The sequence below is a fragment of the Neisseria sp. P0008.S002 genome (assembly GCF_051962805.1).
GTDB lineage: Bacteria > Pseudomonadota > Gammaproteobacteria > Burkholderiales > Neisseriaceae > Neisseria > Neisseria perflava.
In genome coordinates this window covers 115,343-230,685 of the sequence record NZ_JBQCUY010000005.1, presented here as the reverse complement: position 1 = coordinate 230,685, position 115,343 = coordinate 115,343, and the positions used below count along the sequence as shown (strand labels likewise).

At 48.9% G+C, this 115,343-nt stretch carries 107 protein-coding genes, 3 tRNA genes and 3 pseudogenes (2 of these 113 running past the window's edge); 63 read left to right on the top strand and 50 right to left on the bottom strand.

Going from position 1 to position 115,343, the window contains the following annotated elements; all coding sequences use genetic code 11:
* From prpB to recO, 6 genes are all read right to left on the bottom strand, one after another.
* Nucleotides 1-131, bottom strand: partial view of a methylisocitrate lyase gene (gene prpB / locus ACTHSA_RS07625; protein ID WP_039862334.1) — the 5' end (the start) only. It extends 745 nt beyond the left edge of the window; only the first 131 of its 876 coding nucleotides appear in the window; its start codon is at nt 129-131; its stop codon lies off the left edge, out of view.
* Between the two features lie 764 nt (nt 132-895).
* Nucleotides 896-1,318: a hypothetical protein gene (locus ACTHSA_RS07620; protein ID WP_440367568.1), complete on the bottom strand. Its 423-nt coding sequence runs from the start codon at nt 1,316-1,318 to the stop codon at nt 896-898.
* 1 nt (nt 1,319) lies between these two features.
* Nucleotides 1,320-2,123, bottom strand: a complete 804-nt coding sequence (locus tag ACTHSA_RS07615) for an NUDIX domain-containing protein (protein ID WP_440378854.1) — start codon at nt 2,121-2,123, stop codon at nt 1,320-1,322.
* Nucleotides 2,124-2,276: 153 nt separating this feature from the next.
* Nucleotides 2,277-2,654 (bottom strand): holo-ACP synthase, encoded by a 378-nt coding sequence (gene acpS, locus ACTHSA_RS07610; protein ID WP_440378851.1) that lies wholly within the window; start codon nt 2,652-2,654, stop codon nt 2,277-2,279.
* A gap of 88 nt (nt 2,655-2,742) precedes the next feature.
* Nucleotides 2,743-3,471 (bottom strand): pyridoxine 5'-phosphate synthase, encoded by a 729-nt coding sequence (pdxJ, locus tag ACTHSA_RS07605; RefSeq protein WP_440368000.1) that lies wholly within the window; start codon nt 3,469-3,471, stop codon nt 2,743-2,745.
* A gap of 67 nt (nt 3,472-3,538) precedes the next feature.
* Entirely contained in the window at nt 3,539-4,282 is a 744-nt protein-coding gene (gene recO, locus ACTHSA_RS07600) for a DNA repair protein RecO (protein ID WP_440367999.1), read from the bottom strand.
* 139 nt (nt 4,283-4,421) lie between these two features.
* Between recO and ACTHSA_RS07595 the strand changes: the two genes are divergently transcribed.
* Together ACTHSA_RS07595 and ACTHSA_RS07590 are read left to right on the top strand one after the other, a co-directional pair.
* On the top strand, nt 4,422-5,864 hold the full coding sequence (locus ACTHSA_RS07595; RefSeq protein ID WP_440378850.1) for a patatin-like phospholipase family protein: 1,443 nt from the start codon (nt 4,422-4,424) through the stop codon (nt 5,862-5,864).
* Nucleotides 5,865-5,976: 112 nt separating this feature from the next.
* Nucleotides 5,977-6,711: an epoxyqueuosine reductase QueH gene (locus tag ACTHSA_RS07590; RefSeq protein WP_004464372.1), complete on the top strand. Its 735-nt coding sequence runs from the start codon at nt 5,977-5,979 to the stop codon at nt 6,709-6,711.
* Between the two features lie 51 nt (nt 6,712-6,762).
* Here the strand turns inward: ACTHSA_RS07590 and ACTHSA_RS07585 are convergent, their stop codons facing one another.
* Nucleotides 6,763-7,095 carry a stress response protein gene (locus ACTHSA_RS07585; protein ID WP_440368488.1) on the bottom strand — a complete coding sequence of 111 codons (333 nt, stop codon included), beginning with the start codon at nt 7,093-7,095 and terminating at the stop codon, nt 6,763-6,765.
* A 391-nt stretch (nt 7,096-7,486) separates the two neighbouring features.
* Between ACTHSA_RS07585 and nrdA the strand changes: the two genes are divergently transcribed.
* The 3 genes from nrdA to yfaE all read left to right on the top strand — a co-directional run bounded on the left by nrdA (nt 7,487) and on the right by yfaE (nt 11,617).
* A complete protein-coding gene (gene nrdA / locus ACTHSA_RS07580; protein ID WP_004520361.1) occupies nt 7,487-9,766 on the top strand; it encodes a class 1a ribonucleoside-diphosphate reductase subunit alpha in 2,280 nt (759 codons plus the stop codon).
* A gap of 312 nt (nt 9,767-10,078) precedes the next feature.
* Entirely contained in the window at nt 10,079-11,212 is a 1,134-nt protein-coding gene (nrdB, locus tag ACTHSA_RS07575; RefSeq protein ID WP_107831932.1) for a class Ia ribonucleoside-diphosphate reductase subunit beta, read from the top strand.
* A 105-nt stretch (nt 11,213-11,317) separates the two neighbouring features.
* A complete protein-coding gene (gene yfaE, locus ACTHSA_RS07570; RefSeq protein ID WP_003686421.1) occupies nt 11,318-11,617 on the top strand; it encodes a class I ribonucleotide reductase maintenance protein YfaE in 300 nt (99 codons plus the stop codon).
* A 77-nt stretch (nt 11,618-11,694) separates the two neighbouring features.
* Here the strand turns inward: yfaE and ACTHSA_RS07565 are convergent, their stop codons facing one another.
* The 7 genes from ACTHSA_RS07565 to gshA all read right to left on the bottom strand — a co-directional run bounded on the left by ACTHSA_RS07565 (nt 11,695) and on the right by gshA (nt 21,109).
* On the bottom strand, nt 11,695-12,264 hold the full coding sequence (locus ACTHSA_RS07565; RefSeq protein WP_314590016.1) for an acetate uptake transporter: 570 nt from the start codon (nt 12,262-12,264) through the stop codon (nt 11,695-11,697).
* Between the two features lie 135 nt (nt 12,265-12,399).
* Entirely contained in the window at nt 12,400-13,149 is a 750-nt protein-coding gene (aroD, locus tag ACTHSA_RS07560; RefSeq protein WP_049343577.1) for a type I 3-dehydroquinate dehydratase, read from the bottom strand.
* 27 nt (nt 13,150-13,176) lie between these two features.
* Nucleotides 13,177-15,018: an excinuclease ABC subunit UvrC gene (gene uvrC / locus ACTHSA_RS07555; protein WP_049343579.1), complete on the bottom strand. Its 1,842-nt coding sequence runs from the start codon at nt 15,016-15,018 to the stop codon at nt 13,177-13,179.
* Between the two features lie 64 nt (nt 15,019-15,082).
* The gene (gyrA, locus tag ACTHSA_RS07550; RefSeq protein WP_440378849.1) at nt 15,083-17,854 is read right to left on the bottom strand and encodes a DNA gyrase subunit A; all 2,772 of its coding nucleotides are present in this window, start codon (nt 17,852-17,854) and stop codon (nt 15,083-15,085) included.
* A 127-nt stretch (nt 17,855-17,981) separates the two neighbouring features.
* The gene (locus ACTHSA_RS07545; protein WP_049351048.1) at nt 17,982-18,464 is read right to left on the bottom strand and encodes an acyl-CoA thioesterase; all 483 of its coding nucleotides are present in this window, start codon (nt 18,462-18,464) and stop codon (nt 17,982-17,984) included.
* A gap of 114 nt (nt 18,465-18,578) precedes the next feature.
* Nucleotides 18,579-19,649 carry a magnesium/cobalt transporter CorA gene (corA, locus tag ACTHSA_RS07540; RefSeq protein ID WP_107697342.1) on the bottom strand — a complete coding sequence of 357 codons (1,071 nt, stop codon included), beginning with the start codon at nt 19,647-19,649 and terminating at the stop codon, nt 18,579-18,581.
* Nucleotides 19,650-19,768: 119 nt separating this feature from the next.
* A complete protein-coding gene (gene gshA / locus ACTHSA_RS07535) occupies nt 19,769-21,109 on the bottom strand; it encodes a glutamate--cysteine ligase (RefSeq protein ID WP_440378848.1) in 1,341 nt (446 codons plus the stop codon).
* A 264-nt stretch (nt 21,110-21,373) separates the two neighbouring features.
* Between gshA and leuC the strand changes: the two genes are divergently transcribed.
* The 8 genes from leuC to leuB all read left to right on the top strand — a co-directional run bounded on the left by leuC (nt 21,374) and on the right by leuB (nt 27,668).
* On the top strand, nt 21,374-22,783 hold the full coding sequence (gene leuC / locus ACTHSA_RS07530; RefSeq protein WP_049335217.1) for a 3-isopropylmalate dehydratase large subunit: 1,410 nt from the start codon (nt 21,374-21,376) through the stop codon (nt 22,781-22,783).
* A gap of 129 nt (nt 22,784-22,912) precedes the next feature.
* Nucleotides 22,913-23,167 (top strand): hypothetical protein, encoded by a 255-nt coding sequence (locus tag ACTHSA_RS07525; RefSeq protein WP_049335219.1) that lies wholly within the window; start codon nt 22,913-22,915, stop codon nt 23,165-23,167.
* 103 nt (nt 23,168-23,270) lie between these two features.
* A complete protein-coding gene (locus ACTHSA_RS07520) occupies nt 23,271-23,636 on the top strand; it encodes a VOC family protein (protein WP_049335221.1) in 366 nt (121 codons plus the stop codon).
* Nucleotides 23,637-23,684: 48 nt separating this feature from the next.
* Nucleotides 23,685-24,326: a 3-isopropylmalate dehydratase small subunit gene (gene leuD, locus ACTHSA_RS07515; RefSeq protein ID WP_063067850.1), complete on the top strand. Its 642-nt coding sequence runs from the start codon at nt 23,685-23,687 to the stop codon at nt 24,324-24,326.
* Between the two features lie 75 nt (nt 24,327-24,401).
* Nucleotides 24,402-25,070, top strand: coding sequence for a DUF2625 domain-containing protein (locus ACTHSA_RS07510; RefSeq protein WP_440367441.1), 669 nt, complete (start codon nt 24,402-24,404; stop codon nt 25,068-25,070).
* A gap of 97 nt (nt 25,071-25,167) precedes the next feature.
* On the top strand, nt 25,168-25,629 hold the full coding sequence (locus ACTHSA_RS07505; RefSeq protein ID WP_049335225.1) for a YhcH/YjgK/YiaL family protein: 462 nt from the start codon (nt 25,168-25,170) through the stop codon (nt 25,627-25,629).
* 38 nt (nt 25,630-25,667) lie between these two features.
* On the top strand, nt 25,668-26,531 hold the full coding sequence (locus ACTHSA_RS07500; protein ID WP_070625560.1) for a DUF1444 family protein: 864 nt from the start codon (nt 25,668-25,670) through the stop codon (nt 26,529-26,531).
* A 66-nt stretch (nt 26,532-26,597) separates the two neighbouring features.
* The gene (gene leuB, locus ACTHSA_RS07495; protein ID WP_004520344.1) at nt 26,598-27,668 is read left to right on the top strand and encodes a 3-isopropylmalate dehydrogenase; all 1,071 of its coding nucleotides are present in this window, start codon (nt 26,598-26,600) and stop codon (nt 27,666-27,668) included.
* Nucleotides 27,669-27,796: 128 nt separating this feature from the next.
* Here leuB and ACTHSA_RS07490 read toward each other — a convergent pair whose 3' ends face one another.
* Nucleotides 27,797-29,206 carry a DEAD/DEAH box helicase gene (locus ACTHSA_RS07490; RefSeq protein WP_004520343.1) on the bottom strand — a complete coding sequence of 470 codons (1,410 nt, stop codon included), beginning with the start codon at nt 29,204-29,206 and terminating at the stop codon, nt 27,797-27,799.
* Nucleotides 29,207-29,321: 115 nt separating this feature from the next.
* Here ACTHSA_RS07490 and ACTHSA_RS07485 point away from each other — a divergent pair, with 115 nt between their 5' ends.
* The 10 genes from ACTHSA_RS07485 (at nt 29,322) to gloB (ending at nt 42,668) form a co-directional block, all read left to right on the top strand.
* Nucleotides 29,322-29,525, top strand: a complete 204-nt coding sequence (locus ACTHSA_RS07485) for a hypothetical protein (RefSeq protein ID WP_004520342.1) — start codon at nt 29,322-29,324, stop codon at nt 29,523-29,525.
* Nucleotides 29,526-29,546: 21 nt separating this feature from the next.
* Nucleotides 29,547-29,939 carry a hypothetical protein gene (locus tag ACTHSA_RS07480; protein ID WP_004520341.1) on the top strand — a complete coding sequence of 131 codons (393 nt, stop codon included), beginning with the start codon at nt 29,547-29,549 and terminating at the stop codon, nt 29,937-29,939.
* 15 nt (nt 29,940-29,954) lie between these two features.
* Entirely contained in the window at nt 29,955-30,899 is a 945-nt protein-coding gene (locus tag ACTHSA_RS07475) for a class I SAM-dependent methyltransferase (protein WP_004520340.1), read from the top strand.
* A 112-nt stretch (nt 30,900-31,011) separates the two neighbouring features.
* On the top strand, nt 31,012-32,193 hold the full coding sequence (locus ACTHSA_RS07470) for an aspartate aminotransferase family protein (RefSeq protein ID WP_070625562.1): 1,182 nt from the start codon (nt 31,012-31,014) through the stop codon (nt 32,191-32,193).
* A gap of 227 nt (nt 32,194-32,420) precedes the next feature.
* A complete protein-coding gene (locus tag ACTHSA_RS07465) occupies nt 32,421-33,356 on the top strand; it encodes a dihydroorotate oxidase (protein WP_070625564.1) in 936 nt (311 codons plus the stop codon).
* A gap of 90 nt (nt 33,357-33,446) precedes the next feature.
* On the top strand, nt 33,447-35,447 hold the full coding sequence (rep, locus tag ACTHSA_RS07460) for a DNA helicase Rep (protein WP_070625566.1): 2,001 nt from the start codon (nt 33,447-33,449) through the stop codon (nt 35,445-35,447).
* A gap of 307 nt (nt 35,448-35,754) precedes the next feature.
* On the top strand, nt 35,755-39,681 hold the full coding sequence (gene purL, locus ACTHSA_RS07455; protein WP_440378847.1) for a phosphoribosylformylglycinamidine synthase: 3,927 nt from the start codon (nt 35,755-35,757) through the stop codon (nt 39,679-39,681).
* A 125-nt stretch (nt 39,682-39,806) separates the two neighbouring features.
* Nucleotides 39,807-40,625: an HNH endonuclease gene (locus tag ACTHSA_RS07450; RefSeq protein WP_440367455.1), complete on the top strand. Its 819-nt coding sequence runs from the start codon at nt 39,807-39,809 to the stop codon at nt 40,623-40,625.
* 184 nt (nt 40,626-40,809) lie between these two features.
* Nucleotides 40,810-41,895 (top strand): hypothetical protein, encoded by a 1,086-nt coding sequence (locus ACTHSA_RS07445; protein ID WP_049343597.1) that lies wholly within the window; start codon nt 40,810-40,812, stop codon nt 41,893-41,895.
* Nucleotides 41,896-41,918: 23 nt separating this feature from the next.
* Nucleotides 41,919-42,668: a hydroxyacylglutathione hydrolase gene (gene gloB / locus ACTHSA_RS07440; RefSeq protein WP_049335243.1), complete on the top strand. Its 750-nt coding sequence runs from the start codon at nt 41,919-41,921 to the stop codon at nt 42,666-42,668.
* Between the two features lie 71 nt (nt 42,669-42,739).
* Here gloB and guaA read toward each other — a convergent pair whose 3' ends face one another.
* The 3 genes from guaA to dut all read right to left on the bottom strand — a co-directional run bounded on the left by guaA (nt 42,740) and on the right by dut (nt 45,419).
* Nucleotides 42,740-44,305, bottom strand: a complete 1,566-nt coding sequence (gene guaA, locus ACTHSA_RS07435; RefSeq protein ID WP_003686344.1) for a glutamine-hydrolyzing GMP synthase — start codon at nt 44,303-44,305, stop codon at nt 42,740-42,742.
* 148 nt (nt 44,306-44,453) lie between these two features.
* Complete coding sequence (locus ACTHSA_RS07430; protein ID WP_049335244.1) at nt 44,454-44,780, bottom strand: hypothetical protein; 327 nt, start codon at nt 44,778-44,780, stop codon at nt 44,454-44,456.
* A gap of 186 nt (nt 44,781-44,966) precedes the next feature.
* Entirely contained in the window at nt 44,967-45,419 is a 453-nt protein-coding gene (dut, locus tag ACTHSA_RS07425) for a dUTP diphosphatase (RefSeq protein ID WP_440367452.1), read from the bottom strand.
* 111 nt (nt 45,420-45,530) lie between these two features.
* Between dut and pdxH the strand changes: the two genes are divergently transcribed.
* The 3 genes from pdxH to ACTHSA_RS07410 all read left to right on the top strand — a co-directional run bounded on the left by pdxH (nt 45,531) and on the right by ACTHSA_RS07410 (nt 49,225).
* Entirely contained in the window at nt 45,531-46,163 is a 633-nt protein-coding gene (gene pdxH, locus ACTHSA_RS07420) for a pyridoxamine 5'-phosphate oxidase (RefSeq protein ID WP_036490991.1), read from the top strand.
* Between the two features lie 159 nt (nt 46,164-46,322).
* Entirely contained in the window at nt 46,323-47,381 is a 1,059-nt protein-coding gene (locus ACTHSA_RS07415; RefSeq protein ID WP_003686367.1) for a pseudouridine synthase, read from the top strand.
* A 251-nt stretch (nt 47,382-47,632) separates the two neighbouring features.
* Nucleotides 47,633-49,225, top strand: coding sequence for a vWA domain-containing protein (locus tag ACTHSA_RS07410; protein ID WP_070625569.1), 1,593 nt, complete (start codon nt 47,633-47,635; stop codon nt 49,223-49,225).
* Nucleotides 49,226-49,277: 52 nt separating this feature from the next.
* Here the strand turns inward: ACTHSA_RS07410 and rlmB are convergent, their stop codons facing one another.
* From rlmB to ACTHSA_RS07395, 3 genes are all read right to left on the bottom strand, one after another.
* Nucleotides 49,278-50,027, bottom strand: coding sequence for a 23S rRNA (guanosine(2251)-2'-O)-methyltransferase RlmB (gene rlmB / locus ACTHSA_RS07405; RefSeq protein ID WP_004520319.1), 750 nt, complete (start codon nt 50,025-50,027; stop codon nt 49,278-49,280).
* A 62-nt stretch (nt 50,028-50,089) separates the two neighbouring features.
* A complete protein-coding gene (locus ACTHSA_RS07400; protein ID WP_049335252.1) occupies nt 50,090-50,398 on the bottom strand; it encodes an AzlD family protein in 309 nt (102 codons plus the stop codon).
* Nucleotides 50,395-51,105, bottom strand: coding sequence for an AzlC family ABC transporter permease (locus ACTHSA_RS07395; RefSeq protein WP_049335254.1), 711 nt, complete (start codon nt 51,103-51,105; stop codon nt 50,395-50,397). Before ACTHSA_RS07395 ends, ACTHSA_RS07400 begins: the two co-directional genes overlap by 4 nt.
* Nucleotides 51,106-51,207: 102 nt before the next feature.
* Between ACTHSA_RS07395 and ACTHSA_RS07390 the strand changes: the two genes are divergently transcribed.
* Entirely contained in the window at nt 51,208-52,182 is a 975-nt protein-coding gene (locus tag ACTHSA_RS07390; protein WP_004520317.1) for a PhoH family protein, read from the top strand.
* Between the two features lie 121 nt (nt 52,183-52,303).
* A pseudogene (locus tag ACTHSA_RS07385) lies at nt 52,304-52,673 on the top strand (hypothetical protein).
* A 50-nt stretch (nt 52,674-52,723) separates the two neighbouring features.
* Here ACTHSA_RS07385 and ACTHSA_RS07380 read toward each other — a convergent pair.
* On the bottom strand, nt 52,724-54,160 hold the full coding sequence (locus ACTHSA_RS07380) for an NAD-dependent succinate-semialdehyde dehydrogenase (RefSeq protein WP_070625573.1): 1,437 nt from the start codon (nt 54,158-54,160) through the stop codon (nt 52,724-52,726).
* Nucleotides 54,161-54,489: 329 nt separating this feature from the next.
* Between ACTHSA_RS07380 and dnaG the strand changes: the two genes are divergently transcribed.
* Nucleotides 54,490-56,262: a DNA primase gene (dnaG, locus tag ACTHSA_RS07375; protein WP_049335257.1), complete on the top strand. Its 1,773-nt coding sequence runs from the start codon at nt 54,490-54,492 to the stop codon at nt 56,260-56,262.
* Nucleotides 56,263-56,456: 194 nt separating this feature from the next.
* Nucleotides 56,457-58,409 carry an RNA polymerase sigma factor RpoD gene (gene rpoD, locus ACTHSA_RS07370; RefSeq protein ID WP_004520313.1) on the top strand — a complete coding sequence of 651 codons (1,953 nt, stop codon included), beginning with the start codon at nt 56,457-56,459 and terminating at the stop codon, nt 58,407-58,409.
* A 104-nt stretch (nt 58,410-58,513) separates the two neighbouring features.
* Here the strand turns inward: rpoD and ACTHSA_RS07365 are convergent, their stop codons facing one another.
* Nucleotides 58,514-59,866: a polynucleotide adenylyltransferase PcnB gene (locus tag ACTHSA_RS07365; RefSeq protein ID WP_070625576.1), complete on the bottom strand. Its 1,353-nt coding sequence runs from the start codon at nt 59,864-59,866 to the stop codon at nt 58,514-58,516.
* A 216-nt stretch (nt 59,867-60,082) separates the two neighbouring features.
* On the opposite strand from ACTHSA_RS07365, the gene ACTHSA_RS07360 reads away from it, so the two are divergent.
* From ACTHSA_RS07360 to ACTHSA_RS07340, 5 genes are all read left to right on the top strand, one after another.
* Nucleotides 60,083-60,268 (top strand): DUF3460 family protein, encoded by a 186-nt coding sequence (locus ACTHSA_RS07360; RefSeq protein ID WP_003680728.1) that lies wholly within the window; start codon nt 60,083-60,085, stop codon nt 60,266-60,268.
* A gap of 12 nt (nt 60,269-60,280) precedes the next feature.
* Nucleotides 60,281-60,949, top strand: a complete 669-nt coding sequence (locus ACTHSA_RS07355) for a class I SAM-dependent methyltransferase (RefSeq protein ID WP_070625578.1) — start codon at nt 60,281-60,283, stop codon at nt 60,947-60,949.
* A gap of 14 nt (nt 60,950-60,963) precedes the next feature.
* Nucleotides 60,964-61,719 (top strand): tetratricopeptide repeat protein, encoded by a 756-nt coding sequence (locus ACTHSA_RS07350; protein WP_004520309.1) that lies wholly within the window; start codon nt 60,964-60,966, stop codon nt 61,717-61,719.
* Nucleotides 61,720-61,799: 80 nt separating this feature from the next.
* Nucleotides 61,800-62,285, top strand: a complete 486-nt coding sequence (purE, locus tag ACTHSA_RS07345; protein WP_003686478.1) for a 5-(carboxyamino)imidazole ribonucleotide mutase — start codon at nt 61,800-61,802, stop codon at nt 62,283-62,285.
* Between the two features lie 96 nt (nt 62,286-62,381).
* Nucleotides 62,382-62,714 carry a hypothetical protein gene (locus ACTHSA_RS07340; protein WP_004520308.1) on the top strand — a complete coding sequence of 111 codons (333 nt, stop codon included), beginning with the start codon at nt 62,382-62,384 and terminating at the stop codon, nt 62,712-62,714.
* An 82-nt stretch (nt 62,715-62,796) separates the two neighbouring features.
* Here the strand turns inward: ACTHSA_RS07340 and ACTHSA_RS07335 are convergent, their stop codons facing one another.
* Nucleotides 62,797-64,590 (bottom strand): 2-isopropylmalate synthase, encoded by a 1,794-nt coding sequence (locus ACTHSA_RS07335; RefSeq protein WP_049330811.1) that lies wholly within the window; start codon nt 64,588-64,590, stop codon nt 62,797-62,799.
* A 226-nt stretch (nt 64,591-64,816) separates the two neighbouring features.
* Here ACTHSA_RS07335 and ACTHSA_RS07330 point away from each other — a divergent pair, with 226 nt between their 5' ends.
* Nucleotides 64,817-65,932 carry a methyltransferase gene (locus ACTHSA_RS07330; RefSeq protein WP_049335259.1) on the top strand — a complete coding sequence of 372 codons (1,116 nt, stop codon included), beginning with the start codon at nt 64,817-64,819 and terminating at the stop codon, nt 65,930-65,932.
* A 121-nt stretch (nt 65,933-66,053) separates the two neighbouring features.
* Here the strand turns inward: ACTHSA_RS07330 and bfr (ACTHSA_RS07325) are convergent, their stop codons facing one another.
* Nucleotides 66,054-66,527 carry a bacterioferritin gene (gene bfr, locus ACTHSA_RS07325; RefSeq protein WP_049335261.1) on the bottom strand — a complete coding sequence of 158 codons (474 nt, stop codon included), beginning with the start codon at nt 66,525-66,527 and terminating at the stop codon, nt 66,054-66,056.
* A 30-nt stretch (nt 66,528-66,557) separates the two neighbouring features.
* The gene (gene bfr / locus ACTHSA_RS07320; protein WP_004520304.1) at nt 66,558-67,022 is read right to left on the bottom strand and encodes a bacterioferritin; all 465 of its coding nucleotides are present in this window, start codon (nt 67,020-67,022) and stop codon (nt 66,558-66,560) included.
* A gap of 419 nt (nt 67,023-67,441) precedes the next feature.
* On the opposite strand from bfr (ACTHSA_RS07320), the gene typA reads away from it, so the two are divergent.
* Nucleotides 67,442-69,253 (top strand): translational GTPase TypA, encoded by a 1,812-nt coding sequence (gene typA, locus ACTHSA_RS07315; protein ID WP_049335263.1) that lies wholly within the window; start codon nt 67,442-67,444, stop codon nt 69,251-69,253.
* Nucleotides 69,254-69,354: 101 nt separating this feature from the next.
* Here typA and ACTHSA_RS07310 read toward each other — a convergent pair whose 3' ends face one another.
* Entirely contained in the window at nt 69,355-70,311 is a 957-nt protein-coding gene (locus tag ACTHSA_RS07310) for a cupin domain-containing protein (protein ID WP_107737099.1), read from the bottom strand.
* Nucleotides 70,312-70,439: 128 nt separating this feature from the next.
* Here ACTHSA_RS07310 and ACTHSA_RS07305 point away from each other — a divergent pair, with 128 nt between their 5' ends.
* Nucleotides 70,440-70,775, top strand: coding sequence for a carboxymuconolactone decarboxylase family protein (locus tag ACTHSA_RS07305; protein WP_003686488.1), 336 nt, complete (start codon nt 70,440-70,442; stop codon nt 70,773-70,775).
* 112 nt (nt 70,776-70,887) lie between these two features.
* The gene (locus ACTHSA_RS07300) at nt 70,888-71,256 is read left to right on the top strand and encodes a rhodanese-like domain-containing protein (protein ID WP_003686323.1); all 369 of its coding nucleotides are present in this window, start codon (nt 70,888-70,890) and stop codon (nt 71,254-71,256) included.
* Nucleotides 71,257-71,311: 55 nt separating this feature from the next.
* On the opposite strand, the gene ACTHSA_RS07295 is transcribed toward ACTHSA_RS07300, so the two are convergent.
* Complete coding sequence (locus ACTHSA_RS07295; protein WP_004520298.1) at nt 71,312-71,650, bottom strand: hypothetical protein; 339 nt, start codon at nt 71,648-71,650, stop codon at nt 71,312-71,314.
* Nucleotides 71,651-71,748: 98 nt separating this feature from the next.
* Here ACTHSA_RS07295 and surE point away from each other — a divergent pair, with 98 nt between their 5' ends.
* From surE to htpX, 6 genes are all read left to right on the top strand, one after another.
* Nucleotides 71,749-72,504, top strand: coding sequence for a 5'/3'-nucleotidase SurE (gene surE / locus ACTHSA_RS07290; RefSeq protein WP_004520297.1), 756 nt, complete (start codon nt 71,749-71,751; stop codon nt 72,502-72,504).
* A gap of 93 nt (nt 72,505-72,597) precedes the next feature.
* A complete protein-coding gene (locus ACTHSA_RS07285; RefSeq protein WP_049335267.1) occupies nt 72,598-73,509 on the top strand; it encodes a peptidoglycan DD-metalloendopeptidase family protein in 912 nt (303 codons plus the stop codon).
* Between the two features lie 78 nt (nt 73,510-73,587).
* A complete protein-coding gene (locus ACTHSA_RS07280; RefSeq protein ID WP_004520295.1) occupies nt 73,588-75,111 on the top strand; it encodes a phospholipase D family protein in 1,524 nt (507 codons plus the stop codon).
* A gap of 43 nt (nt 75,112-75,154) precedes the next feature.
* On the top strand, nt 75,155-75,688 hold the full coding sequence (locus ACTHSA_RS07275; RefSeq protein ID WP_004520294.1) for a C40 family peptidase: 534 nt from the start codon (nt 75,155-75,157) through the stop codon (nt 75,686-75,688).
* A 128-nt stretch (nt 75,689-75,816) separates the two neighbouring features.
* Complete coding sequence (gene hemF, locus ACTHSA_RS07270) at nt 75,817-76,725, top strand: oxygen-dependent coproporphyrinogen oxidase (RefSeq protein ID WP_004520293.1); 909 nt, start codon at nt 75,817-75,819, stop codon at nt 76,723-76,725.
* Nucleotides 76,726-76,914: 189 nt separating this feature from the next.
* Nucleotides 76,915-77,754, top strand: a complete 840-nt coding sequence (gene htpX, locus ACTHSA_RS07265; RefSeq protein ID WP_004520292.1) for a protease HtpX — start codon at nt 76,915-76,917, stop codon at nt 77,752-77,754.
* A gap of 48 nt (nt 77,755-77,802) precedes the next feature.
* Here the strand turns inward: htpX and hpnC are convergent, their stop codons facing one another.
* From hpnC to miaA, 3 genes are read right to left on the bottom strand one after another with little or no spacing between them, the layout of a single operon-like run.
* The gene (gene hpnC, locus ACTHSA_RS07260) at nt 77,803-78,618 is read right to left on the bottom strand and encodes a squalene synthase HpnC (protein WP_004519881.1); all 816 of its coding nucleotides are present in this window, start codon (nt 78,616-78,618) and stop codon (nt 77,803-77,805) included.
* Between the two features lie 54 nt (nt 78,619-78,672).
* The gene (tadA, locus tag ACTHSA_RS07255; RefSeq protein ID WP_004519882.1) at nt 78,673-79,395 is read right to left on the bottom strand and encodes a tRNA adenosine(34) deaminase TadA; all 723 of its coding nucleotides are present in this window, start codon (nt 79,393-79,395) and stop codon (nt 78,673-78,675) included.
* Between the two features lie 3 nt (nt 79,396-79,398).
* Nucleotides 79,399-80,340: a tRNA (adenosine(37)-N6)-dimethylallyltransferase MiaA gene (gene miaA, locus ACTHSA_RS07250; protein WP_440378846.1), complete on the bottom strand. Its 942-nt coding sequence runs from the start codon at nt 80,338-80,340 to the stop codon at nt 79,399-79,401.
* A 217-nt stretch (nt 80,341-80,557) separates the two neighbouring features.
* Here miaA and bioB point away from each other — a divergent pair, with 217 nt between their 5' ends.
* Together bioB and ACTHSA_RS07240 are read left to right on the top strand one after the other, a co-directional pair.
* Complete coding sequence (gene bioB / locus ACTHSA_RS07245; RefSeq protein ID WP_070461800.1) at nt 80,558-81,610, top strand: biotin synthase BioB; 1,053 nt, start codon at nt 80,558-80,560, stop codon at nt 81,608-81,610.
* A gap of 131 nt (nt 81,611-81,741) precedes the next feature.
* Nucleotides 81,742-82,221, top strand: a complete 480-nt coding sequence (locus tag ACTHSA_RS07240) for a DUF302 domain-containing protein (RefSeq protein WP_003680761.1) — start codon at nt 81,742-81,744, stop codon at nt 82,219-82,221.
* Nucleotides 82,222-82,275: 54 nt separating this feature from the next.
* On the opposite strand, the gene ACTHSA_RS07235 is transcribed toward ACTHSA_RS07240, so the two are convergent.
* The 5 genes from ACTHSA_RS07235 to ACTHSA_RS07215 form a co-directional block, all read right to left on the bottom strand.
* Nucleotides 82,276-83,283, bottom strand: coding sequence for an adenosine deaminase (locus tag ACTHSA_RS07235; RefSeq protein WP_070695634.1), 1,008 nt, complete (start codon nt 83,281-83,283; stop codon nt 82,276-82,278).
* A gap of 77 nt (nt 83,284-83,360) precedes the next feature.
* Nucleotides 83,361-84,140: a ferredoxin--NADP reductase gene (locus ACTHSA_RS07230; RefSeq protein ID WP_004519886.1), complete on the bottom strand. Its 780-nt coding sequence runs from the start codon at nt 84,138-84,140 to the stop codon at nt 83,361-83,363.
* Between the two features lie 98 nt (nt 84,141-84,238).
* A complete protein-coding gene (locus ACTHSA_RS07225) occupies nt 84,239-84,694 on the bottom strand; it encodes an META domain-containing protein (RefSeq protein ID WP_039862177.1) in 456 nt (151 codons plus the stop codon).
* Nucleotides 84,695-84,727: 33 nt separating this feature from the next.
* Entirely contained in the window at nt 84,728-85,597 is an 870-nt protein-coding gene (locus ACTHSA_RS07220) for a hypothetical protein (RefSeq protein ID WP_141744538.1), read from the bottom strand.
* A gap of 66 nt (nt 85,598-85,663) precedes the next feature.
* Nucleotides 85,664-86,821, bottom strand: a complete 1,158-nt coding sequence (locus ACTHSA_RS07215; RefSeq protein WP_039862178.1) for a trans-sulfuration enzyme family protein — start codon at nt 86,819-86,821, stop codon at nt 85,664-85,666.
* 178 nt (nt 86,822-86,999) lie between these two features.
* Between ACTHSA_RS07215 and folE2 the strand changes: the two genes are divergently transcribed.
* Both folE2 and dsbD read left to right on the top strand, forming a co-directional pair.
* Nucleotides 87,000-87,773 carry a GTP cyclohydrolase FolE2 gene (folE2, locus tag ACTHSA_RS07210; protein WP_004519889.1) on the top strand — a complete coding sequence of 258 codons (774 nt, stop codon included), beginning with the start codon at nt 87,000-87,002 and terminating at the stop codon, nt 87,771-87,773.
* Nucleotides 87,774-87,991: 218 nt separating this feature from the next.
* The gene (gene dsbD, locus ACTHSA_RS07205) at nt 87,992-89,797 is read left to right on the top strand and encodes a protein-disulfide reductase DsbD (RefSeq protein ID WP_070695637.1); all 1,806 of its coding nucleotides are present in this window, start codon (nt 87,992-87,994) and stop codon (nt 89,795-89,797) included.
* Nucleotides 89,798-89,858: 61 nt separating this feature from the next.
* Here the strand turns inward: dsbD and ACTHSA_RS07200 are convergent, their stop codons facing one another.
* Nucleotides 89,859-91,031, bottom strand: a complete 1,173-nt coding sequence (locus ACTHSA_RS07200) for an alpha-hydroxy acid oxidase (RefSeq protein ID WP_049344453.1) — start codon at nt 91,029-91,031, stop codon at nt 89,859-89,861.
* Between the two features lie 359 nt (nt 91,032-91,390).
* On the opposite strand from ACTHSA_RS07200, the gene iscR reads away from it, so the two are divergent.
* From iscR to iscA, 7 genes and pseudogenes are all read left to right on the top strand, one after another.
* On the top strand, nt 91,391-91,837 hold the full coding sequence (gene iscR, locus ACTHSA_RS07195; RefSeq protein WP_004519894.1) for a Fe-S cluster assembly transcriptional regulator IscR: 447 nt from the start codon (nt 91,391-91,393) through the stop codon (nt 91,835-91,837).
* Nucleotides 91,838-91,888: 51 nt separating this feature from the next.
* Nucleotides 91,889-93,103 (top strand): IscS subfamily cysteine desulfurase, encoded by a 1,215-nt coding sequence (locus tag ACTHSA_RS07190; protein ID WP_049335281.1) that lies wholly within the window; start codon nt 91,889-91,891, stop codon nt 93,101-93,103.
* A 76-nt stretch (nt 93,104-93,179) separates the two neighbouring features.
* A complete protein-coding gene (locus ACTHSA_RS07185) occupies nt 93,180-93,788 on the top strand; it encodes a hypothetical protein (RefSeq protein ID WP_049335283.1) in 609 nt (202 codons plus the stop codon).
* A gap of 116 nt (nt 93,789-93,904) precedes the next feature.
* Entirely contained in the window at nt 93,905-94,033 is a 129-nt protein-coding gene (locus tag ACTHSA_RS07180; protein WP_004519897.1) for a hypothetical protein, read from the top strand.
* A 68-nt stretch (nt 94,034-94,101) separates the two neighbouring features.
* Complete coding sequence (gene iscU / locus ACTHSA_RS07175; RefSeq protein WP_049335285.1) at nt 94,102-94,488, top strand: Fe-S cluster assembly scaffold IscU; 387 nt, start codon at nt 94,102-94,104, stop codon at nt 94,486-94,488.
* A 107-nt stretch (nt 94,489-94,595) separates the two neighbouring features.
* Nucleotides 94,596-94,840: pseudogene (locus tag ACTHSA_RS07170) on the top strand (recombinase RecA).
* Between the two features lie 70 nt (nt 94,841-94,910).
* Nucleotides 94,911-95,231 carry an iron-sulfur cluster assembly protein IscA gene (iscA, locus tag ACTHSA_RS07165; protein ID WP_003685774.1) on the top strand — a complete coding sequence of 107 codons (321 nt, stop codon included), beginning with the start codon at nt 94,911-94,913 and terminating at the stop codon, nt 95,229-95,231.
* On the opposite strand, the pseudogene ACTHSA_RS07160 reads toward iscA, so the two are convergent.
* Nucleotides 95,191-95,413 (bottom strand): annotated as a pseudogene (locus ACTHSA_RS07160) (alternative ribosome-rescue factor A). The gene iscA and the pseudogene ACTHSA_RS07160 sit on opposite strands and share 41 nt — an antisense overlap.
* Nucleotides 95,414-95,492: 79 nt before the next feature.
* Here ACTHSA_RS07160 and hscB point away from each other — a divergent pair.
* Nucleotides 95,493-95,993: a Fe-S protein assembly co-chaperone HscB gene (hscB, locus tag ACTHSA_RS07155; RefSeq protein ID WP_004519901.1), complete on the top strand. Its 501-nt coding sequence runs from the start codon at nt 95,493-95,495 to the stop codon at nt 95,991-95,993.
* A gap of 111 nt (nt 95,994-96,104) precedes the next feature.
* Here hscB and ACTHSA_RS07150 read toward each other — a convergent pair whose 3' ends face one another.
* The 8 genes from ACTHSA_RS07150 to ACTHSA_RS07115 form a co-directional block, all read right to left on the bottom strand.
* Nucleotides 96,105-96,677, bottom strand: coding sequence for a 50S ribosomal protein L25/general stress protein Ctc (locus ACTHSA_RS07150; RefSeq protein WP_004519902.1), 573 nt, complete (start codon nt 96,675-96,677; stop codon nt 96,105-96,107).
* A gap of 65 nt (nt 96,678-96,742) precedes the next feature.
* Complete coding sequence (locus tag ACTHSA_RS07145) at nt 96,743-97,726, bottom strand: ribose-phosphate pyrophosphokinase (protein WP_100066646.1); 984 nt, start codon at nt 97,724-97,726, stop codon at nt 96,743-96,745.
* 176 nt (nt 97,727-97,902) lie between these two features.
* Nucleotides 97,903-97,978: transfer RNA gene (locus ACTHSA_RS07140), tRNA-Gln, on the bottom strand.
* 11 nt (nt 97,979-97,989) lie between these two features.
* Nucleotides 97,990-98,065, bottom strand: a tRNA-Gln gene (locus ACTHSA_RS07135).
* Between the two features lie 10 nt (nt 98,066-98,075).
* Nucleotides 98,076-98,151 (bottom strand) — tRNA-Gln (locus tag ACTHSA_RS07130).
* A gap of 5 nt (nt 98,152-98,156) precedes the next feature.
* On the bottom strand, nt 98,157-99,005 hold the full coding sequence (ispE, locus tag ACTHSA_RS07125; RefSeq protein ID WP_039862210.1) for a 4-(cytidine 5'-diphospho)-2-C-methyl-D-erythritol kinase: 849 nt from the start codon (nt 99,003-99,005) through the stop codon (nt 98,157-98,159).
* 8 nt (nt 99,006-99,013) lie between these two features.
* Nucleotides 99,014-99,598: a lipoprotein insertase outer membrane protein LolB gene (gene lolB / locus ACTHSA_RS07120; protein ID WP_004519905.1), complete on the bottom strand. Its 585-nt coding sequence runs from the start codon at nt 99,596-99,598 to the stop codon at nt 99,014-99,016.
* A 55-nt stretch (nt 99,599-99,653) separates the two neighbouring features.
* Nucleotides 99,654-101,516 (bottom strand): tetratricopeptide repeat protein, encoded by a 1,863-nt coding sequence (locus tag ACTHSA_RS07115; RefSeq protein WP_004519906.1) that lies wholly within the window; start codon nt 101,514-101,516, stop codon nt 99,654-99,656.
* A 175-nt stretch (nt 101,517-101,691) separates the two neighbouring features.
* On the opposite strand from ACTHSA_RS07115, the gene ACTHSA_RS07110 reads away from it, so the two are divergent.
* The gene (locus ACTHSA_RS07110) at nt 101,692-102,297 is read left to right on the top strand and encodes a CoA pyrophosphatase (protein WP_049336772.1); all 606 of its coding nucleotides are present in this window, start codon (nt 101,692-101,694) and stop codon (nt 102,295-102,297) included.
* Between the two features lie 53 nt (nt 102,298-102,350).
* Here the strand turns inward: ACTHSA_RS07110 and cysG are convergent, their stop codons facing one another.
* Nucleotides 102,351-103,748, bottom strand: coding sequence for a siroheme synthase CysG (gene cysG / locus ACTHSA_RS07105; RefSeq protein ID WP_004519908.1), 1,398 nt, complete (start codon nt 103,746-103,748; stop codon nt 102,351-102,353).
* 320 nt (nt 103,749-104,068) lie between these two features.
* On the opposite strand from cysG, the gene ACTHSA_RS07100 reads away from it, so the two are divergent.
* From ACTHSA_RS07100 to recA, 3 genes are all read left to right on the top strand, one after another.
* Nucleotides 104,069-106,612, top strand: coding sequence for a glycoside hydrolase family 66 protein (locus ACTHSA_RS07100; protein ID WP_440378845.1), 2,544 nt, complete (start codon nt 104,069-104,071; stop codon nt 106,610-106,612).
* 159 nt (nt 106,613-106,771) lie between these two features.
* Complete coding sequence (gene aroA / locus ACTHSA_RS07095) at nt 106,772-108,064, top strand: 3-phosphoshikimate 1-carboxyvinyltransferase (protein WP_039862183.1); 1,293 nt, start codon at nt 106,772-106,774, stop codon at nt 108,062-108,064.
* A gap of 147 nt (nt 108,065-108,211) precedes the next feature.
* The gene (gene recA, locus ACTHSA_RS07090; protein WP_003680794.1) at nt 108,212-109,258 is read left to right on the top strand and encodes a recombinase RecA; all 1,047 of its coding nucleotides are present in this window, start codon (nt 108,212-108,214) and stop codon (nt 109,256-109,258) included.
* Between the two features lie 93 nt (nt 109,259-109,351).
* On the opposite strand, the gene fghA is transcribed toward recA, so the two are convergent.
* Complete coding sequence (gene fghA / locus ACTHSA_RS07085) at nt 109,352-110,200, bottom strand: S-formylglutathione hydrolase (RefSeq protein ID WP_049336773.1); 849 nt, start codon at nt 110,198-110,200, stop codon at nt 109,352-109,354.
* Between the two features lie 24 nt (nt 110,201-110,224).
* On the opposite strand from fghA, the gene ACTHSA_RS07080 reads away from it, so the two are divergent.
* Together ACTHSA_RS07080 and ACTHSA_RS07075 are read left to right on the top strand one after the other, a co-directional pair.
* Nucleotides 110,225-110,395 (top strand): hypothetical protein, encoded by a 171-nt coding sequence (locus tag ACTHSA_RS07080; RefSeq protein ID WP_004519914.1) that lies wholly within the window; start codon nt 110,225-110,227, stop codon nt 110,393-110,395.
* 301 nt (nt 110,396-110,696) lie between these two features.
* Nucleotides 110,697-112,409: a proline--tRNA ligase gene (locus tag ACTHSA_RS07075; protein WP_039862211.1), complete on the top strand. Its 1,713-nt coding sequence runs from the start codon at nt 110,697-110,699 to the stop codon at nt 112,407-112,409.
* Nucleotides 112,410-112,475: 66 nt separating this feature from the next.
* Here the strand turns inward: ACTHSA_RS07075 and pflA are convergent, their stop codons facing one another.
* Together pflA and pflB are read right to left on the bottom strand one after the other, a co-directional pair.
* Nucleotides 112,476-113,282 (bottom strand): pyruvate formate lyase 1-activating protein, encoded by an 807-nt coding sequence (gene pflA / locus ACTHSA_RS07070; RefSeq protein WP_049336825.1) that lies wholly within the window; start codon nt 113,280-113,282, stop codon nt 112,476-112,478.
* A gap of 139 nt (nt 113,283-113,421) precedes the next feature.
* Nucleotides 113,422-115,343: the 3' portion of a formate C-acetyltransferase gene (gene pflB, locus ACTHSA_RS07065; protein ID WP_440366748.1), read on the bottom strand. Its footprint extends 364 nt past the window's final position; 1,922 of the gene's 2,286 nt are visible here — the last part of the coding sequence; its start codon lies off the right edge, out of view; its stop codon occupies nt 113,422-113,424.

Sequence of the window (115,343 nt, the reverse complement as noted above, 5' to 3'; positions counted from 1 at the left end):
AGATAAATCGCCTTGAAACCGCTTTGGGTGGCTAATCGCGCAAAATAAGCATTGACGCAACCGACGACGGCAAGAGGATTCGATTCTTTTACGGCTTGACGGAAACGCGCTCCGGCAGAGTGTTGGCTCATCATATTTCTCCTTTATAGACTTTTGTCAGTATCAATCGGCCGGTTCGGTTTTCTCTAAACCAGAAACGAACCGTTTAAAAAGAAACAATCGTTTCAAAAACTGTTTTCAGACGGCCTGTAAAATTTCCATTATCAACCATCTAAAAATTTAAAATTAATAAAAACAAATAGTTATCAAAACTATTGAATACAATAAGGCTGAAGCGGAGGTATTTGTTTTTTAAATATTATTAATCAGTATATGAATGCAACAGGGGAAAGAAGTTTTAAAACCCGAAGTGTTTGTGGGAATGCGGAAACTGGATTCGGGTTGAGAGCCTTCAGACCGTCGGGACTACCAATAAGCTGGCGGCGACGGGAGCGGCAGAGATGGGAGAAAATCTATAACAAGAGAGAGTGGTTTGATACAGATTCATGATGATGTTCCTTTGTAGTGCGATGTAGTTTTTATTTATGGAAACAAATTTAAAAAATAAAACCGGTCTTGTCAAACACTTTTTTCAAAAAAAATTATAAAAAATTCAGTTATTAATAAACGATTTTTTTGCAAAAAATGTAAAAAACGGACAGGCTTTACCACATCAAACCCTGATGTAGCCTGGCTTCTGTCCGTTTTGTATTTTTGGTTTATAGTCAGAATGATTGTAAACAATCCACCAAAAAATAATTTATAATTGATTCATTTATAAGGAATTTTTAAATACGCCATCTAAAAAATTAGATTTTTTTAGCCTATGGCCGTTCAGACGGCCTCTATCGGATGGCTACTTCGCGCTAAATGCCGTCTGAAAAGTCTGTTTGCCAATAGTAATGTCGGCAGTGTAATCATGGCGGCCTTCGACGCAAAACGGCAAACGGATTTGCAAAGCCTGCCAGCTTTGCGGCGATTGTTGCGCCAGATTATAGCGGTTGAAGCCCATGTCCATGTTTTTCATACTGAAACTGATACTGACCGCCCCTGTATTTTGCGGAACATTCTCTATCACGATATCAAACGGCTCGCGCGTATTGATGGATGTCGCACGTACTTTTGAACCGTCAGGCAGGACGCAGCTTTGTGTTAAATTACATTCGACTACTTTTGTTTTTGATTGCTGTTGCTGCCACCAATCCAAGAGCAGCAGCTTGGCCGCCGCGAACACAATCAGTAAAACAGCGGCAATCAAAAGCTTTTGATTTCTACTCATTTCAGACGGCCTCAATGTCATTATCGGTCAAAACAGCATGCACACCCATGCTCTGCCACTGTTCGCGATAAATGGAAACCATACTTTCCGGAGCAGCCGCAATCAACGGCATAGCCACGCCTTGCGCCAAAATATCGACAACTTGCTTGGCTGCCGCTTCATTCGCTACTTTCCATACGACAGCATCGGCATTTTGCACTTGCAACCATTGTTCGACATTTTCAATGATTGGCCACACGCTGGGCGCTTCTATCGGCTTGCCTTGTTGCCAATCGGCAAAATCCAGCAATACGGCTGATGCGGTTTGATGCTGAGCCGACAGATATGGCACAACATGATATTCGCCCATGCTGTTTTGACCGTTTAATCCACTTTTCAGACGGCCTTGAAGCTGGCGCGGAATAGATAGGGAGCGTAATAATGCGCTATTGGCAGGCAACATCGGCGCAACGGTAAAATCCCCTGCCTTTTGCCATGCCCATTTCTGTCCTTCCCTCGATTGGATTTCGCCCGTCCATTGGTCGGTTTCCACCCATAAAAAATGCAGGCGTACATGTGCGTGTTCGTAGGAATGGACTTTGGTCAGCCACGGCGTAGCGACAAGGATACAGATGCCGAGCTCTTCTTTAAACTCGCGTTGCAAGGCTTGAAAATCGCTTTCGCCGGCTTCCACCTTGCCGCCGGCAAATTCCCAATAGCCGGCATACGGTTTACCCTCGGGGCGGGAACTGAGCAGGTAGCGGCCGTTTTGGTCGAGCAAAATTCCGGCAACCACTTGCACCAATGGACGTGTGTCTTCAGTCATCATGAGATTATTCTTATATGCGGCAGGCGGCGACACCTGCCGATTTATGCGTAAAAAAACAATATCGGGCCTATACGCCCGACCTTCAACAAATACCTAACCCTTCAGGCTGTCTGAAAAGGATGCTCTATTTCAGAATACTAAAATCCGGCCTTATTTTTCCGCAACGACAAAAGCCATGACAGTATCCTCTTCATCGCTCATACTGAGATGGCAGCTTCGGATGCCCTGTTCTTCCAGCCATTTGGTTAAAGCCGGTGCAAAAAACAATTCAGGCTTGCCCAATGCGTCATGTCCGACACCGATATTGCGGAAAGACACCACGCCGCGTATGCCCGTACCGACGGCTTTGGCAAAAGCCTCTTTGGCGGCAAAGCGTTTGGCAAGATAGTTGACCGGTTTGCCTGCCTGCGGAAATTCCAACAGCTCTTCCGGGCTGAGAATGCGTTGCGCAAATGCCAGTCCGAATTTTTTGTTCAGGCGGATAATGCGTTTGAGGGAAACAATGTCTGTACCGATTCCGTAAATCATGGGTCTGCTCCTTGTTTAAATAGTCAGGCCGTCTGAAAATGCGGCTACCGGCCCAAGCAAATTGCCTTAGCCGGTATGGCTGATGCCCTTAAGGCAGCATTCTGGCCCTGAACATGACTTCCTTCATTTGGCGGACCGCTTCAGGCAGGCCGAGGAAGAGTGCTTGGGAAATCAGCGAATGGCCGATATTCAATTCGCGGATGGCGAGAATTTGGGCAATCGGCGTTACGTTGTGAATGGTCAGGCCGTGTCCGGCGTTGACGACCAAACCCAAATCGCTGGCGTAATGCGCGCCGTTTTGAATGCGCTCGAATTGTTTCATTTGCTCGGCGTGGCTGTGCGCATCGGCATATGCACCGGTGTGCAACTCGATAACGGGCACGCCGACATCATAAGCGGCTTGGATTTGCGCGTTGTCGGCATCGATAAACAAGGACACGCGGATGCCTGCGTCAGTCAGGATTTTAGTGAACTCAGCCACTTTATCCTGTTGCGCCAATACGTCCAAACCGCCTTCGGTGGTTACTTCTTGACGTTTTTCAGGCACGAGGCACACATCTTCCGGCATGACGTTAAGCGCGTTTTCCAGCATTTCTTCCGTCAACGCCATTTCCAAATTCAGGCGCGTGCGGATGGCGTTTTTAACGGCGAACACGTCCGCATCTTTAATATGGCGGCGGTCTTCACGCAAGTGCATGGTAATCAAATCTGCACCGTGGGTTTCCGCAATCAGCGCCGCTTCGACAGGGCTGGGATAAATCGTACCGCGCGCATTGCGGACGGTGGCAATATGGTCGATGTTTACGCCTAACAACATAATAAAGTCCTTTCTTTAAGGTTTCAGACGGCCTGAACCTTCTCATATCAAAGGCCGTCTAAAAAATTCAACTGCCCAAGCCAAACTGCTGCAACTGCTGCAAAACCTGCCGAGACTTGATGCCCTCGGGCAGAAGATTGTCAATCAAAAGCCGCGTCACTTTCAAAGCCTGCCCCAGACTTTCCTGATGAACAAAACTGCCTTCCCTCAAATCGATTAACGTCGCGCCCAATACGGCAACGCCCTTATTGAGCGCATGGAAACGGTCGGCCTCGGCCAGGGGAACCACAGCCTCTTCAGGTGTGAGCCAATAAGTTTCTTCGCCGTTGATTTCATTGCCGTTGCCGTCATGGAACAAATCGGGGGCAAAGCCCAAGCGTGTCAGCAGCGTCCATTCAAAACGGCGCAAAGCGGCAATATGGTTGGCCTCGCAACAGATGGTTTTCATGGTTTCCGCCAAAACATCATAAAGCTCGGGCAACGGGTCTTCGCGGACGGTCAACTTCAGCATCAGCTCGTTCACATACAATCCGCTGAACAAAGCCCTACCCTGCGGCTGCGGCCAACCGCCTATCCATTCGGCGCGATGCAGAGTCTTCAACTCTTGCGAACCATACCAAGACGCGCTCACCGGCACAAACGGCACCAACACGCCACGCAACTCGCTTTGCCGTTTGCGTGCGCTTCTGGCCAACAAAGCCACACGTCCATAACGGCGGCTGAAGGCCTCCACCCACAAGCTGCTCTCGCGCCAAGGGCCGGAAGCAAGCAGAAAGACAGGTTCGTGGTTGATGCGGTTCGGTTGCGCCATAAGGGTTTGGAAAGATAAAGATTGTGTCGATTATAACGGAAAATCGACATAAAAGGCCGTCTGAAAGGCCTGCTTCTGTGAACAACGCCTGAAAACCTTTATAATCCGTTTTCAATAATTTTCCGATTTTGTTGACTTTATGCCGAAATTCCAGCTCAAATCCACGCTTTCCATACTTTCTCTCGCCCTGTTATCCGCCTGCTCCTTGGTGAAATACCAACCCGTTGCCGGTATTGATGCAGTCGATTTGAAGCAAGGCTACCGCTTTGAAACCAGCAAACTCCAGCGGGAAGACGATGACGATACCTTAATTGTCGTCATGTTTTCAGGCGGAGGAACACGTGCGGCGGCGTTGGGTTACGGCGTTTTAGAACAGCTCAACCAGCAGCAGGTAACCATCGGCGGCAAAAGAAAATCCTTGCTGTCCAACGTCGATGTCGTTGTTGGCGTATTTGGCGGCTCGGTTTTGGCGGCTTATTTTGCACTCAAGGGCAAAGAAACCATTCCCTTGTTTTATAAACGTTTCCTACACCAAAACTTCCAACGCCAAGTCGTCAAACAGGCATTCTCCATGTCCAATCTGCCCCGACTGGCCTCGCCTGAATACGGACGCGGCGATCTGTTGCAGGAGCAGTTTGAAAACTACCTTTTCGGCAAAACCACTTTCCGCGATTTGGAAAAAAATGCCAAGGGCCCGTTTGCCATCATTTCCGCCACCGATATGGGCATAGGCGAGCGTTTCAATTTCACGCAGGAATATTTCGACCCGATGTGTATCGACTTGGGCGACTTGCGACTTGCCCGCGCCGTTGCAGCTTCAAGCTCCGTGCCTATGGTATTTGCACCGATTACCCTAAACAACAACGGCGGACGCTGCAGCTACACGCCGCCGATCAAAATCGAAGATGCAGACGACAGCGAAACAGGCAGACAACAAAGCCGCACCATAAAAGAATTTTACGAGCGCTTCCAAAAATACGCAGACGGGAAAAACCGACCCTACATCCACCTGATAGACGGCGGCCTGACCGACAATCTGGGTATGCGCAGCCTTTTGGATATGACGGAAATGTACCCGGAAAAAATCCTGACAAACAAAATCCTGCAAAACAACATCCGCCATATCGTCGTCATCAACGTCAATGCGCAAAACCAAGTCAGCAGCAATTTGGACAAAACCGCGGCCGTTCCCGGTTTCCGCGACGTCGTCTCCTCCATCGTCAATATCCCCATCGACCAAAACTCGCAAGAATCCCTGCGCCGTTTCCGTGCCTTCGTCGATCAGTGGAATAAAGACAAACAAACCGACGGCATCAGCTTCTCCTTCGTCAGCCTCAACCTCAAAGACCTCCCTCCTTCCGAGTTGAGGGAAAAAGTATTGAACATTCCGACCAGTTTTTATCTGCCACCGGAAGATGTGGACAACCTGCGTACCGCCGCAGCCGAACTGATGAAGCAGTCGCTGGACTATCGCAACCTGCTGGCAGAATTTGCGGCACACCCCAATCCAGACACCATCTTCGCAGCCCCGCCTCCGGATGCGCAAGAGTTCAAGCCATTGAACGAAAAGAAAAAGCAGTAGCAAACTGTTCCATAAAGTACAGCTCTGTTAAAATATCTGCTTCATCTTATATTTCAGACGGCCTCGATACCCAAGGCCGTCTGAAACACTTAACAATAAATAGAATCCAACCATGACCGAATTAAACACTCCCATCGTTACCGATATTGACCGCCCCATCCTCGTTCCACCGGGCGGCCATAAAAAAGTCCTGCTGCATTCCTGCTGCGCCCCATGTTCCGGCGAAGTGATGGAAGCCATGCTTGCCAGCGGCATCGACTACACCATTTATTTTTACAACCCCAATATCCATCCGCACAAAGAATATATGTTGCGCAAAGAAGAAAACATGCGCTTTGCGGACAAATTCGGCATCCCTTTTGTCGATAAAGACGACGACTACGAAAACGACCGCAAAGAATGGTTTGCCAAAGCCAAAGGCATGGAATTTGAACCCGAACGCGGTATCCGCTGCACCATGTGTTTCGATATGCGTTTTGAAAAAGCGGCGCAATACGCCCATGAAAACGGCTTCCATGTTTTCACCAGCTCACTGGGCATTTCACGCTGGAAAGACATGAAACAGATCAACGGCTGCGGCCATCGCGCCGCCGAGCCGTATGATGACTTGGTTTATTGGGATTTTAACTGGCGCAAAGGCGGCGGCAGCGCACGCATGATTGAAATCAGCAAGCGTGAGCATTTCTACCAACAAGAATATTGCGGTTGCGCCTACTCCCTGCGTGACTCCAATGCCCACCGCAAATCGCAAGGCCGCATCCCCATCAAGCTGGGCGTATTGTATTACGGTGATGAATCCACACAATACGAGCCTCAAGCCGAAAACAAAATCATTGTTGAGAAATAAATATCAAAGGCCGTCTGAATGTTTCAGACGGCCTTTGTTTAAATCAGATGATTAACGGCGGCGGAATTTACCGTGATCAAAATCATCAAATGCCTGATAAGCAGCTTGGCATTGAATTTTTTGCTCGGCATAAGGCAAACCGCGGAATGCTTTTGCCGCTTTACGGTTTTCCCTCAATTCGGCCTTGTTGCCTTTGTAGCGATACCAAGCGGCACGGCGCTCAAGGTATCTCTTACAAGCAGGATGCAATTTGTTTTTCTTCGCCTGTTGGTGTTTGCTCACATGATGGCCATGCGGTTTGGCCGCCGCTTCGGCAGAATAAGTATCCAAGCTCAATACGGCAACCGCCGCCAGTGCGGAACCTAAATTTTTCAACATTAACATGATTCGCCTCCTAAATAGTTTTTCCATTATATGTTTCGCCAGGGCATCGGCAAAACGCCCATTTTTTACATGACAAAAATGTGGTTAATTACTACATCATACTACTTGCTTTGCAAAATTTAACACTCCTTCCATTTAGACGAAACCTGAATATAAATTTCTTTATTTCATAAGCCTCTAGCCAATGTCTGGCCAAATGTGATGCAAACGCAAAATAATGCCAAATCGCCACAAAGCCACATAAAATCTAGTTTAAGCCTCCCATCCCCTAATCCACACCCCGAAAAAAGCGCATTGTCAAGTCTAGTTAAACAAAGAAAAATACATTATATTGTGCCGTTCAAAGCAATCACATACCGTATCTTGTGTTTTTTAATGGGAAGACTGAACAATGAATGCAGCAACGAATATTAAAGTAACCAAACGCGACGGACGCTTGGAAGATATCAATTTAGACAAAATCCACCGTGTTGTTACTTGGGCGGCAGAAGGCTTACAAAACGTCTCCGTATCGCAAGTCGAGCTCAAATCTCATATTCAGTTTTACAACGGTATCCGTACCGACGATATCCATGAAACCATCATCAAGGCCGCGGCCGACCTAATCTCACAAGATACGCCCGATTATCAATATCTGGCTGCCCGCCTCGCCATTTTCCATCTGCGTAAAATCGCTTATGGCGAATTCGAGCCGCCTCACCTCTACGATCACGTTAAAAAACTGACCGAAGCAGGCAAATACGACCGCCACATCATCGCAGATTACAGCCGCGAAGAATTCGACGAGCTGAATGCCTATATTGACCACAGCCGCGATATGACCTTCTCTTATGCTGCCGTAAAACAGCTGGAAGGCAAATATCTGGTTCAAAACCGCGTTACCCGCCAAATTTATGAAACGCCGCAGTTCTTATATATTTTGGTCGCCATGTGTCTCTTCAGCAAATATCCGAAAGAGACCCGTTTGGATTACGTCAAACGCTTTTACGACGCCGTTTCCACATTCAAAGTATCGCTGCCTACACCTATCATGAGCGGTGTGCGTACGCCTACCCGTCAATTCTCAAGCTGCGTGTTGATTGAATGCGACGACAGCCTTGACTCCATCAACGCCACCACCAGCGCGATTGTGAAATACGTTTCCCAACGAGCAGGCATCGGCATCAACGCCGGCCGTATCCGTGGCTTGGGTAGTGAAATCCGTGGCGGCGAAGCACAACACACCGGTTGTATCCCATTCTTCAAAATGTTCCAAGCGGCGGTTAAATCCTGCTCGCAAGGCGGCGTACGCGGTGGCGCGGCAACCTTGTTCTACCCATTGTGGCACATCGAAGCCGAAAGCCTGTTGGTATTGAAAAACAACCGCGGCGTAGAAGACAACCGTATCCGCCAACTGGACTACGGCGTGCAAATCAACCGTCTGCTGTACACCCGCTTGATCAAAGGCGGCAATATTACCCTGTTCTCGCCGAATGAAGTTCCGGGTTTGTATGATGCCTTCTTCGCCGATCAAGACGAATTCGAGCGCCTCTACACTCAATACGAGCAAGATCCAAACATCCGCAAACGTACTTTGCCGGCAACAGAATTGTTCTCTACCCTGATGCAGGAGCGCGCCGGTACCGGTCGAATCTACATCCAAAACGTTGACCACTGCAACACGCACAGCCCGTTTGATCCACACGTTGCGCCTGTTCATCAGTCCAACTTGTGTATGGAAATCGCCCTGCCGACCAAGCCTTTGGATAACATCAACGATCCGAACGGCGAAATTGCCTTGTGTACCTTGTCTGCCTTCAACTTGGGCGCATTGAACAACTTGGACGAACTGGAAGAGCTTGCCGATTTGACCGTACGCGCACTTGATGCCCTGTTGGATTATCAAGACTATCCGGTTGCAGCAGCACGCACCGCAACCATGAACCGCCGCACGCTTGGTATCGGCGTCATCAACTACGCCTACTATCTGGCGAAAAACGGCGTACGTTACAGCGACGATTCCGCGCTCGGCCTGACCCACCGTACCTTTGAAGCCATGCAGTATTACCTGCTCAAAGCATCGGTAAACCTTGCCAAAGAATACGGCGCATGCCCGCTCTTCAACCAAACCGTTTATTCGCAAGGCAAACTGCCTATCGACACCTACAAAAAAGACTTGGACGCCGTGTGCAGCGAGCCTTTGCATTACGACTGGGAAAGCCTGCGCGCTGGCATCGTCAAATACGGCCTGCGCAACTCTACCCTGACCGCACTCATGCCGTCTGAAACCAGCTCGCAAATTGCCAACGCCACCAACGGCATCGAGCCTCCACGTGGCCTGGTCAGCGTTAAAGCATCAAAAGACGGTATTTTGAAACAAGTCGTACCGGAATTTGAAACCCTGAAAGATGCCTACGAAACCCTGTGGCAGCTTCCGGGTAACGAAGGCTACCTGAAACTCGTCGGTGTAATGCAAAAATTTGTCGATCAATCGATTTCCGCCAATACCGCCTACGACCCGAACAAATTTGAAGGCAGCAAAGTTTCCATGAAACAAATGCTCAAAGACCTGCTGACCGCCTATAAATACGGCGTCAAAACCCTGTACTACCACAACACCCGTGATGGCGCAGACGATACGCAGACCGATATTCAAGATGACGGCTGTTCGGGCGGGGCTTGTAAGATTTAAAATAGGCTGATTTTTGAAATATATCCAAGGCTTCTAGATAGTAGAAGGCTTTAAGGATTTTCTTAAATTAAAACCTACTACTATATGAAGCTAAGTTGTTATTTTCCAGAAAAGGAAAAATATGGATGCCATTTGGTCATTCTTAGCTGAATATAAATTTTATGTATTTATTAGTGTTCTTTTAGTCTTCGCTATTTTAGGATGGCACTTTATTGATAAAATTCAACATGTTTCATATGGTGAATTAACAATTAATAGAAAAGTCGACTAATTTTTAAAAAGAGAGACATTATGTCCTGCGAACACCTAACCATGTCATACAGCACCTTTTCCAAAACCAAAAACGACGCGCTGAAAGAGCCGATGTTTTTTGGTCAACCGGTAAATGTCGCCCGTTATGACCAGCAGAAATACGAAGTATTTGAAAAACTGATCGAAAAACAATTGTCTTTCTTCTGGCGTCCGGAAGAAATCGACGTGTCGCGCGACCGTATCGACTATGCGAACTTGCCCGAACACGAAAAACATATTTTCATCAGCAATCTGAAATACCAAACTCTGCTCGATTCGATCCAAGGCCGCAGCCCAAATGTTGCGTTCTTGCCTTTGGTGTCTATTCCCGAGCTGGAAACTTGGATTGAAACGTGGAGCTTCAGCGAAACCATTCACTCGCGCAGCTACACTCATATCATCCGTAATATCGTGAATGATCCTTCGGTCGTGTTCGATGATATTGTGCAAAACAAATACATCATCGCCCGTGCTGAAGACATTGCCTGCTATTACGATGATTTGATTGAATACACCCAGTATTACAATCTGCTGGGCGAAGGCACGCACAATGTCGGCGGCAAGCTTGTTACCGTATCTTTGCGCGAGTTGAAGAAAAAACTCTATCTCTGCCTGATGTGCGTCAACGTATTGGAAGCCATCCGCTTCTACGTTTCATTCGCCTGCTCGTTCGCCTTTGCCGAGCGCGAATTGATGGAAGGCAACGCCAAAATCATCAAGCTGATTGCTCGTGACGAAGCCCTGCATTTGACCAGCACCCAGCATATGCTCAACCTGATGCGTGCCGGTGCCGATGATCCTGAAATGGCTGAAATTGCGAATGAATTGCAGGACGAGTGCTTCAACCTCTTCAAAAAAGCAGCCGAGCAGGAAAAAGAATGGGCGGCCTATCTGTTTAAAGACGGCTCAATGATTGGCCTGAACAAAGAAATTTTGGCTCAATACGTTGAATACATTACCAATCTGCGTATGCAGGCGGTTGGCCTTCCTGCCGGATTTGAAGGTGCAACCCAAAATCCGATCCCTTGGATTAACGCATGGCTGTCTTCTGACAATGTACAGGTTGCGCCGCAGGAGGTGGAAATTTCCTCTTACCTGATTGGTCAGATTGATTCGGAAGTCAATGCCGACGATTTGGGCGATTTCGAGCTGTAATCGAATATTCGGTTTTATGATCAGGGCCGTCTGAACGGTGTGGCAGAAATCTTTGATTTCGTCTTTACACCGTTTCAGACGGCCTTTCCAATCCAAACAAATCATATGGCACTCATCAGCACACACGACAAAACCTTCCAACTCCAACAAGGTGAAACCTTATTGGAGGGCTTGGAGCGCACCGGACACGAGGTTGAATACCAATGTCGCAGCGGCTATTGCGGTTCATGCCGGGTTAAAATCTTGGATGGAAAAGTCTCTTATGATAATTTTCCGCTCGCTTTTGTCGCGCCCGGAGAAATTTTGCCGTGCTGCTGCCGAGTTACTGAAGACATCAAGCTTGATTGTCGAGAGCGAATTAAAGAGCCGGATTTATTTGATGTCGATTTATTTGAAGACAAATAAAAAATGCCGTCTGAACATTGTGGCCGAAATCTTTGATTTCATTTCCACCGTTCAGACGGCATTTTGTTTAAGCAACCTTATTTACGTTCGCCAACCGGCAAAACAGTACGGCCGAAAGATTCATTGATAACCTCTGCCGCTGCCAAGTAGAACGCACCAAGTGCAGTTACCAAGCCTAAGCAACCGCCGATATGGACGATGCTATGATTTTCCATGCCATCGCCAATACCCAAAGCAAAAAAAGTCAGTGTCAAGAAAAAGAAAATACCGCTCAATACTTTAGGCTTGGTCAACGTAGCCACAAACATCATCAGCGAAAACATACCCCATGCGCAAAGATACCAGCCGATAAATGCCGGAGCGGTTTCACCTTTGAAAAAGATGGTAAACAAAGCCCATGTCCACCAGAAGGCGCCATAGCTGATAAAAGCGGTAAAGCCGAACGTATTGCCTTTCTTGAACTCAAACATACCAGCAATAACTTGGGCGATACCACCAAAGGCGAGAGCCATGCCCAAAACTAAGCCGACACCCTCTGGAGCAGTAAAAAAGCCGCCGTTAATCAGACTGAGCAACCAAGTTGTCAATGCAAAGCCACACAGGCCTACTGGACCTGGGTTCGCCAGGTTTTCTTTAGTAGTAGTCATTTTATTTCTCCTCTGGTTATTAAAATAGGAAACCTATTGTTACCTATTTTATTTAAAATTAAAAGAAATAAATTTAAAAAAAATCAGGCCGTCTGAAAAATATTTTTCAGACGGCCTTGAATATTAATAATTAAACTATCCCAAAATTGCCAAGATTTTCCTTAATTCATTAGCATCAATTTGGCCGGGTGCCGACGTTTTTTGTGCCGCACCAAAGGTAACGGCCGAGCCGAAAGTCGAGCCGGCCAAGCGGCTGACGGCTCCGATTTTACCCATAGACATAGTAATAATCGGGCGGTCAATAATTTGTGAAACATCATATGTAGCCTGTAATAAGGTCAATACATCTTGCGACGATTGCGGCATCACGGCAATTTTGCAGATATCCGCGCCCCACTCGGCCATTGTTTTCAGACGGCCTGTAATGTCTGCCAAAGACGGCGTGGCTTGGAAATCGTGATTACAAAGTAAGGCGGCAGTTTGATACTCATGCGCCAAAGCAATGGTTTGTTTTACGCCGCTTTTCTCGGCAAAAAGCTCGATGTCGATAATATCGGCTTGTTTGGAACAGACAATTTTTTCCAATAATTTAAAATAATAGTCATCCGAACAAGGCGTGTTGCCGCCCTCTTGCGCCCTTCTAAACGTAAACAGCAAGGGCTTGTCAGGAAAAGCCTGTCGAGCGATGCCTAATTGCTCGGCAATAAAATCGGCATCAAGCGCTTCTTGAAAAAAATCCGCACGAAATTCAATAATGTCAAAAGCCGTCTCTTTCAATACGCGCAAAGCCTGCTCCAATTCCTGCGTATTGGCAGCCACCAGCGGCACGGCAATTTTAGGCAGGCCTTTGCCGATCTCGATATTTTTAATGATGACAGGTTTCATATTGTTCCTTTTTGCTCTTCAAGCCAATCAGTGCAGATGCTCGTAAATGGTTTCCGCCAATGCTTTGCTGATGCCTTCCACTTTTTCCAAGTCCTCGCGGCTGGCTGCAATCACACCGCGCAGACCGCCGAATCGGGTAAGCAATGCTTGGCGGCGTTTGCTGCCGATACCGGGGATTTCGCTGAGTGATGAAGTAACGCGTGCTTTGTCGCGTTTTTTTCGGTGGCCTGTAATTGCAAAGCGGTGCGATTCATCGCGTACGGTTTGCAATAAATGCAAGGCCGGGCTGTTGGGTGGCAGGCGGAAGACTTCGCCGGTAAAAGGCAGTATGAGTTCTTCCATACCGGCTTTGCGCTCGGGGCCTTTGGCAATACCGACCAAAGGAATGTGCAGCCCGAGTTCTTCCCATACCGATACGGCTACGCCGATTTGCCCTTTGCCGCCGTCAATCAACACAACATCCGGCCATTTGACGCTTTCACCGTTGGCTTCGGCTTCCTGCATTTTGCCGTAACGGCGTGTTAACACTTCGCGCATAGCGGCGTAGTCATCGCCGGGTTTGGCGGTCGTGATGTTGTAGCGGCGGTATTGCGAAGGCTGGATGTTTTGCTCATCGTACACAACGCAGGACGCAATAGTAGCCTCGCCTTGCGTGTGGCTGATATCGAAACATTCAAGGCGGTTGAGGCCGTCTGAATCCATGCCGAGGATTTTGGCCAGTTCATCAATACGGTGTTGCTGGCTGCTTTGTTGCAGGCGGCGTTGGGCAATCGCCATTTGTGCGTTTTGCTCCGCCATCTTCAGCCAGACCTTGCGTTCGCCTATGGTCTTGGTGACAAATTGCATCTGCTTGCCGTGTTCGCCTTCCAAGGCCTCTTTCAGCGCATCGGGAACGGGAAAGTTGCTGATGATGATGTCGGGTTTGCTTTTGCCCAAATAATGTTGGGCGACGAAGGCTTCCGCGTAATCTTGTCCGTTTGGCTTGGGATCGTTTTTGGTGTCTGGGAAAAAGCTTTTATCGCCTACATGCCGTCCGCCTCGGATACTGACCCAGTGTACGCAAACCAGGCCGTCTGAAACCGCCAGCGCAAGCAAATCGATATCGTTGGGATTGTTCGGATTTTTACTGTCGATGAACTGGTTGCTCTGCATGATGCCGAGTGCTTGGATTTGGTCGCGGTAGCGGGCAGCTTCTTCAAATTGCAGGTTGGCAGCGGCGGTCTGCATTTTGTGTTGCAGGGTGCGAGTCAATTCATCAGTTTTGCCATTGAGGAAAGTCGCAGCTTCACGCACGCTGTCACGATAATCTTCTTCGCTGATATGTCCGACACAAGGCGCGGTGCAGCGTTTGATTTGGTAAAGCAGGCAAGGACGGTCGCGGTGCTCGAATACGCTGTCTTCGCAGGTACGCAGCATAAAGACTTTTTGCAACACTTGAATGCTGTCGCGCACGGCGTTGCTGTTAGGATATGGGCCGAAATATTGATTTGGTTTCTTCAGCGTGCCGCGGTAATACGCCATTTGCGGATATTGATGGCCGCTGAGCATCAAATAAGGATAGCTTTTGTCATCGCGGAAAAGAATATTGTATTTCGGCGACAAGGCTTTAATAAAGTTGTTTTCGAGAATCAGTGCTTCGGCTTCGGAACGCGTGATGGTGGTTTCGATATGGTGAACCTGTTTTACCATCAATGCGATGCGCGGCGAATGGTCGTTTTTTTGGAAATAGCTGGAAACGCGCCGCTTGAGATTGACCGCTTTGCCGACATACAAAACATTGTTGTCTTCGTCAAAAAAACGGTACACGCCCGGCAGATTGGGCAGATTTTTCAGAAAAAGAGGTAAATCGAACGGTTCGGTTGCGCTCACGGGATTTTCTTTTGGAATAAGCAGGCCGTCTGAAAACTTTTCAGACGGCCTTTTTCATTGACGTTTAAGATTCTTGAGACGGAGTATCTTCAGCTTCTACCACTTGGTTTTCAGCTGCATCGGTTTCTAAAGGGGCTTCATCTTCAGCCTCTTCGGCCACGCGCTCCAAGCTGACCAAGGTTTCACCTTCATCCAGATTAATCAGGCGGACACCGGCGGCTGCACGACCGGTCTCGCGGATTTGCTCAACTTTGGTACGAATCAGGACGCCGCCGCTGGTAATCAGCATCAGGTCGTCGGTTTCGCTGACCAAAGTCGCGGCAACCAAATCGCCATTGCGCTCACCGGTATTGATGGCGATATTGCCTTGTCCGCCTTTGTTTTTACGGCTGTAATCGGCAATCGGGGTGCGTTTGCCATAGCCGTTGGCAGTAGCGGTCAATACTTGCAAATCGCTTTGTTCGGCTTCAGGGGCGAAGGTAATCAGGCTGACAATCTTGCCATTGGCTGGCAGGCGCATACCGCGCAAACCGCCGCTGCCGCGACCGGACGGACGGACACCGTGTTTGCCGCTTGGTAATGCGTTTTCGGCATTTTCATCATCCAGGCCGTCTGAATCTTCGTTTTCGGTTTCGATATCTGCATCTTCTGCTTCATCGTTACCGGATTTTTCCCAATATTCGTTAAAGCGGATGGCTTTGCCCAAGTTGGAGAACAACATAATGTCGTCCGCACCGCCGGTTTGCGCTGCGCCGACCAAGTAATCGCCTTCTTTAAGCGCGATGGCTTTGATGCCTTGGCTGCGGACGTTTTTAAACGCAGACAGCTGGACTTTTTTCACCATGCCTTGTGCGGTGGCAAAGAAGACGTATTGGTCTTCCGGGAACTCGCGGACGGCCAAGATGGCGCTGACTTTTTCGCCTTCTTCCAATTGGATAACGTTGTTAATCGGACGACCGCGGCTGTTGCGACCGCCTTCCGGAAGTTTGTACACTTTAATCCAATGGCACTTGCCCAAATTGGTGAAGCACATCAAATAATCATGCGTATTAGCAACAAACAGGGTTTCGATAAAGTCTTCGTCTTTGGTTGCCGCTGCCTGTTTACCGCGGCCGCCGCGACGCTGCGCCTGATAATCGGTAGTCGGCTGGGTTTTAATGTAGCCGCCATGAGTCAGGGTAACGACCATTTCGCGTTGCGGAATCAGGTCTTCATCGGCAATATCGCCGCCAAACGGATTGATTTCGCTGCGACGCTCGTCACCGAAGTTGGCTTTAATATCTGCCAATTCTTCGCGGATGATTTGGGTAACGCGTTCAGGTTTGGAAAGAATATCCACGAAATCAATAATTTTGCTCATCAGGTTTTTATATTCGCCGACAATTTCTTCCTGATCAAGGCCGGTCAGGTTGCGCAGGCTCATGCGCAGGATGGCATCGGCTTGCAATTCGCTCAGGTAATAGCCTTGACTGTGCAGACCCAAATTTTCAGGCAAGCCTTCAGGGCGCATCATTTGCAGGTCTAAATCCGTACGGCTGAGCATGTCTTCAACCAAGCTGCTGCGCCATGGGCGGGACAGCAGTTTTTCTTTGGCTTCCGGCGCATTGGCAGATTCTTTGATCAGACGAATGATTTCGTCGATATTGGACAAAGCAACTGCTTTACCTTCGGCAATATGGCCTTCATGACGCGCTTTTTTCAGGCGGAACAAGGTACGGCGGGTAACGACTTCGCGACGGTGGCGCAGGAATTCGGACAGGATTTGTTTCAGGTTCAGCAAGCGCGGCTGGCCGTCAACCAAGGCCACCATGTTGATACCGAAGCTGTCTTGCAGCTGGGTCAATTTGTAGAGTTGGTTCAAAACGACTTCGGCATTTTCATTACGTTTCAATTCGATCACGACACGCATACCGGATTTGTCGGACTCGTCGCGCAGGTCGGATACGCCTTCCAGCGTTTTTTCGCGTACCAATTCGCCGATTTTCTCAACCAGCTTGGCTTTGTTTACTTGATATGGGATTTCATCGATTACAATGGCTTCGCGCTCGCCGTTTTTACCGATAGGCTCGATATGGGTTTTACCGCGCATTACCACGCGGCCGCGGCCGGTTTTATAGCCTTCGCGCACGCCGCTCAAGCCGTAAATAGTTGCGCCTGTTGGGAAATCGGGTGCTTGGATAATGTTGATCAGCTCGTCGATTTCAGTTTCAGGCTCGTCCAACAAACGCAGGCAGGCATTGATGGTATCGCCCAAATTGTGCGGCGGGATATTGGTTGCCATACCGACGGCAATACCGGACGAACCATTGACTAACAGCGCGGGAAAACGGGTCGGCAATACCAGCGGCTCATGTTCGCTGCCGTCATAGTTGGGGCCGAAATTAACGGTTTCTTCTTCAATATCCGCCAGCATTTCATGGGAAATTTTTTCCATGCGGATTTCGGTATAACGCATGGCTGCTGCGGCCAAGCCATCGACAGAACCAAAGTTGCCCTGACCGTCGATCAGTACATAACGCATGGAGAAGTCTTGTGCCATGCGGACGATGGTGTCGTAAACGGCTGTATCGCCGTGAGGGTGGTATTTACCGATAACGTCGCCGACGATACGCGCCGATTTTTTATAGGCGGAATTCCAGTTGTTTTTCAACTCGTGCATCGCGTACAACACGCGGCGGTGTACCGGCTTGAGACCGTCGCGGACATCCGGCAGGGCTCGGCCCACAATCACGCTCATGGCGTAATCGAGGTAGCTCTTGCGCATTTCGTCTTCAAGGCTGACAGGCAGGGTTTCGAGTGCAAATTTATGGTCGTTGCGGATGGTTGCGTCGGTCATGATTATCTGTAATTTCGTATGGCAAAAATCTTGTTGATTCTACCACAAAACAAGCGGTTTATGGCTTTTGCGTGAAGGCCGTCTGAAACAGGGTTTCAGACGGCCTTCATTATTTAATAAATTTAATTTAGTTACAGCCAGAATCTTTGTCCGCAGCCTGCAGACTCAACTCTTTACGCTTTTTAGCCCTTTCATAACGGCAGCGTTGGCGCGGTGTATTGATTTCCAAAGGTGGGACAGGAACCGGCTTACCGTCTTCAACAGCAACCATGGTGAAGTAGCAGCTGTTGGTATGACGCACTTCGCCAGTGTGGATGTTTTGCGCCTCCACACGGATACCGACTTCCATAGAAGTACGGCCGGTGTAGTTGATACTAGCGTAAAAGGTTACCAGTTCGCCGACATGAATAGGCTCTTTAAACAATACTTTATCAACAGACAGAGTAACGCAATAGGTTCCGCTGTAACGGCAGGCGCAGGAATATGCCACTTGGTCGAGCAGGCGCAGAAGATCGCCGCCGTGAACATTGCCGCTGAAGTTTGCCGTATAAGGCATCATCAGTTCGGACATGATCAGTTCATGGGAAGGTAGTTGGCGTTCCGGTTTCATCGTTTATTCTCCTTTTGATATTTATTTTAAAATTGTCTGAAAACTTCAGACTGCACATGTGCAAAATCATTCTACCGTTTTTAATCGTTGAATTTCAACCCATTGCCTTCCTGTTTACAGCCATTTTCTACGTGAGAAGAAAATCAGCAGTCCGATAATAATGCACAGCATCACACCCAAAACCATGAAATAGCCGTAATGCCAATGCAGCTCGGGCATATTGTCGAAGTTCATGCCATAGATGCCGGTGATGACGGTCAGCGGCATAAAGATAATGGTAATAACCGTCAACACGCGCATTTGCTGGTTCATGCGGTTGGATTGGAAGGAAAGATAAATATCCATCATGCTCAACACCATATCACGCGAGGCATCAAGCGACTCGATAAGCTGCATATTGTGGTCGTACACGTCGCGCAGATAGACGGTCGATTCGCCTTTGAAAATGGCAAAATCGCCGCGTACGGCCAGTTGGTAGAACACATCGCGCAATGGTAAGAGCGTGCGCCGCAGACGGACGGCATCTCGCTTGAGGCGATGAATCTTACTGAGAATATCGCTGTTTTCGTTTTTAAACAGTGACTTGTCTATTGCTTCGACACGGTTGTTGTACGATTCCAAAACGATGAAATAGTCGTCCACAATACGGTCAAGCAGGCAATAAGCAAGAAACGCTGTATTTTTGTTCAAAATATTGTGCGGATTTTCGTGCATCTGCCGGCGCAGATGGCTGAATAAGCCCAACGGTTTTTGTTGGAAAGACAACACAAAATCTTTGCCGATAATCACATACACTTGATCGGAATAGAGCTTACCCGTGGAGGTATAATGGTAAACCTGTGCGGCAGTAAAAACATAGCTGCCGTAATCTTCAATTTTCGGACGCTGCTTGCGGCTGAGAATATCCTCAATAACTAGCTCATGGATGCCGTAAGGCTCAAGCGCGTGTTTGAGCAAGGCAACATCATTGATGCCGACAAAATGCAGCCAGTTGATTTGACCTTCTTGCGGGCGGGCAATATCAGGCAAGTTTTTTCCGGCAAGATAATCATGCTGAACAAAGGTATCGGCGGAATACAGAGTTTGATGGATGGCAGAACGCGGGGCATTGTCGGTATTGCTGCGCTGCATGGTTTGGTCTTGCAGATTGTCGGTTATCTCAATTGGATTGGCTGGTTTGCTCATAAAAATAAATCATGTTTTTTAGTTAGAATGAATTGTACAGACAGAAAAGGCCGTCTGAAAACTGATTTTCAGACGGCCTGATGACATTGATTAATGTTTTATTAGGCTTGAGGCGCTGTTTATTCCAACTCTAATGCCGCGGCGAGTAAGGACAGGCGCGCCATTACGCCGTAAACATAGAGGCGGTTGTGTTCGTTGTCCACGTCGCAGTCTTTTTCGGAGCGCGGCATACCGAGCGAGTCCCATTGTTCAAATACGCGTTTGCAGGCTTCAGGCGCTTCTTGGGAATTGTCGCCACTGCCGGTGGGAATGCTGTTGGACAGTGGCACAAATACCATACCGCCGGCATTGAGGTTTTCGTCTGCGCCGCGCCCTTCGTGTACGCGGAAGAAGCCGCCGATTACGAAACGGTCCATCATATACACGACAGGTTCGCACACGGCGCCGTTCATGGTTTCGTAAGTATAAATACCTTCTTGGACAATAACTTCGCTAACTTCCAAGCCTTCTTTGACTTTCGCCATTTTGTTGCGGTTTTTACGGTTCAAGCCGCGCACTTCATCCGCAGATTTAACGCTCATCACGCCCATACCGTAAGTACCTGCGTCGGCTTTCACAATAACGAAAGGCTGGTCGGCAATACCCAATTCGTCGTATTTGGCTTGAATTTTCGCCAATACGCGTTCTACCGCGTCTGCCAACGCATCCTCGCCTTCACGCTCTTGGAAATCCAAACCGCTGATTTTTTCAAAATAAGGATTGATTTGCCATTCGTCGATATCAACCAACTTGGCAAAGTCGGCAGCAACTTGGTTGTACGCGCCGAAATGTTCGGTTTTACGGCGAGTCGTCCAGCCGCCGTGCAATGGAGGCAAAACGGTTTGGTTGATACCTTTAAGGATTTCAGGAACACCCGCAGACAAGTCATTGTTCAACAAAACAACGCAAGGCGAGAAACCGTCGGCAAGATGTACACGCTCACGGGTACGCAATAAAGGTTCAAGCAAAATTTTGTTGCCTAATGCGGTTTCAAACTCGGTTGGCTCAGTCACTTCAGGATTCAAGCTGCCCAAGCGCACTTCGTATCCTGCCGAACGCAAAATCTCGCTGAGGGCGTAAACGTTTTGCAGATAGAATGTGTTGCGCGTGTGGTTTTCAGGAATAATCAATACGGATTTTGCCGTTTCACATGCGCGCTGTACCGCATCTTGCGCGGCAACCGCCGCCAGCGGGATAAAGTTGGGATTCAAATTATTGAAGCCGCCCGGAAACAGGTTCATATCGATAGATGAAATTTTGTAACCGGCATTACGGATGTCAACCGAGCCATAAAACGGCGGACGGTGTTCGTTCCAATGCGAACGGAACCATGCTTCGATTTTGGCATGATTGGCAAGGACTTTTTTCTCAAATTCCCGTAATTGAGTCAGATGCTCAGGAGCCATTACCGGTAATTTCATTCTCTATACCTCTTGGTAAGTGTGGATGTTGAGTGAGAATGATAGAACTTTTTAGTGCATTTCGACAAGCATTCTTTCAGATAAGATGCATCTTTTTGTTAACAATTCTACAATTTGTCCAATTTTTGATAAGCGTTTTTGAAACTTTGCGACAAATTTTAAAAATTGGACAAATTTCTATTGCGCAGCCCCTATAAAAAGCCTAAAATCCGCCCATAAACGCAAACCATCATTCATACCTACCAATAGCAAAGAATACTCATCATGAGCGCACAAACCCTTTACGATAAACTTTGGAACAGCCACGTTGTCCGCGAAGAAGAAGACGGCACTGTCCTGCTTTACATCGACCGCCACCTGGTTCACGAAGTAACCAGCCCGCAAGCATTTGAAGGCTTGAAAATGGCCGGCCGCAAACTCTGGCGTATCGACAGCGTGGTCTCCACAGCCGACCACAACACCCCGACCGGCGACTGGGACAAAGGTATCCAAGATCCGATTTCCAAACTGCAAGTCGATACTTTGGACAAAAACATTAAAGAGTTTGGCGCACTCGCCTACTTCCCGTTTATGGATAAAGGCCAAGGCATCGTGCACGTTATGGGCCCGGAGCAAGGCGCTACCCTGCCCGGCATGACCGTCGTTTGTGGCGACTCGCACACTTCTACCCACGGCGCATTCGGCGCATTGGCGCACGGTATCGGCACTTCCGAAGTCGAACACACCATGGCGACCCAGTGCATTACCGCAAAAAAATCCAAATCTATGCTGATTTCCGTTGAAGGCCGTCTGAAACCCGGTGTTACTGCCAAAGACGTGGCACTTTACATCATCGGCCAAATCGGTACGGCAGGCGGTACGGGCTACGCCATCGAGTTTGGCGGCGAAGCCATCCGCAGCCTTTCTATGGAAGGCCGCATGACCTTGTGCAATATGGCGATCGAAGCCGGTGCGCGCTCAGGCATGGTTGCCGTCGACCAAACCACCATCGACTATGTAAAAGGCAAACCTTTCGCACCTAAAGGCGAAGCGTGGGACAAAGCCGTCGAGTACTGGCGTACGCTGGTGTCTGACGAAGGTGCCGTATTTGATAAAGAATACCACTTCAAAGCCGAAGACATCGAGCCTCAAGTAACTTGGGGCACCTCGCCTGAAATGGTTTTAGACATCAGCGGCAAAGTGCCTAATCCTGCCGAAGAAGCCGATCCGGTCAAACGCAGCGGCATGGAACGCGCCCTTGAATACATGGGTTTGGAAGCCGGTACGCCATTAAACGAAATCCCTGTCGATATCGTCTTTATCGGTTCTTGCACCAACAGCCGTATCGAAGACTTGCGCGAAGCCGCCGCTATCGCCAAAGGCCGCAAAAAAGCGGACAATGTACAACGCGTATTGATTGTCCCCGGCTCCGGTTTGGTTAAAGAGCAGGCAGAAAAAGAAGGCTTGCACGAAGTGTTTATAGAAGCCGGTTTTGAATGGCGCGAGCCGGGTTGCTCTATGTGCCTCGCCATGAATGCCGACCGCCTGACCCCGGGACAACGTTGTGCCTCTACTTCCAACCGTAACTTTGAAGGCCGTCAAGGCAACGGCGGACGCACCCACCTCGTCAGCCCTGCCATGGCAGCCGCAGCCGCAGTGACCGGCTACTTTACCGATATCCGCACTATGGCTTAAAGTATTTTCAGACGGCCTTTATTGATCAGGCCGTCTGAAACAATACCTTGCTCAAGTAAGTTTTCCTATTGTATTGCGAAAAACGTCCGAAAACCTTCTTAATCATTGATAACTTGAAAGGAATCTAGTATGAAAAAACTGTTTGCATTAGCTGCCGCAGCCCTCATCCTGTCAGCTTGTTCCAGCACTTGGTCCGGTGCAAAAGACGATACCAACCGCAATTGGGACAAAACCAAAGAGACTGCCGAGCGCGTAGCCGATAAAACCAAAGAAACGGCAGAACACGTTGCCGACAAAACCGGCGAAGCCGTTAAAAAAGGCGGCAATGCAGTAGGCCGCGGCATGAGCCATGTTGGAGAAAAAATCGAAGCCGCTACCGAATAATTCGGTAAATCAGGCCGTCTGAAGCTCCTGACTCCGTTTCAGACGGCCTGATACATTATTAATTTTTCAGACATTTTCACGATTCAAAGCAAAGGAAGAAACAATGAGTAATCCGTCAAGCTGGTTTGGTATTCATGCTCATGATTTGGATCGCGCCAAAGCCTTTTACGAATCCGTATTCGGTAAGCCCCTGCAAGACGTTGGCGGCAACGGATTCCGTTTCATCATTTTCCCAGCCGATTACACCCAACACGGTACGGCCGGCATGATTTGGCACGACAGCAATGCCCAGCCCGGCCACGGCGGTACAACCATTTTCTTTAATTGCCCGAATTGCGCCGAAACAGCAGAAAAAGCCGTTGAAGCAGGCGGCAAACTGTTACAAGAGAAATTCCGCATTGCCAACGGCTTTGCAGCATTTATCGAAGACACAGAAGGCAACCGAATCGGTTTGCACAGCACACGCTAACCCGAATAGCCATAAAATAATTTCCCATTATTACTATAAGAATCTGACATGAAAGCCTTTACCAAAATTACCGCCATCGTTGCCCCGCTCGACCGCAGCAACGTCGACACCGATGCCATCATCCCCAAACAATTTCTGAAATCCATCAAACGCAGCGGCTTCGGCCCCAATGCCTTTGATGAATGGCGTTACCTCGACCACGGCGAACCTGGCATGGACAACAGCAAACGCCCGTTGAATCCTGATTTCTCCCTGAACCAGCCACGCTATCAAGGCGCACAAATCCTGTTGACGCGTAAAAACTTCGGTTGCGGCTCTTCACGCGAACACGCCCCTTGGGCATTGGACGACTACGGCTTCCGCGCCGTCATCGCCCCCAGCTTCGCCGACATCTTCTTCAACAACTGCTACAAAAACGGCCTTTTGCCTATAGTTTTGACAGAAGAACAGGTTGACCAGCTTTTCAAAGAAGTTGAAGCCAACGAAGGCTATCAGCTCTCCATCGACCTTGCCGAGCAAACCCTGACCACCCCTAGCGGCGAAACATTCACATTCGACGTTACCGAACACCGCAAACACTGCCTCTTAAACGGCTTGGACGAAATCGGCCTGACCCTGCAACACGCTGACGAAATTCACGCCTTCGAAGAAAAACGCCGCCAAAGCCAGCCTTGGCTGTTTAACGGTTGACATACAAAAGGCAAAAGGCCGTCTGAAAAATTTAAGTGTTTCAGACGGCCTTTACTGAATGTTTTGGGATAGACCATGAGATCATTCGACGAATTAATCCAAACCCAAGACCCTGCGTGGCCATTGATTCAAGAGTGGCTTACAGAAGCGGTAAACAGCGTTGAAGTTCTGCCACGTACGCTTGAAAAGGCAAAGGAAGAACTTGTCAAAACCCAAGTAACGATACGTTCGTTTATGGGTGCTGTCGTTTATGAAACCGGCGGTATCCTTATCGATGACGGCTGGTTACGGATACTTGGTTCTAGCAGCGCGAAGCTACCTCGTGGTTTGGGAAGTTGGAATCTAAACCGTACACAATCCGAGCCAGCAGGCCCTGCTCCCTATTATCTGTTTGCCGATGATGTTGCTGGAGGCTATTTTGCGATTAATGGCGGAGGATTTAATGGCAAAGTAGGTAATGTTTTCTACCTACCACCGGATACACTGGAATGGGAAGATTGCGGTAAAGGTTATGGCGACTTCTTAAATTGGGCATTGACCGGCGATTTACAGTTGTTTTACGAAAACCTGCGTTGGGAAAATTGGCGCGAAGAAATCCATGATTTGAATGGCGACAGCGTTTACACGTTCTTTCCGTTTTTATGGGCTGAAGAAGGCAGCGATATAAACCAAGTCAGCCGCAAGCGTATTCCTATTGCTGAACATTATGCTTCCACTTTGAATCTGCAAAACACAACTCCATAAAAAGCCCTTTCAGACGGCCTTGTTGTCATAATCTCAATAAAGCGTCCTTAAAACGTATTCTTCACATCCTGAAGTTTAATTTCTACCTAACCACACCATGATTACCGACACCATAAGCAATGCCACCCGCTACGCTGCCTTGCATCCCGACTTTGCCGAAGCCTTCCATCTGTTGCAGACCCTAAATTTTGCCAAGCTGCCGGACGGCCAAGTACCATGCGAGAATCCCAATATCCGTATTTTTATCGGTAGCGAGCCGATGAGGACTAAGGGAGAAGCCCAGCCTGAAGCGCACTTAAAACATATTGATATTCAAACGCCGATTGATGGCAGCGAAACATATGGCTGGATAGACAGAGGCCGTCTGAAAAACGGTTTAGGCTACAACGAAAAGCGCGATATCGAATTTTTCGACTGCGAGCCGGAAACCTGGCTGACCTTGGAGCCAGGTGAATTTACGCTATTCTTCCCGAATGATGCGCATGCCCCATTGGTTGGCGACAGGCCGAACATACGCAAAGTCGTTTTTAAAATCCGTGTTGAAACCGAACGTCTATAATTTTTCAGACGGCCTTATCCCCTTATTCAGGACACAATATGTCTTTTTTCAGCAGGTTGTTCCGCTCCAAACCTAAATTAATGACTTGGCAGGAATTTGTCGAATACTTTGCCCGTCGCATCCAAGAAGAATTGGATCTTGAGGCGAAAATCGACTGGGGTGAAAATATTGCGTCTTCGCCCATCATTGTCCAGTTTTCCGAAGACGATGAAGCATCGTTCAGCACATATTTGAGCAACCATTACACAAGTTATCTGCAAAATCCCGAGGCCTTGGAAACTATTGTTGCAGCCAATTTAGCGGTTATCGATAAGCTTCAGGACTCTGATGCCAGTGTTTCAGCACAACAAATTCTTCCGACGATTAAAAATACAATTTATCTGGAAAACGTCAGACTGATTACAAATACGGACGAAGACGAGCCTGCCGATTACCTGGTATACAAACCAATTGCCGGCGATATCATGTTGCTTTATATGGTGGATACGGAAGAATCCATGCATACACTCAATCGTGAGCATATGAAAGAGGCCGGTATTGAAGATGAAGACGCCTTGTATCGTACCGCCATGGATAATTTGCGCCAACAGATGAATGGACATGTCCAAATTCATCATGCTGAAGGTTGGTCATTGGCTCAAATCCATTTGGATAACGACTATGATGCTTCCCTGATTTTGCTTTTGGACGAAGTACTTAAAGACGATTCTATGCTGCCGGCCAACCCTGTTTTTGCAGTCCCGGCACGCAACGCCCTGCTCGTTTGCAGCCCGTCCGATGAAGAGGCTTTGCAGGCGATGGCGAATATTGCCCTGCAGGCATTTGAAGATTCTGCCTACGCGATTTCTACCCAGCTTTACCAGTACCATAATGGTACAATCAGCGTTTTCAGAGCAAATTGATTTAAGGCCGTCTGAAAAACAGACGACCTGCCCTTTACCTAAAACCTTCTCATAAGGAAACCCGAAATGACCAAACATATCGCTATCTTGCGCGGCGACGGCATCGGCCCTGAAATCGTTGCAGAAACCGTCCGTGTACTCGACAAACTTATCGAACAAGGTTTGGATGTCAGCTACGAATACGCACCTTTGGGCGGCGAAGCCTATGACGAATACGGCCATCCTTATCCAGAATTCACGCAAAACCTTTGCCGTAAAGCCGATGCTGTCTTGCTTGGTGCAGTCGGTTCTCCTCAATACGATAATCTCGACCGTCCGCTGCGCCCTGAACGCGGCTTGTTGGCCATTCGTAAAGACTTGAATCTGTTTGCTAATTTGCGCCCTGCCATTTTGTATAAAGAGCTGGCCAATGCTTCTACTTTGAAACCGGAAATCGTAGCCGGCCTCGACATCCTTATCGTACGCGAACTGACCGGCGATATTTATTTTGGCGAACCGCGCGGCATCCGTGTTTTAGAAAACGGCGAACGCGAAGGCTACAACACCATGAAATACAGCGAAAGCGAAATCCGCCGCATCGCCCACGTTGCCTTCCAATCTGCCCAAAAACGCAGCAAAAAAGTCTGCTCCGTAGGCAAAGCCAACGTTTTGGAAACCACCGAACTGTGGCGCGAAATCTTTGAAGAAATCGGCAAAGAATACCCTGATGTCGAGCTTTCCCATATGTACGTCGACAACGCCGCCATGCAGTTAGTACGCGCGCCCAAACAATTTGACGTGATTGCCACCGGCAACATCTTCGGCGACATCCTCTCCGACGAAGCCTCCATGCTGACCGGTTCCATCGGTATGCTGCCTTCTGCTTCTTTGGACGAAAACGGCAAAGGCCTGTACGAACCATCTCACGGCTCAGCTCCCGACATTGCCGGTCAAAACAAAGCCAATCCGCTGGCGACCGTATTGTCTCTTGCCATGCTGCTGCGTTACAGCCTGAACGACGAAGCCCGCGCGCAACAAGTTGAAAACGCCGTACAAAAAGTACTGCAACAAGGCTTGCGTACCGGCGACATTTACGAAGAAGGTACCAAACTGGTTTCCTGCTCCGAAATGGGCGATGCCGTATTGGCTGCTTTGTAAGAAGGCCGTCTGAAAAAAGAGTGGGATCAATCCCGCGCTTTTTTATATGCGAAAACTTGAAACCATAAAAAAGGGCGTGTCTTCACACGCCCTTATGTCTTTTTCAGACGGCCTTAAGATTGAAAAAATCAACCTCTTTTGTGTTTGCCGCCAAAGCTGTCGTTAGACTTACGCTTGCCTTTAAAGCCTTCGCCGCCTTTTTTGAAACCATCAGCTTTTTTGAAACCATCTTTCTTAAAGCCATCTTTCTTGAAACCGTCTTTTTTATGGCCTTCGCCGCGAGCTTTACCGCCGAAACCTTCTTTAGCCGGTTTCTTATCGCCGCGCCAGCCGCCGGATTTACGATCGCCCCAGCCGCCTTTGCCTTTCGGTTTAGCGCCGGCAGATTTGCGTTTGCGTGTCGGCTCCATGCCTTCGATGGTCAGCTCAGGCAATTTACGGCCGATGTATTTTTCAATTTTGTGTACTTTGACGTATTCGTTCACTTCGGCAAAAGTAATCGCAATACCGGTGCGGCCTGCGCGGCCGGTACGGCCGATACGGTGAACGTAGTCTTCAGCCTGTTTCGGCAAGTCGTAGTTGATAACGTGGGTAATGGTTGGTACGTCGATACCGCGTGCGGCAACGTCGGTGGCAACCAAAATTTTGCAGCGGCCTTTGCGCAAGTCCATCAGCGTGCGGTTACGCCAGCCTTGCGGCATATCGCCGTGCAGGCAGTTGGCGGCAAAACCTTTTTCGTACAACTCATCCGCAATGACTTCGGTCATGGCTTTGGTGGATGTAAAGATCACGCATTGGTCGATATTGGCATCGCGCAAAATGTGGTCGAGCAGGCGGTTTTTATGGCGCATATCGTCGCAGTACAACAGCTGCTCTTCGATTTTGCCTTGATCGTCCACACGCTCAACTTCGATGGTTTCAGGGTCTTTGGTCAGTTTGCGCGCCAGTTTGCCCACCGCGCCGTCCCAAGTGGCGGAGAACAACAAAGTCTGACGGTCGCTCGGCGTTGCTTCAACGATGGTTTCGATGTCGTCGATAAAGCCCATGTCCAACATACGGTCGGCTTCGTCCAGAATCAGCACTTCCAAACGTTCAAAATCAACTTTACCGCTCTGCATCAAGTCCATCAGACGGCCCGGAGTGGCGACAATCAGGTCAACCGGTTTGCTCAGGGCACGGGTTTGGTAGCCGAAAGATGCACCGCCGACAATGCTGACAGTACGGAACCAACGCATATTTTTAGCATACGCCAGTGCATTTTTTTCTACCTGAGCCGCCAGTTCGCGGGTCGGGGTCAATACCAAAGCGCGCGGACCTTTGCCCGGTTTTTCGCTGCGTTTGGTCAGTTTTTGCAAAGTCGGCAGCAGGAAGGCTGCAGTTTTGCCTGAACCGGTTTGTGCCGAAGCCATAATGTCGCGGCCGTCCAAAGCAAACGGAATCGCTTGCGCCTGAATCGGGGTCGGGCTTTCATAACCCTCGCTGCTTACGGCAGACAAAATGTTTTTATCAAGGTTCAAATCGGCAAATTTAATAGACATATCTATCCTAAGAGACAACAACGCGCACGCCTGAACAATTTCAGACGACCTGAAGCAAAGGAAAGTAACGATACGGGAAATGTGAAGTTACAGGGTTGTCGCAAGCATCTTGCTTGTGGTTAACATCGACGACAACCTGCATAGAAAAGGCTTTGCAAATATGCAAGCAATAAAAGAAACGCGCCCGAAACGGCGGTTTAGGTTGGATGACGATGGCTTCGTATCAAAAGGCGAAGGGCGGATAATAAAGGAGAAAACCGCCCAGGTCAAGCAAAACAGGCTGCGAGTGCAAAATCAAGCTATAATGCCGTTTTATTGAATCAGCACGGATGAATCCGACATGAAGTTTTTCAAAACCGCCTTATTACCTGCACTTGCTGCCGCCCTGTTGCTTGGCGCGTGCAGTGGCTCGGAGAGTTATCGCGGCGAATGGAAGGCCGTTGCGTCCGACGGTAGCAAAGCCGAAATCACCTTTGCCGAAAAAAGCTTTACTGTCAAAGACGAAAAAGGCAAAGAAACCGTTTACGAATACACTCAAAACCAATACAAATTAGAAAGCGGCAGAACCAGCTACGGCATCGACATCAAAAACGCCTCGGAAGCACGAATCGTGTTCCCGTTTAAAGGCAAGACCGACCGTGCCACCATAGTTGCGCCTGACGATACAATTCTCTATATGCTTGACCGCCACGCCTACGTCCCTACTGATCAATTCTGGAAACTTCCCCAATAAGGCCGTCTGAAAACCATGACCGACATTACCCCCTTTGCCAACCGCTTGGGCAAAAACATCAAACATCTTATGAAATGGGCCAAACGCAACAATATCGAAGCCTGGCGCATTTACGACCGCGATATTCCCCAATTTCCCTTTGCCGTCGATGTTTACGGCGACCAAATCCATCTTCAGGAATACGATACCGGCTGGCTGATGCAGCCCGAAGAATACGAAGCATGGCTTGCCGATGTATTGGAAGCTATTGGTTTTGTGACCGGTTTTGCGCCCGAACAAATCCACCTCAAACGCCGAGAACGTCAAAAAGGCTTGCAGCAATACGAAAAAACCGGCAAAACCGGCGACGATTTCGTCATCACTGAAAACGGCCGCAAGTTTTGGGTCAACCTCGACAAATACCTCGATACCGGCCTTTTCCTCGACCACCGAAATACGCGCAAAAAGGTCGGCGACACCGCAGCGGGCAAACGCTTCCTCAACCTGTTTTCCTACACAGGCAGCTTCACCGTCTATGCCGCAACCGGGGGTGCAGTATCCAGCGAAACCGTCGATTTATCGAATACTTATCTGGAGTGGGCAAAACGCAATTTCGAACTCAACGGCATCGACCTTGAGCAACACAAAATCGTCCGCGCCGACGTGTTCCAATACCTGCAAAATGCCGCAGACGAAGGCAAAAAGTTCGACCTGATCGTCATGGACCCGCCCAGCTTTTCCAACAGCAAAAAGATGCTCGACATCCTCGACATCCAGCGCGACCATAAAAAGCTGATTGACGGCGCAATGAGCCTGCTCGCTTCAGACGGCATTCTGTATTTCTCCAACAACCTGCGCAGTTTTGTGTTGGACGATTCGGTCGCGGAACAATACACCGTCAAAGACATTTCCAAGCAGTCCGTTCCCGACGATTTCCGCAACAAAAAAATCCATCAATGCTGGGAAATCAAGCATAAATAAGCATCAGGCCGTCTGAAAGCCAGTTTTCAGACGGCCTGATTACCATATTGAATCTCTCAATCAATAGGCGCATAATTGAAGAAATTGTTGACAATATCAAAAGGAAAAGAACATGCAAAACTACCTGACGCCCAATTTCTCATTCGCCCCCATGATTCCGGAACGCGCGCTCGGCAGCCGGGTTTGGGATACCGAAGGACGAGAATACATTGACCTGTCAGGCGGTATTGCTGTGAACGCGCTAGGCCATTGCCATCCCGATTTGGTCGCAGCCTTGGCCGAGCAGTCGCAAAAGCTCTGGCACATTTCTAATATCTACACCACCCAACCGGCGCAAGAATTGGCCAAAAAACTGGTCGAAAACACCTTTGCCGACAAAGTGTTTTTCTGCAATTCCGGCGCGGAAGCCAATGAAGCCGCACTGAAACTGGCGCGCAAATACGGCCGCGATCATTTTGGCGAACACAAAACCGAAATCATCTCCTGCCTCAACAGCTTCCACGGCCGCACCCTGTTTACCGTATCCGTCGGCGGCCAGCCCAAATACAGCAAAGACTACGCGCCGCTTCCGGCCGGCATTACCCACGTTCCCTTCAATGATGTTGCCGCATTGGAAGCAGCCATCAGCGACAAAACCTGCGCCGTGATTATCGAGCCGATTCAAGGTGAAAGCGGTATCCTGCCTGCCACCCAAGAATATCTGCAAGCCGCACGCCGTTTATGCGACAAACACGGCGCCTTGCTGATTTTGGACGAAGTGCAAACCGGCATGGGTCATACGGGCAAACTGTTTGCCTACGAGTATTACGGCATCACACCCGACATCATCAGCTCCGCCAAAGCCTTGGGCGGCGGCTTCCCGATTGGCGCGATTCTGACCACCGATAAAATCGCCCCAACCTTCGGCCCCGGAACACATGGCTCGACCTTCGGCGGCAACCCGATGGCGTGCGCCGTCGGCAGCCGTGCATTCGACATCATCAATGCGTCCGAAACATTGGCACACGTTAAACAACAAGGCCAAAAACTTCAGACGGCCTTGCGTGAATTGGGTGAAAAGACCGGCGTATTTAAAGAAGTCCGCGGCATGGGCTTGCTGCTCGGCTGCGTGTTGGCAGACAAATACGCAGGCAAGGCATCTGAAATCACCGCCGCCGCTTTAAAACACGGTCTGATGGTACTGGTTGCCGGCGCCAATGTGGTGCGTTTCGCCCCCAGCCTGCTGTTGAACGATGAAGACATGGCCGAAGGCTTGAAACGTTTTGAAGCGGCCTTGGCCGAATGGTTGGCCTGATTTTTAAAACCCAATATCCAAATCAGCCGACAGCTTTTGATTCTATTAATGCCATCTAGTAAAGGCCGTCTGAAAGACTATTTTGAGTTTTTCAGACGGCCTTTTTTTCAATATTGAAAACAACATCCGCCTACATGCTTTGTCATTTGATGTTTGTTAAAAATCGTACCGCCTCTTCGTGTTACGCTTGGCAAACAATTTGATTTTGCGAAGAAAAGGAGCAGGAGATGGTATCATTGGAAACCCAAATCGCCGGTTTTTCTTTTGACAACTGCCTGATGAACGCCGCTGGTGTGTCATGTATGACTGTTGAGGAATTGGAAGTGGTCAGACAGTCTTCGGCAGGCACTTTCATTACCAAGACCGCAACGCTTACCCCTCGTCAAGGCAACCCCAAGCCGCGTTATCGGGATGTGCCTCTCGGCAGCATCAATTCGATGGGTTTGCCGAATCAAGGCATTGATTACTATCTGGATTACCTGCTTACCCTTCAAGAGTCTCAGCCGGAACGGACATTTTTCCTATCACTGGTCGGTCTGTCTCCCGGCGAAACACATATCCTGTTGGAAAAAGTGCAAAATAGCGGGTTTAACGGCATTACCGAACTCAACCTATCCTGCCCAAACGTCGCCGGCAAACCGCAAATCGCCTACGACTTTGAAACAACCGAGATGATTTTGGATAATGCCTTTACCTACTTCGACAAGCCATTGGGCATCAAGCTACCGCCGTATTTTGATATTGCCCATTTCGATCAAGCGGCGAAAGTGTTCAACCGCTATCCCCTAAAACTCGTCAACTGCGTCAACTCCATCGGCAACGGCATGTATATCGAAGACGAATCCGTCGTCATCCGCCCGAAAAACGGCTTCGGCGGCATTGGAGGCCAATACATCAAACCGACTGCGCTCGCCAATGTCCACGCGTTCTATCAAAGACTGGATCCGTCTATCCAAGTCATCGGAACCGGCGGCGTTTACAGCGGCCGTGATGCGTTTGAACACATCTTGTGCGGCGCAAGCATGGTGCAGATCGGCACGGCGCTACACCAGCAAGGCGTCGGTATTTTTGAACGGGTTTCCCTTGAATTAAAAGCCATCATGGCGCAAAAAGGCTATGAGAAGCTGGAAGACTTCAAAGGCAAATTGAAATATTTTGAATAAGGTTTACTCTAAAAAACGCCCAAGGCCGTCTGAAAATTTCAGACGGCCTTGTTGTATAATTGCTCCCCACATTACCCGTCTTCCCCTTCAATGAAACTCAACCCCCAACAGCAAGCCGCGGTCAAATATCTAGGCGGCCCCCTGCTCGTCCTTGCCGGCGCAGGCAGCGGCAAAACCGGTGTGATTACGCAAAAAATCAAGCATTTGATTGTCAATATAGGCTATCTGCCGCATACCGTTGCAGCGATTACATTTACCAATAAAGCCGCCACGGAAATGCAGGAGCGCGTCTCTAAAATGCTGCCCAAGTCGCAAACGCGCGGGCTGACGATTTGCACCTTCCACTCTTTGGGTATGAAGATTTTGCGCGAAGAAGCGAACCATATCGGTTATAAAAAAAACTTTTCCATTCTCGACTCTACCGACAGCGCAAAAATCATCGGCGAACTCTTGGGCGGTACGGGCAAAGAAGCCATATTCAAAGCGCAACATCAAATTTCCCTTTGGAAAAACGATTTAAAGACGCCTGAAGAAGTAGTTCAGACGGCCGCTAATGTGTGGGAAGAGCAAACAGCGCGCGTGTATGCGAGCTATCAGGAAACCCTGCAAAGCTATCAGGCGGTGGACTTCGACGACTTAATTCGCCTGCCTGCCGTGCTGTTGCAGCAAAACAGCGAAGTGCGCAACAAATGGCAGCGGCGGCTGCGTTATCTGTTGGTTGACGAATGTCAGGACACCAATACCTGCCAATTCACCCTGATGAAGCTTCTGACCGGCGCGGAAGGCATGTTTACCGCCGTCGGCGATGACGACCAGTCCATCTACGCATGGCGCGGCGCAAACATGGAAAACCTGCGCAAAATGCAGGAAGACTATCCGCAGATGAAGGTTATCAAGCTGGAGCAAAACTACCGCTCCACCGCGCGGATTCTCAAAATCGCTAATAAAGTGATTGAAAACAACCCCAAACTCTTTACCAAAAAACTTTGGTCACAGTTTGGCGAAGGCGAAATCGTCAAAGTCGTTGCCTGCCAAAGCGAGCAACACGAAGCCGACTGGGTCGTCAGCCAAATCGTCAAGCAAAAGCTGGTCGGTGGCGACAAAACCCAATACGCCGATTTTGCCGTGTTATACCGCGGCAACCATCAGGCGCGGATTTTTGAAGAAGCCTTGCGCAGTGCGCGCGTCCCTTACCAACTTTCCGGCGGGCAAAGCTTTTTCGACAAAGCCGAAATCAAAGACGTTTTGTCCTATTTGCGCCTGCTTGCCAACCCCAACGACGATCCCGCCTTCCTGCGCGCCGTCACCACGCCCAAACGTGGCATCGGCGACGTCACACTGGGCAAGCTCAACACCTACGCGCACGAACACGAATGCAGCCTATATGAAGCCGCGCAAACCGAAGAAGCGCTTGCCCTATTGAACCATACCAACCGCCAACACCTGCAAGCCTTCATGGATATGATTGAAAACTACCGCACCAAAGCCGAAACCAGCGAAGCAGGCGAGCTTATCCATAACCTGCTAAAAGAAATCGACTACGAAAACCACTTGCTGGTCAATGAGGAAGGCAAAGCAGGTGAAATCAAATGGCGTAACGTTACCGACCTGACCGGCTGGCTGGAACGCAAAGGCGAGCAAGACGGCAAAAACATCATCGAGCTTGCCCAAACCATCGCCCTGATGACGCTTTTAGAGGGCAAAAGCGAAGAAGAAGTCGATGCCGTCAAACTCTCCACTCTTCACGCCTCCAAAGGTTTGGAATACCCCTACGTTTTCCTTGTCGGTTGCGAAGAAGGCATCTTGCCGCACAACGACAGCATCGAAGAAGACAATGTCGAAGAAGAACGCCGCCTGATGTACGTCGGCATTACCCGCGCCAAACGCCAGCTTACGCTGACTCATTGCCTCAAACGCAAAAAACAAGGCACATGGCAATTCCCCGAGCCAAGCCGCTTCATAGACGAAATGCCGCAGGAAGACATCAAGATTTTAGGCCGCAAAGGCGGAGAGCCGATTGTGAGCAAGGAAGAAGGAAAAAGCAATCTGGCAGGATTGCTGGATATGCTGGGAAACAAAAGAAAAGGATAAAGCAAGGCCGTCTGAAAGTAAGGTTTCAGACGGCCTTATTGTCAGCAAAATGTCAAAGACGACAATCAAATAATTTTCACTTTATATCGTTACGCCTATCCGTTCCCACTTCTCTCGATTCTTCAAAAATAAACAAAAATAATCGAATAATCAGCTACAAAATAAAAAAAGCAGGTGACCCGATTGCCTTATCCCCCTTCAATTTACAAGCAAAAATTGTCAACACTTGAAGTATAAATTCACAAGCAAAATTGCATTTTTCAGGTATAATAACGGATTCCCCAACTGCATTTTGTGAGCTGAATCCATGTCTGTTGTTCTGCCCTTGCGCGGTGTAACCGCCCTTTCCGATTTCCGTGTTGAAAAACTCTTCCAAAAAGCAGCCGCCCTCGGCCTGCCCGAAGTTAAATTAAGCAGCGAATTTTGGTATTTTGTCGGTAGCGAAAAAACACTTGATGCCGCGACAGTCGAAAAACTGCAAGCCTTACTGGCAGCGCAAAGCGTTGAACAAACGCCCAAAGCGCGCGAGGGCTTGCATTTATTTTTGGTAACGCCCCGTTTGGGCACCATTTCTCCTTGGGCTTCCAAAGCAACCAATATCGCGGAAAACTGCGGTTTGGAAGGCATTGAACGTATCGAACGCGGCATGGCCGTATGGTTGGAAGGTGCGCTTACCGACGGGCAAAAACAACAATGGGCAGCCCTGTTGCACGACCGCATGACCGAAAGCGTGTTGACCGACATCGATGCAGCGGCGCAACTGTTCCACCACATCCAATCGGAAACCTTCTCCAGCGTAGATGTATTGGGCGGCGGCAAAGAAGCATTGGTCAAAGCCAATACCGAAATGGGCTTGGCGCTTTCAGCCGACGAAATCGATTATCTGGTTGAAAACTATCAGGCTTTAAACCGCAATCCGTCCGATGTTGAATTGATGATGTTCGCTCAGGCAAACAGCGAGCACTGCCGCCACAAAATCTTCAACGCCGACTTCATCCTCAACGGCGAAAAACAACCGAAATCCCTTTTCGGCATGATTCGTGATACACACAACGCGCATCCCGAAGGCACAGTCGTTGCCTATAAAGATAATTCGTCCGTGATTGAAGGCGCGAAAATCGAGCGTTTCTATCCGAATGCGGCGGAAAACCAAGGCTACCGTTTCCACGAAGAAGACACCCATATCATCATGAAAGTGGAAACACACAACCACCCGACCGCCATCGCGCCGTTTGCCGGTGCGGCGACGGGCGCGGGCGGTGAAATCCGCGATGAAGGTGCGACAGGTAAAGGCTCACGTCCGAAAGCAGGCTTGACCGGCTTTACCGTCTCCAACCTGAATATCCCCGGCTTGGAGCAGCCTTGGGAACAAGCCTACGGCAAACCCGGCCATATTGCTTCTCCTTTAGACATCATGATCGAAGGCCCCATCGGCGGCGCAGCGTTCAACAACGAATTCGGCCGTCCGAACCTCTTGGGCTACTTCCGCACTTTTGAAGAGAAGTTTGACGGTCAGGTTCGCGGCTATCACAAACCGATTATGATTGCCGGCGGCTTAGGCAGCATTCAGGCACAACAAACACACAAAGACGAAATTCCCGAAGGCGCATTGCTGATCCAACTGGGCGGCCCGGGCATGCTCATCGGCTTGGGCGGCGGCGCGGCTTCTTCTATGAATACCGGTACAAATGACGCGTCTTTGGACTTCAACTCCGTACAACGCGGCAACCCCGAAATCGAACGCCGCGCGCAAGAGGTCATCGACCGTTGCTGGCAGCTTGGCGACAAAAACCCGATTATCTCCATCCACGACGTCGGCGCAGGCGGCTTGTCCAACGCCTTCCCCGAACTCGTCAACGATGCCGGACGCGGCGCGGTATTCAAGCTGCGCGAAGTACCGCTGGAAGAACACGGCCTCAACCCATTGCAAATTTGGTGTAACGAATCGCAAGAGCGTTATGTGTTGTCGATTTTGGAAAAAGATTTGGAGACCTTCCGCGCCATCTGCGAACGCGAACGCTGCCCGTTTGCCGTAGTCGGCACAGCGACCGACGACGGTCATTTGAAAGTACGCGACGATTTATTCTCCAACAACCCTGTCGATTTGCCGCTGAACGTCTTGCTCGGCAAACCGCCCAAAACCACGCGTACCGACAAAACAGTTACGCCGTCTGAAAAACCCTTTAACGCCGGCGATATCGACATTACCGAAGCCGCCTACCGCGTTTTGCGCCTGCCTACCGTAGCCGCCAAAAACTTCCTGATTACCATCGGCGACCGCAGCGTCGGCGGCATGACCCACCGCGACCAAATGGTCGGCAAATACCAAACCCCCGTAGCCGACTGCGCCGTAACCATGATGGGCTTCAATACCTATCGCGGCGAAGCGATGTCTATGGGCGAAAAACCGACCGTCGCCCTGTTTGACGCGCCTGCTTCAGGCAGAATGTGCGTCGGCGAAGCCATCACCAACATCGCGGCGGTCAACATCGGCGACATCGGCAACATCAAACTTTCCGCCAACTGGATGGCGGCGTGTGGCAACGAAGGCGAAGACGAAAAACTCTACCGCACCGTCGAAGCCGTCTCCCAAGCCTGTCAGGCATTGGATCTGAGCATCCCCGTAGGCAAAGACAGCCTGTCAATGAAAACCGTGTGGCAGGACGGCGAAGAGAAAAAATCTGTCGTCTCGCCGTTGAGCCTGATTATCTCCGCGTTCGCGCCAGTTCAAGACGTACGCAAAACCGTTACGCCCGTATTAAAAGACAATGCCAATTCATTCACTATTCTGCTGATGATTGACTTAGGCAACAACAAGTGCCGTATGGGTGGGTCTGCACTGGCTCAAGTGTATAACCGAAGCGGCGGCGAAGCACCTGATATTGATGCAGGCCATCTGAAAGCGTTTTATCAGTTAATTCAGCAACTCGTTCAAGAAGATAAGTTGCTGGCCTACCACGACCGCAGCGACGGCGGTTTGTTTGTGACTCTGGCAGAAATGGCATTTGCTTCTCGCCGTGGCATGAATCTCGACCTGCTGACAATGGTAAGTAAAAATATTAACGTTCAAAACGAGTATTACTCGTCTCAAGAATGGCAAAAATTTGTCCTAACTACCCTGTTTAACGAAGAATTAGGAGCCGTTATTGCTGTTCACGCTGCCGACCACGAATATATTTTCAATTTGTGCGAGAAACTGAATCTCACGCTGCACTATTTGGGAGAGTTTGCCGACAGCGGCCATATGGTCATCAATGCAGGAGAAGAAATTTTCAATCAATCCCTTACCGACCTGCAACGCGCATGGCAGGAAACCAGCCACGCCATTCAACGTCTGCGCGACAACCCTGCCTGCGCCGACAGTGAGTTTGCCCTGATTGACGACAACGACCGCAGCGCATTGTTTGCCGACGTGAAGTTCGACGTGAACGAAGACATCGCCGCGCCTTTCGTCAACAGCGGCGCGAAACCCAAAATCGCCATCCTGCGCGAACAGGGCGTGAACGGACAAATCGAAATGGCCGCCGCCTTCACCCGCGCCGGATTCGATGCTTACGACGTGCATATGTCCGACCTGATGGCAGGCCGCGTCAACCTTGCCGACTTCAAAATGCTGGCGGCGTGCGGCGGCTTCAGCTACGGCGACGTACTCGGCGCAGGCGAAGGCTGGGCGAAATCAATTCTGTTCCACCCTGCTCTGCGCGACCAATTTGCCGCCTTCTTTGCCGATCCGAACACGCTGACATTGGGCGTGTGCAACGGCTGTCAAATGGTCAGCAACCTTGCCGAGATTATCCCGGGTACAGAAGCATGGCCTAAATTCAAGCGCAACCTGAGCGAACAGTTTGAAGCGCGCCTGAGCATGGTTCATGTTCCGAAATCCGCATCGCTGATTCTGAATGAAATGCAAGGCTCCAGCCTGCCTGTTGTCGTCAGCCACGGCGAAGGCCGCGCCGACTTCGCGCTTCACGGCGGCAATATCTCCGCCGATTTGGGCATTGCGCTGCAATACGTCGACGGACAAAACCAGGTTACCCAAACCTACCCGCTCAACCCCAACGGCTCGCCGCAAGGCATCGCCGGCGTTACCAACACCGACGGCCGCGTGACCATCATGATGCCGCATCCGGAACGCGTATACCGCGCCGCACAAATGAGCTGGAAACCGGAAGACTGGACGGAACTGTCCGGCTGGTACCGCCTCTTTGCCGGGGCAAGGAAGGCTTTGGGCTAAATCGTGCCCTGATTGACTGATTGGCAAGAAAAGGTCGTCTGAAAACCTCAAATTAAGGTTTTCAGACGACCTTTTTGAAAATAAACAACTTCATAGAAATTATGGAAAACAATTTGGAGAAACTTATGTCTGATATAAAAATTTTTAAAGATATGCCAGATGATGGAGCTTATATTGACTGGCTTAAGAACAACCAAAATGGTTTTGTACTAAACATAAACAAAGGTAAAACCGAACCTATATACCCTATGTTGCACAAAGCTAGTAGTGGTTGTGGCAGCTTTCCAACTGAAAAAATAGGCAAAAATTGGACAACAAAAGGTTCAGATTATTTTAAAGTTTGTTCCAACTCCCGAGAGAGACTCAGAAAATGGAGTTGGAATGAATATGATAGAGAAAATAGATGTAAAACTTGTTTTAAAAAGGAATTAGACGAAGAAAATACAGCTTGGCTAACTGAAGAACCAAATTTTTACACAACTTCTATCCCACACTTAGGAAAAAATATAGCTGAACTCGAAAACCGTTTAGCCTCCGAAACTAGCCCAGAAAAGCAAACCGAACTACAAAGCTTAATAAAAGTCCGCAGAGGGCAAAATCAATTCCGGCAAGACGTATTCAAACTATATCCGAGCTGTCCACTGACAGGTCTAGATATCCAGCCTTTACTCATTGCCAGCCATATTAAACCTTGGAGTGTGTGCAATAATAACGAACGTTTAGATCCCTTCAATGGACTGATGCTCGCACCCAATATTGACGCATTATTCGATAGCGGACTGATTACGTTTGATGCCGACGGTACGATAAAAATCAGTCCGAAAATCGATCTGGAAAATCAAAAGCGGCTTGGAATTTCTCCCGATATGAAATTAAAAATCGAACCTGAAAGCGAAAAATATTTCGAGTATCACCGCAACCATGTTTTCCAAAAAGAAGAATAAATAGTGTTGAACAGTCCGTTGATTTAAGGTTGTCTGAAAACGATTTAGCGAACCTCGCTATATCCGTTTTCAGATGACCTTTTTGCGTCCTTTTGCGTATAAAGACCAAACTCGTCGCCGTCATTCTGTATAATTGCCACTTTTAAACTATAATCGACATATTCAGACGGCCTTTCCTGACATTATGACTCGACAAGCCTTTATCCTCAGCGATTGCGAATTTTCCGAATGCGGCGAAAAGCCTTACGCCCTGTTGACCGCGAATCCGACGAAGGAACACCACTTCATCGCCCAAACCGAGCAGCGGCAGCACGCGCATAATCCGCAGGTCAGCCCTCAGAATCAGAATGTTTACAAGCTGCCTTTGTCCATATTCCATACTGGTGAAAAAACCCGTAGCAAAGAACAAAACCGCAGCGAAGCGATAAGCGTCAACATCATCGGCAACTTGGCGGCGAAAAACCTCTATACGCTGACCTTTGTCGAAGACTCCACCAACCAATATAATCTGGAAAGCTGGTTCAACCGTCATGAAAGCGGCTACGAAGAAGCCTGCAACCACCTGCGCACCCTGCCTGCAGACCGTCTGAAAACAACTACGGCAAATACCGATACCGTCAAAGTACCGGATGCGTTGTGGCGGATATTACGGCTGAAATTCCTCGGTATCCTGCGCAATCCGCACAACCATAAAAACCTGTTTGCCCACCGCCTACATCAAACACTTCGGGCGCGGCTGCCGGAAGTCGGTTTTGAATTTGTCCGCTTGATCAGCAAACGCGACCCCAAGCGCATCGAAGCCATTATACAGGACTACCGTTTCACTTTTCTCGGCTATGTCGATTGGCTGGGCGGACTTTACGGTATGTTGAGCGAAGGCGTGGCACAGCCGTCGTTGTTTGAACGGCTGTTTTGTAATATCTTTGCCAAACCCGAAGCCGTGAAAATCGAATTGTTCCGCTATCCGGAAAACACGGGGCTATGCCTGTTTGGCGACAGCAGTTTCTGCCTGCAAGCCTCGGCCAAGCTATTCAGTGTCGGCGTTAATATCTCGCACGATATGTTTGCCGTCGTCCATCTGCAAACCGACCGTTGGCACGCGTTTAAGAATACCTTTCATCACGACGCGCCCAAACTGCAAGGCCAAGTGCGGATTATCGACAGCGACCAAACCCAAAGATTGCTGTTCAACCGACTGTGCATCCATCAAGCCCATGAAGCCGTGTTCGGCCAAAGCCCGAATATCAAAGATTATTTAGAGGCCGTCTGAAACCCCAAACCAGAAGAAAGCATATGAAAATCACGCCAATTAAAGCCCTAAACGACAACTACATCTGGATGATTCAAGAAGGCAACCATGCTGCCTGCGTCGATCCATCCGATGCCACGCCCGTTTTGAAATTCCTCGTCCACAACCGCCTGATGCTGGCGCAAACATGGATTACCCATCCGCACCCCGACCATACCGGCGGCGCAAAAAGCTTGTTCCATGGCTTTTTAGAATCCCCAATCTATGGCGAAAGCGACATCGACGTGGCGACGCATACCGTCACCGCAGGTACGCAGTTCCCGTTTGGCGAAGGCTTGGTTACCGTTTGGGCAACCCCCGGCCATACCGACCGCCACATCAGCTATCTGTTGGAAAATTCAGACGGCCTGCACGTTTTCTGCGGCGATACCTTGTTTTCCGCCGGTTGCGGCCGCGTATTTACCGGCACAATCGAGCAGCTTTACGACAGCTTCCACCGATTCAACCAGCTGCCCGAAGAAACACTGTTTTATCCAGCGCACGAATACACCGCCTCCAATCTACGCTTTGCCCAGCACATCGAGCCGGACAACATCGACATTCAGACGGCCTTGGCCGCAGCCGAACACACGCCGACACTGCCTGTCAGCCTGGCGCACGAGCGCAAAGTCAATCCGTTTTTCCGCGTACACCTGCCCCAAGTTCAGGCACGCGCCGAAGAATTGAGCGGACGAAAATTAAACAGCGAACTCGAAGTCTTCGCCGCTTTGCGTGAATTGAAAAATCAATTTTAATTGGGCTTAGGTCCCTAATAAACAAGGCCGTCTGAACAATATCTGTTCAGACGGCCTTTATTATTGAGGGATTATTCCCACTCAATCGTGGCAGGCGGTTTGCCGCTGACATCATAAACCACGCGGTTGATGCCTTTGACTTCGTTGATGATGCGGTTGGACACGCGGCCAAGCAGCGAGTAAGGCAGCTCAGCCCAGTGGGCAGTCATAAAGTCGCTGGTAATCACGGCACGCAAGGCTACGACGTAATCGTAAGTACGGCCGTCGCCCATCACGCCGACGGATTTCACAGGCAGGAATACGGCAAATGCTTGGCTGGTCAGGTCGTACCAAGATGTGCCGTTTTCATCGGTAGTATTGCGCAATTCTTGAATAAAAATATCGTCTGCTTGACGGAGCAAGTCAGCATATTCTTTTTTCACTTCGCCCAAGATACGCACGCCCAAACCCGGGCCCGGGAACGGATGACGGTACACCATTTCGCGCGGCAGGCCCAAAGCGACGCCCAGTTCGCGCACTTCGTCTTTGAACAAATCACGCAAAGGCTCAAGCAATTTGAGCTTCATGTTTTCAGGCAGGCCGCCGACGTTGTGGTGGGATTTGATGGCGTGGGCTTTTTTGGTTTTCGCGCCTGCGGATTCGATTACGTCAGGGTAAATCGTACCTTGCGCCAACCATTTGGCGTTAGTGAGTTTTTTCTCTTCAGCGTCAAAGACTTCGATAAATTCCGCACCGATGATTTTGCGTTTTTTCTCCGGATCGGTCACGCCGGCAAGTTTCGCCAAAAATTGCTCTTCGGCATCAACGTGAATCACACGTACGCCCAAGTTGCGGGCAAACATGTCCATTACCATTTTGCCTTCGTTCAAACGCAACAAACCGTGGTCAACAAACACGCAGGTCAGTTGGTCGCCGATAGCGCGGTGAATCAACGCGGCTGCTACGGAAGAATCCACGCCGCCGGACAAACCCAAAATCACTTCGTCGCTGCCGACTTGTTCGCGGATTTTGGCAACGGCTTCTTCGATGTAGTTCGGCATGGTCCAGCTTGGTTGTGCGCCGCAAATATCCAAGACAAAGCGGTTCAACAACGCGCGACCTTGTTTGGTGTGGGTCACTTCAGGGTGAAATTGGATGCCGTAGAATTGTTTCTCAGCGTTTTCCATCATGGCAATCGGGCAAGACGGGGTGTCGCCGATGACAGAGAAGCCGGTAGGCAGTTTGGAAACTTTATCGCCATGGCTCATCCATACGTCGAGCGTATTAGGCGCATCATCTTGAATGCCGCGTGTCAGCTCGCTGTCGATGGTTTTAACTTGTGCATAACCGAATTCGCGTTGGTTGCCCGGGCTAACTTCACCGCCCAAGTGGTGCGCCATAAATTGCATGCCGTAGCAGATGCCCAAAACCGGAATGCCCAAATCAAAAATACCGGTATCGGCTTGATAATCGGATTCGTAAACGGAATTAGGGCCGCCGGAGAGGATGATGCCTTTCGGGTTGAAGGCTTTGATTTCTTCCAAAGGCATGTCGAAAGAATGCAGTTCGCAGTAAACATGGGCTTCGCGCACGCGGCGGGCGATCAGCTGGGTAACTTGCGAGCCGAAGTCGAGAATAAGGATTTTGTCTTGGGTCATGGAGGAAACTTTGCAAAATGTAAGAAAACGGTGCGGCCGATAGGGTAAATTTCAAATTTAAACCACAATAAAAAAGGCCGTCTGAAGCGGCGGATTATACCATTGTTCAGACGGCCTTTATAGGGCAAAACCCAAATCTCTCATCTTTCTATTTTGTGTGTTTCTCAGGAATCATATCGCTGCGCGAGAGCAACAGCAGGCAACCCAACACGACCATGCCGATGGCCAGCAACGGCGAGAGGTAAATCCAGTAGCTCATGTGCAGATAAATGGCTGTACCGATATAAACCAACATCGGGCCGGAAACAATGGACTGTTTGTTGATGCCGTCCATAATCAATACGGCAAAGCCCAAAATAATTAATACACCGGCAATCATTGTCGATGTCGCAGGCAAAATATCCGTAGCGCGTAAAAACCAAATCGCGCCAAAGATAATCAAAAACAAAGGCAGAAAAAGTGAGGGGCGGGACATAACAACGCTCCGTAAAGGTTTCAGACGGCCTGTATTATTGGGTGCGTCGGCCATGCAGGCAAGATATAAAAATGCAATCTTGTGTGTAATTATGCAAAGGTTGGCACAACAAAAAGGCCGTCTGAACCGTGGCAAACCGAAATCAAATATTTCAATTTATCCTGTTTCAGACGGCCTTTTAAATCATCAGGCTTTGCCGGTGCTGCCGAATCCGCCTTCACCGCGCTCGCTGGCGGCAAACTCGTCCACAACCTTAAACGCAGCTTGGACAACCGGCACAATCACCATCTGCGCGATGCGTTCCATCGGCTCGATGGTAAACGCTTCTTTACCACGGTTCCACAAAGAAACCTTCAATTCGCCTTGATAATCCGAGTCAATCAAACCGACCAAATTGCCCAAAACAATACCGTGTTTATGACCCAAGCCGGAACGCGGCAATAAAACGGCTGCATACGCAGGGTTGGCCAAATGCACCGCCAAACCGGTCGGAACGAGATACACATCACCCGGCTGCATTACAACAGCTTCATCCAAGCAGGCACGCAAGTCCAAACCGGCGGAACCGGGCGTTGCATAAGCAGGCAGGGAATCGGCCATTTTCGGATTTAAGATTTTCAGTTCGACTTCGGTTTGCATGACGGGACTCCGTATTGTTCTATATTGGAAAGGGCTACGATTATACACAAATGCCCTTGAGGCCGTCTGAAAAAACGGAGTATGATTCAGTCAGACCTAAGGAGAAAAATCATGGATCTGCACAATATCCGCGAAGATTACAGCAAACGCGAGCTGTCGGAAGCCGAATGCCACGCCGACCCGATTGTCCAATTCGAGCAATGGCTGAACGAAGCGATTCACGCCGAAGTCAACGAGCCGACCGCGGTCAACGTTGCCGCCGTAGGCGAAGACGGCAGGCCTAACAGCCGTATGGTACTACTGAAAGAAGTCAACCCCAAAGGCTTTGTTTTCTTTACCAATTACCACAGCCGCAAAGGCCGCTCCTATACGGCACACCCTTTTGCCGCCATGACTTTTTTCTGGCCGGAACTCGAACGCCAAGTGCGCATTGAAGGACGCATTGAAAAACTCGACGCCGCCGCTTCGGACGAATATTTTGAAAGCCGCCCCTACACCAGCCGTATCGGCGCATGGGCAAGCGATCAAAGCGAAGTGATTTCCAGCAAAGCCGTCTTGGTGGCCAAGGCCGCGGCCGTCGGTGTCAAACATCCCCTGCATGTTCCCCGCCCGCCGCATTGGGGCGGATACCTCGTTATTCCCGACCGCATCGAATTCTGGCAAGGCCGCCCCAGCCGCCTGCACGACCGCATCCAATACCGCCTGGTTGACGGCAACTGGATACGCGAACGCCTTTCGCCATAATTTTCGGATTTTCAAACAAAAATTTACTGGTTGAGTTACAATACAGCCTTTCATCGGCAGGCCGTCTGAATCTGATTTTCAGACGGCCTTTTCCCCCAATCCAACCCCTGCCGCAAATGCCGCAGAAGAACCGCTTTTTCAAGCGAGTTAGGAAAAATCATGTCCAAACAGCCTTCCAGCAAACGCCAATGGCGCGACGGCGTATCATCTACCGCCAAAAAACCTTCCAAACCGGCCAAATCCTTTGCCAATAAAAAACGTCCAGACGACGAGCGCAAAACATCAGGCAAACCTTACGGCCAAAAAGTTTCAGACGGCCCCAAAGCTCAAAATACCGCCCCAAAACAACGTGCCGCCAAAGCCAAAAAACTGGTTGTCCGCAACCCCAACCAAAAAATCATGGAGCACGCCCGCGATTTGAAAGAACGCCGCAGCGACCTTTCACGCTTTGAACCTGAGCGCCTGCAAAAAGTCTTGGCCGCTTCCGGCGTCGGCTCACGTCGCGAAATGGAAGAATGGATCAGCAACGGCTGGGTAACCGTCAACGGCCGCGTAGCCCAACTGGGCGAAAAAGTTACGCCCGATGACCATGTTACTGTCAAAGGCAGCATCATCAAACTCAAATGGGCAGACCGCCTGCCACGCATCATCCTCTACTACAAACAAGAAGGCGAAATCGTTTCCCGCGACGACCCGCAAGGCCGCGTCAGCATTTTCGACCGCCTGCCGCAAGCAGCCAGCAGCCGCTGGGTGGCCATCGGCCGTTTGGACATCAATACCAGCGGCCTCTTGATCCTGACCACTTCAGGCGAACTCGTTCAACGCTTTGCCCACCCCAGCTTTGAAGTCGAACGCGAATACGCCGTACGCGTATTGGGCGAGTTGACCACCGAACAAATGCGCGTCCTGACCGAAGAAGGCGTCATGCTCGAAGACGGCTTGGCTAAAGTAGAACGCATCTACGAACAAGGCGGCGAAGGCGCGAACAAATGGTACAACGTTGTTATCAAAGAAGGCCGCAACCGCGAAGTACGCCGCATTTTTGAAAGCCAAGGACTGACCGTCAGCCGCCTCGTCCGCGTAGGCTTCGGCCCCATCGGCCTGCCAAACCGCCTCAAACGCGGCCAGTTCTACGAACTCAATCCGGCAGAAGTCGCCAACATCATCAAATGGGCGGATATGCTGCTGCCGGGCGAACGTCGACGGAAGAAAAGTTAATGTAAGACAAATCGGGGCTGAGGCCTTTACAAAATCGTCTCAGCCCGACAAAATCTTGCACAAGTCATAAACATAGTGGGTTAAGTTTAAACCAGTACCGCATTGCTCCGCCTTGTCCTGATTTAAACTTAACCCACTATTCACACATTAAAACTCAAAAAAAGTGACTCAGCGCCAGCGTTAACTCTGCCAATACACTGCCATCAACACTTTTAATAATCAGCATGTGATATTTCCCAGGAGCTTAAATCATGCCCCGTTTCTTCCTGAAAACCGTTTCCATACTCACTTTAGCAGCTTTGACAGCGTGTTCCGGCCCACTCGACCGATCAGACTCGTCAACCGAAAATCTTCATGGCGCACCAGGCTCAGCATTGCCTGCTGCTGCCGTTGCTGAAGAAAATCTGTCTCTTGCAGAAAACACTGAACGCTACCAAGAACAACCCGACCAACCGGTCAAATCCGTTGCCCAAGAGCCTGTTTCTACATTCAGCATCGATGTCGATACCGGCAGCTACGCTAACGTCCGCCGATTTCTGAACAATGGAGAACAGCCGCCCAAAGATGCCGTGCGCATTGAGGAAATCATCAATTACTTCCCTTATAACTATCTGCTGCCTACTGACGGCCGTCCATTTGCCGTTCATACCGAAACCATTGATTCTCCATGGCAACCGGAAGCCAAGCTGATCAAAATCGGTATCCAAGCACAAGACACGGCAAAGAAAGATCTGCCGCCTGCCAATCTGGTATTCCTTGTGGACGTATCCGGCAGTATGAATACAGAAAACAAACTTCCGCTGGTTCAAAAAACGCTACGGATCTTGACCCAACAATTACGTCCTCAGGACAAAGTTACCCTGATTACCTATTCATCAGGCGAAGAGCTGGTGCTTCCGCCCACATCAGGTGCTGATAAAGAAACCATCCTGAAGGCCATCGACAAACTGAAAGCAGAAGGCTCGACTTCGGGCGAATCCGCTTTACGCATGGCCTACGAGCAAGCGCAAAAAGCCTTTATACCCAACGGCATCAACCGTATCCTGCTGGCGACCGATGGTGACTTTAACGTTGGTGTATCTGATACCGAAACGCTCAAATCCATGGTTGCCGAAAAACGTAAAACCGGTGTTTCACTCAGCACGCTAGGATTCGGTACGGACAATTACAACGAAGACATGATGGAACAAATTGCCGATGCAGGCGACGGCAATTACAGCTACATCGACAACGAAAAAGAAGCGAAAAAAGTTTTGCAACAACAACTGACTTCCACGCTTGCCACCGTTGCGCAAGATGTCAAAATCCAAGTCGAGTTCAATCCTGCTACTGTCAAAGAATACCGCTTGGTCGGCTACACCAACCGTACCCTGCGCAATGAAGACTTCAACAATGACAAAGTCGATGCGGGCGATATCGGCTCAGGCCACAGCGTGACCGCCATCTATGAAATCATTCCGGCAGGCAAAAACGGCTGGCTGAACGAATCACGCTATCAAAAAGCCCCTGCCGCCAAAGGCAGTAAAAACGAATACGCCTTTGTTAAAGTACGCTACAAACTGCCCGGGGGAAAAGATAGCAAGCTGATGGAACAAGCAATTCCCGTTGGCAGCAAACCGCTGGAGCAAGCCGATAAAGACACCCTGCTCGCCCTTGCAGCAGCTTCCTATGCCCAAGCCCTGCGCGGCGGCGAATACAACGGCAAACTTGGCTGGAGCGACATTGAAAAAATGGTACAGCAAGTCCAAGGTGATGATCCGTTTGAGCTGAAATCGGAATTTCTCCAATTGGTACGCATTGCCGCCGGTAATGAAAAGCAATCAGGCCCTTTGGTTAAAGAATAAACCTGAAAAAGGCCATCTGAAAAACATTCAGACGGCCTTTTAATTACACTTTTTATTTTTCCGATTTCAACACACGTTGACGGCGGGTTTCGCTCAATACCATGCCTGCGCTGACGGAAACGTTCATACTTTCAACTGTGCCAAACATCGGAATCGATACCAGCATATCGCAATGTTCGCGCGTCAGGCGGCGCATGCCTTCGCCTTCGTTGCCCATTACCCAAGCTACGCTGTCGGGCAAGTCGCAGTGGTAAAGGTCGGAGTCGCCGCCCATGTCCGTGCCGACAATCCAAATGCCGTATTCTTTCAATTCACGCAAAGTACGGGCAAGATTGGTTACGGTAATATACGGCACGGTTTCCGCCGCGCCACAGGCAACTTTGCTGACGGTCGCATTCAGGCCGGCACTTTTGTCTTTGGGCGCAATCACGGCATGCACGCCCATCGCATCGGCAGTACGCAGGCACGCGCCGAGGTTGTGCGGATCGGTAATGCCGTCCAATACCAGCAAAAACGGTGGTTCGCTCAGGTTTTCCAACACATCTTCCAAGTGAACATGGTTTTTGGAGGCATCGATAAACCCGACCACGCCCTGATGACGCGCCCCTTTGCTGATGGCATTCAGGCGGTCGGCATCAGCAAAATGCACGCGTACGTTTTCAGAGGCCGCTTTATCCAATACATCGCGGGTGCGCGCATCAGATTTGCCCTCTTGGATATAGAGTTCGGTAATCGATTTCGGGTTTTGCCACAAACGGGCATTGACGGCGTGAAAGCCATAGATGAGTCGTTGGTTTGCCATGTTTTTGCTTTATCAAAAAATTTAGATGGCCATTATAACAAGTAAGGCCGTCTGAAAATTTTTTATTTCATCAAATAACCGAGTATGCCCGAAGTGCCAACGCCGATTAATACCGTCACCAACATCGAAAACCGGCTGGCCACCAATACCGTCAAAGCAATGGCAATCAACTCATGCGGTTTGTCCGACACAAAATAAGGCGCAATTACAGAAATCAACACGCAGCCCGGCGCAGCCTCCATCACCACTTGCGCGCGACGGCTCAACATACGGTTGCGCAATGCAAAAAAGCCGATTAATCGGGTTGAATAAGTAACGGCCAACATGCTTAAAAACAGCAAAAACGATTGCAGCGACAACAAATCCTTCATTTTTGCTCTCCCCACACATACGCCGCCAACAAGCCCGACAACGTCCCGGCCGGAACATACCATGCGCCATCCACGGTCAAATAAGTTGCGCACGCCACAATCAAGCTGACAAACCAAGGGCGTGAAGCCGCAAAGCTCTTCCACATACCGCGCAGCAACACTAAAAACACCGCAGGAAACGCCATGCCGAAGCCCCAAGCCGCCACATCGCCGAACATCGGGCCGACTGCCGCGCCAAACGCCGCAAAACCAATCCACGTTACATACAAAATAAAACACACGCCGGCATAAAACGGCATATTGAATGCAGGCAAACCTGCCGCCTTACGCTTTTGAATTTCAGCAAATGCCATTGCCCAGCTTTCATCACACATAAAAAACAGCGCGGGCATCGCCTTTTTCAGCGGCATATCCCTCATATACGGCGCAATCGCCGCACCCATCAGGATATGGCGCGAATTAATCATAAACGTAACTGTTGCAATCAGCATAATTGGCAAAGGATTTGCCCACAAATTGACTGCGGCAAATTCCGAACCTCCGGCAAAGTTCATGCCCGTCATCAACAGCATTTCCAGCCAGCTCATGCCCTTTTGCCCGCCCTGCATGCCCAAAATCAGCGCCCACGGCAACAAGCCGATCAGCATGGGGGAACATTCTTTGATACCGCGCAGAAATTCCGATTGAGGAGAAGCAGTGTGATTCATTTTGATTGAAACGGTTTATTAAAAAGAAGCGACGTATTATAAAGCAGGCCGTCTGAACAAGGGTATAATACGGAAAAATTAGATTTATTTACGGAAACCAATATGACCCACACCGTCCATCTGCAGTTTGAAGAAATTGACAATACCGTGTTGCAACGCCTGTGCGGCGCGCTCGACAGCAATCTCGAAGCCTTAGGTAAAGCCCTTGATATCCAAATCAGCCGCCGCTTCGAACATTTCACCTTCATGGGCGAACTGGCACACGCCGGCCGCCGTGCCTTGCTGTCGCTTGCCGAAGCCGCAGAAAAAGGCGACTTAGACGACAACGCCATCAGCCTAGCGGCCGTTGAAGCCAAAACCGCAGATGAAAAACACGAAGAGAAACACCACGACCAACAATACTATTTCCGCACCAAACGCGGCAGCATCGGCGGCCGCACCCCGCGCCAAAACGGCTATATCCGCGCCTTGCTCAACCACGATGTCGTGTTCGGCTTAGGCCCTGCCGGTACGGGTAAGACCTATCTTGCCGTTGCCGCCGCCGTCGATGCCATGGAAAAACATCAAATCGAACGCATCGTTTTGGTGCGCCCAGCAGTCGAAGCAGGCGAAAAATTAGGCTTCCTGCCGGGCGATTTGGCGCAAAAAGTCGATCCCTACCTGCGACCGCTTTACGATGCGCTTTACGATTTGATGGGTTTCGACCGTGTAACCAAACTGATGGAAAAAGGTTTGATTGAAATTGCGCCGCTGGCCTATATGCGCGGCCGCACCTTAAATGGCGCGTATGTCATTTTGGACGAAGCGCAAAACACTACGCCCGAACAAATGAAAATGTTCCTGACCCGTATCGGCTTCGGTGCCAAAGCAGTCATTACCGGCGACATCAGCCAAATCGACCTGCCGCGCAACATCAAATCCGGCTTGAAAGATGCACGCGAAAAACTGCGCGATGTAGAAGGCCTGTATTTCCACACCTTCACCAGCGAAGACGTCGTCCGCCATCCTTTGGTGCAAAAAATCGTCGAAGCCTATGAAGCTGCCGAAGAACAAGCCGAAAAGAAAAACGGCGAATAATCTTTTCAAACACTTAAGGCCGTCTGAAAATCAAATTTCAGACGGCCTTACTACATCATTCTCCCCATAATACTGCTATAATCCGAAAATCAAGTAAAACAACGACTTCAAAAGGAAAAATATGACCCTCAAGCCACCCGTCCGAATTGCCGTTACCGGCGCGGCAGGCCAAATCGCCTACGCCACCCTCTTCCGTATCGCCGGCGGCATCATGCTCGGACGCGACCAACCCGTTATCCTACAGCTGCTCGACCTGCCGCAGGCACAACTTGCTCGGCAGCAGTGGTAAATGGATAACCATGGGCGTTCCATCCGACGGCTCTTACGGCATTCCCGAAGGTTTGATTTTCGGCTTCCCCGTCATTTGTGACGAAGGCAGCTACCGCATCGTCCAAGGCTTGGACTTGTCGGATGAATTCAGCCAAAAACGTATCGCCGCTACGCTGGCCGAATTGGAAGAAGAGCGTTCAGCCATCCAGGATCTACTCTAAAACAAAGGCCGTCTGAAAACCAAATTTCAGACGGCCTTTACTGTACAGCCTTATTCCGCCATATCAATACACAAATATTTCAATTCCAAATATTCGTCCACACCATATTTACTGCCTTCACGTCCCAAACCGCTGCGTTTTACGCCGCCAAACGGTGCTACTTCATTACTGATTAAGCCCGTATTGATGCCGACCATGCCGTATTCCAAGGCTTCGCCGACGCGCCATTGACGGGCGGTGTCAGAGGTAAAAAGGTAAGCTGCCAAACCGTATTCCGTATTGTTCGCAGCCTCGATAACTTCGGCTTCGGTTTCAAAACGGAACACCGGACACAAAGGTCCGAAGGTTTCCTCGCGAGCTACCGCCATTTGCGCCGTAACGCCGCTTAAAACAGTCGGCTCAAAAAATGTTCCGCCCAACGCGCTGCGTTTGCCGCCAGTCAGGCAAACCGCGCCTTTGGAGAGCGCGTCGACGATGTGCTGCTCGACTTTCTCCACCGCTTTTTCCTCAATCAATGGCCCTTGGTTGACGCCTTCATCCAAGCCGTTGCCCAATTTGAGCGCAGCCACTTTTTCACTTAATTTGCTGCAAAATTCGTCGTAAATGCCGGATTGAGCGTAAACGCGGTTGGTGCAGACGCAGGTCTGACCGCTGTTGCGGAACTTGCTGGCCAGAGCGCCTTCAACGGCTTTGTCCAAATTGGCATCGTCAAACACGATAAACGGCGCATTGCCGCCCAGTTCCAAACTGAGTTTTTTAATGTCTGCCGCGCTGTCGGCAAAAATCTTCGCGCCGACTTCGGTTGAGCCAGTAAAGCTGATTTTGCGCACAGTCGGATTCGTGGCAAATTCATGGCTGATTTCCGAAGCACTACCGCTGACAACAGGCAACAAATCCTGCGGCACGCCGGCTTCATAAGCCAAAACGACCAATGCATACGCACTCAAAGGCGTGAGCGATGCAGGTTTAACTATCATCGCACAGCCCACCGCCAAAGCAGGCGCAGCCTTGCGCGCAATCATCGCAAACGGGAAGTTCCACGGCGTAATCGCAGCGGTAACGCCGACAGGCTGTTTCAGTACAACCAGTTTTTGCGACGCTTTCACACTTGTCAGCACATCGCCGTCAATCCGCCGCGCCTCTTCCGCAAACCAGCGCACAAACGAAGCCGCATAATCAATTTCACCACGCGCCTCAGTCAGGCTTTTGCCCTGCTCCATCGTCATGATACGCGCGAGTTCTTCTTTGTTTTCTTTAATCAAAAAATACCAGCGCCACAACACATCGGCCCGCTCCAACGCAGTTTTTGCCGCCCATAATTTTTGTGCCGCCTCTGCCTTTTGAATCAAAAGCTTCAGGCCGTCTGAATCAGTCTTACGGACAAACGCCAAAGCCTCACCTGTTGCAGGGTTATCAACTTTAATGGCATCTGGAATCGGAGAAAAGGAAATATCGGGATGATTGAGCAAACGTGCAAAATCTTTCATGAGAAACGACCTTTCTAAAACCGAGGATATACGTTCATTATCATATTCATACCATGAAAGCGCAACTGAATCGCAAAATAAGACAACAGCAAAGGTCGTCTGAATATCTTATAGCCGGCCTTTGCTTTAACGACATCATATCTATCTTAATAACGAATGAAATACGATTATTAATACCCTACCTCAAAAGGATAAGACACATGTATTACAACTATTTGCTATAATACAAAACTCATCTCGACCCTCATCTAAAATTCCATTTTCAGACGGCCTTTGTCTGTTTATAAGGCCGTCTGAAATATTTTCCGTCCATCCTCTTCTGCCGAACCATGATTCCATCTGATTTCATTGACGAGCTTTTGTCCAAAGTCGATATTGTCGATATTATCGACGAACAGGTTCCGCTGAAGAAAGGCGGGGCGAACTATATGGCCTGCTGTCCGTTTCATAAGGAAAAGACGCCATCGTTTTCGGTCAGCCCGACCAAGCAGTTTTACCATTGCTTCAGTTGCGGGGCTCATGGTTCGGCGATTGGTTTTGTGATGGAACATCAGGGGCTGTCGTTTCCGGAGGCGGTGCAGTTTTTGGCTGATCGCGTCGGTATGACAGTGCCTAAAGTTCGCGGGCAGGAAGACAACCCCGAAATCCGTGCCGAACGTAAAAAAAAGCAACAAACTTTGGAAGAAACGACGGCGGCGGCGGCGGATTTTTATGCGCAACAGTTGAAATTCAATCCGGTGGCGAAGGCTTATTTGGATAAGCGCGGCTTGAGTGCGGAAGTCATCGCGCATTATGGTTTGGGCTATGCGCCTGACGGTTGGCAACCTTTGGCGCAAGTATTCCAACCCTATCCGAATACTGCGTTAGTGGATACGGGTATGGTCATTGATAACGAAGGCAAACATTATGACCGCTTTCGCCATCGGGTTATGTTCCCCATCCGCAATCCTCGCGGACAGGTCATCGGCTTTGGTGGCCGCGTATTGGATGACTCCAAACCCAAATACCTGAATTCTCCCGATACCCCTTTGTTCGATAAAGGGAAAAACCTTTACGGGCTATATGAAGGGCGTGCTGCCGTAAAAGAGGCAGGACGGATTTTGGTGGTCGAAGGCTACATGGACGTGGTCGCATTGGCGCAGTTCGGCGTCGGCTACGGCGTAGCGGCTTTGGGTACGGCAACCACGGCGGAACACGTCAAAATCCTGATGCGTCAGGCCGACAGTATTTATTTTTGTTTTGATGGCGACAGCGCGGGACGTAAAGCGGCTTGGCGCGCGCTGGAAAATGCGTTACCGCAATTAAAAGACGATAAATCGCTGCATTTTCTATTCCTACCCGAAGAACACGACCCAGACAGCTACATCCGTGCCTATGGCAAGGCTCAATTTGAAGATGCCTTGTTAAACCAAAGCAAGCCCCTATCGGAATACTTTTGGGAACATCTTTCAGACGGCCTCAACCTCAATACGCAAGAAGGCAAAGCAGAATTGGTCAAAACCAGTTCTCCGCTTTTAGCGCAAATTACCGCGCCGGCATTGGGCTATCTCCTGAAACAAAAACTTAGTGAGTTGGTGGGTATTGATCCTGACAACCTCGCCCAGTTACTCGGACAAGAAGCGCCCAAGCGGCACGTCAAACAAAAAAGTTACAAACTGCCGCCTATTTCTGTCAAACAGCCAACCATGCTGACACTGGTTCAAAGACAGATACGAAGCCTCTTGATAAATCCGGCTTGGGCTTCATATATAGACCTGCCCGATTATCTGGCGTTAAGCGGCGATTTTGCCTGCCTTGCCAATTTGGCCGAAACCATCAAGCATCACGACACGACTCCTGCAACTGCACAAGTGTTTGAATATATGCGCGGTTCGCCCTATGAGGAAACCGTCAATCAAATCTTTTTATCGACCCTTCACTCTGAAGAAATGGAAGGGGATAACGAAGAAGATTGCGAAAGTTTCCAAATCGGCATGAAAAAGTTGTTAAATGAATTAAAATACAGTCAAATCGAAACTTTAAAGCAAAAAAGTATTCAAACTGGTTTGACTGAAAATGAAAAAAGACTATTGCTGTCGCTTTTGACGGCAAAGCAAAACTAACCCCTCAGGCCGTCTGAACAATCTAAACACACGCTGCGAAACATGACACGCAGAACACTCCATCTGTAATATTTTCAGACAGCCTCAGAGTATTAAAGTGAAATCTGATTTCACAACAAAAAGCTCTGCTCCGCCTTCAGGTACGGCCACATCACCGTAAACCGTCGGCATCCTATCAACCTAGAGAGCAATCCATGTCTAAAAACCAAAACTACGAAGAATACCAAGACCAAGATGACAACCGTCCCTTGAGTATCGAAGAGCAGCGCGCGCGTCTGCGCCAACTCATTATCATGGGTAAAGAACGCGGCTACATCACTTATTCTGAAATTAACGACGCTCTGCCCGACGATATGTCCGATGCCGAACAAATCGACAACATCGTCAGCATGATTTCCGGCTTGGGCATCCAAGTAACCGAGCAAGCCCCCGATGCTGAAGACATCCTCTTGAGCGACAACGCCGCCGCCATGACCGACGACGATGCTGTTGAAGAAGCCGAAGCAGCACTCTCCAGCGCAGATTCAGAATTCGGCCGCACAACCGACCCTGTGCGTATGTATATGCGTGAAATGGGGCAAGTCGATCTGTTGACGCGTGAAGACGAAATCATCATCGCCAAAAAAATCGAAAATGCACTGAAAAACATGGTGCAGGCAATCTCCGCCTGCCCGGGTTCGATTGCCGAAATTCTGGCGTTGATCGAGCAAGTCCGCAACGACGAAATCCGTGTGGATGAGGTCGTTGAAGCCATCATCGACCCTAATGAAGTTTTGTTGAACGAATTGGGCTTAGGTCATTTGGAAAATGCCAAACCTGATGATGAAGAAGGTGAAACCGATAGCGATGATGAAGATGGCGACGAGGAAGATGAAGACGATTCAGGTAACGACTCTGAAGCCATATCCGCCGCCCATTTAGCCGAACTGAAACAAAAAGTTTTGGAACACTTCGCCTTTATCGAGAGCGAATACGGCAAAATGATCAAGCAGTTGGAAAAACACGGCAGTCAGCACGCCAACTACCTGAAACACCGCGATGCCATTGCCAACAAACTGTTAGAAGTCCGTTTTGCCACACGTCAAATCGAAAATTTGAGCAGCAACCTACGCAGTCGCGTTGAAAACATCCGCAAACTCGAACGCGAAATCCGCGATATCTGTATCGACCGCGTACGTATGGAACGCGACTACTTCATCGAAAACTTCCTGCCTGCTATTACCGATTTGGAATGGGTTGAAAAAGAAGTAGCCAAAGGCCGTGTATGGGCAAACGCATTGGATCGTTTCCGCCACGCCATCCTAGAAAAACAAGCCGAGCTGGCCAATATGGAAACCGAAACCCGCATTTCCATCGAAGAGTTGAAAGAAATCAACAAAAACATGGTGCTGAGCGAGAAAGAAACCTCAGCAGCCAAACAGGAAATGATTCAGGCCAACTTACGTTTGGTTATTTCCATTGCTAAAAAATACACCAACCGCGGCTTGCAGTTCCTGGATTTGATTCAAGAAGGCAATATCGGCCTGATGAAAGCGGTGGACAAATTCGAATACCGTCGCGGCTACAAGTTCTCGACTTACGCCACATGGTGGATCCGTCAAGCGATTACCCGTTCCATCGCCGACCAAGCGCGTACCATCCGCATTCCGGTTCACATGATTGAAACCATCAACAAAATGAACCGTATCTCGCGCCAATACCTGCAAGAAACCGGTGAAGAACCTGATTCCGCCAAACTGGCCGAGTTGATGGAAATGCCGGAGGACAAAATCCGCAAAATCATGAAAATCGCCAAAGAGCCGATTTCCATGGAAACACCGATTGGCGACGACGACGATTCGCACTTGGGCGACTTCATCGAGGATGCCAACAACGTTGCGCCGGCAGAAGCTGCGATGTACACCAGCCTGCACGAAGTAACCAAAGAAATCCTCGAAAGCCTGACCCCGCGCGAAGCCAAAGTGTTGCGTATGCGTTTCGGTATCGATATGAATACCGACCACACTTTGGAAGAAGTCGGCAAACAATTTGACGTAACCCGCGAACGTATCCGTCAAATCGAAGCCAAAGCCCTGCGCAAGCTGCGCCATCCTACCCGCAGCGACCGCCTCCGCAGCTTCCTCGACAGCGAAGAAAACAAATCGTAAAAGCAAACCGCAGGTTGAAAGACCTGCGGTTTTTATTAAAATACAAAAAGGCCGTCTGAAAACCAAATCTCAAAAGATTTAATGGTTTCAGACGGCCTTAAATTTTATTCAGCCTCAGTGGTTTTCTTTTTTGGACGGCGGCGGCGACGTTTGGGTTTGCCGTCAGTTGATCCACTTTGTTTCTGACGTTTGCGCTCATTGGCCGCAGTCATTTGCTGACGGGTTTCCTCATCGGCATGCTGGAAAGTTGTCCACCAAGAAGCCATCTCTTTATCAACCTCGCCAACTTCGCTACGCAAAATCAGGAAGTCATAAGCGGCACGGAAACGGGCTTGAGCCAACAGACGATACGGGCGCGCACCGCGCATATTGTCGAATTGCGGCTGAAATTGCCAGATTTCACGCATGGTTGCAGAGAATCTTTGCGGTACGCCCCAACCTTTCTCCACCGTATCGCGCATGGTGTTCATCGCATCCATCAGCGCAGGGACAGGTTTTTGACCATGGCTTTGATTGCGTTGCCAAATGGCGTTTAGTGTCGGCCACAATACTGCCGCCAATACGAAACCGACGGAAACGGACTTATCCGCACGGATACGCTCGTCGGTATTTTTCAAGGCCAACATAATCATACGGTTTTCAGCCGCTTCGGCAGTTTTCAAGGCATCTAAAAGCGGATGGATGCCTTCGGGAATACCCAACTCGTTTAGCCTTTTCAAACAGGCACGAGAATAACCGGAAAACAGAATTTTCAGAATTTCGTCAAAAAGACGGGCCACAGGCTCATTTTTCAGACGGCCTGCATATTCTGCAATTGGCAAAGCCGTTTGCTCTTCCACTTCAAAGCCCAACTTGCCCGACAAACGGACGGCACGAAGAATACGGACTGGGTCTTCCTGATAGCGTTCGGCAGGATCGCCTATCATCACCAATTTTTTATCGGCAACATCAGCCACGCCCTGATGGAAGTCCCAAATCTCCTCTTTAATCGGGTCGTAATACAGCGCATTACAAGTAAAGTCGCGACGCATGGCATCTTCTTCAATGCTGCCGTAAGTATTGTCCTTCATAATGCGGCCTTGCGCATTTTGCTGAACCTTATCGCCACCGCGGAACGTCGTCACTTCAATGGTTTCAGGACCAATCATCACATGAACGATTTGGAAGCGGCGGCCGATAATGCGGCTGCGGCGGAATACTTTGCGGATTTGCTCCGGCGTGGCATCGGTTGCGATATCAAAGTCTTTGGGCTCGACCCCGAGCAACAAATCCCGAACGGCCCCACCTACAACATAAGTCTGAAAACCGGCTTCATGCAGGCGTTTGGCAATTTTCTCTGCGGCAAAGCTCAACATATCCGCGCGGATACCGTGTTGCTCAAGCGGGATAATTTCCTTTTCGGGCAACGATTTGACGTGTTTTTTAGGCAACACTTTATGCAGCCATTTTTTTAACATAAGCAGCTCTTTTCACAATAAAAAAGGCCGTCTGAAACTTGTCTGGCTTAAGCCTTTGCACAATATTCTGTCGCAGAAGGGGCAAAACATTGAGCAAAGGCTTCAGACGGCCTAAAAAAGACGTGCCATTATACCTTATGGAAGTTCGATTAATTAGCGTATTGGCAAAAAATATCGGCTATAATGACGGTCTGACAACGATGCAGGCAGAACATCATGTACCACTACAAATCCGAAGCTACCCAATTCCTAGACAAACTCATGGAAGACAATCCCGAAATGGAAGCACAACGCCTCGAAAACCGCCATTTGCTGTGGGATGTTACCCTCAATCCGACAGAGCAGGCCGAATTTGAAGCGGCCAAAGTCAACAAAAAACCGTACACCTACTATCAAGACTAATCCCGTATCGGCATGACGACCAACACACACAATACCGATCCGGCATTACAACATTACCTTAACAGCATCGGTCAATCCGAACATCCCGTTTTGACCGCATTGCGCGAGCGTACCCAATCACATCGTCTGGGAAAGATGGCCATCGCCCAAGAGCAGGCGGCCATGTTGGTGTGGTTGTCCAAATTATTGAATGCCAAAAAATATTTGGAAGTTGGCGTCTTTACCGGTTACAGCAGCGCCGCCATGGCGCTTACCCTCCCCGAAGACGGCAAAATCACGGCTTGCGACATTAATGTAACCTTTACCGATATTGCCCGCGAAACATGGCAGGCAGCAGGCGTAGCGCATAAAATCTCGCTTCATCTGCAACCGGCTTTGCTGACTTTGGACGATTTGATTGCGCAAGGAGAATCAGAAAGCTACGACTTGGCACTTATCGATGCCGACAAACCGCCTACGCCAAAATATTTCGAACGCTGTTTGCAACTGGTACGGAGTGGCGGCGTGATTGCCATCGACAATATCTTGTTGGGTGGGCGCGTCATGAATGAAGCTGCCGAAAATGATCCGCCCAGCTTGGATATCCTGCGCCATTTCAACCAAAATCTGCCGCGCGATACACGCATTATTCCCATTACCCTGCCTGTCGGCGACGGTTTGACACTGCTACTAAAAAAATAAAACGACACAATCCGATGAAAACATTATCACATTCCCTGTTTCTTTTGCCGCTTACTCTATTGGCCACATCGTGCGCCGTTTCCCATCCTCTTCAACCAGCCGATAATCCTAACTTCGTCCTGCCGGATATTCCGCGTGAGCCTTTGCCTGAAAAAAGTATTCCCTATCCGCGTTTGGACGCACAAACCCAGATTGACCACTTAGGTATACAAATTGCCCGACTGGAACGCACGGTTGAAGAATTAAATCAACGCTTGCACACATTGGAACAACAACGGACTATCAAACGTCCGACTACTTCTGCTTCCAATCCCAAAGCCCAGCGATTGGACGACCGCAAGCTGAAAATGAACTATTTGGCAAATGGCGGCGGCGTGCCGTCTGAAACAGACTCAGCCGCACAAAACGAATTACGCCTTTATAATCAGGCGCAAAAATACTATCAGCGTAACAACTATTCCGCCGCAGTGGCCATTTTGAAAGAGGCTGACGGCGGCAATGGCAGCGAAATTGCCCGCCGCAATATGTACCTGCTCCTGCAAAGCCAACAACGTCTGGGCAACTGCGAATCCGTTATCGAAATCGGCAACCGCTACGCCAACCGATTCCGCAACAGCCCGCAAGCTCCCGATGCCATGTACAGCATCGGCCAATGCCAATACAAACTGCAACAAAAAGACATCGCCCGCAGCACATGGCGCAAACTGATACAAAGCTTCCCCAACAGCGAAGCGGCAAAACGCGCTTCCATCAGTCTCAAACAAAGATAAACGTTCAGACGGCCTTGTCATCCCCAAGGCCGTCTGAATATTTTTTTACCCTTAATCCATTCAAGCAAAAGGAACTCTTCATGATCCAAGTCGGCATTATTATGGGCAGCAACAGCGATTGGCCGGTGATGCAGCAGGCAGCACAATTTCTCAAAGAATTCGGCGTTGAATACGAAGCGCGTGTCGTCTCTGCACACCGTACGCCTGATTTGATGTTTGAATACGCCGAAACCGCACGCGAACGCGGCATCAAAGCCATCATTGCCGGCGCAGGCGGCGCAGCGCATTTGCCAGGCATGGTTGCAGCCAAAACCACGGTGCCCGTCTTGGGTGTTCCCGTGCCCAGCAAATATCTGCGCGGCGAAGACTCCCTGCTTTCGATTGTACAAATGCCCAAAGGCGTTCCTGTTGCCACATTTGCCATTGGCGAAGCCGGTGCGGCCAATGCAGCGCTGTTTGCTATTTCACTTTTGGCCAATGAAAATCCTGAATTGGCTGAAAAATTGGCGGCTTTCCGTGCCAAACAAGAGCAAACCGTTCTAGCCATGGAATTGCCTGAAGCATAACTGACAAAGGCCGTCTGAAAGTTGTAAAGGGAAACTTTGATTTCGTTTTACGATTGTTTAGACGGCCTTAGTGTTTTATCAAATTGAATTAATGCCATGAAAACCCTAGCATTCATCCTACTCTCCACCCTGCTTTGCGCCTGCCAAAGCCCAAGTACTCCTACTCAATCAACTGCCATCCCATCTCAGCAACAAGCCCAAGATACAAATGGAAACCTGATTATCTTCTATGATGCCCAAACCGGTTCTGCGCCATTGCTAAAAGCAGTGAAAACCTCGGGTGCAAGTTTGATTTATGAATACAAAAACCTGAACGGCATTGCTATTCGTCCGTCTTCCAAGACCAAGATTGAAGATGCCATTGCCTATTTCAAAAAAATAAATGGCGTATTGTCGGTCGAACAAGACCGACTGCTTAAACTTCAATAAATAAACTATTTTCTAACCAAATAAAAAAGGCCGTCTGAAACGTATCACTACGATTTCAGACGGCCTTAACCTTTTCAATAAATTAAATCATGCCTCTGCCTTGCGCTTTTGGCTTGGCTTGGCCGAATTCCAATTTACTCAGCGCAGATAAATAGGCTTTGGCAGTTGCCACCAATACGTCGGTATCCGCACCTTGGCCGTTGACCACACGGTCGCCACGTTGCAGGCGGACGGAAGTTTCGCCTTGGCTTTCTGTACCTTGAGTTACCGCATTGACAGAGTAAATCTGCAAGGTTGCGCCACTTTGTGCTACGCTTTCAATGGCTTTGAAGATGGCATCAACAGGGCCTGAGCCGCTAGCGGAAGCGTGTTTTTCTTCACCGCGAATACTGAACACAATATCGGCGCGCGGCTCTTCACCAGTTTCAGTGCTGATTTTTTGGGAAATGAATTTGTAGCTTTCGGTATTCATATTGCCCATTTCGTCAGACACCAAAGCGTGCAGGTCTTCATCAAAGATTTCGCGTTTCTTATCCGCCAGCTCTTTGAAGCGTGCAAATGCCGCATTCAACGCCTCTTCACTTTCCAACTCAATACCCAAATCTGCCAGCTTGGTTTTGAAAGCATTACGGCCGGAGAGTTTACCCAAAGTCAGGCGGTTGGTTGACCAGCCAACTGATTCGGCAGTCATGATTTCATAGGTTTCAGGGTGTTTCAACACGCCGTCTTGGTGGATGCCTGATTCGTGTGCAAAGGCGTTTGCGCCGACTACTGCTTTATTTGGCTGAATCGGATAGCCGGTAATAGTAGATACCAGTTTGGATACTGGCACGATTTGCGTGGTATCAATGCCGGTTTCCAAGCCGAAAAGGTCGTGGCGCACTTTCAACGCCATCACGATTTCTTCAAGGCTGGCATTACCCGCACGTTCACCCAAACCGTTGATGGTACATTCCACCTGGCGCACGCCTGCCTGAACAGCGGCCAGCGAGTTGGCAACCGCCATACCCAAGTCGTTGTGGCAGTGGGTCGACCAGACTACTTTGTCGCCGTTGGGCACGCTTTTGATGATGTTACTGATACGCTCGTACCATACGGAAGGGATGGAGTAGCCGACAGTATCGGGAATATTGATGGTGGTTGCGCCTGCCTCGATAACCGCCGTAAAGATTTTGGCGAGAAAGTCCAAATCCGAACGCACGGCGTCTTCGGCGGAAAATTCCACATCGTCAGTATATTCTTTGGCAATTTTTACCGCTTTGACCGCCGCATCGATGACCTGCTGCGGCTTCATTTTCAGTTTGTGCTCCATGTGGATGGGGCTGGTGGCGATAAAAGTGTGAATACGTTTTTTCGGAGCAGGGGAAACAGCTTCGCCTGCTTTGCGCACATCGTTTTCAACGGCACGCGCCAATGAGCAAACTGTAGATTTAGTAATGATTTTGGCAATCGCATTAACCGATTCAAAATCGCCCGGACTGGCTGCTGCAAAACCTGCCTCAATCACATCGACACCCATCTTTTCCAACTGGCGGGCAATACGGATTTTCTCCTCTTTGGTCATGGATGCGCCGGGGGACTGCTCACCGTCGCGCATGGTGGTATCGAAAATGATAACGCGGTTGGTTTGTGTCATTTCTGTTCTCTCCAGAGATTCATTTTTTTGTAAAAAAGCATTCAAATCAAGCGGTCTGCCTTGCGCTTCCGCCAAAGCGGTCAGTTTTTGCAACTGAGCCAAAGGCAGGGACCCGCGTGTACGCCATTTGTAGATAGCCGCTGTGGTCGCAGCATTTTCCGGGTCGTGCTGTTTCAGAGCTTCGGCCAGCGCGTTTACGCCGCCAAAATAGGCAACCAAACGGTCAATGTCTAATTGCATGATGTTCCTTGTCCAAATCTGATTAAGATTATTGTGTTCTGGTTTTGCATTATACTCATTTTAGACAAAACGACAATCTATTTTTATCAAAATATTGGTATAAATTTTAAAACTTGAGAAATTTTTATACATTTTGTCTAATTTGGACTATTAAAAGCTCCTCTCAAACCGAACACATCCTAAATATAGTAAACTAATCCCCTATTTCCCCGATTTGAAACACATTATGCCCCATACCATCCCTACCAACCGCTCCGACATCGAATGGCGCAACGAAAGTACACAAAAGCCACCCAAGCAGGCGGTTTACATACAAGAAGCAGGCGCAACAGAAATCTTAAAAAATGCCCACGCGCAAACTGCAACTGTTTGGACTGGCGATTTTCACAATGCCAAGCAAGTCTTATCTGCAATGAAAAAACGTATCCGCAGGCCGTCTGAAAAAAAGAAAGGCGCACCTGCCGATATTCAGACAGCCTTTCATGCCCACCGTATGAAACAGGCGCAACAAAGCCGTTTGCTCAATATGCTTGCCATCGAAATCCAACCTAATTTTCAACTGGACAATGCACGCGCACCCGACATCTACGCCGCCTTGTGCGATGTTTACGACACACTAAACGACAAACCGTTTCTTTTGCCGCTAAATCAATTATTGGGTTTTATCGGTGCACACGAATGGCACAAAAAAGGCATAGACATTCCTCAGCTTGATGGAAAAATCCATGTTCCTTTCGGCGTATTCTCTCCACTGCGCGGCGAGTATTTGGATTTAATCACACAAGCCCCACTCGCTCCCCATATTCAGACGGCCTTTGACATCGGCACCGGCTCAGGTGTTATTGCCGCAATTTTGGCCAAGCGAGGCATACCCGACATCATTGCCACAGACACCAACCCAAAAGCAATAGCCTGCGCCACAGCAAACCTTGAGCGTCTAAGCCTGGATAAAGCTGTCAACATCCAATCGATTGATTTATTTCCCGAAACTTGCGCCGACCTTATCGTCTGCAATCCGCCTTGGCTGCCGGCAAAACCGACCTCTGCCATCGAGACCGCCCTTTACGACCCCAATCATGCCATGTTAACCGCGTTCCTCAACGGCGTACGCCAGCACTTAAATCCAAACGGCGAAGCCTGGTTAATTATTTCCGACTTGGCAGAACACTTACATTTGCGCAACAAAGACTTTCTAAACCAATGCTTTCAGACGGCCTCACTCAATGTAGTCGATATTTTGAAAACTAAACCGCAACACAAAAAAGCAATAGATGAATCCGATCCTTTGGCGTTTGCCAGAAACAAGGAAACTACTTATCTATACCGTTTGAAAGCGATATAAAATCAAGGCCGTCTGAACATTCGGACGGCCTTTAAGCATTTTTATAAAAGAAAACGGCATATCCGTAAAGATATGCCGTCGATGGGAGCAGGGACTGCTATATTTGGCAGTGGTTTGTGTTTTAGTCCTCTTGCGCCGCTGTTTGCAGGTAGTTTGGCAAACCAACTTTACCAATCAATTCCTGCTGAGTTTCAAGCCAGTCGATGTGTTCTTCGTTGATGTCTTTTTGTTTTTCCAACAAATCACGGCTGACATAGTCTTGTTGCTCTTCTGCAAGAGCGATGGCTGCAACCAGAGTATCATGTTTTTCATACTCTTTTTTCAGATCGCAGGCAATGATTTCTTCGGTAGATTCACCGATCAACAGTTTACCCAATTCTTGCAGATTAGGCAGACCTTCCAAGAACAAAATACGCTCGATTAAATCGTCTGCGGATTTCATTTCGCGGATGGATTGTTTGAAGAAGTGTTCGCCCAATTCTTCAAAGCCCCAGTTTTTCAAAATGCGGGCATGCAGGAAGTATTGGTTAATGGTAATCAGCAACAAACCTAAGTTTTTGTTCAGCTCGCGAATAACTAAGCGATCGCCTTTCATATTCAGCTCCTTAATATGTTATACGCTAGATTACAGTTGGCTTTGGTAGTAGTTGCCTTCGCCGACCAATTCGATCAGACGCAGTTGTTGTTCCAACCAGTGAGCGTGATCTTCTTCAGTGTCTTTCAGTTGGGCAATCATCAAATCGCGGGTAACGTAGTCTTGAGCTTCTTCGCACAATTTGATGCCTTTTTTCAGCGCATCGCGTACTTCGTATTCAGTGTTCAAGTCTGCTTTCAGACAAGAGATTACGTCAGTACCGATGTTCAGTTCGGCACGTGTCATTTTAGGAGTACCGCCCAACATCAGGATACGACGGATGAAGTCTTCGGCGTGAGTGGTTTCTTCTTCCATCTCGTGGTTCAAACGTTCGAACAGTTTGGTGTAACCCCATTCAGAGTACAGGCGAGAGTGGATAAAATATTGGTCGCGAGCAGCCAACTCACCAGACAATAATTCGTTCATGTAATCAATAACTGCTTGGTTGCCTTGCATAATTCTTTCTCTTTCTTTTAAAAGTTGATAATCACGAAATGAAGATTCGTGTGTTGTTATGGAATGAGGTAATTGTATGCACAAGAAGCACTTTTGACAAATTTTCTATTTAAAATACAAACAATTATCAAAAAAGTTAACCAGCCAAAAAGGCCGTCTGAAAAATTAATCCCCTGTTTTTAATGACAATTTTTTGACATTAGTATTAAGAATCCATTGCATCATTCAAAAACATTTACATTTGTTAACCATAAATAAAAGCAAATAATCCAACAAAATCAATCAAATTTAATTATGAATTATTCTCAACTGCTTTTGCCTCATTTTTTTGAATCTTCTACTCCGTCAATACTTAGGAATCGTGCTATAATCGCCAGTTATCTTTTTTTTAAGCACCTAGCTGAAACACATAAATTATCATGAAACAAATCCGCAATATTGCCATCATCGCCCACGTCGACCATGGCAAAACCACATTAGTTGACCAGTTGCTGCGTCAGTCCGGTACATTCCGTTCCAACCAGCAAGTCGAAGAACGCGTCATGGACAGCAACGATCTTGAAAAAGAACGCGGCATTACCATTCTCGCTAAAAATACCGCCATCGAATACGAAGGCTACCACATTAACATCGTAGATACCCCGGGACACGCTGATTTTGGTGGCGAGGTGGAACGTGTATTGGGCATGGTTGACTGCGTCGTACTGTTGGTTGACGCACAAGAAGGCCCTATGCCGCAAACCCGTTTCGTGACCAAAAAAGCCTTGGCTTTGGGTCTTAAACCTATCGTTGTTATCAACAAAATCGACAAACCATCTGCCCGTCCAAGCTGGGTTATCGACCAAACATTCGAATTGTTCGACAACTTGGGCGCAACCGACGAACAATTGGACTTCCCTATCGTCTATGCTTCCGGCCTGTCCGGCTTTGCCAAACTGGATGAAAACGACGAGAGCAGCGACATGCGCCCTCTGTTCGAGACCATTTTGAAACACACGCCTGCACCAAGCGGCAGCGCGGACAAAACGCTGCAACTGCAAATTTCCCAACTGGACTACGACAACTACACCGGCCGCCTCGGCATCGGCCGCATCCTGAACGGCCGCATCAAACCCGGCCAAGTCGTTGCCGTCATGAATCATGAAGAACAAGTCGCCCAAGGCCGCATCAACCAGCTGTTGGGCTTCCAAGGCTTGGAACGCGTACCTTTGGAAGAAGCTGAGGCCGGTGACATCGTGATTATTTCTGGCATTGAAGACATCGGTATCGGCGTAACCATTACCGACAAAGACAATCCCAAAGGCTTGCCTATGTTGAGCGTGGACGAGCCGACCCTGACCATGGACTTTATGGTCAACACTTCTCCTCTTGCCGGTACTGAAGGCAAATTCGTGACTTCCCGCCAAATCCGCGACCGCCTGCAAAAAGAATTGCTGACCAACGTTGCCCTGCGTGTTGAAGATACAGCCGATGCCGACGTTTTCCGCGTTTCTGGCCGCGGCGAATTGCACTTGACCATTTTGTTGGAAAACATGCGCCGCGAAGGCTTTGAATTGGCAGTCGGCAAACCGCGCGTGGTATTCCGTGAAATTGACGGTCAAAAATGCGAGCCTTACGAAAATCTGACTGTGGATGTGCCGGATGAAAACCAAGGCGCGGTCATGGAAGAACTCGGCCGCCGCCGTGGCGAATTGACCAATATGGAAAGCGACGGTAACGGTCGTACACGTTTGGAATACCATATTCCTGCACGCGGCCTGATCGGTTTCCAAGGTGAATTTATGACCTTGACCCGCGGTACCGGCTTGATGAGCCACGTTTTTGACGACTATGCTCCGGTTAAACCTGATATGCCAGGTCGTCACAACGGCGTCCTGGTTTCTCAAGAGCAAGGTGAAGCTGTTGCTTACGCCCTGTGGAACTTGGAAGACCGCGGCCGTATGTTCGTTTCTCCAAACGACAAAGTCTACGAAGGTATGATTATTGGTATTCACAGCCGCGACAACGACTTGGTGGTAAACCCTCTGAAAGGTAAAAAACTGACCAACGTCCGCGCCAGCGGTACAGATGAAGCCGTGCGCCTGACTACGCCTATCAAATTGACTTTGGAAGGTGCAGTTGAGTTCATCGACGATGACGAACTGGTTGAAATCACGCCACAATCCATCCGCCTGCGTAAACGCTACCTGAGCGAATTGGAACGTCGCCGTCATTTCAAAAAACTCGACTAATTCTGTTTGATTGATACGTTTTAAAATTGAGGCCGTCTGAAAAGTGTTTTAGAAATCCTAGATTTCATTATTACACTTTCAGACGGCCTTTTATCATCTGTTCAAATAAAGTAAATCGGCATCTCTTCCGCTTGTACTGCTGCTTCATCAGCGCGATCATTCTTACGATATTGCCCCGGCGATATCCCATATTGCTTTTTAAATGCCTTGCCAAAATGCGTTTCCGATTGAAAACCCACCGAGAGCGCAACCGATAAAACCGAATCGGCTGTCTGCTTTAACAATAACGCCCCCTGCTGCAAGCGGATGCTGTTAACAAAGGCATGCGGGCTTGTTCCCGTCTGCTGCTTAAATACCCGCATTAACTGGGCGCGAGACAAGTTGGCAATCGCGGTCATTTTCTCGATATTCCATTCCTCTTCCGGCTTATCCACTACTGCCTGAAGCAGATTCCGCAGACGTTTGTCCTGCCAACCATTCAGCAAACCGCTTAATTGCGCTTCCCCATTTTTCTCCAGGCTGGCTCGAAGTAGAAATACCAACAACACCGAAGCCAATGCGTTCACAACCGCTACCGAACCGGACAAGGCTTGACCGCTCTCATACTGCAACAATGCCACCAAATACTGCAAAGAAGGATGGTTGATATTCAGCAAAACCGTGTCAGGCAGCCCCGCCATAATATCCGCCTGCGCTTCATATTCAAACCGTGCACAGAAAAGATGCAAAGCCGCATCGCCTCCTGCATGACTTCGCTTGACTTTAAATGCGCCTTTTTCACTCGTCAGCACATTAACACCAAGATTTTCACAACTGCTGTCACTGCTCAAAGTATGCCCTACGCTGCGCGGAAAAAAAATGATATCCCCCGCACTCAGCAGCCTTGCCTCTTGCTCCCCATCAATTCGGATATAACCCGAACCGGCAGTTACGATATGCACCAAACCATGCGCACGCTTTGGTTCATGCCGCACATACCACTCCCCCCGAAACAGACATTGAACATCCACGCTGCCTTTTACCTGCGCCAATTCGACCAGCCTATCCAAAATATCCATAGTGTTTTTTACCAATAAATGAGATGTTTTGACGATTTAAATCTTCAAATTATTGCAATAATACACACACCAAACACAAACGGATAGGATTTTTTATCTTATCCACTCACATTAAGAAAGGACATATCATGTTTAAAGACTGGCCTGAACATACCGCCTTGGTAAAAAAAGCATTCGGCGAACTGGGTAAAAACCATCCTAAAATGCTGCAAGCCTACGGCGCACTGGATCAAGCAGCCGCTGCCGAAGCACTGGATGCCAAAACTCGCGAACTGATCGCCATCGCCGTTGCCATTACCACACGTTGCGAAAGCTGCATCAGCGTGCATGCCGCCGCTGCAGCCAAGGCAGGTGCAACCGAAAGCGAAATCGCCGGCGCATTGGCCACCGCTATCGCACTGAACGCAGGTGCCGCTTATACATACGCTTTGCGCGCTTTGGAAGCAGTAGAAACCCAACGCTAATCGGTTTGTAAAATCAGGCCTTCTGAAAGACGACTCCCCTTTCAGACGGCCTGATGAAATGCTAAACTGATAAAGTTATCATATTGTTTTCTGTCTGATAGGAGATTGAACCATGAAGAAACTGCTGACCGCCGTACTTTTTGCCGCCGCTATTGCCACTCCTTTGGCCGCTTCCGCAGCCTCTATGCCTAAGGTTGAAAAAAGCGCGGCACAGCCTGCAAAAGCAAAAGGGGTTTGGATTGATGTCCGCTCTGCCGAAGAATTCAAAGAAGGTCATTTGCAAGGTGCACTCAATATTCCGCACGACCAAATCGTTGACCGCATCAAATCCGTGAGCCCGGATAAAAACGCACCGGTCAACCTCTACTGCCGCAGCGGCCGCCGAGCAGAAGCTGCGCTGACTGAGCTGAAAAAAGCCGGCTACACCAACGTAACCAACCATGGCGGTTATGAAGATTTGGTGAAAAAAGGTTTGAAATAAATCTAGTTGATTTTAAAAAGGCCGTCTGAGACTTTTCAGACGGCCTTTATTGCCATTACAGACAGCAACTTCCAAATCTCAAACGTTTGCTGAGACCGGTTTCGTGAATTAATTGTTTGATAACCAAAATATTGGTGTTATCGGCCAACGCGCGAATGCTGTGCGCCTCCATCGGCTCAAGACGGATAACTTGCAAGCCTTCGGTCTGCAAAACTTCGTCCACCGTTTTGATTTCGGCTTTGCCGTTTAAAACCAAAAGCAAAATAATCGCATCCGCCTCATATGCCGGAATTTCATTATTCTTCTGCAGTGAAAGCTGAACAATCTCTTGATTGCCGTCTGAAGCAATCACGCCGCCCAATAAAGCTTTGGGGTCTAATTCATAATGTTTCATTATTATCCTTTCCGCCCAAACGTTGCCGATTCATGGACAATCGCTCAAGCAAACCAGTACAATACGGCCCATCTTACCGATAGACACAATATTGTCACATGAACATATTAATCTCAAACGACGATGGTTATCTTGCGCCCGGTTTGGCTGTTTTGGCAAGAGTATGTGCAGAATTTGCCAATGTCAGGGTGGTTGCGCCCGAACGCGATCGCAGCGGCGTCAGCAATTCCCTGACTTTAGACCGTCCTTTACAACTGAAACAGGCGGAAAACGGGTTTTACTATGTGAATGGCACCCCTACCGACTGCATTCATGTCGGCCAACACGCCCTTGCCGATTTCAAACCCGACTTAGTTTTGTCCGGCATCAACAACGGCGCAAACATGGGCGACGATACGCTTTATTCCGGTACGGTTGCCGCTGCGACGGAAGCCTACCTGATGGGCATACCCGCCATTGCTTTCTCCCTCGCCGACTCCAGCGCCCGTTATTGGGAAACCGCGGAAAAAGCCGCTTGGATACTGCTTTCCTACTTTCTCAAACGCCCTATTTCCGAACCCATCTTATGGAACATCAATATCCCTGCCGTCGCACCTGAGGATATCCAAGGCATAAAAATTACACGGCTCGGCCGCCGTCATCATGAACAAAGCATTGTTCCCATGTATAATCCACGTGGCGAACAAATTTATTGGATTGGGCCGGTCGGCGATGTTTCCGACAGCGAAGAAGGTACCGACTTTAGCGAATGCGCATCCGGCTTCATCACGATTACCCCCCTGCAAGTCGATTTGACTGCCTACGGACAAATGGAGCAAACCGCTTCCTTTTGGTCAGAAATCCCTGCGCCTTAACAGTCCCTAACAGCCGAACACTTGAGAAACAAGCATATTTTTATTATGATATGCCCCGACGAGAACAATTACCCGAATACGAAAGTCATTAACATGTTGAAAAAAAGTGTATCTTATGCCGGATCGGCAGCTTTGGTTTTATTACTTGCAGCCTGTGCCAGCCAACAACCGGCTCCTGTAGTCGTCGGCACACAAAGCGGTGGTTCAACAACAAGCTCTACCGCTGACAATCCTTACGGTGCAGCGCCTTACAATACCAACACCAGCCCAGCGGCAGATGCTCCATACACTCCGCCGGTAAGTACACCTGCTCCAACGTACAACAGCGGCAGCACCGGCACTTACACGCCTTCTTATGCGCCTGTTGATATTAATGCAGCGACACATACCGTTGTTCGTGGTGATACCGTTTACAACATCTCCAAACGCTACAACATTACCCAAGACAATCTGCGTGCATGGAATAACTTGGCCGACAACACCATCAGCATTGGTCAAACCCTCCGTGTGAAACCTGAAGGCTACGTTGCACCTGCAGCTTCTGCAAGCAAACCTTCTACTCCAACAACTACAACTACTGCTCCGACTCCAAGCACGCCTGCCAATACACCGACCGTATCTACCGGCAGCAGCCGCAACGTCAGCGGCATCACATGGCAGCGTCCGACTACCGGTAACGTTATCGCCAACTTCGGCGGCAGCAACAAAGGTGTGGATATCGCCGGTACGCAAGGCCAGCCTGTTGTTGCAGCGGCAGACGGTAAAGTCGTTTACGCAGGCTCAGGCTTGCGCGGTTACGGCAACTTGGTCATCATCCAACACAACTCCTCATTCTTGAGCGCATACGGTCACAACCAACGCCTGCTGGTTAATGAAAACCAAACCGTGAAACGCGGTCAAACCATTGCGCACATGGGTAATACCGATGCATCCCGCACTCAGTTGCACTTTGAAATCCGTCAAAACGGCAAACCAGTCAATCCGGCAAATTATGTTGCCTTCTAAGCTGATTCAAGCAACCTAATTTCAATTCAATCCCTGCCTAAATATCATTTAGGTAGGGATTGTTTGTACCGGTTTCCCATGAAATTTCATCTTCCTCTTCTTTATACCCTGCTATTGGGCGGTTGCGCCGCGTTTTTGCCATCATTGGACGAACGCACCCAAAGCAGTTATCTTGACATCCCTTCAACGCCGCGACTGGACAGCGCCTTAGGTATTCCTTCTACCCCCTCCAAGGCCGATATTTCCCATATCTATCTGCTGAACGATGCCCATGAAGCCTTTGTTGCCCGAGCAGCCTTAATTGAAGCCGCCGACCATACTCTTGATTTGCAGTACTATATCTGGCACAACGACATCTCCGGCAAGCTTTTGTTCAACCTGATTCATCGCGCGGCCGAACGCGGCGTCCGTGTGCGTTTGCTTCTGGACGACAACAACACCAACGGCATGGATGATCTCCTGCTGGCACTCGACAATCATCCCAATATCGAAGTCCGTCTGTTTAATCCCTTCATTTTCAGAAAATGGCGTGCGCTCGGCTACGTTGCCGACTTTCCGCGACTTAACCGCCGAATGCACAACAAATCCTTTACCGCCGACAACCGTGCCACCATTTTGGGCGGACGCAATATCGGCGACGAATATTTTAAGGTTAACGACGATACCATCTTTGCCGACCTCGATATCCTCGCAACAGGACGCGTAGTAACAGAAGTGTCCCAAGACTTCGACCGCTACTGGGCAAGCCATTCCGCCTACAATGCAAGTAGCATAATCAAACGGGGAAACCTGCAAAAAGGACTAGCCGAACTTAATTACACCGACCAAGATAAAAACCAAACGCTCATCCGCTACCGTCAAAGCATTGAACACTCCAACCTCTATCAAAAAATACAGAGCAACCTTATGGAGTGGCAAAGTGTCAGCACACGCCTGATCAGCGATGACCCGGCCAAAGGCTTAGACCGTGACCGGCATAAACCGCCTATTTCCGAACGCCTACAAGACGCCCTCAAGCAACCTGAAAAAAGCGTTTACCTTGTCTCACCCTATTTTGTGCCCACAAAATCGGGCGTTAAAGCCATAGAAAAGCTGATTCACAACGGCGTGGACGTTACCGTTTTGACCAATTCGCTCCAAGCAACCGACGTTGCCGCCGTCCATTCCGGCTACGTCAAATACCGCAAGCCCTTGCTTAAAGCTGGGGTCAAACTCTATGAGCTCCAGCCCAACCACGCCGTTCCGACCTCCAAAGACCGCGGCTTGACCGGTAGCTCCGCCACCAGCTTGCACGCCAAAACATTCATCGTGGACGAGAAACGCATTTTCATCGGCTCATTCAACCTCGACCCACGTTCCGCACGCCTCAATACCGAAATGGGTGTCGTCATCGAAAGTCCCCAAATCGCAGGCCAAATGCAGCGCACCCTCGTTACGACCACCCCAAACTACGCCTATCAGGTAACGCTTGGCAATTACAATAAACTATACTGGTATGACCCAAGTGAAAAACGAACTTACGCACAAGAACCAGAAGCCAAATTCTGGAAACGGGTTACTTCAAAAATCCTGTCCATCCTGCCCATAGAAGGATTATTATAGAGACCGTCTGAAAACATAAATCATGCGACCGGAGAAATTCACCATGTCTCGACTCATCTGCAAAACCCTATTTGTTTGTACCACCAGCCTATTGTTGGCCTCCTGCGGCACCACCAGCAAACACAAATCCCACAAGCCGCAAATAACCGCCAGAAAAGTCCAACCTGTCCGCATTTCCCATATTGACCGCACACAAGGTTCGCAGGAATTGATGCTTCACAGCATGGGCCTGATCGGCACGCCCTACAAATGGGGCGGCAGTACCACAGCCACAGGCTTTGACTGCAGCGGCATGATCCAATTCGTCTATAAAAACGCCCTCAATGTCAATCTGCCACGCACCGCACGCGATATGGCCGCAGCCAGCCGTAAAATTTCCGATGACAAATTAAAAGCCGGCGATCTTGTCTTTTTCAATACCGGCGGCGCACACAAATATTCCCATGTCGGCCTCTACATCGGCAACGGCGAATTCATCCACGCCCCCAGCAGCGGCAAAACCATCAAAACCGAAAAACTTTCCACCCCGTTCTACGCCAAAAACTATTTGGGCGCACATACCTTTTTTACTGAATAAATCAAGGCCGTCTGAAAGGTATCGCCACATCATCGATACCTTTCAATCTATTGCTGATGAGTCAAGCTTGATTACAAGATAAGCCCTGCAAAAATTTACCCATAACAAAACACCATCAAGGAAATATCATGCACACAGAATCCGTTCTAACCCTCCTCAAAACCCTGCAAAACCAAATCTGCGCCGCGCTGGAGCAAGAAGATGGCGAAGCCAAATTTGTGCATGAAGCGTGGACGGGGAAACTGGGTATCGGCGAAACCCGCGTATTGAAAAACGGCGCAGTATTCGAGCAGGCCGGTGTAAATTTTTCGCATGTAAAGGGAACCAAAATGCCGGCTTCTGCCACTGCCCATCGTCCTGAATTGGCAGGCGCGGCGTTTGAAGCCATGGGCGTGTCGCTGGTCATTCATCCGAAAAATCCTTATGTCCCGACCAGCCATGCCAATGTGCGCTTTTTTATTGCCTATCCTGAAAATGCCGAGCCGGTTTGGTGGTTTGGCGGCGGCTTTGATTTGACGCCGTTTTATCCTTTTGAAGAAGATATCGTGCATTGGCACACAGTGGTGCGAGACGTATGCACGCCATTTGGCGAATCGGTTTATTCTGAATTCAAACAATGGTGTGACGAATATTTCTACTTGAAACACCGTAACGAAACACGCGGCGTGGGCGGCCTGTTTTTTGACGATTTAAACCGTTGGGATTTCGATACCTGCCTGAATTTTATCAAGGCGGTTGGGGAAGGCTATATCGCAGCGTATCTGCCGATTGTGGCCAAACGTAAAAACACGCCTTATGGAGAACGTGAACGAGATTTCCAACTCTACCGTCGCGGACGCTATGTCGAGTTTAACTTGGTTTGGGACAGAGGCACGCTGTTCGGCCTGCAAAGCGGCGGCCGTACGGAAAGCATTTTGATGTCCATGCCGCCTTTGGTACGCTTCGAGTATCAATATGTGCCGGAAGAAGGTTCACCCGAAGCACGCCTCAATCAATTCCTTATACCGCGCAACTGGCTGGAAGAAGCCGGCAGATAGTTTTACCTATAAGAGGCCGTCTGAAAAGCGATTCTCACTGGTTGAGACTACCTTTTCAGACGGCCTTTGCTTCAATTGCTTTGAATTTGCATACCTTTGCCTATCATGCTGTTTCATCTCTATAGAGTTTTTGAGACAATGCGCCCATATAAAAATCACCTCACAAACCACACTAAAAAGGAATAATCGGTGAAACGCATTTTCTTATTTATCGCAACCAATATCGCAGTTCTGGTTGTCATCCGTATTATTTTGGCCATCTTGGGCATCAACAGTACCGACCAAGTCGGCAGCCTGTTGGCTTATTCCGCAGTCGTCGGCTTCAGCGGCTCGATTGTCTCTTTGCTGATGTCGAAAACCATTGCCAAACATTCGGTCGGCGCCGTCGTCATCGACCAGCCCCAAAGCGAAGAAGAAGCTTGGCTGTTGGCAACTGTTGAAGCGCAAGCCCGCCAATGGAATCTGAAAACGCCCGAAGTAGCCATTTACGACTCCCCAGAGCCTAATGCCTTTGCAACCGGCGCGACCAAAAACAGCTCGCTCATCGCTGTCAGCACCGGCCTGCTCGACCACATGACCCGCGATGAAGTCGAAGCCGTTTTGGCGCATGAAATGGCACACGTCGGCAACGGCGATATGGTAACGCTGACACTGATTCAAGGTATTGTGAATACTTTTGTTGTCTTCTTGGCGCGTATTGTTTCCAGCATGGTGGCGCGCAACAATGACGGCAGTACGTCGCAAGGTACATATTTCATGGTCAGCATGGTATTGCAGATCGTATTCGGCTTCCTCGCCAGCATCATTGTGATGTGGTTCAGCCGCCAACGCGAATACCGCGCCGATGCGGGCGCTGCAAAACTGGTGGGCGCGCCGAAAATGATTGCCGCCCTGCAACGCTTAAAAGGCAGCACCAGCGATCTGCCGCAAACCATGACCGCAATGGGCATTGCCAGCGAAGCCAAAGATTCTTGGTTCAGCACCCATCCTTCTTTGGACAACCGCATCAACCGTTTGAAAAACCGCTAATCGAAAACATCAAGGCCGTCTGAAACATCAATTTCAGACGGCCTTTTTTTATTTCTTCATCAAAGCCCGTTTGATGATAATCATCCAGTCTTTCTTATCCAACAGCGGCCGCTGGTTAAACACGTCATATTTGCAACCGTCCAGTTTCTGCAAAATCAACTGGCCGCCGACAATAATCATGCGCAACTCAAAACCGATTCGTCCTTTGAGGGTTTTGCCCAACGGCGAACCGGCCTTCAGTATTTGAAAGGCACGTTGACACTCGTGTGCCATCAGTCGTTGAAAAGCAAAGTCGGCTTTGCCGGCCGCAATCTGTTCTTCGCTGACTTTGAACTTCTGCAAATCTTCCTGAGGGATGTACACGCGCCCTTTCTGCCAATCTGCCGCCACGTCCTGCCAGAAATTAATCAGCTGCAAGGCAGTGCAAATGCCGTCGCTTTGCGCTATGCTCACTTCATCGGTTTGCCCGTACAAATGCAACATAATGCGCCCCACCGGATTGGCGGACAAACGGCAATAGGCAATCAATTCGCCAAAATTTTCATAACGGTTTTTGACCACATCCTGACTGAACGCCGCCAACAAATCGTAAAACAGCTGCAACGGTAATTGAAACGGCTCAATCGCTTCGTTGTACAAACGCTGCATCAAAGCTGTTTGCGATTTCCCACCTTGTGTAATGCGGTCTAACTCTGCCTTCAGTTCGTCCAGTTGGCGCAGGCGTTCGACTGCTTCGGCATTGCCTTCGTCGGCAATATCGTCCGCCGTCCGCGCAAAAGCGTAAACGGCGTGAACCGGCTTGCGCAAACGGCGCGGCAGCACAATAGAGCCGACTGGGAAGTTTTCGTAATGATTGACTGACATGGGGAAATCCGAAAATTTAAAATAAAGTGTTTTTGCTGACAGGCCGTCTGAAATTCAGACGGCCTTACGTTTGGCCGCAAAGAAATCCTGCAATACGCTTTGGCATTCTTCTGCCAATATGCCGCCCAAAATTGCGGTATGCTTGTTCAGACGTTTGTCGGCAAACAAATCGACCACGCTGCCTGCCGCACCGGTTTTAGCTTCAGCCGCACCATAAATCACACGCCCGACCCGCGCCTGTATCAAGGCAGATGCGCACATGGAGCAAGGCTCTAAGGTAATGTACACGTCGCAGTCTTCCAAACGGTAGTTTTGCAAGGTCTTACCTGCGGCGGCAAGCGCGTTGATTTCGGCATGATGGCTGACATTGTGGTCGCCAATGCAGGTATTGTGTGTCGCTGCGATTGCCTCGCCTTGATATACGATGACCGCGCCAACCGGCACTTCGCCCAATACCGCCGATTGTTTGGCCTGTTCTATCGCCAACCGCATAAAGGTTTCCATATCGCTTTGCGAAGGGAAAACGGCAACAGGCGGATGTTTTTTCAAATCCTCGCACAGCTCCGTCTTTCTCTCCTCGGAAATACGCCGGGCATCCACACCTGAAACCAACGCAGCCAGTTGCCATAAGGTGCTTTTGGTTACGGTCAAACCCGACGCTTTCAGCAATAGAAATGCGTGGACTGCGCCGATTTCCTGTAAATCTTCCAGCGTACAAATACCCAATTCTTTTAGCGCGGTCAATGCTTTAGGGGCAAGTGGTGGCGTAGTCAGCATGGATTATTCCTGAAAATGCTGACGCGCCAAGGCTAAGGCCGTTTGAACATAATCGCTGTCTGCGTAAGGATCTAACGTGTGCGCCAAAGGAATTTTCCGCAACCAGGTCAACTGGCGTTTGGCAAGCTGGCGCGTGGCGATAATGCCTTTTTCGACAAAGGTGTCATAATCGGTTTCGCCTTCGAGATAATCCCAAGCCTGACGGTAGCCCACGCAGCGCATAGACGGCATATCGGCATGCAGTTGCGGATAATCGCGGCGTAAGGCGTGTATTTCATCTAGGAAACCGTGCTCCAGCATACTTAAAAAGCGTTTTTCGATTTGCTGGTGTAACAAATGGCGGTCTTCGGGGATAAGGGCAACCGTGCATAAATCCAATAAAGACGCAGCCTGCTTCTGCTCTGTGAAATGTTCGCTCAAAGGCCTGCCGGTCAGAAGATAGACTTCCAAAGCGCGCTCAATACGCTGGCTGTCATTGGCTTTCAGACGGCCTGCCGTTATCGGGTCAACTTCCTGCAAACGGCGATACAGGCCTGCCAAACCGTGTTCTTTTTTTTCCGCCTGAAGCTGTGCGCGCACCGCCGCATCCGCGCCGGGCAAATCGTTCAAACCTTCCGTCAGCGCATGGAAATACATCATCGTGCCGCCGACAATCAGCGGATAGCGACCGCACGCATGTATTTCGTTCACCAAGCGCACGCAGTCGCCGACAAAATCCGCCGCGCTGTAACTTTCCAGCGGCGAGATAATATCAATCAAATGATGCGGTACGGCAACAAGCTCTTCGGCAGTCGGCTTGGCCGTACCGATGTCCATGCCGCAATACACCAGCGCGGAATCCAAACTGATGATTTCTACCGGCAACGATCGGGCAATATTTAAGGCCAGTGCGGTTTTACCGCCGGCGGTCGGGCCGAGTACGGCGAAGGCTTTGGGCGCGTTCATAAGAAAACGGAAAAATTAAAAATGCGATTATAGCAAACCCGGGCAAACCATATTTCAGGCCGTCTGAAACATTTGCTCTACATTATCAAAAGCGTTACACTTGCTGCGCCGTTTCAGACGGCCTTTTATATTGATTTCAAACCTGCTGCTGCCGTCATTGCGCCGGCAGTCAAGCCGTCAGCGACACTGCGTCGCTGTAAACACGAAAGAACACACTATGACCGTATCTCCCGTAGCCTTGCGCCGTCAAACCGAGCGCAAGCCGCATCCGACTGCGCGTTATTGGAAAAAATGCGATGTCGAGGCTTTATTCGGACTGCCTTTCCTCGACCTCGTTTTCCAAGCCGCCGAAATCCACCGCCAAAACTTCAACCCGCGCGAAATCCAGCTTTCCACCCTGCTCTCCATCAAAACCGGCGGCTGCCCCGAAGACTGCGCCTACTGCCCGCAATCGGCACACCACAACACCAATCTGGGCAAAGAGCAAATGATGGATGTGGACGAAATCGTCGAAAAAGCCAAAATTGCCCAATCTCGCGGCGCCAGCCGTTTCTGCATGGGCGCGGCATGGCGCGGCCCCAAACCCAAAGACGTGGCTGTCGTTTCCGAAATCATCAGCGCGGTGAAAGGCTTGGGCATGGAAGTGTGCGGCACCTTCGGCATGCTCGAAGACGGCATGGCTGAAGACTTCAAAAAAGCCGGTCTGGACTACTACAACCACAACCTCGACACCGACCCTGAACGCTACAACGACATCATCCACACCCGCAAACACGAAGACCGCATGGATACTTTGGGCAAAGTCCGCAATGCCGGTTTGAAAGTCTGCTGCGGCGGCATCGTCGGCATGAACGAAACCCGCGCCGAACGCGCAGGCCTGATTGCCAGCCTTGCCAACCTCGACCCGCAACCCGAAAGCGTGCCGATCAACCAGTTGGTCAAAGTGGAAGGCACGCCGCTGGCCGATGCCGAAGATTTGGACTGGACAGAATTTGTCCGCACCATCGCTGTGGCGCGCATTACCATGCCCGAGAGCTACGTCCGCCTGTCCGCAGGCCGCAGCAATATGCCGGAATCCATGCAGGCCATGTGTTTCATGGCTGGCGCAAACTCGATTTTCTACGGCGACAAGCTGCTGACTACGGGCAATCCGGACGAAGACGGCGACCGCCTGCTAATGGAAAAATTGAATTTGTATCCGCTGCGCTTTGAATTGGAAGAAGAATACAAAGCCGCGCAGGAAACACCCAAAATCAAAGTCGACTATTAACCGCCATCATAATGCCGTCTGAAAGGACAGGCTTTCAGACGGCATACGGCACTCCGGCACGCGGCGCAACATCAGGCGCGGCGCGTGCCGCCCCGTCCGAAGCCTGATAAACAAACCAATAAGGAAATACGATGAAACACATACTCCCCCTGATTGCCGCATCCGCACTCTGCATTTCAACCGCTTCGGCACATCCTACCGGCGAACCGTCCACCCAAAACGAAACCGCTATGACCACGCATACCCTCACCTCAAAATACAGCTTTGACGAAACCGTCAGCCGCCTTGAAACCGCCATAAAAAGCAAAGGAATGGACATTTTTGCCGTCATTGACCATCAGGAAGCCGCCCGCCGAAACGGCTTAACGATGCAGCCGGCAAAAGTCATCGTCTTCGGCACGCCCAAAGCCGGCACGCCGCTGATGGTCAAAGACCCCGCCTTCGCCCTGCAACTGCCCCTGCGCGTCCTCGTTACCGAAACGGACGGCAAAGTACGCGCCGCCTATACCGATACGCGCGCCCTCATCGCCGGCAGCCGCATCGGTTTTGACGAAGTGGCAAACACTTTGGCAAACGCCGAAAAACTGATACAAAAAACCGTAGGCGAATAAGCCCGTCGCCGACATAAAAGGCCGTCTAAAACTTTTTCAGACGGCCTTTTATCGTTATTCAGCATCAAAACCTTCAATCTTCCGTATCCATTCTTCCTTTTCCGCCTCGCTCAAAAACGAAGCGCGGAACGAATTGGCGCACAAGGTTTTGATTTCTTCCGCACTCAAATCCAAAGCCTCGGCAAGCGCTTCAAAATTGCGGTTCATATAGCCGCCGAAATATGCCGGATCATCGGAATTGACGGTTACCAAGACGCCGCGTTGCAACATACGGCGCAAATTGTGTTTCGCCATTTCAGGGAACACTTTTAATTTCAAATTGCTCAACGGGCAAACGGTCAACGGCATTTGTTCTTTAATCAAACGCGCCATCAAGGCCTCATCTTCTTCCGCCCGTACGCCATGATCGATACGGCGGATATGCAGCAAGTCCAAAGCCTCATAAACATATTCCGGCGGGCCTTCTTCTCCGGCATGTGCCACCGTCAACAAACCCTCCGCCCGCGCCTGCGCAAACACGCGCTCGAACTTGGACGGCGGATGCCCCTGCTCGCTCGAATCCAAGCCTACGCCAATGATGTGTTCCTTATAAGGCAAAGCCTGATTTAAGGTTTCAAATGCGCTTTCTTCCGACAAATGACGCAGGAAACACATAATCAAACGCGTGCTTATTCCCCATTGCTGTCCGGCTTCATGACAGGCGCGGACAATGCCGTTAATCACGGTTTCAAACGCCACACCCCGCGCAATATGGGTTTGCGGATCGAAAAATATTTCCGTATGCACGACATTGTCTTCACGGCAACGCTCAAGATACGCGCGGGTCAAATCGTAAAAATCCGCCTCGTGCAACAATACGCCGGCACCGGCATAATAAATATCCAAAAACGACTGCAGATTGTGAAAATCATAAGCCTGCCGTACCGCATCGACATTTTCATAAGGAATTGCTATATGGTTGCGCTTGGCGATTTCAAACATCAGCCCCGGCTCAAACGTCCCTTCGATATGAACGTGCAACTCGGCTTTGGGCAGGGCTTGGATAAATTGTTTGATATTCATATTTTCTCTGATTTTCTGTTTATATTTAATATTGAAGGCCGTCTGAAACTTTCAGACGGCCTTTGACCATTTATCTGTTAAAAACCATTTTCCATCATGATTTCGCCGGGGATGCGGTTGCGGTGCATAGCGTAGCCCAAATCCATCAAGGCTTGGAAAGTGTCTTTGACCATTGCCGGATTGCCACAGACCATAAAGCGCGTATCGGCCTTGGTGAACTTGAAGCCGACTTTTTCTTCCAAGCCGCCATTCTTCAGCAATTCGGGAATCCGTTTGCCACTCAATGCGCCTTCCGTTTCCTCACGCGTGGTGACCGGAACAAAAGTGAATTTATGGAAATATTCTTCAATCAGCGGATGCTCTTTCAAATCGGCAAGGCGCTGGTTGAAAATCAACTCGTCGGCGTAAGAGACGGAATGCGCCAAAACCAAACGGTCGAAACGCTGCCAAATTTCAGGCTGCTCAATAATAGAGAGGAAAGGCGCAATGCCTGAACCCGTGCAGAGCATAACCAAATCTTTGCCGTCGGGGAAACGCTCGGGCAAGAGGAAACCGGTAGCCGTTTTATCCAGCAAAATAGTATCGCCCTCTTTCATCGCAGCAAAACGCGCCGACATCGGGCCGCCTTCGATTAATACTGCGAAATACTCAAGCGTATCGGCGTATTCGGCAGACACGACAGAATACGCGCGCCAAATAAAGCCCTCGCCGTCACGGAAACCAAGGCGCGAAAACTGCCCTGCCGAAAAACGGTAGGACTCAGGGCGGCTGATGGCAAAAGTCATCAGCTTGGGCGTATAGTGTTTGATCCACAAGACTTTTTCTTCTGTAAACTTGGCTTCTGGAGAAGCTGCCATAATAGGTTTCCTTGATATTCGGTATCAGTTTCAAATAGGGCTTATTATAAAGATTCAAAAGGCCGTCTGAAATATTTATTTTCAGACGGCCTTTAAGATTATTCACGGCGCAAACGGATATTGATGCCTTTTTGTTCCAAAATCAAATCGTTACCATCAAAACGATAGTTCCACACGCTTTGTTTACGCAAAAACGCATCTTCCAGCTTCATGTCTTCACACAGCATCATACTTACCGCAATATGGCCAAAATCAATTTTGTCCGCTCCGATTACATTCGCTTGAAACATCATACCGTTGCAACCCATATTGCCATAAGCCTTAGGCATTTTGCTGAAATCCAAATAGGCGTTTTTATCTGCCAATTCTTTTTCAGTGAATTTATTGAAAGCGACAACACGCCATTTAGCGGCTAAAGTAGGCATTTTCATTTGCTTTGATTCAGATGATTTGCTAGAAGAAATATGTGGCTGACTTGATAAAGGCTTATCGGCAGGCGTAGAACAAGCAACCAATACAAATGCACCAATCATTGCTGAAATAAGGGTTTTCATGACTCATCCTTTTTTAGAAATCTTCTTTATCGTCTAACTGTACACCAAACGGACAACGGCTTTTTTACTATCCGCATCAAAAAATAGGTACAACTCATCGCAACCATATTCCTGAAATTTATATCCGCTCAAATAGCCGACATAAGAAAAAACTTTTCCATCATCTCGTTTGGGTGTATCCACTAAATTACCGTACTCTTCTTGGAACATTCCATCAATATGGTTAAAACCTTCTTCCAACATACCCTCTGATAATCCGCCGGCATCCTCAATCAAATCTCTATCCAACCCGTCATCCTGACATTGTGAATCTGCAGCTTCCTTCAATGCAACCAATTCTTCCAAAGTATATTTACTGTCCAGCTCAATGGGTACATATCCCTGAAGGAATTTTCCATATTTCAGATACAAATTTTTGATGGCATTAAAACAAAGATGATTGATTCTATATACGTTTTCTAATTCTTCCTGCGTATCCTGCCGATAAATATGCGGCGTTTTATACCAAGCTGCCTGATCAAAACTCATACCCTGTTTTTCCGCAATCTTTTGCGCCTGTTCCATTATTCTGGTTTTAATTTCAGACGGCATTTCCTTGTTTTCCAAAATAAAAAAATGCCAATCGCCATTAAATCGATATTTACCGTTCTCATCGACATCAAAACAAATACTGTCCTCAAAATTATAGCGGTCATGAAATGCCGATGTATGCTCACCTACGCAACCCGAATGAATTTCCGCAGGCTGGACGAAATGTATCCAAAACTCTTCACTATCAGGACGTATAAATTGAAGATTAAGCGAACAAATGGGTAAAAAATGTTTCGCGTGTCGCTCTATCTCTTCAGAAAAAACTTCTTCCGGAGAGGGGAATGGACGAATAAATTTTTCAGGGATATTCATCTTAATCACCATAATTTAAAGGCCGTCTGAAAAACTATCCACCTTCAGACGGCCTTTAAGCCTTATTTACAAAGTCGTATCCAATGCTTTGGAAATATCGTTCCAAATATCGTCCACATCTTCGATACCGACAGAGAAACGCAGCAGGCCGACTTTGATGCCCATTTCCATTTTCACATCATGCGGCACGCCGCTGTGGGATTGGGAATAGCAATGGTTGACCAAACTTTCCACTCCGCCAAGGCTAGAAGCCATTTTGACCAGTTTCATGTTTTTAATCACACTATTGGCCGCTTCACGCGTGTCGTTTTTGAGGTAAACCGTAACCACGCCACCGATGCCTTTGGGCATTTGTGCTTGGGCGAGTTCGTAATGTTCGTGAGACGGCAGGCCGGGATAGAACACTTTTTCAATGGCAGGATGGGCTTCCAAACGGCGCGCGATTTCGAGTGCGTTTTGGCAATGGGCGTTCATGCGTAGAGCCAGTGTTTTAATACCGCGCAACACCAGCCAACAATCCATCGGACCTGCAATCGCGCCGGTATGCACCATCATGTCGTGCAAAGGCTGCGCCAGCTCTTTGGTTTTGGCAACGACTACGCCCATCAGTACGTCCGAATGGCCGCACAAATATTTGGTAGCGGAATGGAACACAAAATCACAGCCCATATCCAACGGCTGTTGCAGATACGGCGTGGCAAAGGTGTTGTCGATGCCGACCAGCGCACCGGCTGCTTTGGCTTTCGCGGCAAGCGCTTTGATGTCCACCAAGCGCAAAAGCGGATTGGACGGCGTTTCCAGCCAAACCAGTTTGACATTGTGCGCTTTAAGCAGCTCGTCCAGATTATCCGGATTGCCCAAATCGGCAAAAACAACGTTCACACCCCATTTTTGATAAACATCGACCAATAAATCATAAGCGCCGCCGTAAATATCGGCGACTGCGACAATGGTATCGCCCGGGCGCAGGAAAGTACGCCATACGGCATCAATCCCCGCCATACCGCTGGAAAACGCAAAGCCGGCCACACCGTGCTCCAAATCGGCAACGGTATCTTCCAAGACCTGTCGGGTCGGGTTGCTCAGGCGCGAGTAGCGGTAAGGCACATTTTCGCCAATCTCGTGCAACGCGAACATACTGTTTTGATAAATCGGCGGCATCAGCGCACGGTTGTGTTCGTCGCAATCGTAGCTGGAATGGATGGCTTTCGTGGCGAATTTCATTGGGTCTCTGCCTATATAGATGTGAATAATTGAAGATTTTATCACTATCTGAAAAATAGAAACAATCAATGCAGGCGGATAAAGCAAGTGATATAATCTCGCATTTGCAAATCGGCCGACACGAGCCGACTCCCTCCACACGCATCTCAACAATCCTATCATGAAGGACATACCACGCATGAACGCCATTGCAGACGTGCAATCCAGCCGCGATTTACGCAACCTGCCGATTAATCAGGTCGGCATCAAAGACCTGCGCTTTCCAATCTCCCTCAAAAGCAAAGAAGGCGAACAATCCACCGTCGCCCGCCTGACCATGACGGTTTTCCTGCCTGCCGACCAAAAAGGCACGCATATGTCGCGCTTTGTCGCCCTGATGGAAAAACAAACCGATGCTTTGGATTTCGATACGCTGCACAAGCTGACCGCCGATATGGTTGCCCTGTTGGATTCCCATTCCGGCAAAATCAGCGTTACCTTCCCGTTTTTCCGCAAGAAAAGTGCGCCCGTCTCCGGCATCCAATCGCTGCTCGACTATGATGTTACCCTGACCGGCGAAATCAAAAACGGTACATACAGCCACAGCCTGAAAGTGATGGTTCCGGTTACTTCCTTGTGTCCGTGTTCCAAAGAAATTTCCCAATACGGCGCGCACAACCAACGTTCGCATGTGACGGTCAGTCTTATTGCAAACGCGGATGTAGGCATTGAAGAAATCATCGATTACGTCGAAGCACAGGCAAGCTGCCAGCTCTACGGTTTGCTCAAACGCCCTGACGAGAAGTATGTAACGGAAAAAGCATACGAAAATCCGAAGTTTGTCGAAGACATGGTTCGTGATGTGGCCACGGTGTTAATTGCAGACAAACGCATCGAATCATTCGTCGTCGAAAGCGAAAACTTCGAATCGATACACAACCATTCCGCTTACGCTTATATCGCTTATCCTTAAAAGCCGAGCAGAATAAAAACAAAGGCCGTCTGAACATTTCAGACGGCCTTTGGCATAGATTGAACGATAACATGAGACTATCGGTCATATATGGGCAACTCTATTTCGATATAATTCAAAAGCATTAGATTTCTCTCGCAATATTTAACATAAATTAAGCCGATTGTTTTTTCCATCATTTATAATGACGGTTCCTCAACGGCAACTCCGTAGATACTATGAAAAAATTCCTTTATTTCCTCATTGCATTTTTAGGCTTGAGCAGCTTCGCATTCGCAGTAGATGCCAATGATTTACTGCCTCCAGAGCAAGCCTTTGTACCTCAAGTCAATGTAACCGACCAAGGCATCAGCGTGCAGTTCAAAATCGCCGACGGCTACTATATGTACCAGTCCAAAATCGTTGCAGCGACCAATCCTGACAAAATCCTAGGCGAACCCAAATTCAGCAAAGGCGAAGAAAAAGAAGACGAATTCTTCGGCAAACAAACGGTTTACCACCATACCGCACAGGTTGACCTGCCTTACAAACAAGCCGCACCGCAATACAAACTGACGCTGACTTATCAAGGCTGTGCCGAAGCCGGTGTATGTTATCCGCCTGTGGACACCGAGTTTGACGTAAAAGGCAACGGGGTTTATCAGCCGCAAAGCGATGAGCCGGTTTCTGCCAAAGACCGCTTTTTACAACCGTCCGCCTCTTCAGACGGCCAAATGCCAACGCAACCCAGTACAAACAATCCCGACAGCAGCCGCTTCAAGCTCTCTTGGGATACTTTAAACGCCAACCTGTTGGCGTTTTTTGTCGCAGGTTTAGGCTTAAGCTTTACCGCCTGTATGTATCCGCTCCTGCCGATTGTTTCCAGTATTGTCGTGGGCGATAAAAAAGCCGGCAAAGGCCGCGCGTTTACCTTGTCTATGGTATATGTACAAGGCTTGGCATTGACCTATACCTTGGTCGGCGTGATTGCCGGTTTGACCGGTGCGCTGTTGACCGTATGGCTGCAACAGCCTTGGGTCGTACTTGCCGCCGCCGCGCTGATGGTGGTACTGGCTATGTCCATGTTCGGCCTCTTCAATATCCAACTGCCCAACTCCGTCCAATCCTATTTCCAAAACCAAAGCAACAAACTCTCCGGCGGCAAAATCATTTCCGTCTTCATCATGGGTATTTTGTCCGCCCTGATTGTCGGCCCTTGCGTTGCGCCTCCGCTGGCATTTGCTTTGGGCTATATCGGCCAGACCGGCGATGCCGTATTGGGCGGTCTTGCGCTTTATGTCTTGGCACTCGGCACCGGCGTGCCGCTCATCATCATCGGTACATTCGGCGGCCATATCCTGCCTAAAGCAGGCGACTGGATGAACGGCATCAAATACGCATTCGGCTTCATCTTGCTGGCTGTTGCCGTATACCTTGCTACACCGCATCTGCCTTATTTCGCAGTAGTCAGCCTCTACACCTTGCTGATGATTGTTCCCGCCCTTATGCTTTTAGCGAAATCCGGCAAACAAAAAGGCCGTCTGAAAACGGTTGCCGCCGTATTGGGCTTTTTACTGCTGATTGGCGGCTCATGGTTTGGCTGGCAAAGCCTCAATAAACAAACCACCGCCCTCCACCACTTCTTAACGCTGGTTCCGCCATCCGAAGCCGGACAAGAAACCGACCACGGCAAGATGTTTACCGATGTCAGCGAACTCAAAGCCGCTATGGATGCCGCCTTGAAAGCCGATCCAAGCAAGCCCGTGCTGATTGATTTCTACGCCGACTGGTGCGTATCCTGCAAAGAAATGGCCGCCTACACGCTCAACCAACCGCAGGTACACGAAGCGGTCGATATGCAGCGCTTCTTCCAAATCGACGTAACTGCCAACACTCCCGACCATCAGGCCTTACTGAAAGAATACGGCCTCTTCGGTCCTCCGGGCGTGTTTGTTGTCCGCGCCGACGGCAGTCATAGCGAAGCCTTATTAGGCTTTGTCAAACCCGATGCCTTCATCGAATGGTATCGCAAAAACGAGAAATAGCCGTCTATAAAAAGGCCGTCTGAAAACAGATTTTCAGACGGCCTTTTCTTATGTTTAAAAATTAAAATTCATCTTGAGCCCAACGCGTAGAACGCAAAATGCTGGAATCCACATCTTGAATATTGCGATAACCAGTAAATGCCATGGAAATATCCATTTCTTTATACAGGATTTCCAGCGCACGGGTTACGCCTTCTTCACCATACGCACCCAAACCATACAGAAACGCCCGACCAATCATCGTACCTTTCGCACCCAAAGCCCAAGCCTTCAAAATATCCTGACCGCTGCGGATACCACTGTCCATCCAAACCTCGATATCGCTGCCAACTGCGCTGACCACATCAGGCAAAGCTTTAATGGCGGACACGGTATCGTCAAGCTGACGGCCACCATGATTGGAAACGACCAATGCGTCCGCGCCGCTTTTCGCTGCCTTTTCCGCATCTTCAGGCTCCATAATGCCTTTGATAATCAGCTTGCCGCCCCACAAATCTTTAATGCGCGCCACATCATCCCAGCTCAGGCGCGGGTCGAATTGTTCGGAAGTCCACGAAGACAGCGAAGACAAATCGCCCACGTTTTTCGCATGACCGACAATATTGCGGAAGGTGCGACGTTCCGTGTTCAGCATTTTCATACACCATTCCGGTTTGGTCGCCAAATTGATTAAATTGGCAATGGTTGGTTTCGGCGGCGCGGACAGGCCGTTTTTGATGTCTTTGTGGCGTTGACCCAAGACCTGCAAATCAGCGGTCAATACCAAAGCCGAACATTTGGCATCCTTCGCACGCTTAATCAGGTTTTCCATAAACTCGCGGTCGCGCATCACATAAAGCTGAAACCAAAACGGCGCGCTGGTGTTTTCAGCCACATCCTCAATCGAACAAATGGACATGGTCGACAGCGTAAACGGAATACCAAATTTTTCCGCCGCACGCGCCGCCAAAATTTCACCGTCGGCGTGCGCCATACCCGTGAAACCTGTTGGCGCAATCGCTACCGGCATTTTCACATCCTGCCCAATCATTTTGGTTTCGAGACTGCGCCCCTCCATATTAACCAATACCTTTTGGCGGAAACGGATGTCTTTAAAATCCGAAGTGTTTTCACGATAAGTGGTTTCCGTCCAAGAGCCTGAGTCAATATAGTCATAAAACATACGCGGCATTTTACGTTTGGCAACAAGGCGCAAGTCTTCGATACAGGTTATTTTGCTTAAATTACATTTCATTGTCGATTGCCTCTGTTAAGGTAAAGATGGATGGTCAAGGCCGTCTGAACATTTCAAACACCTCATTATTTTACTCCATCAAAACAACTAAATTTTAAGAATAATTTTGATAATCTATATCAGTATCAATATTAAATCAAAACATTTTAACCCTGATATTTGTAGGGTTGATAGCCTTTTTTCAGACGGCCTTAAGTCCAAATTACAGAAAAATAAGGAAAATATTTTCCGATTTAAAAATCAGCCCATGCCACCATTTAAACAAACAATCAAACCGAACCGCCACATACTTGACTGAAACACTCAGATATTAGACAATTCCCCTACTAATAAAAACGCCCCACACAGGCAACCACACCATGAGACTGACTACCAAAGGGCGATTTGCAGTAACCGCCATGATAGATTTGGCGATGAACGCGCAAACCGGCGCTGTCAAACTCAGTGCCATCAGCGAACGACAAAGCATATCGCTGTCCTACCTCGAACAATTATTCAGCAAGCTGCGCCGTGCCGGATTGGTTGAAAGCCTACGCGGCCCAGGCGGAGGCTATATCCTTGCCGCACCCGCCGAGCAAATCAATATTGCACAAATCATCTCCGCAGCCGAAGACCGACTGGATGCCACACAATGCGGCAGCAAAGCAAACTGCCACCACGGTGCCCCCTGTCTGACCCATGACCTTTGGGAAAACTTAAACAAAACCATCAATGATTACCTCAGCAGCGTTACGCTGCAAAGCATCATTGAACAAAAAAACTGCAGCGACAGCAGTCATGTCGTTACTTTTACACACATTCATTAAACCGACTTGCGGCAAAGACCGCAGGCAGATGACCAAACGAAAGAGCAAACCATGACCGTCAAAACCCCCGTATACCTCGACTACGCCGCCACCACTCCCGTTGACCGCCGCGTTGCCGAAAAAATGATTCCCTACCTGTCCGATATTTTCGGCAACCCAGCCTCCAACAGCCACAGCTTCGGCTGGGAAGCAGAAGAAGCCGTAGAAAAAGCACGTGCAGACATCGCAGCCCTGATTAACGCCGACTCTAAAGAAATCGTTTTTACCAGCGGCGCAACCGAATCCAACAACCTCGCCATTAAAGGCGCGGCGCACTTCTACAAATCCAAAGGCAACCACCTCATTACCGTGAAAACCGAGCACAAAGCCGTGCTTGACACCATGCGTGAACTCGAACGCCAAGGTTATGAAGTAACTTATCTGGACGTACAAGAAAACGGTTTGGTTGACTTAGACGTGCTGAAAGCCGCTATCCGCGAAGACACCATCCTCGTTTCCGTAATGTGGGTAAACAACGAAATCGGCGTAGTTCAAGATATTCCTGCCATTGGCGAAATCTGCCGCGAACGCAAAATCATTTTCCACGTTGACGCAGCACAAGCATGCGGCAAAGTGCCTGTCGACGTTGAAGCCGCCAAAGTTGATTTGCTGTCTATGTCCGGCCACAAAGTATACGGCCCTAAAGGCATCGGCGCCCTGTATGTACGCCGTAAACCACGCGTCCGCCTCGAAGCCCAAATGCACGGCGGCGGCCACGAACGCGGCTTCCGCAGCGGCACCCTGCCCACCCACCAAATCGTCGGCATGGGCGAAGCCTTCCGCATCGCCAAAGAAGAACTCGAGCAAGACATGGCGCACTACCTGAAACTGCGCGATATCTTCCTCAAAGGTATCGAAGGCATCGAAGAAGTCTACATCAACGGTGACCTCGAACACCGCGCTCCAAACAACCTGAACGTCAGCTTCAACTTCGTCGAAGGCGAAAGCCTGATTATGGCAGTCAAAGAACTCGCCGTATCCAGCGGCTCCGCCTGTACTTCTGCCAGTCTCGAACCAAGCTACGTCCTGCGCGCACTCGGCCGTAACGACGAATTGGCGCACTCTTCCCTGCGCATCACCTTCGGCCGCATGACCACTGAAGAAGAAGTCCAATTCGCAGCAGAACTGATTAAATCCAAAATCGGCAAACTGCGCGAACTGTCTCCGCTGTGGGAAATGTTTAAAGAAGGTATCGATTTGAACTCGATTGAATGGGCGGCGCATTAATCAAGAGAAAAGGTCGTCTGAAAAATCCACAAGGCCTTTACCTTTTCAGACGACCTCATCAAGAAAAATACTAAAAATGACGATAATAAAAAATAAAATACGCCACTTACTTTCTTGTCTGATTCTATGCTCGGCCCCGCTGGTTTCAGCACAGACACAATCTGATTGGTCAACTATATTCAAATCATTTGAAAATGGCTGCCAATTCGATAAACATTTGGAAAACCTGTTGGATCCATTTAGTGATGTAAGCTATGACTGGAACGATAAAGACTCTAAATATCAAAACCTGCGTTTGAATTATCCCAATAGAGTCAAGCTGCCAAAGGCTTACCGTGATCTTGCGCACCCTCCGATGACTTTGCACCGCACGGAATTTAGTGAAGATGGAAAACCGTTTATTCTTGATCAAACCCGTTTGAAACTCAGCGGTACTTACTATGGCTTGCCTGTGGTTCATATCAGCCAGACGTTCCAAGTAGAAACCGCAGGTTACAGTTACACCCGTTTATTGTTGGATGTACCTTTGGGACAGGCACGCAAGGTGTTAAAAGGAAAATACCGCCCTATTCGAAAATACAGTTTGATTTTAGAAGAATACGAAACCCTGCAAGCAAAACTAAAACCGATTAATGTTAACGGAAAACCCCAAACAATTTTAGAATGTGCCTTTATAAATGGCTGATAAAACAACTGTAATAGATAATCAACTTAGACATTAAAAAGGACGTCTGAAACTCTAAAAATATACCTTTTCAGACGACCTAAAAGCCACAATCTTCAAATTAAGGATACAAACCCATGGACGAACAAGAACTCGACCTCGACAATCTCGACAACCTGCTCGAAGATTTTGACGGCGTTACCGTAGAAGGCGGCGTTGATTCAGAGAATGATGACGGCTGCGAAGGCGGCGCGTGCAAAATCTAAACTTCAGGCCGTCTGAATATTCGTAAACAAACCATTTACACCACTAAAAACACAAAGGAAACCACATCATGGCATACAGCGATAAAGTAATCGACCACTACGAAAACCCCCGCAACGTCGGTACTTTCGACAAAAACGACGAATCTGTCGGTACCGGCATGGTCGGTGCACCGGCCTGCGGTGACGTAATGCGTCTGCAAATCAAAGTAAACAATGAGGGTATTATCGAAGATGCAAAATTTAAAACTTACGGCTGCGGCTCTGCTATCGCTTCTTCCAGCCTGATTACCGAGTGGGTAAAAGGCAAAAGCTTGGATGACGCGCTGGCAATCAAAAACAGCGAAATCGCCGAAGAATTGGAGCTGCCGCCGGTAAAAATCCACTGCTCCATCTTGGCTGAAGATGCGGTAAAAGCAGCCGTTGCCGACTATCGCAAACGTCAGGAAAACAAATAACCTTGTTTGCCAGATACTTAGTTTGCAGACATTAATGTCTAAATCGGCTTGATAGGCCCAACTTGCCATATAAGTGCGCCAGTACCTGCAAAATCAAAGAAGACGATATGCCTTTTACCGATGAAGAAATCCAATCCCTACTTGCTGTCAAAGGAATAGGTAAAACCATATTGCAGCGTTTGCAGCAAATGGGATTGATGATATTGCCACTCTGGAGGTTGCGGATTTAGACGATATTTTGGAACAGGGCGCACAATTAACCGGCTCAACCTGTTGGAAAAATAGTCCGCAGGCCAAAGCTGCCATTACTGCCGCAATAGAGTGGGCAAAACAGCGTTTTCAGACGGCCTGATAGTTCAAGAGGCCATCTGAAATAAAAAAGCAGACAAAACAGAAAATGATTGCGAAATGAGGAAAAAAGCATGATTACCATCACAGAAAACGCAGCCAAACACATCAACAGCTACCTGACCAAACGCGGTAAAGGTTTGGGCGTGCGCTTGGGTGTGAAAACCAGCGGCTGCTCAGGCATGGCATACAACCTTGAATTTGTCGATGAAGTGAACGAGGATGACCTGATTTTTGAAGAACACGGCGCACGCGTTTATATCGATCCGAAAAGCTTGGTTTATCTAGACGGCACGCAAGTCGATTACACCAAAGAAGGATTACAGGAAGGTTTCAAATTTGAAAACCCAAACGTTAAAGATTCCTGCGGCTGTGGCGAGAGCTTCCACGTTTAAAATATCAAAAATGGCGAGAAAGTATCAAAACCATCCCGCCATTTTTTGGCTTCTTGCCTATTATAGCTACCCTTGCCTTTTCTTTTTCGTTCTACTTTGTGTCGGAACAAATCAGATTTGACTAAGGCTTTTAAGGCATTGTCTCGTATTTTGCCTTTATTGTGTTGCACCTTACCGGTCATATTGTTTTCCTTTCGTATAAACAGTTTCTGGATTATATCGTAAAATAATCCTCTTCTTTAGATTTTTTCCTTTGATATCATGTCTCAATACTTCAACCTCTTTCAGCTTGAGCCATCTTTCAATATTGATACCGAAGCACTCGAACAGATCTATCGAGCTTTAGCTGCCCGTTTTCATCCCGATAAATTTGCTTCTGCTTCAGCTTTTGAGCAGAAACAAGCCGTTATGATGTCTTCTACAATTAATGACGCCTACCGCACATTAAAAAGCCCTATTGATCGAGCCGCTTATCTCTTGAAAAGCCAAAATATCGATGCTGATGCACCTGAACACACTTCGTTTTCACCAGAATTCCTCATGCAGCAGATGGAATGGCGGGAAACATTGATGGATGCACAAATGGAACAAAACCATGATGCCATCCGAGCGCTGGATCAAGAAATCCAAGAAGTACAAAGCAACCTATATCAAGATTTACAACAAGCATTTGAACAACAGGATTATGAATCGGCCGCACAATGGGTACGGCATGGCCGCTTTCTTAATAAACTTCGCAATGAAATTGCTTCAATCTTATAAAGTACATATGCTGCTGCATTTGCCTAAGTTTTATTATGGCAAATGATTTTATATGTAAAACAAAAACCGTATCAGATTTATCTGATACGGTTTTCTTATATTAACTACCTATTAGCGTTTTTTACCAGTAACAGTAGCAACAGCCAGGTTTTCATTACGTTTCAGAGAAACACTTTCAACACCTTCTGGCAATTTGATGTCTGACAAGTGCAGAATGTCGCCAGCAACTACAGATGCACAATCCAACTCCAAGAAAGCAGGAATGTTTGCAGGCAAAGCAACTACTTCAACAGAAGTGTTCAACAGAGATACGCGGCCACCTTGCAATTTAACAGCTTGAGAGTTTTCAGCGTTAACAATGTGCAGAGGAACGCGGATGCGTACAGGTTGATCAGCTTTTACAGCTTGGAAGTCGATGTGTTGAACTTCGCGACGGAATGGGTGCATTTGGAAGTCACGCACGATAACGTCTTTAGTTTCACCGTTCAAAGACAGTTTAATCAAAGCAGTATGGAAAGATTCTTTTTCCAATGCGTAGAATACAGTTTTGTGGTCTACAGCGATAGCAACAGGCTCTTGACCTTCACCATACAGAATGCCAGGGATTTGGCCTTCGCGACGCAGGCGGCGGCTCGCACCAGTGCCTTGGGCTTCGCGAACAGAGGCTTGAATTTCGTAAGTCATGTTTAATACTCCAATTTAGATAAAATCGTCGTCATCGGCCGCGACCAGCTTAAGACGACATCGGGTTATGGCAGCAACATGCCGCCAATCATCACATCTTCATTGAAAAGATATGAGACGGATTCTTCATTGCTAATACGGCGTACCGTTTCAGCCAGCAAACCGGCAATGGTAACTTGACGGATGCGTTCACATTTTTTAGCTGCTTCAGACAACGGAATCGTATCTGTCACAACTACTTGGTCAATTTCGGAAGAAGCAATTCGATTCACTGCTTCACCGGAGAATACTGCATGGCTAGCGTATGCCAGTACACGTTCTGCACCGCGCTCTTTCAGGGCTACAGCCGCTTTACACAAGGTGTTTGCCGTATCGATCATATCATCTACGATCAAGCAAGTACGGCCTTGAATATCGCCAATGATATTCATCACTTCAGCCACGTTGGCTTTAGGACGGCGTTTATCGATAATGGCCAAATCAGCATTTAAAGATTTAGCAACAGCACGTGCACGTACAACACCACCGATATCAGGACTGACAACAGTCAGATTGTCGATACGTTGTTGTTTAATGTCGTTCAACAAAATCGGGGTAGCGTAAATATTATCTACCGGAATATCAAAGAAACCTTGAATTTGGTCGGCATGCAAGTCAACAGTCAATACGCGGTCGATACCTGCGGAGTACAACATATTCGCTACCAATTTAGCAGAAATCGGTACACGAACAGAGCGAGGACGACGATCTTGACGCGCATAGCCAAAGTAAGGAATCGCGGCAGTAATACGACCGGCAGAAGCACGTTTGAGTGCATCGGCCATAGTCAAAATTTCCATCAGGTTATCATTGGTTGGCGCGCAGGTAGGTTGCAAAATAAACACATCGCGACCACGCACATTTTCCAACAATTCAATGGCTACTTCGCCATCAGAGAATTTGGAAACGGTGGCTTCACCGAGTGAAATATCCAAATGTTTGACAACACGTTGTGCCAATTCCGGATTTGCATTACCGGTAAACACCATTAAACTGTCATAAGCAGCCATATCTTCACCTGATTCTAGATTTGATTTACGCTCAGAAAACATTACGCTTCCCTTTGCCCTATGTCTAAGACACTAATTATGCGATTATACGCGTAAAGACGGGTAAAAAAAAGTTTTTCAGCGTTATTGCGCTCTGAGCATAAAAAAGCGTGTAAGAAAACTTACACGCTTTTATTTGGCTGGGGAGGAAGGATTCGAACCTTCGCATGCTGGAATCAAAATCCAGTGTCTTAACCGCTTGACGACTCCCCAATAAAGGGTGTTGGCTGGGGAGGAAGGATTCGAACCTTCGCATGCTGGAATCAAAATCCAGTGTCTTAACCGCTTGACGACTCCCCAACAAAGGGTTTGGCTGGGGAGGAAGGATTCGAACCTTCGCATGCTGGAATCAAAATCCAGTGTCTTAACCGCTTGACGACTCCCCAACTTACTAAATCATATGAAACAGCGGATGAATATCTAACCCTTCCACACAATAAGCTTCATATGATTGAGAAACCTGTTGGTAAATTGTATTTGCTTCTTGATGAGATTCACTTGCTATAAACAAACAAGCCCCAGAACCGGTCATTAATGCATGACCATATTGGGATAACTCAACATAAGCCTTCCAAACTTCAGGATATTCCTGAAATACAACCGCCTGCATATCATTTTGAAACGGCTGTAACGATTGGAAAGTCGGCATTATGCTGGGTTTGGAATCCCGTGTCAAGCCTTCATGTGCAAAAATTTTAACTGTTGCCACATGGACGGGGGGCTTAACGATAACATACCATTGTTTAGGGACATCTATTTCAGCCAGCTTCTCACCCACACCTTTGGCAAAAGCACTTCTGCCAAAAATAAAAAAAGGAACATCTGCACCAAGACTTACGCCTAAATCAATCAGTTGCTGCCTACTCAAACCGCATTGCCACCATTGGTTTAAAACCATTAAAACCGTGGCTGCATCAGAGCTTCCGCCGCCCAATCCGCCTCCGGTTGGAATCACTTTATCCAACCAGATTTCGACACCGTGCGCTACGCTTGCATATGGCAGTAATAATTTAGCCGCCCGATAAGTTAAGTCTTGCTCAGGTTCAAGCCCTTCGACCGGCGTATGCAGAATAATCTGCCCATCAGTACGGATTTTCAGATGAACGGTATCATATAAGCCGATCAAACAGAAAATACTTTCCAAATTATGATAACCATCGCTCCTGCGGCCGGTAATCCTCAAATCCAAATTTAATTTAGCCGGCGCAGGAAAGGCTTGGATTTCCTCTGAAACAGACATGGCATCCTCTATTTGCGTGCTGCGCATCGGGTTTGTCCATTCTTATCCAAAGAGTGGTTTACCGTGTCAAACACCAAGCGGATATTAAACTTGGCATTTTCAAGTTGAAGCGTTTTGGGCTGTCCTGAACTATTTAAAGTGCGCGATATCGTCCAGTCAAACTGCTCCAGACGTCCATCAGGCAGGATTTTGTATGGCGCATTGGCAACGCGTTTACCATCTGCCCAAATATGCAAATATTGTACCGGCAAAGCAAAGCCCAAAAGCTGTCTGCTCAATTCCTCAGCAGTTTCCGCCTGATAAACCTTACCCTTACTGTCTACCGCCAATACACCTTCACTGTCTTGACACAGCTGGCCTACGGTATTGCCCAATGGGGTATTCACATCAATGGTTTGAACCGCGTTCTGATAAGTCCAATCGAAATTGGCATAAGAGCCTTTTCCTTCCACTTTGACAGCCAAACGACCGTCTGCGCTAAAATCCTGCACCTGCTCTGCTGCTTGCCAACTGTTTTGCTGAGGTAAGTTTGGCTGCGCACAGGCAGCTAAAAGCAATAAGGCTGCAACCGATGATAATCGTTTTAAATTCATGGATATTCCTTCATAGACCGTCTGAAATCAAACGCTTTCAGACGGCCTTTGGGTTTTATTTGTGTTTTTGAGTATGCGGTTTGCTGGGCGTTATACCGAATTTGGACATTGTCTCTTTTAATACTCGGAGATTGCTTCCACGTTTCAAGCCGTCATTCCAGATTTCTTTGGCCTTGTCTTGGTCTCCAAGCGTCCATAGGACTTCGCCCAAATGTGCGGCGACTTCGGCTTCAGGTTCTTTTCCATAGGCATATTGGATATACGGCAAAGCCATTTGGGCATCGCTTTTAAGATAATATGCCCAGCCTACACTATCATTAATGGCTGCGCTTTCCGGATCCATTTGATAGGCCATCTGAACCATTTTGAAAGCCTCGTCCAAATCCTTGCCGTTGGACAGCAAGGTATAGCCCAAAGCATTCCAACCATGCGGATTGTCCGGATACAACTCAACAACTCGGCGCAAATCGGCAATCGCCTTGCCTGGCTGATTCAGCTTCTCATACACCATCGAACGCTGATACAGCACATTGGCAAGCAGCTCCGGAGAAGCTTGGGTTTTCAAGGATTTTTCGGTGGAATTTACCAAGCTGTTCAAAGCGTTCAACGATTCTTGAAGATTGGTATTTTTAGACAATACGAACAAAGCCGTACTCAACAAATCCTTAACTTCAAAATAACGTCCTCTTTGCTCGGGCATTTTTTGTGCGCGTTGTACCAAAGCCCAAGCCTCTTTATGGTTGCCCTGTTTGGCTTCGATAGAAGCAGCCAAAATGGTTTTATCAAACGTATAAGCCGTAGCCGTTACCTTATCCAGCCATTGTTTGGCTTTGGCCAATTCTTCTACATCATTATATGAAACCGCACCAATCAACGCTGCACGGCTGCGCTGCTCTTCCGTGCCAGCTTTATAAGCCTTTTCCAGATAGCTGTTTACCGCAGAAATATTTTCTGTCTTGCTCGCTGACAATAAGGCAGCCTGAATATACAAATCAGGGTTGGGATTTTCTTCCAATAAAGTCTGCAAACGCTTAAAGGCCTTATCATTTTGACCATGGGCGATCAAATTGGCGATGTCCAATTCCTGCCAAATCGGAGATAAGGTTTTGGTGTCTGTCTCTTTGAAGAAGCCGTCCAAAATATCAGGATGCCGTTGCGCCATCAGCCGCAACGTCACAAAAGTCGGCGGCAAAATTTCGTTGTCCAACTTGGCCAATCGCTGCAATGCCGCAATGGCGTGTTTCTTTTGACCGTCTTTTGCACTAAAAATTGCATCCGCAATCGCCGCTTCTGGAAAGTCTTTATAATTCAAGGCCGTTTTATGCACCTGTTTAACCGCATCGCTGGTCAGATTCGGCTGTTGTGCTGCGGTTTGTGCTAAAAGCAGGAACACGCGCTTTTGCTCATCTTCACTACCGCCGGCAATTACCTTGTCCAATCCGCTCAAATTCTTATCGGCTTTACCCAGCAGCAAATTGCGCAACCAAGTCATACGCTTTTGTGTTTCACCAGGCTCCGGCTCGATTTCGCGCCATTTTTGGTAAATGGCTTCAGCCTGTTCAAATGCGTTTAACGAAACCGCCATCTCCAAAGCGCGTTCGGCCACTTCGGGAGATTTGGTGCGATGCAACGTTAAAATATAAGTAAACAACGCAGAAGCTGCATCACCCTTTTGCAGGGCCAGTTCTGAATTTAACAAAGTGAAAACCTGAGATGTACGGTTTTGTATACCCAACAGACGTATCCGCTCCTGCTCGCGCTCTTCGGGAGAAAAACGGTCGGTACGGCTTTTCTTTTTAATAATCTTAGCCGATTCAAAAACTGCATTTGAATCGCCGGGCGCGGCAAAAGTTTGTGTAACAAACAACATCATGACAGCCGCAGCTGCCACTCGAATACGGGATGGGGAAAACAACATAACTATCCTTTTTGAGAACCTGCCGACATTTTCAGACGGCCTAAGCACTTGCAGAACAGACGCAAAGCTTTATTTATCATTCAGGCATAACTGTAACACACGCACCCTATTTTGTTGACACGGTAACCGTAAACCTTGTGTAATCCTCATCTGCATAAAACGATCAGCGCCAAAAATGAATACCGACCACCTTATCCATTTCCTAACTCAAGCTTCACGCTTCAGCAGCCGTATGCAAGCAGAGCGCAATCAATTAGTTACCACTAAAACGGTCAAAGAAGCAGCCGTTTTGGTCGGCATCGCCTTGCATGAAGGAGCGTGGCAAATTTTACTGACCAAAAGGGCCGAGACCTTAAGGCAACACACCGGACAAATCGCCTTTGCCGGCGGCCGCAAAGATGCCCAAGACGACAGCCTAACGGCAACGGCGTTAAGAGAAGCTTACGAAGAAACCGCCATTCCGATTGCCGCATGGCAGACTTTTGCGCCGCTACCCTTTTATGACACACCTTCCGGCTACCGTGTTACGCCTGTTCCGGCAATTTGCACCCAGCCCGTCAACCCCAAAGCAAATCCCGATGAAGTAGCAGAAATTTTTTATCTGCCTTTGGACTTCACCTTAAACCTGCAAAACTACTCATACCGTCATCTTCATCACAACAATCAAACCCTCGCCCTCCCCGCCCTGCCTTTCCGACACTACGACATCTGGGGGCTGACAGCAATCATCCTATATGGACTGGCAGAACGTTATCAGCAATATTGCCAAGCTTTTAAATAAGGCAAGGCCGTCTGAAAACCAATATTCAGACGGCCTTGTTTGATCAATCCTCTTTATGCAGCTTCTTCATAGCATTCGACAAATTCTCCAAACCATTTCATCTCATCGCGCAGGGCAACCACTTCGCCAATTACCATTAAAGCCGGACGTTCTGCTTCGGCAGCCAACAAGCCCAAATCTTTCAGACGGCCTGTCCGCACGGTTTGATGCGGTAAAGTCCCATTGGAAATCACGGCAACAGGTGTAGAAGGCTGCCTGCCATAAGCCATCAGCTTTTCCGCAATCTCAGCCGCTTTAAGCGTGCCCATATAGATTACCAACGTTTGGCGGCTTAAAGCCAAAGTCTGCCAATCGGGCTGACTGCCCTCGTGTTTGCTGTGGCCGGTTACAAATAAAGCACCTTGGGCACAATCGCGATGGGTTAACGGAATACCGGCATAAGCAGTAGCTCCAAGCGCGGCAGTAATACCCGGCACAATGCGGTAGGCAATCCCGGCCTGATGCAGGGTTTGCACTTCCTCCCCGCCGCGACCGAACACAAAAGGATCGCCGCCTTTCAACCTTACCACACGCTCGCCTTTTTGAGCGTGTTCAACCAATAGACGGTTGGTTTCTTCCTGCTGAACATGGTGCGCACCAGCACGTTTACCCACGCTGATTTTCACCGCATCTTTACGCACCATCGCCAAAATCTCATCCGACACCAAAGCATCGTAAAACACGGTATCCGCAGCCTGTATCGCCTGCAAAGCATGTATGGTCAGCAAGCCCGGATCTCCCGGCCCTGCGCCCACCAAAACCACTTCGCCGCCAAACGGCGTTTCCCGGTTTAACTGCGTGATCAATTCACGTTCTGCCGCCTCGATATTGTTTTGAGCCGCAAAAATACTGAAACGGCTGTCGAACAACTTTTCCCAAAAATAACGGCGTCGTTCGACATGATGAATAGTCTGTTTAACCTTTTCGCGCCATTTACCGGCAATACGCGCCATCGTGCCCGTATGCAGCGGAATCAATGTTTCAATAATCTGCCGCCATTTACGCGCCAATACAGGCGCAGTACCGCCGCTGGATATGGCTATCTTCAATGGCCCCCTATCCACCACGGCAGGCACGATAAACGAACACAAGTCCGCCGTATCCACCGTATTGCACAATTTCACCCGTCGTTCCGCCGCTTCAAAAACACGGCGGTTAAACATGCCATTATCCGTCGCCGCAATAACGAAATACACCTCGTCCAGCATGGCTTCTTCAAACAAGCCACCCAGCCAAACTATTTTCCCTTCAGCCGCCCATTGCTGAAACTGCGGATTCAAAGTTTCCGCAACAACACGCACGCGCGCTCCGGCAGACAACAGGCTTTCCGCCTTACGCTCGGCAACCTTACCCGCACCTGCCAGTAAAACAGGGCGGTTTTTCAAATCGGCAAACAACGGATAATGGCTCATAGTCGTGCTCTTACTTTATCAATGATTGTCCGCCGATATTAAAGGCCGTCTGAAAAAATAGGAAAGAATGGTTTCTGATTTTCTTATGGTGTTTGGTTATATACCTGCAAAAAACCGTCTTTTGAATAACAAAACATTCAGACAGCATTTTTAAATTTCAATCACAAACCGAATTATTTTAGATATTTGCTATCAAACGGGGAACTTATTTTCCGCTCTGCCTACTAAAAAGTCTTAACAATTATTCATATCAACAACTTAAGTGATATTGATTTATTAAGGTAATTTCAAAATATAATATTTAGAAGCGAATATACAGCATGACAACTGAAGCAAAAACAGCCCCTTTACCGACTATTCTCTTTAACAAGGTAGCCTATACCAACGGCGATGATGTTATTCTGAACATCTCCAATGCGACAGACAAAATCACCTCTGTCACCGTCAGCCATTTGGGTACGGAAATCCAAAAATTGGATCATCTGAACTCAACCTCCGTCAAACTCTCTTCCGATATTTTTTCACCCAATTCAGGCTACGTCGTCAAAGTAGAAACCGTTGACAACACCGGCAACCACACCAGCAAAACACTGGGATTGTCTGTCGAAGACGACTGGACTATTTTTCCCCGCTATGGCGTAGTGGCAGGATCTAACGATAATTCGGCAGAACGAAACAACGCCATGACCAATGACCAGCTCGAAGGCTATCAAAACAATATCGATCAGCTGGCACAAATGCACATCAACAATTATTTCTTCTATGATGTGTACGACACAACCTCCAATCCATTTCCAAATGTCAACAGCTTCAAGCAAGAATGGGCGACTTGGGCTGTCGACAACGGCCAACCCAACCCTCCCCAAATCGATACCCTGCTGATTAAAAACCTCGTGAACAAAATTCACGAAAAAGGCGGCAGTGCCATGCTCTACAATATGCTTAACGCCGCCTCCAATGACGAACTCGATAATCCGGCCATCAAAGAAATTTTAAATAATGTCAAACTCTACAATGCCCAAGAGCATTCCAACTTCGGCAAAGCCGGTGCAGAGACCAAAACATCCGTACAACAATTCGTCGATCCTGCCGACAAAAGCTGGCAAAACTATATCGTCAACACCATGATCAAAGCCCTGAAAACAGGCGGCTTTGACGGCTGGCAGGCCGATACCATGGGTGATAACCTCGTTTACAAAATACAAAATGGCCAAAAGACTGAAAACTTCAGAATGTCTGACGGTTATGACGATTTGTCAGCCGCGGCTGCGGAAAAGTTACACGATTACGGTCAAACTTATATGATCAACGACATCAGCACAGGCAGGGCCGATGTCTTATCCACCACCGGCATGGATGTTCCTTACTCAGAAATCTGGCCGCGCGATTTTAAAGATACAGCCGGAAATACCCATTATGAAAACCACAACTATGCCGAGCTTAAACGCTTGGTAGGCCGTCTGTACGATTACAATCACGTTTCCCCGATTATTGCCGCCTATACTCGAAAAGGTACCCACCCGGAAGATAATTCTTCCGAACTCAATCCGGACAACGAATTGCTGGTCGATGCCGTTATCGCAGCGAGTGGCGGCTACCACATGACTGTTGCCGCATTAAACAACCTCCCGGATAAAAACGCACATGGTTTTGGTATTTTGCAAGATCCATACTATCCCGCTCAGACGCTCAAAACCAACGAAACCCTGGCCAAATCAGAATTCAACTATCAACAATTCATTACCGCCTATGAGGAGCTGCTTCGCGGCGAAGGCTTGGTTGAACTCAAAGACAGTCATGCCTCCATCGTAGCATCCGACGGCTATGACATGACTTCCACTTCAGGCGAAGGAGGCAAAGTTTATACATGGACCAAGGCCACCGCAGACGGCGGCCGAGTTGTCCAATTAATCAATCTCGCAGGCCTCGACAAAGACACCAATTGGAACAGCTCCAACCACCACACGCTGAAACTCGACAACCCTAAAGTCAGAATCCCGTTTGATATGGAAATCAGCGCAGAACAGGCCGAGCAAGCCATCGTACAACTGGCTTCCCCCGACTCAGACGATATATCCATGCACACATTGGAATCTTCCGTCATCTATGAAAACGGCAAACCGGTGGCACTGGAAGTCACCGTCCCGAGCCTGGATGTCTGGGATATGCTTTATGTCAGCAATTTAGGGCAGGCAAGCGTCAGCCAAACCTTTGCCGACGGCAAAACCACATTCAACGGCACCCACGCCGACGACCATATCAAAGGTACTGAAAGCGAAGACATCATCTACGGCAACCGGGGTAATGATGAGATTCACGGCGGCAGCGGCAATGACAAATTGTCCGGCGGCACCGGCGACGATGTCATCAACGGCGATGCCGGCAGCGATATTCTCTACGGAGGCGGTGGCAATGACCATCTGAACGGCGGATTAGACAACGACACGCTGTATGGCGGCTCCGGTAACGATACTATGTTGGGCGAAGCAGGCAACGACATCCTTCACGGCGGCGCAGGCAACGACACACTGTTTGGTGGCTTAGGGGACGATATATTGCACGGCGAAGCCGGTAACGATACCTACGTATTCAATCGCGGCGAAGGCCATGACACCATTTTCGACCATCACAGCACAAACGCCATCCAATTCGGCGCTGGCATTTCCCTCTCGGATCTGTCGCTCGAAACGGTCAACGAAAAAGACGGCACGACTTGGAACATCACCATTCGTGGCGAAAACAATCACAACGACCTCATCACCATCGACCACCAATATGCCGACATCCATACCGACGTCCAAGGTCAAAAAATCCCCTCAGTCAGCGAATTCCGCTTTGACGAAGGTACGTTCAACATTGACTAGTTAATGCATATTTTAGGTTAACCATTAAAATATCGAGCATCCCAAAGCCGGACTTTCAAAAAGAGTCCGGCTTTTCTTGCCTGCAACGCCACTTCCATTTTTCAGACGGCCTTTGCCTGCGTATAATATCGTTTTGTCTACAATTTGAAATCCTAACCAATGACCGAATCCATCCGCCTGCCCGCTTCCACACTCAAGCCCTCCACCGTTGCCCTGCCCGGTTCCAAAAGCATCAGCAACCGCACGCTGCTCTTGGCAGCACTCTCCGACAACGTTTGCGAAATCCATTCTTTGCTCAAATCCGACGATACCGACCGAATGCTTGAAGCACTCGACAAACTCGGCGTGCAAATTGAATCTTTACCTGAAGGCCGTCTGAAAGTTCATGGTGCCGGCGGCCGCTTTCCCAACCAATCCTCCGATTTGTTTTTAGGCAATGCCGGTACGGCATTCCGCCCCTTGACTGCCGCACTTGCCGTTTTGGGCGGCGACTATCATCTGCATGGCGTACCGCGTATGCACGAACGCCCTATCGGCGATTTGGTCGACGCGTTGCGTATTGCCGGAGCGGACGTACAATATCTGGGCAATGAAAACTATCCGCCTCTTCAGATCGGCAAACGCCAAGACAACGGCGAGCGCGTTATTCCGATTAAAGGCAATGTTTCCAGCCAATTCCTGACCGCCCTGCTGATGGCTTTGCCCTTGACGGGACAAGCATTTGAAATCCACATGGTAGGCGAGTTGATTTCCAAACCTTATATCGACATCACGCTCAAGCTGATGGCGCAGTTCGGTGTGGACATCATCAATGAAGACTACCGTGTATTTAAAATCCCGGCCGGTGCCAAATATCATGCGCCCGAACATTTATATGTAGAAGGCGATGCCTCCAGCGCGTCTTATTTCTTGGGCGCAGGCCTGATTGCCGGTACACCCATCCGCGTAACCGGCATCGGCGCACACAGTATTCAAGGCGACGTTGCCTTTGCGCGTGAATTGGAAAAAATCGGCGCAGATGTCATTTGGGGCGAAAATTTTGTAGAAATTTCCCGTCCTGCCGAGCGCAAGATTCAGGCTTTTGATTTAGATGCCAACCATATTCCTGATGCGGCCATGACCTTGGCCATTGTTGCGCTGGCCACCAAACAACCCTGCACCCTGCGCAATATCGGCTCATGGCGCGTCAAAGAAACCGACCGTATCGCCGCCATGGCAACCGAACTGCGCAAACTGGGCGCAGACGTCATCGAAGAAGCCGAAGCCATCCATATTACGCCGCCCGAAACGCTTACCCCCGATGCCGTTATCGACACTTACGACGACCACCGCATGGCCATGTGTTTCTCGCTGGTTTCGCTTTTGGGCGTCCCCGTCATCATCAACGACCCGAAATGTACGCATAAAACTTTCCCCGACTATTTCCAAGTTTTTGCATCATTGACCAACTGATTGATTATTCAACATTTCAGACGGCCTGTTGCATACAAAAAACACAGGCCGTCTGAAAAATAAAAATAAAACTATACTTTTTCTTAATTTGTGCGATAATAGCTAAATAAATTCTTAGCGATTCATATTTCCTTTCGGAGAGAAAACATGTCAGACGAAAAAAGCAAAGCCTTAGCCGCAGCCCTTGCCCAAATCGAAAAAAACTTCGGCAAAGGCTCCATCATGAAAATGGACGGCAGCCAACAGGAAGAAAACCTTGATGTTATTTCCACCGGCTCCCTCGGCGTGGACTTAGCACTCGGCGTCGGCGGCCTGCCCCGCGGCCGCGTGGTTGAAATTTTCGGCCCGGAATCCTCCGGTAAAACTACACTCTGTCTCGAAGCCATTGCCCAATGCCAAAAAAATGGCGGCATCTGCGCATTCATCGATGCCGAGCATGCTTTTGACCCGATTTACGCCCGCAAACTCGGCGTAAAAGTTGAAGAACTCTATCTCTCCCAACCGGATACCGGCGAACAGGCATTGGAAATCTGTGATACCTTGGTACGCTCCGGCGGTATCGATATGGTCGTTGTCGACTCCGTAGCCGCACTTGTGCCTAAAGCCGAGATCGAAGGCGAAATGGGCGACAGCCACGTCGGCCTGCAAGCCCGCCTGATGAGCCAAGCCCTGCGCAAACTGACCGGCCACATCAAACGCACCAATACATTGGTTGTTTTCATTAACCAAATCCGTATGAAAATCGGCGTGATGTTCGGCAGCCCTGAAACCACAACCGGCGGTAACGCGCTCAAATTCTATGCCTCTGTCCGCCTCGACATCCGCCGTACCGGTCAGATTAAAAAAGGCGATGACGTGATTGGTAACGAAACCAAAGTCAAAGTCATCAAAAACAAAGTTGCCCCTCCGTTCCGTCAAGCCGAATTCGATATTCTTTACGGCGAAGGCATTAGCTGGGAAGGTGAATTGATCGACTTGGGCGTCAAACATGACATCGTTGAAAAATCCGGCGCATGGTACAGCTACAACGGCGCAAAAATCGGCCAAGGTAAAGACAATGTACGCGTTTGGCTGAAAGAAAACCCTGATATCGCCAACGAAATCGATGCCAAAATCCGTGCGGCAGTCGGTATCAATGTCGATATTACCGAAGGCAAATTGGACGACACCGACGGCGAACGTCCTGAGGAATAAGTCTGTCTGAAATTAAAGGTTAAAGACCAAATAAAAGGCCGTCTGAAATCCGACCATTAATCGGATTTCAGACGGCCTTTTATTCAATACTGCTTAAAGCCCCAATGCCTGAGCATGAAACTCAATATGCGAATCGATAAAGCTGGCAATAAAGAAATAGTCATGCCCATAGCCCGGGCGTACTTTATATTGGATATTGAAACCTTTTTCGCGTGCTGAGCGGACAAACCCTTCCAGTTGCAGGACTTCAGGATACAAAGCATCTTCACTGCCGACATCAATCAAAACAGGCAATTTATGCGAGGCCGTCTGAAGCAGCTCTGTACTGTCATAGCGTTTCCACGTTTCCACGTTTTGGCCCAAATAAGCCGAAAACGCCTGCCTGCCGCCTTCCGTATCGATAGGATGACATAAAGGCGCAAAGGCTGAAACCGCAGCATATCGGCCGGGATGCTTCAAAGCCAACTGCAGCGCACCATGCCCGCCCATGCTGAAACCTGCAATGCTGCGCTCTTGCGTTACCGGAAAATGATGCTCGATCAAATCAGGCAATTCTTGGCTGATATAGCTTTCCATTTGGTAATGCTGCGCCCAAGGTGCTTCAGTTGCATTGACATAAAATCCGGCGCCCTGTCCAAGATAATGTTCCTCACTGTCGGCAACATGCCGACCGCGTGGCGAGGTATCCGGGAAAACCACGATAATATTCCATTGCGCCGCAAAACGTTGGATCCCGCTTTGTTGAACCAATTCAGAACCATCACTATTTAAGCCGGAAAGAAAATATAAAACAGGCGCGGGATAGCCTTTTAAGACTTGTGGCGGCAGATAGACATCAAATACCATATCCGTCCGGCAGGTTTGAGAAAAATGGCGGTACCGTTCCTGATACCCGTTAAACATCTTTCTGCGTTCCAGCAAATGCAATTCTGAATTTTTCATTTTATTCCTTGTAAGGAAACAACAATGAGCAGAATGTTAGCGCAAAACCTGCTCATCGTGTTGTTGCCCCATCTTTTTAAGGCAACCCAATCTGCTTTAAACAAGGCTTGCCAATCATGCGAAATCATTACGCCGACAGCATTTAAAATCTATACACAATCTCTGTGGATAAATCTGTTGATAAGCTTTGGGTAATCGTAAAATTTTCTTTAGGAACAAACCAAGTCTTAAATTGACTAAAATTTAATCAAATAAAATATAATAAAATCAAGTGGTTATATTTATAAGATTTTACTATAATCATACAGTGAAAATTTATAGGTAAAACAAGGTTATGCGGCTTTGTGCATAAATTAGGGTTGACATCCCTAAAAATCACCCCGAATCAAAAGCTGCGTAAAACAACGGCCGATTTCATCAGATGCCATTCAAAAGACACGCGGCCATACATTTTGCGTTACAATACGCACTTATTTTTAAGAAAGAAAAATACGCCATGAAAGCCTCCCAGTTCTTCATTTCTACCCTTAAAGAAGCCCCTGCCGAAGCCGCACTTGCCAGCCACAAGCTGATGATTCGTGCCGGCTTGATCAAAGCCAACGCATCCGGTCTTTATACTTGGATGCCGATGGGTCTGCGCGTATTGCGCAAAGTTGAAAATATCGTGCGTGAAGAAATGGCCCGCGCAGGTAGCGTGGAGCTGCTGATGCCGGTGGTACAACCTGCCGAGCTGTGGCAGGAATCCGGCCGCTGGGAGTTTTACGGTAAAGAACTGCTGCGCCTGAAAGACCGTCATGACCGTGATTTCTGTATGGGTCCGACTTGTGAAGAAGTGATTGCCGACATCGTGCGCAAAGAAGTCAACAGCTACAAACAACTGCCGAAAAACTTTTATCACATCCAAACCAAATTCCGCGATGAAGTGCGTCCGCGCTTCGGTGTGATGCGCGCGCGCGAGTTCGTCATGAAAGACGCTTATTCCTTCCATGCCGACTATGCCTCGCTTCAGACGACCTATCAGGATATGTACGACGCTTACTGCCGTATCTTTACCCGTCTGGGCTTGGAATTCCGCCCCGTAGCCGCAGACACCGGCAGCATCGGTGGTACCGGCTCTCACGAATTCCAAGTATTGGCTGAAAGCGGCGAAGACGTTATCGCATACAGCGATACTTCCGATTACGCCGCCAATATCGAATTGGCACCCACCTTGCCGCTCAAAGGCGAACGCGCCGCTGCTCAGGCCGAGTTGACCAAAGTACATACACCAAATGTCAAAACCATTGAGTCTTTGGTTGAATTCCTCAATATTCCGGTTGAACAAACCCTCAAATCCATCGTGGTTGAAGGCGAAAACGAAGGCGAACTCGTCCTGCTGCTGTTGCGTGGCGACCATGAGTTTAACGACATCAAGGCGGAAAAACTGGCCGGCGTGAAATCGCCACTGACCATGGCAAGCCCTGCCGCGATTATTGAACAGTTCGGCGCCAACGGCGGCTCTCTCGGCCCTGTCAACTTCAAAGGCAAAGTCTATGCCGATTTCGCCACCGAAAAAGGCGCAGACTGGGTTATCGGCGCAAACGAAGACGACTACCACTATACCGGCTTCAACTTCGGCCGAGATGCTGCCGAGCCTGAATTTGTCGATTTACGCAATGTCATCGAAGGCGACATTAGCCCTGACGAACAAGGCCGTCTGAAACTGGCGCGCGGTATTGAAGTCGGCCACGTTTTCCAATTGCGCGACAAATATACCCAAGCCATGAATGTCAGCTTCTTGGACAATAACGGCAAATCCCAAATCATGGAAATGGGCTGCTACGGTATCGGTATTACCCGCGTTGTGGCCGCCGCCATCGAACAAAACAACGACGAAAAAGGCATTGTTTGGACCAAAGCAATGGCGCCGTTTGAAGTCGTTATCGTGCCGATGAACTACAAAAAATCAGACGCCGTGCGCGAAGCCGCCGACAAAATCTACGCCGAGCTTTTGGCTGCTGGTGCGGATGTTTTGTTGGATGACCGCGACGAACGTGCAGGCGTATTGCTGAATGACTCCGAGCTGTTGGGTATTCCTCACCGCATCGTGATCGGCGATCGCGCATTGAAAGAAGGCAATGTCGAATATGCCGAGCGCCGTAACAATCAGGCTCAAGCCGTTGCAGTATCAGAAGTTGTCGCCAAGGTTTTGGCCGCATTGAACGCTTAAATTTTTTTCAATAATGAAAAGGCCGTCTGAAACTGATTATTTCGTTTCAGACGGCCTTTTTCTGTTTTAATAAATAATGTTTTTTCCGTAGCTCTCTAATATTTCTTTGATTTTCAGAATGGTTTCTTTGGGCGGCGGATGTACGCCTTTTAATTTGTATTCGTCGCCGCACAAAGCCCATTTGTGTGCGCCCAATTCGTGATACGGCAAGAGCTCGACCATTTCGACATTATCCATATCACCGATAAACTCGCCCAATAAATGCGCTGACCGCTCATCATCGGTATAACCGGGAACAACCACATAACGCACACGCGTCGGCTGATTGCGTTCAGCAAGATAGCGCGCGAATTTCAGCGTTTTGGTATTTGGAATACCGACAAGCACTTTATGAATTTCAGGATCGATTTGTTTTAAGTCGAGCATGACCAAATTGGTATGATCGAGCAAATCATCCAAAATCGAATCATAGTGCAAAGCATAGCCATTGCTGTCTAGACAGGTATGGATATCGTGTTCCCGACAGGCCGTAAACCAATCGCATACAAACTCATATTGCAATAACGGCTCGCCGCCGGTTGCCGTTACGCCTCCGCCTGTCGCACGCAAATAATGACGATAGGTCATGACCTGCTTCATCACAGTTGCCACATCCAATTCCTGCGCCTGCTCAGTATGAAGATCCCATGTGTCACGATTATGGCAATACAGGCAACGCATCAGGCAGCCTTGCAAAAAGAGCACGTAGCGCAAACCCGGACCATCGACAGCACCGCAAGATTCAATCGAATGAATAATGCCTTTACCGTTATAGTGACGGTGGCCAAGGTCTTTCAGTGCCGGCTCGGGGGTAATGGCAAAAGTCGTGGACATAGTGTTCGGCTCAAAAATGTTTTTGCTTATATGGATTGTACGATAATAAAGGCCGTCTGAACATTTCAGACGGCCTCGGAGCTTTGTTTCAAAACAAACCAAATGCAAATTTAGCTTCCGGTTTGTTTCTCCACCCGGATTACATGGTTTCTGTGAATGTACGGGTAATCACGTCAAGCTGTTGTTCGCGGGTCAGCGAGTTGAAGCGAACCGCATAACCGGACACACGAATGGTCAACTGCGGATATTTCTCTGGATTGTGCATCGCATCTTCCAAAGTCTCGCGATTCAATACGTTGACGTTCAAGTGTTGGCCGCCTTCCAAAATACCGTCTTCATGGTGGAAATAACCGTCCATCAAACCGGCAAGGTTGCGTTCGCGAGAATACTCGTCTTTACCCAACGCGCCAGGAATAATGGAGAAGGTATAGGAAATACCGTCTTTGGCAAACTCAAATGGCAGTTTGGCTACGGAAGTCAATGAAGCGACTGCACCGTTGACGTCACGACCGTGCATTGGGTTTGCACCCGGACCAAACGGAGCGCCTGCACGGCGGCCGTCTGGAGTATTACCGGTTTTCTTACCGTAAACAACGTTGGAAGTAATGGTCAGTACGGACTGAGTCGGAGTGGCGTTGCGGTAAGTTTTGTGGGTTGCCACTTTTTTCATGAAGCGTTCAACCAAATCGCAAGCAATATCGTCAACGCGGTCGTCGTTGTTACCAAATTGTGGGTATTCGCCTTCGATTTCGAAGTCAACGGCAATGCCATTTTCGTCACGAATCGGTTTCACTTTGGCGTACTTAATGGCGGACAATGAGTCGGCAGCCACAGACAAACCGGCGATACCGCATGCCATCGTACGTTTCACATCACGGTCATGCAATGCCATCAATGCAGCTTCGTAGCTGTATTTGTCGTGCATGTAGTGAATAATGTTCAGCGCGGTAACGTATTGGGTTGCCAACCAATCCATGAATTTGTCCATGCGCTCAAAGACAGTGTCGTAGTCCAAAACTTCGTCCATAATCGGCTCGGTTTTCGGACCAACTTGCTCTTTAGATTTCTCGTCCACGCCGCCATTGATTGCGTACAGCAGAGTTTTAGCCAAGTTGGCGCGTGCGCCGAAGAACTGCATTTGTTTGCCGACCACCATCGGGCTGACGCAGCAGGCAATGGCGTAGTCGTCGCTATTGAAGTCAGGGCGCATCAAATCGTCGTTTTCGTATTGGATGGACGAAGTATCGATGGATACTTTGGCGCAGAATTCTTTAAAGCCTTGCGGCAGTTGTTCTGACCACAATACAGTGATGTTTGGCTCAGGAGACGGGCCCATGTTGTACAGAGTATGCAGCACGCGGAAGTTGGTGCGGGTTACCAAGGTACGGCCGTCCAAGCCCATACCGCCGATGGATTCGGTTGCCCAAATCGGGTCGCCGGAGAAGAGTTGGTCGTATTCGGGCGTACGCAGGAAACGGACCATACGCAGTTTCATCACCAAGTGGTCAATGAATTCTTGCGCTTGGGTTTCGGTAATCACACCGTTTTTCAGGTCGCGTTCGATGTAAATATCCAAGAATGAAGATACACGGCCGAAGGACATCGCTGCGCCGTTTTGAGATTTAACGGCAGCGAGGTAGGCGAAATAAGTCCATTGGATCGCTTCTTGTGCATTTTTTGCAGGGCCGGAAATATCGTAGCCGTAAGAAGCCGCCATTTCTTTCATTTGGTTCAATGCTTTATATTGCTCATTGATTTCTTCGCGGCGGCGGATCACTTCTTCCAAGTCCACACCGTTTTCCAAATCGGCTTGCAGTGAGTTGAACTGGTTGAGTTTGTCTTTCATCAAGAAGTCGATACCGTACAATGCCACACGACGGTAGTCACCGATAATACGGCCACGGCCATAAGCATCCGGCAGGCCGGTAATCACGCCTGATTTACGGCAACGGCGGATGTCGGGCGTATAAACGTCAAACACGCCTTGGTTGTGGGTCTTGCGGTATTTGGTGAAAATTTCGCTGACTTCGGGATTCAATTCAACGTTGTACACTTTGCACG

Excerpts from the sequence above, each read along its gene's own strand:
- aroD (WP_049343577.1), bottom strand. The coding sequence starts at position 13,149 with ATGAAACCTGTCATCATTAAAAATATCGAGATCGGCAAAGGCCTGCCT.
- ACTHSA_RS07100 (WP_440378845.1), top strand. The coding sequence starts at position 104,069 with ATGACAACTGAAGCAAAAACAGCCCCTTTACCGACTATTCTCTTTAAC.
- ACTHSA_RS07180 (WP_004519897.1), top strand. The coding sequence starts at position 93,905 with ATGGACGAACAAGAACTCGACCTCGACAATCTCGACAACCTGCTCGAA.
- hpnC (WP_004519881.1), bottom strand. The coding sequence starts at position 78,618 with ATGTCAGTCAATCATTACGAAAACTTCCCAGTCGGCTCTATTGTGCTG.
- corA (WP_107697342.1), bottom strand. The coding sequence starts at position 19,649 with ATGAGCAAACCAGCCAATCCAATTGAGATAACCGACAATCTGCAAGAC.
- rep (WP_070625566.1), top strand. The coding sequence starts at position 33,447 with ATGAAACTCAACCCCCAACAGCAAGCCGCGGTCAAATATCTAGGCGGC.
- ACTHSA_RS07505 (WP_049335225.1), top strand. The coding sequence starts at position 25,168 with ATGATTACCGACACCATAAGCAATGCCACCCGCTACGCTGCCTTGCAT.
- ACTHSA_RS07510 (WP_440367441.1), top strand. The coding sequence starts at position 24,402 with ATGAGATCATTCGACGAATTAATCCAAACCCAAGACCCTGCGTGGCCA.
- typA (WP_049335263.1), top strand. The coding sequence starts at position 67,442 with ATGAAACAAATCCGCAATATTGCCATCATCGCCCACGTCGACCATGGC.
- ACTHSA_RS07335 (WP_049330811.1), bottom strand. The coding sequence starts at position 64,590 with ATGCAATTAGACATTGACCGTTTGGTTGCCTATTTTGGCGGCGTAAAC.
- ACTHSA_RS07330 (WP_049335259.1), top strand. The coding sequence starts at position 64,817 with ATGCCCCATACCATCCCTACCAACCGCTCCGACATCGAATGGCGCAAC.
- gshA (WP_440378848.1), bottom strand. The coding sequence starts at position 21,109 with ATGAAATTACCGGTAATGGCTCCTGAGCATCTGACTCAATTACGGGAA.
- fghA (WP_049336773.1), bottom strand. The coding sequence starts at position 110,200 with ATGAAAAATTCAGAATTGCATTTGCTGGAACGCAGAAAGATGTTTAAC.
- ACTHSA_RS07620 (WP_440367568.1), bottom strand. The coding sequence starts at position 1,318 with ATGAGTAGAAATCAAAAGCTTTTGATTGCCGCTGTTTTACTGATTGTG.
- ACTHSA_RS07235 (WP_070695634.1), bottom strand. The coding sequence starts at position 83,283 with ATGAATATCAAACAATTTATCCAAGCCCTGCCCAAAGCCGAGTTGCAC.
- purL (WP_440378847.1), top strand. The coding sequence starts at position 35,755 with ATGTCTGTTGTTCTGCCCTTGCGCGGTGTAACCGCCCTTTCCGATTTC.
- leuD (WP_063067850.1), top strand. The coding sequence starts at position 23,685 with ATGAAAGCCTTTACCAAAATTACCGCCATCGTTGCCCCGCTCGACCGC.
- ACTHSA_RS07185 (WP_049335283.1), top strand. The coding sequence starts at position 93,180 with ATGACGATAATAAAAAATAAAATACGCCACTTACTTTCTTGTCTGATT.
- pdxH (WP_036490991.1), top strand. The coding sequence starts at position 45,531 with ATGGATCTGCACAATATCCGCGAAGATTACAGCAAACGCGAGCTGTCG.
- recA (WP_003680794.1), top strand. The coding sequence starts at position 108,212 with ATGTCAGACGAAAAAAGCAAAGCCTTAGCCGCAGCCCTTGCCCAAATC.
- iscR (WP_004519894.1), top strand. The coding sequence starts at position 91,391 with ATGAGACTGACTACCAAAGGGCGATTTGCAGTAACCGCCATGATAGAT.
- ACTHSA_RS07585 (WP_440368488.1), bottom strand. The coding sequence starts at position 7,095 with ATGTTAATGTTGAAAAATTTAGGTTCCGCACTGGCGGCGGTTGCCGTA.
- ACTHSA_RS07115 (WP_004519906.1), bottom strand. The coding sequence starts at position 101,516 with ATGTTGTTTTCCCCATCCCGTATTCGAGTGGCAGCTGCGGCTGTCATG.
- ACTHSA_RS07520 (WP_049335221.1), top strand. The coding sequence starts at position 23,271 with ATGAGTAATCCGTCAAGCTGGTTTGGTATTCATGCTCATGATTTGGAT.
- gloB (WP_049335243.1), top strand. The coding sequence starts at position 41,919 with ATGAAAATCACGCCAATTAAAGCCCTAAACGACAACTACATCTGGATG.
- dsbD (WP_070695637.1), top strand. The coding sequence starts at position 87,992 with ATGAAAAAATTCCTTTATTTCCTCATTGCATTTTTAGGCTTGAGCAGC.
- iscA (WP_003685774.1), top strand. The coding sequence starts at position 94,911 with ATGATTACCATCACAGAAAACGCAGCCAAACACATCAACAGCTACCTG.
- ACTHSA_RS07590 (WP_004464372.1), top strand. The coding sequence starts at position 5,977 with ATGACCGAATTAAACACTCCCATCGTTACCGATATTGACCGCCCCATC.
- ACTHSA_RS07295 (WP_004520298.1), bottom strand. The coding sequence starts at position 71,650 with ATGAAACATTATGAATTAGACCCCAAAGCTTTATTGGGCGGCGTGATT.
- ACTHSA_RS07150 (WP_004519902.1), bottom strand. The coding sequence starts at position 96,677 with ATGACTTACGAAATTCAAGCCTCTGTTCGCGAAGCCCAAGGCACTGGT.
- lolB (WP_004519905.1), bottom strand. The coding sequence starts at position 99,598 with ATGAATTTAAAACGATTATCATCGGTTGCAGCCTTATTGCTTTTAGCT.
- aroA (WP_039862183.1), top strand. The coding sequence starts at position 106,772 with ATGACCGAATCCATCCGCCTGCCCGCTTCCACACTCAAGCCCTCCACC.
- ACTHSA_RS07360 (WP_003680728.1), top strand. The coding sequence starts at position 60,083 with ATGTACCACTACAAATCCGAAGCTACCCAATTCCTAGACAAACTCATG.
- leuB (WP_004520344.1), top strand. The coding sequence starts at position 26,598 with ATGACCAAACATATCGCTATCTTGCGCGGCGACGGCATCGGCCCTGAA.
- ACTHSA_RS07275 (WP_004520294.1), top strand. The coding sequence starts at position 75,155 with ATGTCTCGACTCATCTGCAAAACCCTATTTGTTTGTACCACCAGCCTA.
- yfaE (WP_003686421.1), top strand. The coding sequence starts at position 11,318 with ATGGCACTCATCAGCACACACGACAAAACCTTCCAACTCCAACAAGGT.
- ACTHSA_RS07225 (WP_039862177.1), bottom strand. The coding sequence starts at position 84,694 with ATGAAAACCCTTATTTCAGCAATGATTGGTGCATTTGTATTGGTTGCT.
- cysG (WP_004519908.1), bottom strand. The coding sequence starts at position 103,748 with ATGAGCCATTATCCGTTGTTTGCCGATTTGAAAAACCGCCCTGTTTTA.
- ACTHSA_RS07215 (WP_039862178.1), bottom strand. The coding sequence starts at position 86,821 with ATGAAATTCGCCACGAAAGCCATCCATTCCAGCTACGATTGCGACGAA.
- ACTHSA_RS07595 (WP_440378850.1), top strand. The coding sequence starts at position 4,422 with ATGCCGAAATTCCAGCTCAAATCCACGCTTTCCATACTTTCTCTCGCC.
- gyrA (WP_440378849.1), bottom strand. The coding sequence starts at position 17,854 with ATGACCGACGCAACCATCCGCAACGACCATAAATTTGCACTCGAAACC.
- ACTHSA_RS07500 (WP_070625560.1), top strand. The coding sequence starts at position 25,668 with ATGTCTTTTTTCAGCAGGTTGTTCCGCTCCAAACCTAAATTAATGACT.
- ACTHSA_RS07280 (WP_004520295.1), top strand. The coding sequence starts at position 73,588 with ATGAAATTTCATCTTCCTCTTCTTTATACCCTGCTATTGGGCGGTTGC.
- ACTHSA_RS07380 (WP_070625573.1), bottom strand. The coding sequence starts at position 54,160 with ATGAAAGATTTTGCACGTTTGCTCAATCATCCCGATATTTCCTTTTCT.
- bfr (WP_004520304.1), bottom strand. The coding sequence starts at position 67,022 with ATGCAAGGCAACCAAGCAGTTATTGATTACATGAACGAATTATTGTCT.
- ACTHSA_RS07190 (WP_049335281.1), top strand. The coding sequence starts at position 91,889 with ATGACCGTCAAAACCCCCGTATACCTCGACTACGCCGCCACCACTCCC.
- ACTHSA_RS07220 (WP_141744538.1), bottom strand. The coding sequence starts at position 85,597 with ATGAATATCCCTGAAAAATTTATTCGTCCATTCCCCTCTCCGGAAGAA.
- ACTHSA_RS07390 (WP_004520317.1), top strand. The coding sequence starts at position 51,208 with ATGACCCACACCGTCCATCTGCAGTTTGAAGAAATTGACAATACCGTG.
- ACTHSA_RS07300 (WP_003686323.1), top strand. The coding sequence starts at position 70,888 with ATGAAGAAACTGCTGACCGCCGTACTTTTTGCCGCCGCTATTGCCACT.
- iscU (WP_049335285.1), top strand. The coding sequence starts at position 94,102 with ATGGCATACAGCGATAAAGTAATCGACCACTACGAAAACCCCCGCAAC.
- dnaG (WP_049335257.1), top strand. The coding sequence starts at position 54,490 with ATGATTCCATCTGATTTCATTGACGAGCTTTTGTCCAAAGTCGATATT.
- ACTHSA_RS07395 (WP_049335254.1), bottom strand. The coding sequence starts at position 51,105 with ATGAATCACACTGCTTCTCCTCAATCGGAATTTCTGCGCGGTATCAAA.
- ACTHSA_RS07615 (WP_440378854.1), bottom strand. The coding sequence starts at position 2,123 with ATGACTGAAGACACACGTCCATTGGTGCAAGTGGTTGCCGGAATTTTG.
- ACTHSA_RS07475 (WP_004520340.1), top strand. The coding sequence starts at position 29,955 with ATGACCGACATTACCCCCTTTGCCAACCGCTTGGGCAAAAACATCAAA.
- ACTHSA_RS07075 (WP_039862211.1), top strand. The coding sequence starts at position 110,697 with ATGAAAGCCTCCCAGTTCTTCATTTCTACCCTTAAAGAAGCCCCTGCC.
- ACTHSA_RS07365 (WP_070625576.1), bottom strand. The coding sequence starts at position 59,866 with ATGTTAAAAAAATGGCTGCATAAAGTGTTGCCTAAAAAACACGTCAAA.
- ACTHSA_RS07110 (WP_049336772.1), top strand. The coding sequence starts at position 101,692 with ATGAATACCGACCACCTTATCCATTTCCTAACTCAAGCTTCACGCTTC.
- nrdB (WP_107831932.1), top strand. The coding sequence starts at position 10,079 with ATGTCATACAGCACCTTTTCCAAAACCAAAAACGACGCGCTGAAAGAG.
- recO (WP_440367999.1), bottom strand. The coding sequence starts at position 4,282 with ATGGCGCAACCGAACCGCATCAACCACGAACCTGTCTTTCTGCTTGCT.
- pflA (WP_049336825.1), bottom strand. The coding sequence starts at position 113,282 with ATGTCCACGACTTTTGCCATTACCCCCGAGCCGGCACTGAAAGACCTT.
- folE2 (WP_004519889.1), top strand. The coding sequence starts at position 87,000 with ATGAACGCCATTGCAGACGTGCAATCCAGCCGCGATTTACGCAACCTG.
- ACTHSA_RS07400 (WP_049335252.1), bottom strand. The coding sequence starts at position 50,398 with ATGAAGGATTTGTTGTCGCTGCAATCGTTTTTGCTGTTTTTAAGCATG.
- ACTHSA_RS07525 (WP_049335219.1), top strand. The coding sequence starts at position 22,913 with ATGAAAAAACTGTTTGCATTAGCTGCCGCAGCCCTCATCCTGTCAGCT.
- ACTHSA_RS07450 (WP_440367455.1), top strand. The coding sequence starts at position 39,807 with ATGTCTGATATAAAAATTTTTAAAGATATGCCAGATGATGGAGCTTAT.
- ACTHSA_RS07410 (WP_070625569.1), top strand. The coding sequence starts at position 47,633 with ATGCCCCGTTTCTTCCTGAAAACCGTTTCCATACTCACTTTAGCAGCT.
- ACTHSA_RS07305 (WP_003686488.1), top strand. The coding sequence starts at position 70,440 with ATGTTTAAAGACTGGCCTGAACATACCGCCTTGGTAAAAAAAGCATTC.
- ACTHSA_RS07430 (WP_049335244.1), bottom strand. The coding sequence starts at position 44,780 with ATGTCCCGCCCCTCACTTTTTCTGCCTTTGTTTTTGATTATCTTTGGC.
- ACTHSA_RS07340 (WP_004520308.1), top strand. The coding sequence starts at position 62,382 with ATGAAAACCCTAGCATTCATCCTACTCTCCACCCTGCTTTGCGCCTGC.
- pdxJ (WP_440368000.1), bottom strand. The coding sequence starts at position 3,471 with ATGTTGTTAGGCGTAAACATCGACCATATTGCCACCGTCCGCAATGCG.
- tadA (WP_004519882.1), bottom strand. The coding sequence starts at position 79,395 with ATGCTGACTACGCCACCACTTGCCCCTAAAGCATTGACCGCGCTAAAA.
- rpoD (WP_004520313.1), top strand. The coding sequence starts at position 56,457 with ATGTCTAAAAACCAAAACTACGAAGAATACCAAGACCAAGATGACAAC.
- ACTHSA_RS07415 (WP_003686367.1), top strand. The coding sequence starts at position 46,323 with ATGTCCAAACAGCCTTCCAGCAAACGCCAATGGCGCGACGGCGTATCA.
- bioB (WP_070461800.1), top strand. The coding sequence starts at position 80,558 with ATGACCGTATCTCCCGTAGCCTTGCGCCGTCAAACCGAGCGCAAGCCG.
- ACTHSA_RS07480 (WP_004520341.1), top strand. The coding sequence starts at position 29,547 with ATGAAGTTTTTCAAAACCGCCTTATTACCTGCACTTGCTGCCGCCCTG.
- ACTHSA_RS07230 (WP_004519886.1), bottom strand. The coding sequence starts at position 84,140 with ATGGCAGCTTCTCCAGAAGCCAAGTTTACAGAAGAAAAAGTCTTGTGG.
- nrdA (WP_004520361.1), top strand. The coding sequence starts at position 7,487 with ATGAATGCAGCAACGAATATTAAAGTAACCAAACGCGACGGACGCTTG.
- guaA (WP_003686344.1), bottom strand. The coding sequence starts at position 44,305 with ATGACCCAAGACAAAATCCTTATTCTCGACTTCGGCTCGCAAGTTACC.
- ACTHSA_RS07490 (WP_004520343.1), bottom strand. The coding sequence starts at position 29,206 with ATGTCTATTAAATTTGCCGATTTGAACCTTGATAAAAACATTTTGTCT.
- hemF (WP_004520293.1), top strand. The coding sequence starts at position 75,817 with ATGCACACAGAATCCGTTCTAACCCTCCTCAAAACCCTGCAAAACCAA.
- rlmB (WP_004520319.1), bottom strand. The coding sequence starts at position 50,027 with ATGGCAAACCAACGACTCATCTATGGCTTTCACGCCGTCAATGCCCGT.
- ACTHSA_RS07350 (WP_004520309.1), top strand. The coding sequence starts at position 60,964 with ATGAAAACATTATCACATTCCCTGTTTCTTTTGCCGCTTACTCTATTG.
- purE (WP_003686478.1), top strand. The coding sequence starts at position 61,800 with ATGATCCAAGTCGGCATTATTATGGGCAGCAACAGCGATTGGCCGGTG.
- ACTHSA_RS07240 (WP_003680761.1), top strand. The coding sequence starts at position 81,742 with ATGAAACACATACTCCCCCTGATTGCCGCATCCGCACTCTGCATTTCA.
- ACTHSA_RS07145 (WP_100066646.1), bottom strand. The coding sequence starts at position 97,726 with ATGGCTGCTTATGACAGTTTAATGGTGTTTACCGGTAATGCAAATCCG.
- dut (WP_440367452.1), bottom strand. The coding sequence starts at position 45,419 with ATGCAAACCGAAGTCGAACTGAAAATCTTAAATCCGAAAATGGCCGAT.
- ACTHSA_RS07355 (WP_070625578.1), top strand. The coding sequence starts at position 60,281 with ATGACGACCAACACACACAATACCGATCCGGCATTACAACATTACCTT.
- ACTHSA_RS07285 (WP_049335267.1), top strand. The coding sequence starts at position 72,598 with ATGTTGAAAAAAAGTGTATCTTATGCCGGATCGGCAGCTTTGGTTTTA.
- ACTHSA_RS07545 (WP_049351048.1), bottom strand. The coding sequence starts at position 18,464 with ATGAAACCGGAACGCCAACTACCTTCCCATGAACTGATCATGTCCGAA.
- acpS (WP_440378851.1), bottom strand. The coding sequence starts at position 2,654 with ATGATTTACGGAATCGGTACAGACATTGTTTCCCTCAAACGCATTATC.
- leuC (WP_049335217.1), top strand. The coding sequence starts at position 21,374 with ATGAGCGCACAAACCCTTTACGATAAACTTTGGAACAGCCACGTTGTC.
- ACTHSA_RS07470 (WP_070625562.1), top strand. The coding sequence starts at position 31,012 with ATGCAAAACTACCTGACGCCCAATTTCTCATTCGCCCCCATGATTCCG.
- ACTHSA_RS07565 (WP_314590016.1), bottom strand. The coding sequence starts at position 12,264 with ATGACTACTACTAAAGAAAACCTGGCGAACCCAGGTCCAGTAGGCCTG.
- ACTHSA_RS07310 (WP_107737099.1), bottom strand. The coding sequence starts at position 70,311 with ATGGATATTTTGGATAGGCTGGTCGAATTGGCGCAGGTAAAAGGCAGC.
- bfr (WP_049335261.1), bottom strand. The coding sequence starts at position 66,527 with ATGAAAGGCGATCGCTTAGTTATTCGCGAGCTGAACAAAAACTTAGGT.
- miaA (WP_440378846.1), bottom strand. The coding sequence starts at position 80,340 with ATGAACGCGCCCAAAGCCTTCGCCGTACTCGGCCCGACCGCCGGCGGT.
- ACTHSA_RS07080 (WP_004519914.1), top strand. The coding sequence starts at position 110,225 with ATGAGCAGAATGTTAGCGCAAAACCTGCTCATCGTGTTGTTGCCCCAT.
- ACTHSA_RS07200 (WP_049344453.1), bottom strand. The coding sequence starts at position 91,031 with ATGAAATGTAATTTAAGCAAAATAACCTGTATCGAAGACTTGCGCCTT.
- ispE (WP_039862210.1), bottom strand. The coding sequence starts at position 99,005 with ATGTCTGTTTCAGAGGAAATCCAAGCCTTTCCTGCGCCGGCTAAATTA.
- ACTHSA_RS07445 (WP_049343597.1), top strand. The coding sequence starts at position 40,810 with ATGACTCGACAAGCCTTTATCCTCAGCGATTGCGAATTTTCCGAATGC.
- ACTHSA_RS07465 (WP_070625564.1), top strand. The coding sequence starts at position 32,421 with ATGGTATCATTGGAAACCCAAATCGCCGGTTTTTCTTTTGACAACTGC.
- surE (WP_004520297.1), top strand. The coding sequence starts at position 71,749 with ATGAACATATTAATCTCAAACGACGATGGTTATCTTGCGCCCGGTTTG.
- hscB (WP_004519901.1), top strand. The coding sequence starts at position 95,493 with ATGTCTCAATACTTCAACCTCTTTCAGCTTGAGCCATCTTTCAATATT.